Annotated in this window: 74 protein-coding genes and 1 pseudogene; 39 read left to right on the plus strand and 36 right to left on the minus strand. The window is 65.4% G+C overall.

What is annotated here, in order from left to right; all coding sequences use genetic code 11:
* Positions 1–130: 130 nt before the first annotated feature.
* Complete coding sequence (locus tag HNP98_RS17590; protein ID WP_173811490.1) at positions 131–451, minus strand: hypothetical protein; 321 nt, start codon at positions 449–451, stop codon at positions 131–133.
* A gap of 264 nt (positions 452–715) precedes the next feature.
* On the opposite strand from HNP98_RS17590, the gene HNP98_RS17595 reads away from it, so the two are divergent.
* The gene (locus tag HNP98_RS17595) at positions 716–1,123 is read left to right on the plus strand and encodes a DUF4332 domain-containing protein (RefSeq protein ID WP_173811491.1); all 408 of its coding nucleotides are present in this window, start codon (positions 716–718) and stop codon (positions 1,121–1,123) included.
* Here the strand turns inward: HNP98_RS17595 and HNP98_RS17600 are convergent.
* Both HNP98_RS17600 and HNP98_RS17605 read right to left on the minus strand, forming a co-directional pair.
* Positions 1,120–1,539, minus strand: coding sequence for a hypothetical protein (locus tag HNP98_RS17600; protein ID WP_173811492.1), 420 nt, complete (start codon positions 1,537–1,539; stop codon positions 1,120–1,122). The two genes, HNP98_RS17595 and HNP98_RS17600, sit on opposite strands and share 4 nt — an antisense overlap.
* Positions 1,523–1,798: a DUF433 domain-containing protein gene (locus tag HNP98_RS17605; protein WP_173811493.1), complete on the minus strand. Its 276-nt coding sequence runs from the start codon at positions 1,796–1,798 to the stop codon at positions 1,523–1,525. Before HNP98_RS17605 ends, HNP98_RS17600 begins: the two co-directional genes overlap by 17 nt.
* Positions 1,799–1,852: 54 nt before the next feature.
* Between HNP98_RS17605 and HNP98_RS17610 the strand changes: the two genes are divergently transcribed.
* The 5 genes from HNP98_RS17610 to queG all read left to right on the plus strand — a co-directional run bounded on the left by HNP98_RS17610 (position 1,853) and on the right by queG (position 5,099).
* Entirely contained in the window at positions 1,853–2,194 is a 342-nt protein-coding gene (locus HNP98_RS17610; protein ID WP_173811494.1) for an HIRAN domain-containing protein, read from the plus strand.
* Between the two features lie 131 nt (positions 2,195–2,325).
* Positions 2,326–3,378 carry a Holliday junction branch migration DNA helicase RuvB gene (ruvB, locus tag HNP98_RS17615; RefSeq protein WP_173811495.1) on the plus strand — a complete coding sequence of 351 codons (1,053 nt, stop codon included), beginning with the start codon at positions 2,326–2,328 and terminating at the stop codon, positions 3,376–3,378.
* 106 nt (positions 3,379–3,484) lie between these two features.
* Positions 3,485–3,748: a hypothetical protein gene (locus tag HNP98_RS17620; protein WP_173811496.1), complete on the plus strand. Its 264-nt coding sequence runs from the start codon at positions 3,485–3,487 to the stop codon at positions 3,746–3,748.
* Positions 3,748–4,158 carry a type II toxin-antitoxin system VapC family toxin gene (locus HNP98_RS17625; protein ID WP_173811497.1) on the plus strand — a complete coding sequence of 137 codons (411 nt, stop codon included), beginning with the start codon at positions 3,748–3,750 and terminating at the stop codon, positions 4,156–4,158. Before HNP98_RS17620 ends, HNP98_RS17625 begins: the two co-directional genes overlap by 1 nt.
* Positions 4,158–5,099 (plus strand): tRNA epoxyqueuosine(34) reductase QueG, encoded by a 942-nt coding sequence (queG, locus tag HNP98_RS17630; RefSeq protein ID WP_173811559.1) that lies wholly within the window; start codon positions 4,158–4,160, stop codon positions 5,097–5,099. Before HNP98_RS17625 ends, queG begins: the two co-directional genes overlap by 1 nt.
* A 75-nt stretch (positions 5,100–5,174) precedes the next feature.
* Here the strand turns inward: queG and HNP98_RS17635 are convergent, their stop codons facing one another.
* The 3 genes from HNP98_RS17635 to HNP98_RS17645 all read right to left on the minus strand — a co-directional run bounded on the left by HNP98_RS17635 (position 5,175) and on the right by HNP98_RS17645 (position 7,393).
* Complete coding sequence (locus tag HNP98_RS17635; RefSeq protein WP_173811498.1) at positions 5,175–5,378, minus strand: hypothetical protein; 204 nt, start codon at positions 5,376–5,378, stop codon at positions 5,175–5,177.
* Between the two features lie 344 nt (positions 5,379–5,722).
* Positions 5,723–6,604, minus strand: coding sequence for a ferritin-like domain-containing protein (locus tag HNP98_RS17640; RefSeq protein WP_173811499.1), 882 nt, complete (start codon positions 6,602–6,604; stop codon positions 5,723–5,725).
* A gap of 33 nt (positions 6,605–6,637) precedes the next feature.
* Positions 6,638–7,393 carry a ferritin-like domain-containing protein gene (locus HNP98_RS17645; RefSeq protein WP_173811500.1) on the minus strand — a complete coding sequence of 252 codons (756 nt, stop codon included), beginning with the start codon at positions 7,391–7,393 and terminating at the stop codon, positions 6,638–6,640.
* 279 nt (positions 7,394–7,672) lie between these two features.
* On the opposite strand from HNP98_RS17645, the gene HNP98_RS17650 reads away from it, so the two are divergent.
* From HNP98_RS17650 to HNP98_RS17660, 3 genes are all read left to right on the plus strand, one after another.
* Entirely contained in the window at positions 7,673–9,166 is a 1,494-nt protein-coding gene (locus HNP98_RS17650; protein ID WP_173811501.1) for a BatD family protein, read from the plus strand.
* Positions 9,167–9,236: 70 nt separating this feature from the next.
* On the plus strand, positions 9,237–10,319 hold the full coding sequence (aroC, locus tag HNP98_RS17655) for a chorismate synthase (protein WP_173811502.1): 1,083 nt from the start codon (positions 9,237–9,239) through the stop codon (positions 10,317–10,319).
* A 218-nt stretch (positions 10,320–10,537) separates the two neighbouring features.
* The gene (locus HNP98_RS17660; protein WP_173811503.1) at positions 10,538–11,140 is read left to right on the plus strand and encodes a NifU family protein; all 603 of its coding nucleotides are present in this window, start codon (positions 10,538–10,540) and stop codon (positions 11,138–11,140) included.
* Positions 11,141–11,230: 90 nt separating this feature from the next.
* Here the strand turns inward: HNP98_RS17660 and HNP98_RS17665 are convergent, their stop codons facing one another.
* The 10 genes from HNP98_RS17665 to HNP98_RS17710 all read right to left on the minus strand — a co-directional run bounded on the left by HNP98_RS17665 (position 11,231) and on the right by HNP98_RS17710 (position 19,898).
* Positions 11,231–12,130, minus strand: a complete 900-nt coding sequence (locus HNP98_RS17665) for a DUF5777 family beta-barrel protein (RefSeq protein ID WP_246275200.1) — start codon at positions 12,128–12,130, stop codon at positions 11,231–11,233.
* Between the two features lie 41 nt (positions 12,131–12,171).
* Positions 12,172–12,786: a YceI family protein gene (locus tag HNP98_RS17670; protein WP_173811504.1), complete on the minus strand. Its 615-nt coding sequence runs from the start codon at positions 12,784–12,786 to the stop codon at positions 12,172–12,174.
* A 46-nt stretch (positions 12,787–12,832) separates the two neighbouring features.
* Positions 12,833–13,228: a hypothetical protein gene (locus tag HNP98_RS17675; protein WP_173811505.1), complete on the minus strand. Its 396-nt coding sequence runs from the start codon at positions 13,226–13,228 to the stop codon at positions 12,833–12,835.
* 199 nt (positions 13,229–13,427) lie between these two features.
* Entirely contained in the window at positions 13,428–16,445 is a 3,018-nt protein-coding gene (gene secDF, locus HNP98_RS17680) for a protein translocase subunit SecDF (RefSeq protein WP_173811506.1), read from the minus strand.
* 141 nt (positions 16,446–16,586) lie between these two features.
* Positions 16,587–16,958: a hypothetical protein gene (locus HNP98_RS17685; protein WP_173811507.1), complete on the minus strand. Its 372-nt coding sequence runs from the start codon at positions 16,956–16,958 to the stop codon at positions 16,587–16,589.
* Between the two features lie 54 nt (positions 16,959–17,012).
* Entirely contained in the window at positions 17,013–17,474 is a 462-nt protein-coding gene (locus HNP98_RS17690) for a DUF4268 domain-containing protein (protein WP_173811508.1), read from the minus strand.
* Positions 17,475–17,483: 9 nt separating this feature from the next.
* Positions 17,484–18,092: a Uma2 family endonuclease gene (locus tag HNP98_RS17695; RefSeq protein WP_173811509.1), complete on the minus strand. Its 609-nt coding sequence runs from the start codon at positions 18,090–18,092 to the stop codon at positions 17,484–17,486.
* A gap of 45 nt (positions 18,093–18,137) precedes the next feature.
* Complete coding sequence (locus HNP98_RS17700; RefSeq protein ID WP_173811510.1) at positions 18,138–18,761, minus strand: uridine kinase family protein; 624 nt, start codon at positions 18,759–18,761, stop codon at positions 18,138–18,140.
* A gap of 35 nt (positions 18,762–18,796) precedes the next feature.
* Positions 18,797–19,381 (minus strand): RdgB/HAM1 family non-canonical purine NTP pyrophosphatase, encoded by a 585-nt coding sequence (gene rdgB, locus HNP98_RS17705; RefSeq protein WP_173811511.1) that lies wholly within the window; start codon positions 19,379–19,381, stop codon positions 18,797–18,799.
* Positions 19,382–19,502: 121 nt separating this feature from the next.
* Positions 19,503–19,898, minus strand: a complete 396-nt coding sequence (locus HNP98_RS17710; protein ID WP_173811512.1) for a hypothetical protein — start codon at positions 19,896–19,898, stop codon at positions 19,503–19,505.
* A gap of 229 nt (positions 19,899–20,127) precedes the next feature.
* Between HNP98_RS17710 and HNP98_RS17715 the strand changes: the two genes are divergently transcribed.
* From HNP98_RS17715 to HNP98_RS17755, 9 genes and pseudogenes are all read left to right on the plus strand, one after another.
* Positions 20,128–20,397 (plus strand): type B 50S ribosomal protein L31, encoded by a 270-nt coding sequence (locus HNP98_RS17715; protein ID WP_173811513.1) that lies wholly within the window; start codon positions 20,128–20,130, stop codon positions 20,395–20,397.
* 166 nt (positions 20,398–20,563) lie between these two features.
* Positions 20,564–21,769, plus strand: coding sequence for a GlmU family protein (locus HNP98_RS17720; protein WP_173811514.1), 1,206 nt, complete (start codon positions 20,564–20,566; stop codon positions 21,767–21,769).
* 87 nt (positions 21,770–21,856) lie between these two features.
* The gene (locus tag HNP98_RS17725) at positions 21,857–22,537 is read left to right on the plus strand and encodes a hypothetical protein (protein WP_173811515.1); all 681 of its coding nucleotides are present in this window, start codon (positions 21,857–21,859) and stop codon (positions 22,535–22,537) included.
* Between the two features lie 106 nt (positions 22,538–22,643).
* Positions 22,644–22,904: pseudogene (locus HNP98_RS17730) on the plus strand (glucose-1-phosphate thymidylyltransferase); the annotation flags it as partial.
* Between the two features lies 1 nt (position 22,905).
* Positions 22,906–23,448 (plus strand): hypothetical protein, encoded by a 543-nt coding sequence (locus HNP98_RS17735; protein WP_173811516.1) that lies wholly within the window; start codon positions 22,906–22,908, stop codon positions 23,446–23,448.
* Positions 23,449–23,482: 34 nt separating this feature from the next.
* Positions 23,483–24,622 (plus strand): DNA polymerase III subunit, encoded by a 1,140-nt coding sequence (locus tag HNP98_RS17740; protein ID WP_173811517.1) that lies wholly within the window; start codon positions 23,483–23,485, stop codon positions 24,620–24,622.
* A 43-nt stretch (positions 24,623–24,665) separates the two neighbouring features.
* On the plus strand, positions 24,666–25,592 hold the full coding sequence (hemC, locus tag HNP98_RS17745) for a hydroxymethylbilane synthase (RefSeq protein ID WP_173811518.1): 927 nt from the start codon (positions 24,666–24,668) through the stop codon (positions 25,590–25,592).
* A 65-nt stretch (positions 25,593–25,657) separates the two neighbouring features.
* On the plus strand, positions 25,658–26,308 hold the full coding sequence (locus HNP98_RS17750; RefSeq protein WP_173811519.1) for a peptidylprolyl isomerase: 651 nt from the start codon (positions 25,658–25,660) through the stop codon (positions 26,306–26,308).
* Between the two features lie 83 nt (positions 26,309–26,391).
* Positions 26,392–27,297 carry an SDR family oxidoreductase gene (locus tag HNP98_RS17755; RefSeq protein WP_173811520.1) on the plus strand — a complete coding sequence of 302 codons (906 nt, stop codon included), beginning with the start codon at positions 26,392–26,394 and terminating at the stop codon, positions 27,295–27,297.
* A 115-nt stretch (positions 27,298–27,412) separates the two neighbouring features.
* Here HNP98_RS17755 and HNP98_RS17760 read toward each other — a convergent pair whose 3' ends face one another.
* The 5 genes from HNP98_RS17760 to HNP98_RS17780 all read right to left on the minus strand — a co-directional run bounded on the left by HNP98_RS17760 (position 27,413) and on the right by HNP98_RS17780 (position 32,029).
* On the minus strand, positions 27,413–27,646 hold the full coding sequence (locus HNP98_RS17760; RefSeq protein ID WP_173811521.1) for a hypothetical protein: 234 nt from the start codon (positions 27,644–27,646) through the stop codon (positions 27,413–27,415).
* Positions 27,647–27,957: 311 nt separating this feature from the next.
* Positions 27,958–28,950 carry an ABC transporter permease gene (locus HNP98_RS17765; protein ID WP_173811522.1) on the minus strand — a complete coding sequence of 331 codons (993 nt, stop codon included), beginning with the start codon at positions 28,948–28,950 and terminating at the stop codon, positions 27,958–27,960.
* Positions 28,947–29,981, minus strand: a complete 1,035-nt coding sequence (locus HNP98_RS17770; RefSeq protein ID WP_173811523.1) for an ABC transporter permease — start codon at positions 29,979–29,981, stop codon at positions 28,947–28,949. Before HNP98_RS17770 ends, HNP98_RS17765 begins: the two co-directional genes overlap by 4 nt.
* 2 nt (positions 29,982–29,983) lie before the next feature.
* Positions 29,984–31,648: an ABC transporter substrate-binding protein gene (locus tag HNP98_RS17775; RefSeq protein ID WP_173811524.1), complete on the minus strand. Its 1,665-nt coding sequence runs from the start codon at positions 31,646–31,648 to the stop codon at positions 29,984–29,986.
* Between the two features lie 162 nt (positions 31,649–31,810).
* A complete protein-coding gene (locus HNP98_RS17780) occupies positions 31,811–32,029 on the minus strand; it encodes a hypothetical protein (protein ID WP_173811525.1) in 219 nt (72 codons plus the stop codon).
* A gap of 1,060 nt (positions 32,030–33,089) precedes the next feature.
* On the opposite strand from HNP98_RS17780, the gene HNP98_RS17785 reads away from it, so the two are divergent.
* On the plus strand, positions 33,090–33,932 hold the full coding sequence (locus tag HNP98_RS17785) for a hypothetical protein (protein WP_173811526.1): 843 nt from the start codon (positions 33,090–33,092) through the stop codon (positions 33,930–33,932).
* A gap of 34 nt (positions 33,933–33,966) precedes the next feature.
* Here HNP98_RS17785 and HNP98_RS17790 read toward each other — a convergent pair whose 3' ends face one another.
* From HNP98_RS17790 to HNP98_RS17805, 4 genes are all read right to left on the minus strand, one after another.
* A complete protein-coding gene (locus HNP98_RS17790; protein WP_173811527.1) occupies positions 33,967–34,551 on the minus strand; it encodes a PKD domain-containing protein in 585 nt (194 codons plus the stop codon).
* Between the two features lie 62 nt (positions 34,552–34,613).
* Positions 34,614–35,327 carry a LytR/AlgR family response regulator transcription factor gene (locus tag HNP98_RS17795; protein ID WP_173811528.1) on the minus strand — a complete coding sequence of 238 codons (714 nt, stop codon included), beginning with the start codon at positions 35,325–35,327 and terminating at the stop codon, positions 34,614–34,616.
* A gap of 58 nt (positions 35,328–35,385) precedes the next feature.
* The gene (locus HNP98_RS17800) at positions 35,386–38,988 is read right to left on the minus strand and encodes a hybrid sensor histidine kinase/response regulator (RefSeq protein ID WP_173811529.1); all 3,603 of its coding nucleotides are present in this window, start codon (positions 38,986–38,988) and stop codon (positions 35,386–35,388) included.
* Between the two features lie 352 nt (positions 38,989–39,340).
* Positions 39,341–43,072, minus strand: a complete 3,732-nt coding sequence (locus tag HNP98_RS17805) for a PKD domain-containing protein (RefSeq protein ID WP_173811530.1) — start codon at positions 43,070–43,072, stop codon at positions 39,341–39,343.
* 246 nt (positions 43,073–43,318) lie between these two features.
* Here HNP98_RS17805 and HNP98_RS17810 point away from each other — a divergent pair, with 246 nt between their 5' ends.
* The 4 genes from HNP98_RS17810 (at position 43,319) to HNP98_RS17825 (ending at position 48,067) form a co-directional block, all read left to right on the plus strand.
* Positions 43,319–43,741 carry a BrxA/BrxB family bacilliredoxin gene (locus HNP98_RS17810; RefSeq protein WP_173811531.1) on the plus strand — a complete coding sequence of 141 codons (423 nt, stop codon included), beginning with the start codon at positions 43,319–43,321 and terminating at the stop codon, positions 43,739–43,741.
* A 263-nt stretch (positions 43,742–44,004) separates the two neighbouring features.
* Positions 44,005–46,440 (plus strand): TonB-dependent receptor, encoded by a 2,436-nt coding sequence (locus HNP98_RS17815; protein WP_246275201.1) that lies wholly within the window; start codon positions 44,005–44,007, stop codon positions 46,438–46,440.
* Between the two features lie 79 nt (positions 46,441–46,519).
* Complete coding sequence (locus tag HNP98_RS17820) at positions 46,520–47,671, plus strand: PepSY-associated TM helix domain-containing protein (RefSeq protein ID WP_173811532.1); 1,152 nt, start codon at positions 46,520–46,522, stop codon at positions 47,669–47,671.
* Positions 47,672–47,695: 24 nt separating this feature from the next.
* The gene (locus HNP98_RS17825; RefSeq protein WP_173811533.1) at positions 47,696–48,067 is read left to right on the plus strand and encodes a DUF6686 family protein; all 372 of its coding nucleotides are present in this window, start codon (positions 47,696–47,698) and stop codon (positions 48,065–48,067) included.
* A 4-nt stretch (positions 48,068–48,071) separates the two neighbouring features.
* Here the strand turns inward: HNP98_RS17825 and HNP98_RS17830 are convergent, their stop codons facing one another.
* The 3 genes from HNP98_RS17830 to recQ form a co-directional block, all read right to left on the minus strand.
* The gene (locus HNP98_RS17830) at positions 48,072–48,500 is read right to left on the minus strand and encodes an EamA family transporter (protein ID WP_173811534.1); all 429 of its coding nucleotides are present in this window, start codon (positions 48,498–48,500) and stop codon (positions 48,072–48,074) included.
* A gap of 60 nt (positions 48,501–48,560) precedes the next feature.
* Complete coding sequence (locus tag HNP98_RS17835) at positions 48,561–48,953, minus strand: GxxExxY protein (protein WP_173811535.1); 393 nt, start codon at positions 48,951–48,953, stop codon at positions 48,561–48,563.
* A 91-nt stretch (positions 48,954–49,044) separates the two neighbouring features.
* The gene (gene recQ, locus HNP98_RS17840) at positions 49,045–51,252 is read right to left on the minus strand and encodes a DNA helicase RecQ (protein ID WP_173811536.1); all 2,208 of its coding nucleotides are present in this window, start codon (positions 51,250–51,252) and stop codon (positions 49,045–49,047) included.
* Positions 51,253–51,372: 120 nt separating this feature from the next.
* Between recQ and HNP98_RS17845 the strand changes: the two genes are divergently transcribed.
* From HNP98_RS17845 to HNP98_RS17855, 3 genes are all read left to right on the plus strand, one after another.
* On the plus strand, positions 51,373–52,368 hold the full coding sequence (locus HNP98_RS17845; protein ID WP_380267544.1) for a KpsF/GutQ family sugar-phosphate isomerase: 996 nt from the start codon (positions 51,373–51,375) through the stop codon (positions 52,366–52,368).
* Positions 52,369–52,411: 43 nt separating this feature from the next.
* The gene (locus HNP98_RS17850; protein ID WP_173811537.1) at positions 52,412–53,494 is read left to right on the plus strand and encodes a mannose-1-phosphate guanylyltransferase; all 1,083 of its coding nucleotides are present in this window, start codon (positions 52,412–52,414) and stop codon (positions 53,492–53,494) included.
* A 122-nt stretch (positions 53,495–53,616) separates the two neighbouring features.
* On the plus strand, positions 53,617–54,054 hold the full coding sequence (locus HNP98_RS17855; protein ID WP_173811538.1) for a hypothetical protein: 438 nt from the start codon (positions 53,617–53,619) through the stop codon (positions 54,052–54,054).
* A gap of 99 nt (positions 54,055–54,153) precedes the next feature.
* Here HNP98_RS17855 and rlmB read toward each other — a convergent pair whose 3' ends face one another.
* Both rlmB and HNP98_RS17865 read right to left on the minus strand, forming a co-directional pair.
* Entirely contained in the window at positions 54,154–55,227 is a 1,074-nt protein-coding gene (gene rlmB / locus HNP98_RS17860; RefSeq protein WP_173811539.1) for a 23S rRNA (guanosine(2251)-2'-O)-methyltransferase RlmB, read from the minus strand.
* Positions 55,170–56,450: a GWxTD domain-containing protein gene (locus HNP98_RS17865; protein ID WP_173811540.1), complete on the minus strand. Its 1,281-nt coding sequence runs from the start codon at positions 56,448–56,450 to the stop codon at positions 55,170–55,172. The genes rlmB and HNP98_RS17865 overlap by 58 nt, the downstream gene beginning before the upstream one ends.
* A gap of 520 nt (positions 56,451–56,970) precedes the next feature.
* Here HNP98_RS17865 and HNP98_RS17870 point away from each other — a divergent pair.
* Entirely contained in the window at positions 56,971–58,284 is a 1,314-nt protein-coding gene (locus tag HNP98_RS17870; protein ID WP_173811541.1) for an O-antigen ligase family protein, read from the plus strand.
* Positions 58,285–58,451: 167 nt separating this feature from the next.
* Here the strand turns inward: HNP98_RS17870 and HNP98_RS17875 are convergent, their stop codons facing one another.
* The 3 genes from HNP98_RS17875 to HNP98_RS17885 form a co-directional block, all read right to left on the minus strand.
* Positions 58,452–61,448: a glycosyltransferase family 117 protein gene (locus HNP98_RS17875; protein WP_173811542.1), complete on the minus strand. Its 2,997-nt coding sequence runs from the start codon at positions 61,446–61,448 to the stop codon at positions 58,452–58,454.
* 192 nt (positions 61,449–61,640) lie between these two features.
* Positions 61,641–62,303 (minus strand): T9SS type A sorting domain-containing protein, encoded by a 663-nt coding sequence (locus HNP98_RS17880; RefSeq protein ID WP_173811543.1) that lies wholly within the window; start codon positions 62,301–62,303, stop codon positions 61,641–61,643.
* A gap of 146 nt (positions 62,304–62,449) precedes the next feature.
* Complete coding sequence (locus HNP98_RS17885) at positions 62,450–63,208, minus strand: biotin--[acetyl-CoA-carboxylase] ligase (protein WP_173811544.1); 759 nt, start codon at positions 63,206–63,208, stop codon at positions 62,450–62,452.
* A 66-nt stretch (positions 63,209–63,274) separates the two neighbouring features.
* Here HNP98_RS17885 and rsfS point away from each other — a divergent pair, with 66 nt between their 5' ends.
* The 6 genes from rsfS (at position 63,275) to HNP98_RS17915 (ending at position 70,262) form a co-directional block, all read left to right on the plus strand.
* Positions 63,275–63,655 carry a ribosome silencing factor gene (rsfS, locus tag HNP98_RS17890; protein ID WP_173811545.1) on the plus strand — a complete coding sequence of 127 codons (381 nt, stop codon included), beginning with the start codon at positions 63,275–63,277 and terminating at the stop codon, positions 63,653–63,655.
* A gap of 190 nt (positions 63,656–63,845) precedes the next feature.
* Positions 63,846–65,969 (plus strand): ATP-dependent zinc metalloprotease FtsH, encoded by a 2,124-nt coding sequence (gene ftsH / locus HNP98_RS17895; RefSeq protein WP_173811546.1) that lies wholly within the window; start codon positions 63,846–63,848, stop codon positions 65,967–65,969.
* A gap of 424 nt (positions 65,970–66,393) precedes the next feature.
* Positions 66,394–67,089, plus strand: a complete 696-nt coding sequence (locus tag HNP98_RS17900; protein WP_173811547.1) for a LutC/YkgG family protein — start codon at positions 66,394–66,396, stop codon at positions 67,087–67,089.
* A gap of 69 nt (positions 67,090–67,158) precedes the next feature.
* Positions 67,159–67,944 (plus strand): UDP-2,3-diacylglucosamine diphosphatase, encoded by a 786-nt coding sequence (locus HNP98_RS17905; RefSeq protein ID WP_173811548.1) that lies wholly within the window; start codon positions 67,159–67,161, stop codon positions 67,942–67,944.
* Complete coding sequence (locus HNP98_RS17910; protein WP_173811549.1) at positions 67,934–68,896, plus strand: NHL repeat-containing protein; 963 nt, start codon at positions 67,934–67,936, stop codon at positions 68,894–68,896. Before HNP98_RS17905 ends, HNP98_RS17910 begins: the two co-directional genes overlap by 11 nt.
* 202 nt (positions 68,897–69,098) lie before the next feature.
* Positions 69,099–70,262: a zinc-dependent alcohol dehydrogenase gene (locus HNP98_RS17915; RefSeq protein WP_173811550.1), complete on the plus strand. Its 1,164-nt coding sequence runs from the start codon at positions 69,099–69,101 to the stop codon at positions 70,260–70,262.
* Between the two features lie 81 nt (positions 70,263–70,343).
* Here the strand turns inward: HNP98_RS17915 and HNP98_RS17920 are convergent, their stop codons facing one another.
* On the minus strand, positions 70,344–70,952 hold the full coding sequence (locus HNP98_RS17920; protein WP_217425825.1) for a Uma2 family endonuclease: 609 nt from the start codon (positions 70,950–70,952) through the stop codon (positions 70,344–70,346).
* A 177-nt stretch (positions 70,953–71,129) separates the two neighbouring features.
* Between HNP98_RS17920 and ricT the strand changes: the two genes are divergently transcribed.
* Together ricT and HNP98_RS17930 are read left to right on the plus strand one after the other, a co-directional pair.
* Positions 71,130–72,800 (plus strand): regulatory iron-sulfur-containing complex subunit RicT, encoded by a 1,671-nt coding sequence (gene ricT / locus HNP98_RS17925; RefSeq protein WP_173811551.1) that lies wholly within the window; start codon positions 71,130–71,132, stop codon positions 72,798–72,800.
* A 48-nt stretch (positions 72,801–72,848) separates the two neighbouring features.
* A complete protein-coding gene (locus HNP98_RS17930) occupies positions 72,849–73,337 on the plus strand; it encodes a gliding motility lipoprotein GldH (protein ID WP_173811552.1) in 489 nt (162 codons plus the stop codon).
* Positions 73,338–73,371: 34 nt separating this feature from the next.
* Here the strand turns inward: HNP98_RS17930 and HNP98_RS17935 are convergent, their stop codons facing one another.
* Positions 73,372–73,566 carry a cold-shock protein gene (locus HNP98_RS17935; protein ID WP_173811553.1) on the minus strand — a complete coding sequence of 65 codons (195 nt, stop codon included), beginning with the start codon at positions 73,564–73,566 and terminating at the stop codon, positions 73,372–73,374.
* A gap of 148 nt (positions 73,567–73,714) precedes the next feature.
* On the opposite strand from HNP98_RS17935, the gene HNP98_RS17940 reads away from it, so the two are divergent.
* The gene (locus tag HNP98_RS17940; RefSeq protein ID WP_173811554.1) at positions 73,715–74,956 is read left to right on the plus strand and encodes a hypothetical protein; all 1,242 of its coding nucleotides are present in this window, start codon (positions 73,715–73,717) and stop codon (positions 74,954–74,956) included.
* A gap of 256 nt (positions 74,957–75,212) precedes the next feature.
* Here HNP98_RS17940 and HNP98_RS17945 read toward each other — a convergent pair whose 3' ends face one another.
* Positions 75,213–76,202, minus strand: a complete 990-nt coding sequence (locus tag HNP98_RS17945; RefSeq protein ID WP_173811555.1) for a hypothetical protein — start codon at positions 76,200–76,202, stop codon at positions 75,213–75,215.
* A 95-nt stretch (positions 76,203–76,297) separates the two neighbouring features.
* Between HNP98_RS17945 and HNP98_RS17950 the strand changes: the two genes are divergently transcribed.
* From HNP98_RS17950 to HNP98_RS17960, 3 genes are all read left to right on the plus strand, one after another.
* On the plus strand, positions 76,298–76,882 hold the full coding sequence (locus HNP98_RS17950) for a DinB family protein (RefSeq protein WP_173811556.1): 585 nt from the start codon (positions 76,298–76,300) through the stop codon (positions 76,880–76,882).
* Positions 76,883–77,049: 167 nt separating this feature from the next.
* Positions 77,050–83,256 carry an alpha-2-macroglobulin family protein gene (locus HNP98_RS17955; RefSeq protein ID WP_173811557.1) on the plus strand — a complete coding sequence of 2,069 codons (6,207 nt, stop codon included), beginning with the start codon at positions 77,050–77,052 and terminating at the stop codon, positions 83,254–83,256.
* A gap of 135 nt (positions 83,257–83,391) precedes the next feature.
* Positions 83,392–84,006: a hypothetical protein gene (locus tag HNP98_RS17960; protein ID WP_173811558.1), complete on the plus strand. Its 615-nt coding sequence runs from the start codon at positions 83,392–83,394 to the stop codon at positions 84,004–84,006.
* Positions 84,007–84,109: the final 103 nt, after the last annotated feature.

Consider the following 84,109-nt stretch of genomic DNA (forward strand, 5'->3'; position numbering starts at 1 on the left):
GCGGCATTCGGCCCTCGGTTATCTCGCCCCCAACCACTTCGAAACCCATTTTCAAACTACGTCCCAACTCTGTGCGGCTTAGCTAGACCACCTCACCTTGACTAGGGTGGTCGCTTTTTACAGGTGTCACTTATTTTTCTAATAAATATACCTCCTCAAAATAGCCTGGTACCGAATGAGTGGTTGTGTTTATTACTTTCCAGCCATTCTGTTTTAAGTCGTTAACCTTTAAAATCTCGGCTTTGCGCAGCGCAAATTCAGCATCTTGCTTGGTTTTTGTAACAGGTTGAATGCTGGTTTCCCCGGAGGGTGAGATAGTGATTATTGAATACCCGTGGCTTTCCCTGCCAATCACCATCATGTACCCGCCCGGCTCGGCGGCTTTCGGGTAAAAGGCCCACGTGCCGGCGGCTACCAGCAGCAACGTGGCGGAGAGAAACAGCTTTTTCATGGGGTAGTGGGTTAGGTTGGAAGGGAAGCAGGGCTAGCGCAAGCTAACCGGGCGTTGTATGCGTTTCATGAATGCCGGAACGGTACCGCCGCCGCCTGGTTCGGGCCCGGTGGTATTATGGCAAGGCCGCGCTTGGAGAGGAAGCCCCGCGCTTTGGATAGCATTGGCAGCGGCTTGGCTGAGTAAATAACTGAGGCAGATGGGTATAACGGGTAATGGCTTAGCTTTACGACTGTATCATCACCTCATCCAACCTCCACCGTCATGGCGTACACCGTAGAAGAAATTGAAGGCGTCGGCAAGGCATTTGCCGCCAAGCTCGAAGCCGCCAACATCCACAGCGTGGACGCGCTGCTGGACGCCGGCAAAACCCCCGCTGGCCGCCGCAAAGTGGCCGCCGACACGGGCATCGCCGAGGACAAAATTCTGAAATGGGTGAACCACTGCGACCTGATGCGCATCAAGGGCGTAGGGCCCCAAACGTCGGAGCTGCTCGAAGCCGCCGGCGTGGACACGGTGAAGGAGCTGCGCCGCCGCAACGCCGAAAACCTGTACGCGGCCATGGCCGAAACCAACGCCAAGCGCAACCTCGTCAACCAGATGCCAGGGGCCGCCCAGGTGCAGGGCTTCATCAACCAGGCCAAGGAGATGGAGCCGATGTTGAGCTACTAGCGGGCATTGCCCAAGGGCTCCGCGGCCGGGGAACGGGAGGATTCTTCCCGTTTCCCGGCCGCACTGCATTGTAGCGTTATGGCAGTGCTGCCCCCACTACGTGTACCCCGCCGGCCAGCCCCGGCTGCGCCAGTAGCTCCAGTACTTGGGGCAGCAGCAGCAAATGAGTAGCGTACTTTTCTGGGTGTGCCGCTAAGTACGACGACCGCAAATGGGTACTGCTGCCAGTTTTGCCGGTAAGGCAAGTTTTGGTCGCCGGTAAGGAGGGCTTCAAAGCCTGATGAAAGCATGAGGCGCAGCAATTCGCCGTTTTTCTTGCCTAACCAACCCATCTGCTGCACTGTGCTTACCTCGTGCCTGGGGCCAAAGCGGAAGCGGAGTTTTACGTCCGGGTCTTCGTCAAGCAGCAGCTTCATGCGCTTTTATAATCGCCTCAAAATCAATCTGGGCTGGTTTTACGTGCAAATGGTCGGGAATCAGAGCTTTGGCAGCCAGGTAAAGCACGCCTTCTGCTTGCGCACGGCCGACACTGGGGAATCCTTCCAGAAAGTCGTTAATGGTTTCGCCGGTCGCCACGTAGTCAAACAGCGTTTGGATGGCAACCCGCGTGCCGGTGAAGACCGGGGTGCCGCCCGTAATTTCCGGGTCGATGGTGATGAGGTCGGTGCGGAGCATGAAGGAAAGATACGCGAAAAGCAAAACTTGCGCCCCGCGCCGTAATTTGGCCCCATGAAGGAGCTTACCGAACCCCTCGTGCTGCTGGAATGCCTCGTGGCGGGCACCTCGCACCGCCGCCCCGAAATTGACAAAGTGGAGCCCTCGCTCAAAGTCGGGCAGACCTTGCTGCTCACCCGCGAGCCCGACAGCCACTACGACGACTGGGCAGTGCAGGTACACACCCTGCCCACCACGCACCCAGCCAACGTGTGGCTCGGCTACCTGCCCGAGGGCCAGAACGAAACCGTGGCCCGCCTGCTCGACGCCGGGTTTGCCATCGAAGCCCGCCTCAACCACAAAGCCTGGGAAGACGACTGGCTGCACCTCGACATCGGGGTGCTAATGAACCGTTAGTAAAACTGTTGCTACTGTCCGATTAATGCGCAGCTTTACTAAAAAATTGGGAGCTTTTTTGCGGCAGTTTCAGTTGGGTATCCGGGCACCAGTGGCTGCCCGCCGACCACCAACAGCAATTCATTAAAACCATGCGCGAAGCCTACCTCACCGGCGACAACGAACGCCTCGACGCCACCGATAAGGACATCGACAAGGCCTTGCGGCCACTGTCGTTCGACGACTTCACGGGACAGGAAAAAATTCTGGAGAACCTGAAGGTGTTCGTGGCCGCCGCCAAGCAGCGCGGCGACGCCCTCGACCACGTGCTGCTGCACGGTCCCCCCGGCCTGGGCAAAACCACGCTCTCGCACATCATCGCCAACGAGCTGGGCGCGGGCATCAAGATGACCTCGGGCCCCGTGCTCGACAAGCCCTCCGACTTGGCCGGCCTGCTCACCAACCTAGAGCCGCACGACGTGCTGTTCATCGACGAAATCCACCGCCTCAACCCCGTGGTGGAAGAGTACCTGTACTCGGCGATGGAGGACTACCGCATCGACATCATGCTCGACTCGGGCCCCAACGCCCGCTCGGTGCAGATTTCGCTCTCGCCCTTCACCCTCGTGGGGGCCACCACCCGCTCGGGCATGCTCACGGCCCCGCTGCGGGCCCGCTTCGGCATCTCGGCCCGGCTGGAGTACTACGACTCCAAGCTGCTGACCACCATTGTGCTGCGCTCGGCCGAAATCCTGGGCACACCCATCCACGAGGACGCGGCCTTTGAAATTGCCCGCCGCTCGCGCGGCACCCCGCGCATCGCCAACAACCTGCTGCGCCGCACCCGCGACTTTGCCCAAATCAAGGGCGACGGCACCATCACGGTGGAAATCGCGCAGTTTGCCCTGAACGCGCTGGACGTGGACGCCCGCGGCCTCGACGACATGGACAAGCGCATCCTCACCACCATCATCGACAAGTTCAAGGGGGGCCCCGTCGGCATCACCACCATCGCCACCGCGTGCGGCGAGGAGGGCGAAACCATCGAAGAGGTGTACGAGCCCTTCCTCATCCAGGAGGGCTACATCAAGCGCACCTCGCGCGGCCGCGAGGCCACCGAAGCCGCTTACCTGCACCTGGGCCGGGCCCTGCCGCAGCACCTGCGCGGCAACAACGGCGACCTGTTTGCCGAGATTACGGCGTAGGGCGGCAGCTTTGTCGATAGCATTTGCTTAGCATGGAACGCGCCGCCCTCAGCGGCGCGTTTTTTGTTTTTGCGCGTATCTTTAACCAGAGTAAAATACGGACTGCATGGAAACGCTTCAGCTTGCGCAAGAACTTAACGCCTTGCCTGAACGCACCCGCGCGGCGGTTGAGCAGCTAGTGCTTTTGTTAAAAAAACAAGCTGTGGAAGTAGGCAAGCGGCAGCCTCCGATCTTATACCCAGCAGAACCAGCCCAAGCCGGTTTGCCTTTCGACGACCCGGTATATTTTGGCGCTTGGGCTAGCCGGACTGATATCACCGACGGAGCCGATTACATCCACCAGGTTCGGCGCGGTTTGCGGCCAGCGTAATGACGGGATTGATTTTACTTGATTCTGATGTGTTGATTGATGTGTTACGGAAAGATGTGCTGGCCGCGACGCTGCTGACCGCGCTGGGTAGCGCCGCCCCCTTGGGCATCAGCATCGTGTCTCGGATGGAAACCATTCGGGGTTACCGGAATTTTGAAGTGCAGCAGCAAGCCGAAAAGTTACTTCGCCGTTTTCAAGTAATAGCCTTAGATGGCGATATATCGCGCCGAGCCGACGAGTTGATAAACCGATATTATTTAGGCCGTAATCTAGGCATTGCTGATGCTTTAATTGCTGCCACGGCCATTGAATACGACTTGCCGCTACTCAGCAAAAACCAGCGGGATTTCCATTTTTTGGATAAGTCGGGCCTGCAACTGCTGCCTTACCCGGCCGCGCCCGCCGCTTGATGCTGCTCCGCGCCGACTGGACGCCCTTTATCAAGCGCCGGGCCGCTGAGCTGGGCTTCATGGCGTGCGGCATTTCTAAGGCGGAGTTCTTGGAAGACGAGGCTCCGCGGCTGGAAAACTGGCTCCGGCACGGCATGAACGGCCGCATGGCCTACATGGAAAACCACTTCGACATGCGCCTCGACCCGCGCCGGCTCGTGGACGGGGCCAAATCGGTGATTTCGCTGCTGCTCAACTACTACCCGGCCCCCGAGGACCAGCAGCCCGCCGACACGCTCCAAATCAGCAAGTACGCCTACGGGCGCGACTACCATTTCGTCATCAAGGACAAGCTGAAAACGCTGCTGGCCGACATGCAGGCCGAGATTGGCGACATCGGGGGCCGGTGCTTCGTCGATTCGGCTCCGGTGCTGGACCGGGCCTGGGCTAAGAAGAGCGGCCTGGGCTGGGTGGGTAAAAACACCAACCTCATCACGCCCGGCAGCGGCTCGTTCTACTTCATCGCCGAGCTGATTGTGGACGTGGAGCTGGACTACGACGGGGCCATCCGCGACTATTGCGGCACCTGCACCAAGTGCCTCGACGCCTGCCCCACGCAGGCCATCACCGAGCCCTACGTGGTGGACGGCAGCAAGTGCATCAGCTACTTCACCATCGAGCTGAAGGACCAGATTCCAACCGAGGTGGGCGGCCAGCTGGGCAACTGGGTGTTCGGCTGCGACATCTGCCAGGACGTGTGCCCGTGGAACCGCTTCGCCAAGCCCCACCAGGAGCCGCAGTTCCAGGCCCACCCCGACTTGAAAAACCTGACCCCCGGCGACTGGCGCGAAATCACCCACGAGTTGTTCACGGAGTTGTTCCGACAGTCGGCGGTAAAGCGAACGGGCTACGCGGGCCTCACGCGCAACATCGCCTTCGTGAGCAACCCGCCGGAGCTGTAGAGCAGCGGGCCTGGCCCGGTAGGTAAGGTGCGAGGCATTGGGTAAGCGCGGGCCCGCTCCGTGCTGGATGCGCTGTTAGGCTAGGCCCACGCGGGCCGCCTGCCGGAAGGCCCGGTTGAGCACCCGGCGGTAGAGGCGCGAGAACTGCTGGTAGCACCAGACGCGGAAAGCCGCCATTTCGGCGGGCAGCACGGTTTTGAGGGCCTTGCGTAGCTCCTTCTCAAAAAGCACCTTATTGAAGCTCACTTTTTGGAGGATGAGTTTTACGTAGTCTAACATAGCGGGTGGGATGGAAAGAAGGATGGTTTTGCCGTGGGCCGTGGCAGTTCTGAAAAGATAATCAACAACCCCGGGATTCCCTGCGCTGTCAACGAACCGGACGGCCTGCGCGGTGCCCCAACACGCGTAAAAAGCGGCCAAAGCCGCTTTTCGCACGATTAATCCCCAAATTTTATAGACTGGTTGCGTTCGAGCCGTTTTTGGAAGCCGTAAAGGTATCAGTAATTGGCAGCGCGAGTTGCACCGTTTGCGTTGCTGATTGCCGACTTCAAAACAAAAAACAACGCCAGTCCCGCACTGCGGAACTGGCGTCGCCAGATAACACTTGCTAATGAAGTTGCTCTCTACGCGCCAATCAAGCCGCCAGCACGCGAGTTGTCGAGCACTTCGGCAACTTGCAGGTACTCGTCGTAAGCCGCTGCTGCATCAGAAGCTGAGTAAGTAGTGCCTAGACCGGTAGTAATGGGCACGCCCGACTGAGTCGTATTATTCTCAACCGGGCTAGCCGTCGTGTAGGCAGGAACAGCTAGGCCAAACTGGCCGGGGTTCGAGCCAGCAGTGACGCCGCTGGTGTACACCGGGTGAGTTGCCAGGTCGTCGCCGGGGTTCACCCAGGCCAGCTGGCCGCGCATGGTGCGAATTTTCGACGCGTGACGAGCTTCCACCGAGTGGATTTGCAGCGCTACGGTCAGCAGGTCGGTGCCGAGCAACTCGCCGGCGCGGCCTTTGTAGGCACGAACCCCGGTGTCTTCCAGCAACTGGGCAATACCAAGCTGCGAGGTAGCAGCCGGGCCAGTCTTAAAAGTGGTAAGTGTTGCGAACACCGCAGCCTTGAAGGTAACACCCGATACGGGGGTAGCTCCCATGCCTGAAATGGCACCTTTCAGCAGCGTAACGTGCGAATCTTCGTGCTTTTTGATCTGGTCAACGGCAGCTTTGTCAGCGGCCGAGGCAGCGGTGTACAGGGCAGAAGCCTTCACTTTTCCGTAAAAGTCCTGCTCGAACAGCTCTAGAGCCAGCGCGTACTGGAGCACTTCTACTGCCGTGGCAGTGGTGCCAGCGTAAGCCTTTTGAAACAGCGCGCCCAAGAACAGCGGCGTGGCTGCCAAGGCCGAGCGCTTAGCTGCGGTGCCCAGCGAACTGAAAATAGCACGGCGCGAGTCGAAGCGACCAAGAACGTCGGCGTCTACTTCCGCGAGTTGGTCAATTATTTTGAAGAGATTCATAACAAAAATTGATTACAAATGAGGAAGAGGAAATTACTTGCCGACGGTGCTAGCGTCCAACTTTTCCGTTACATAGGTTTGAGCGGCGGTAATTACATCAACCGGCATCATAGCTTTGTCAAGGCCAGTCGTGGGATCTACTTGGTCGTCGCCAGCAAACGATGTGCCGGTGGTATCGAGCAAATCACGAACGTAAGCGGCGTGACGGGCTTCAACAGAAACAATTTGACCAGCAATAACTAAATAAGCAGCGGTTTTGAGAAGTTTACCTGCTCCGTTATAAGCAGCTACTCCTAAATCCTCAAATGCCTTTGCAGCGCCCAGTACCGATGCGCGTGATGCGAAGTTGATGCTGGTGAAGTTGGGGTTCAGGCCCGGTATAATTTTGCCAGGAGCATCGCGGTTGATAGCGGCTTTGAAGAAGTCACGGTGGATGGCTTCGTGGGACGCCACTTGCGTGAAGTAAGCTAATTCACTGCCTTGGAAATCGCTGGCCGGAGTCTTTACTACTTGAGCATAGAAAGCAGCCTCGAGCTGCTCCAACGCGTAGGCGTAGTTGAGCACGCCTACGTCGCCTGATCCTAAACTTACCGATGCTCCCGTGCCACCCGGTGTAGGGGTAGGGGCATTATTATTGGTATCATCTTTCGAGCAGCCCGCCAGGATGAGTGCTGTAGCTCCGGCAGTAGCGCCGGCATACATAAAGAACGAACGCCGTTTGATAGGCGTGTACAGAGGCTGGGCGGTGATTAGCTCGTCCTGGCCGCCTACTTGGGAGTGTTGGGACATGATGAAAAAGAGGAAAGTGGGAAAATAATAAAATAGGAATTTTCAGTTGTCCGACACTCCATTGGCCGCTTGGCGCGCAGGGCGAATAAGCTGGTCGCTGGAGGCGTTCGTGGGCTAGATACGGGCGAGTTTGAACTAGGGATTGTACTTGGGCTTAACTTTTTTCCTTTTCCTTTGGGCCCCAGGCCACATTTTGGCGGGAAAAGGGCCACAGTCAGGCATTTGGCTCACACAACGTCCGGGGCTCAATAAGATTAAATAATGCAATTTAGAGTGCTAATGCCGCGGTTGTTGGCCCTTTTCTACCCCTTGTTGGTGGCCGGAGCCGGCTGGGCGCAGCCCGTCCGCCCGCGGGTAGAAGTGGTGCCGGGCCCGGCCGTGCTGCCCGTCACGGGCACGTACACGCTGGCGTTTCGGCTGCGCGGCGCGGCCCTGGCCGACTACTCGGCTTTTCCCGACCTGGAGGGCTTCAAAAAAGCCGGCAAAACCAGCACCACCACCACCCGCCTGGTGCAAGGCCGCCGCTTCACCGAGCTGACCATTACCCAGCGCTACGCGCCCTACGGCGAGGGCGATTACGCCATCAAGCCCTTTTTGCTGACCGTGAACGGGGTGCGGGTGCGCGGCGGCGGCGGCACCGTGCACGTGGGGCCCGCCGCGCCGGGCCCCGCCGCCAAAGCGGCTCCGGCGGGTCCCGCGCCCTTGCAGGGCGTGGGGGCCCTCGACCAGCTGTTTGGCAAGCCCAAGCCGGGGCTGTACCAGGACGTGCCCGACCACGCGGTGCTGCTGCTGGAAGCCGACCAGCGCCAGGTGTTCGTGGGGCAGGGCGTGCGCGTCACGCTCTCGTTTTACCTGCGGCCGGCCGACCAGGCCGTGCTGGCCTTCCACGACTTCGACGACCAGCTGCCGCGCCTGCTGCACCGGCTGCGCCAGCCCACGGCCTGGGAAGTACCGGCCGGCGAGCAAAAAGTACTGCCCGACACCGTGCGCTGGGGCCCCCAGCGCATGCTGCGCTTCCGGCTGGCCGAAACCACCTATTACCCGCTCACGCCCCAGCCCCTAGTATTCCCGTCCCTGGCCCTGACGATGACCAAGTTCCGGCTCCTGAAAAAGCCCGAGCCCGGCGTGGACGGCCGCCTGGCGGCTTACAGAACCTACCTGGCGCGGGGCCTGGCCGTGGCCGTGCGCCCGCTGCCCTACCGGCGCGGCGGGCCCCCGGCCGCGGTGGGCCACTACCAGCTGCGCGAGTCCATCAGCCACACCGAATTCACGGCGGGGCAGGTGTTCAGCTACACGTTTGGGGTGGAAGGGGCGGGCAACCTGGCGGCCCTGCCGCCGCCGGTGCTGGCCCCCCGGGCCGGGCTGGCCGTGTACGGCCCCGACGTGCGCCTGGAAACCGACCCCGGGGGCCCGGGCCGCAAGCTGTTCCGCTACCGGGTGGTGGCGCAGCGGCCGGGCGTGCTGCCGCTCGACAGCCTGTGGCAGCTGTCGGTATTCGACCCCGTAGCGGGCACTTACGGGGTGCTGCGCTCCACCCTGCGGCTCCAAATCCGGCCCGCTGGCGCGGCGGCGCGGCCCACCGCGCCGCCCGCCCGCCCCGTCGCGGCCGACCCGTTCTACCCCGCAGCCATTGCCCGGGCCGACGCTGTGCTTCAGCCCCTCGACGTGTACCGCCAGGTGCGGCGCTACGCCACGGCGCTGCTGGCCGGGCTGCTGGGCCTGGCCGCCGCCGGCTGGTGGCAGGCCCGGCGGCGGGCCCCGGGGGCCTCCTGAACAACGGCTCCGCCGGGCCCCTTGCCGCTAACTTTGTACTTCTTCTGGTTTTTTGCGCCTGCGCTTCCTCATGTCCAACACTTTCGGCACCCTCTTTCGCATCACCACCTTTGGCGAGTCGCACGGCGTGGGCATCGGGGTAATTATCGACGGCTGCCCGGCCGGCCTGGCCGTGGAGGCGGCCCACATCCAGGCGGCCCTCGACCGCCGCCGGCCCGGCCAGAGCGAGCTGACCACGCCCCGCAACGAGGCCGACCGGGTGCAAATCCAGTCCGGCCTGTTCGAGGGCCGCACCACCGGCACGCCCATCAGCCTGTTCGTTCCCAACGCCGACCAGCGCTCCGACGACTACTCGCACATCGCCCAGGCCTACCGCCCCAGCCACGCCGACTACACCTACGACGCCAAGTACGGCCGCCGCGACCACCGGGGCGGGGGCCGCAGCTCGGCCCGCGAAACGGCCGCCCGCGTGGCCGCCGGGGCCGTAGCCGCGCAGCTGCTGGCGCATTTCGGCGTGCAGGTGCGGGCCTACGTGTCGGCGGTGGGCGAAATTGAAGTGCCCGTGGGCTACGAGGCGCTGGATTTAAGTCTGATTGACACCAACCTGGTGCGCTGCCCCGACCCCGCCACCGCCGCCCGCATGGAAGACCGCATCCGGGCCGCCCGCGACGCGCACGACACCGTGGGCGGCGTGATTACGGGCGTGGCCACCGGCGTGCCGCCCGGCCTGGGCGAACCGGTGTTCGACAAGCTGCCCGCCGTGCTGGGCCACGCCCTGCTCAGCATCAACGCCGTGAAAGGCTTCGAGTTCGGTTCCGGGTTTGAGGGCACCAAGCTGGCCGGCTCGCAGCACAACGACGAATTTTACACCGACGAAGCCGGCCACATTGCCACCCGCACCAACCGCAGCGGCGGCAGCCAGGGCGGCATCTCCAACGGCCAGGACGTGTACTTCCGGGTGGCGTTCAAGCCCGTGGCCACCATTTTGCAGCCGCAGCCCACCGTGAACCAGGCGGGCGAGGCCGTGACGCTGGCCGGCCGCGGCCGCCACGACCCCTGCGTGCTGCCCCGCGCCGTGCCCATCGTGGAGGCCATGACCCAGCTGGTACTGGCCGATTTGCTGCTGCGGGCCCGCGGCAACCAGCTGGGCTGAGCAGGCAAATAGCGGACTGTGTTGTTCTGCTCCAGACAGTTACGGCTTTTTGAGCGATATTTCGCTTCGGTAGCCGCCCGGGCCCGCGCCGGGCCCGGTGTTACTTTTGCAACCCCCGCGGCTACAACGCTGTTGTAGACCAACAGCTAGCCCTGCGCCAAGGCTAGCCTCGCGCCGCCAGCCGGCCACCTTTGCCCACCGAAACTAGATTAACCGCCATGTCCGCTGTATCCATCTACGCTGAAGCCTCGCCGAACCCGGAGAGCATGAAGTTCGTCCTCAACCAGCAGCTCCTCGTTGACGGCGTGAGCGTGGACTACCCGTCGCTGGAAGCCGCCGTGAACTCGCCCCTCGCCCAGGAGCTGTTCGGGTTCGACTACGTGGGCCGCGTGTTCATCGCCCAGAACTTCGTTACCGTCACCAAAACCCACGCCGACCTGGCCTGGACGCAGCTCATCCCCGAGCTGCGCCAGTTCCTGAAGAGCTACGTGGAAGCCGGGGGCCCCCTGTTTACCGTGGACCCCGCCGCCGAGCAAAAGGCCGCCCAGGCCGCCACCGCCGGCGACCCCACCGCCCAGGACGGCCAAACGGCCCAGAAAATCATCGACCTGCTCGACAACTACGTGCGCCCCGCCGTGGAGCAGGACGGCGGCAACATCACCTTCAAAAGCTACCACGAAGGCGTGGTGACCGTGAACCTGCAAGGCTCGTGCTCGGGCTGCCCCTCGGCCACCGTCACCCTCAAGTCGGGCATCGAAAACCTGCTCAAGCGCATGGTGCCCGAAGTGCAAAGCGTCGTCGCCGAAGGCATCCTGGTTTAGGCAGTTAAAAGTTGAGCGTTAAAAATTAAGAAGCCCGCCTGAATCATCAGGCGGGCTTCTTAATTTTTAACGCTCAACTTTTAACTGGAATTAGTGGGGCCGGATGGTGAAGTTGCGGGCGACGCAGAAGCCGAAGTACAGGTCGCCCTTGAAGAAGTTGCCGGTGGTTTGGGGCACGAAAAACTTCTCCGTCATGCCCAGCGAGTTGGTCACGTGGAGCTGGAAGATGTGGCCGCCGGTTTCCAGGTCCACGCCCAGGCCCAGCGCGTTGCGGAAGGTGCTGGCCGTGTTGCCGGGAAACAGGTAGTAGTAGTCGGCCGTGAGGGCGGTGCGCTTGGTGAGCTTCTGGCGCAGGGCCCCGCCGAGGGCGTACACGTCGTTTTGCTCGGCGGGCGTGGCCACGTAGTTGCGGTGGATGAGCGTGGGCATGAGCTGAATGGACAAGTCGGGGCTGAACTTGCGGGCAATCAGGGCCTGGTAGGCGTAGGTCACGCGCGAAGCCATGGTGCGGTCCACCGGGTCGTTGAACTTAAGAGTCGTGAGGGCCGAAGACGCGAAGAGGGTGACCGAGACGGGCACGGACCCGGGGCCCGTGGTTTGCCGGAGGGCGCGGTACTTCAGGAAGCCGTCGAGCGTTTTTTCCTGCGAGCTGCGGCCCACGCCCACGGCCAGGCGGTTGGTGAGGCCGTACTCGAAGCTCAGGCGCAGCACGGCCTGGTCGAGGCCGAAAAACTCGTAGGCCCCCGAGTTCAGGGTGCCGAAGCGGTGCTGAATCAGGAAGACCATGGTGCCCTTGCCCGGGTTCTCCACCGACTGCGAGTTGATGATGTGGGTGCCCTTGAAGGTGGCGGCCACCACCTCGCGCTTGGGGGGCTCGGCGGTTTTTTCGAGCTGGCCGAGCAGGTCGTCCTGGGCGTGCGCGGCGGAAGCCAGGCCCATAAAGGCCACCAGCCAGCCCGCGAAGCGCAAAGAGTAGTGATAAAAAGTCATAGCAAGGATTGGCTAACGGGTAGGAAAAGACGGGATAAGGGCTAGTTGCTGGCGTTGGAGCGCGTGACCGGGGAGGAGCCGCTGCCCGCGGGGGGGGCGCCCACGGCGTCGCAGGTGAGCGACACGCGGATGCTCACGGTTTTGGCGATGTTTTCGCGCACGAGCAGCGGAATTTCGATGGCGTAGTCGGCCGGGGCCACGCTGAAAAAGGCAAACACCAGCAGCTGGCCGCTCTTCAGCTCCAGCATGCCGGCCGTGGCGATGTGGCGCGTCACGCCGTGCAGGGTCAGCTCGCCCTCTACCTGCACCTGGTGCGAGCCCGGCACGCCCAGCACCGCGGCGTCGGCCCCGCTGAAGCGCCCGGTGAAGGTGGCCCGCGGGTACTTGTCGCTCTCCATGTAGTTCTCGTTGAAGTGCTCCTGCATGAGCGTGCGCTTAAAGGCAAATTCCTTCACCGGCACGGCAAACGCCAGCTGGCCGGAGCCGAGGTCGAGCACGGCGGCCGCCGCCGTGTTGCGGGCCTCGATGTCTTCGAGGATGCTGGTGGAGAAGAAGCTGACCCGGCCCGCCTTGGTCATGAACTTGCCCTGCGCGCGGCCCGGCCGGGGGGCCGCCAGCACCAGCACAACGAGCAATAAGCGCAGGAACTGCTTCATGGACACGGGCAAAGGGGAGGAACGAAATGCGACTGCGGCCGGGGGCCTAGTTGTTGGGCTGGCCGGCGTCGATCCAGGCCTGGATGCGGGCGATGTCGCAGGTCGAGAGCTGGTCTTTGCCCTTGGGCATCTGGTCGAAGCCGGGGTCGTGCCGGATGCAGCCCAGGATGAGGCTGGCCGACTGCTTCTTGATGCCCGCGTAGTTGCTGTAGTCGTTGCCGCCGCCCAGCGTCTGGTACACGGCGCTGCCGTGGCACTCGCGGCAGTGGGCATCGAAAATGGGCGAAATCGTGGCCGCGTAGGTAGAAGACGAAGCGGTGACGTCGGGGCACGGGGCCGGTTCGGAGCCGTGCGAGTAGCTGCACCCCGAAGCCAGGGCCAGCAGGGCCACCGCGGCCCCGATGAGCACCCGCGCCGGGAGTAATGGAATAAGCTTGCGCATAGGAAGTAAGGATAGAACAGGGGCGGCGTTGCCCTGATAAATAGCTGTATTTATTTACCGGAACGCAAATTAGCACAAAAGGCCAGCCCGGTTTATTAATAAAAGTTAAATGCACGAAAAAGCCCGGCCAATGGGGCCGGGCTCTCTACGAACGAATAATAGAGACCGGGCGGGCCGGCTGCCGGGCCCGCCGCCGGGCTTAGCCCACCGTGCTGCGGCTCAGCTGGGGCGCGTCGCCGGGCAGGGCCGACACGTCCTCGCCGGCGGCCCGGCGCTCGCGCTCTTCCTGGCGGCCATAGGTATCCAGAATGATGGGCGTAGCGATGAACAGCGACGAGTAAGTGCCGAAAATGATGCCGATAATCATGGCAAACGAGAACGAGCGAAGCGTCTCACCCCCAAAGATATACAGCACCAACACCACCATAAACACGGTCGTGAACGTAATCATCGTCCGCGAGAAGGTCGAGTTCAGGGCCGGGTTCACCACCTGGGCAAAGGTCAGCTTGGGGTTTTCGCGCAGGTACTCGCGCACCCGGTCGTAAATCACCACCGTGTCGTTCATCGAGAAGCCGATGATGGAGAGCACGGCCGCCACGAAAATCTGGTCCATCTCGTAGTTGATGCCGAAGGCGCGGGCAATCGGGTAAGATGCGATTACCAACAATGCATCGTGGAATAGTGCTATAACGGCCGCCATCGAGTACTGCCATTTCTCGAAGCGGAACAGCACATAGACGAAGATGCCCAGCAGCGTCAGGCCCAGGCTCAGCACCGAGGTGCGCTTGATGTCGTCGGCGATGGTGGCCCCCACTTTGGAGGTGGACTTGATGGCCGGGGCGCTGGCCTGGAATTTGCCCAGGCCCTGGTTGAGGGCGGCGAGGACGCTGTTGTCGGCCGCCGTGCTTTCGTCGGTGGCGAGGTAGCTGGTGGTCACGCGCAGGCGGGTGGGGGCCCCGTACTGCTTCACCTCGATGCCCGCGCCCTTGAAGGCGGGGCGCAGCTGGTCGGCCACGTCGGAGGCCACCATCGTCTTGTTGAAGTCAATCACGTAGGCGCGGCCGCCGGTGAAGTCCACGCCTAGGTTGGGGCCCCCTTGCAGGTACATCAGCACGAAGCCGAGGATGATGACCGACGACGAGAAGATGTAGGCAATCTTGCGCTTGCCCACGATGTCGAAGTTCAGGTTCTGGAACAGGTTGCGCGAGAGGAAGGTCGAGAAGCTGATTTTGCTGATTTCCTTGCCCTTCACGAGCCACTCGATGATGAGGCGCGACACGTACACGGCCGACAGGAACGAGGTCAGCACGCCGATGCCCAGCGTGATGGCGAAGTTCTGCACGGGGCCCGTGCCGAAGAAGCCCAGGATGACGGCGATGAGCATCGTGGTCACGTTCGAGTCGAAGATGGCCGAGAAGGCCCGCGAGTAGCCGGCGTTGATGGCGTCGGGCAGGCTGTGGCCGTTGTTCAGCTCCTCGCGAATTCGCTCAAAAATCAGCACGTTGGCGTCCACCGACGAGGCGATGACCAGAATCAGGCCCGCGATGCCGGGCAGCGTGAGGGCCGTGCCGAACTGCGCCAGCACGCCCAGAATCAGGAACATGTTGAAGAGCAGGGCCACGTCGGCCACCAGGCCGGCCCGGCCGTAGTACACGGCCATGAAGGCCATGATGATGAGCAAGCCGGCCAGCGACGAGTACAGGCCCTGGTTAATGGCTTCCTTGCCGAGCGAGGGGCCCACCACGGCTTCTTCCACGATGCGGGTGGGGGCGGGCAGCTTGCCGGCCTTCAGCACGTTGGCCAAGTCCTGGGCTTCCTCGATGCTGAAGTTGCCCGAGATGCTGGTGTTGCCGCCGGCGATTTCGCCCTGCACCACCGGGTCCGAGTACACGTAGTCGTCGAGCACAATGCCCACCTGCTTGCCGATGTTAGCAGCCGTCATTTTCTGCCACTTCTTGGCCCCGCTCGGGTTCATGCTCATGCTCACCTCGGGGCGGCCGCCCTGGTCGTAGTCCTGGCGGGCGTCGGCCACTACTTCGCCGGCCACGGGGGCCTGCCCGTCGCGGGTTTTGCGGATGGGGTTCAGCTCCAGGTACTCCTGCTTGTCCACCACCGTGGGCTTCACGCTCCACAGCAGGGCCAGGTTGGGGGGCAGCGTGGCTTTGGCTTCGGGGCTGGCCAGCAGGGCGTTCATGCGGGAAGTGTCGCGCAGGGCCACGCCCAGGCGGCCGGGCATGGTGAGCAGGCGGGCCAGCGGGCCGCCCTTCTGGTTGGCCGCCGCCAGGGCAGCCGAGTCGGCCTTGGCCCCTTTGGCAGCGGGCGTTTTCTTGGCCAGCTGGGCGGCCAGCGACGTGGTGTCGCCCTTGGCAGTCGTGGCGGTAGTCGCACTAGCAGCGGCGGTAGCAGCGGCCGGGGCCTTAGCGGCGGCGTTGGCTTTCTCTCTGGCTGCCAGCACCTGGTCGAGCTGCACCAAGTAGGGGCCCACTTCCTGCTGGCTCCACACTTCCCAGAATTCCAGCTTGGCCTGGCCTTGCAGCAGCTTGCGCACACGGTCGGGGTTGTCCACGCCGGGCAGCTCAATTTGCAGGCGGCCGGTGCCCTTCACCCGCTGGATGGTGGGCTGGTTGACGCCGAACTTGTCCACGCGGGTGCGCAGGATGTTGAACGAGCGGTCGATGGCTTCCTCTACTTCTTTGTCGATGGCCGCAATCACCTTGTCGTTGGGCGAGTTGATGTCGATGCCGCGGCTCTTGTTGGTGGTGTTGGCGAAGATGGTGGCCAGCGGCTTGCTGGGGGCCAGCTTCTGGTAGGCCTGCTCAAACAGGGCCGTGAAGGGCGTGCTGGAGTTGGTCTTCTGGGCCTCCTGGGCCTGCGCCAGGGCGGTGGTGAAGGCGGGGTCTTTTGAGTTGCCGCTCATGGCCCGCACGATTTCCACCGGCGATACTTCCAGCGTCACGTGCATGCCGCCTTTCAGGTCGAGGCCCAGGCCCAGCTCGCTCTGCCGCACCTCGCGGTAGGTAAAGGGGCCGAACACGGGGGCCCGCCACACCGAATCGAGGTAGTGCTGGCGCTTGGTTTCGTTGAGCTGGCCGTTGTGGGTGGCGTAGGCCACGGCCTTGTCCTGCACCCCGCGCGAGACGTAGGTGAAGAAGAGAAAGTACGCGCACAACGCCGAAACGATGACGGTGAGCGCAATGATGAGTCCTTTGTTACGCATGGATTCAATGAACAATTAATAATGAGCAATGAGCAATTGGGTTGATAAGGCCCAAAATCAAAAAGAGCAACCGCCGCCGAGCCCAAGCAATTGGTTATTAGCCCCCATTGCTCATTGCTCATTGTCAATTGCTCATTGAATTTAGGGGGCCTGCGGGGCCAGCGCCACGGCCAGCAGCCGGGCCCGGAACACCTCACCGGCCCGCACGCCGGCCCGCAGGCGCGGCACGGCCAGGGCCCGGCGCAGCCGCGGCAGCCACGCGCTGCCCAGGCCGGGCAGCCACGCCACGGCCACCGGGGCCACGCAGTGGGCCAGGGCGGGGGTGGCTTCCAGCAATACTTTCTGCTTGACGACCGTGGCCTTGGGCGGGGCCGCGAAGCGCGACTCGGCCGGGGCGGCGGGCAGCCGCAGCACGCTCACGGCCCGCTGGTTCAGGCCCAGCACCAGCAGCACCGAGGCGGCGAGCCAGGCGAAGCGGAGCGAAAACCAAAAACGGGAAAGCAATACCAGCATGGATGTAAACGGGGACTGCAAAGATAGGACTTTGGCCGGGAAGCGGGCCCGGCGCTACTTCAGGGCCTCGAAGGCGTACTGCGCGTCGCTCCAAAACGCATCCAGGGCCACGAGGCGGGGCTTGAAAAACGAAATGAGCGCCGGCCAGTCGTCGCGGCTGAACACGTTGGCCGGAGCCAGCTCCGTATAGATGCGGCTCAGCGGCTGGCCGTGCTCGTCGGCGGCGGCGGCGGCCCAGGTCCAGGGCTCGCCCAGGGTTTCGTGCAGCAGGGGCTTCAGCGCCTCGAACTGCTCAAAAAACAGGGCCCGGAGGCCCGCGTCGGGCTCCGTCAGCTCGATGCCGATGCGGGCGCGGCGGTTGTCGGCGTGCAGGCGGAAGTACACATTTTTCAGGCCCGTCTTGTAGTTTATCCAGTTGGCGGGCCCGCCCTCGGCCGACGGCACCGGGGCCATGTACTGCCCAAAGGTGGTCCAGAAGGCCTGCCTCAACTGGGTAGCTTCGGCTTTACTGTACATGTTGGTGCGTTAGGTAGCCCGGCGCAGGGGGCGCAAGTCGAGGCGGAAACCAGGCAGCACCGGTTCGCCGCTCAGCTCCTGGTCGTAGCCCTGCACCGTTTCCACGGGCTGGCCGGGGCAGTACACGTAGGCCGTTTCAGCTTCGACGTGCAGCAAAAAGCCGAGCTGCATCCCATTAGTCAAGCAGTCTTGCATCTTGGCCTGCAAGTCGGCCAGCGCGTCGGAGGGCGACTTCACCTCCATCATAAACTCGGGGCACACCGGCGGAAACTTGCTTCGCTCCCCGGGCGTGAGCTTTTCCCAGGCCGCGTTGCTCAGCCACGCCGCGTCGGGGGAGCGCACCGACGTGTCGGGCCGCTTAAAGCCAGCCGATGATTCGTACACGTGGCCCAGCCGGGCCTGCCGGTTCCACAACCAAAGCTGGCCTTGGCTTTCACCGCTTGATTCGCTGGAATCGGAACCGGCCGGGGGGCGCAACATAATATCGTGTTGGGCGGTGCGCTCCAGACGCAGGTCGGGGTTGAGCCGGCACAACTCAAAAAACTCGTCGTCGGAAAGCCGGTTGATGGGGGCCCCGCGCAGGGTGCGCAGCTGTTGGGGCCAGTCGAGAGAATTCATCGCGCCGCGGGCTTGGGTGTGTTTAAATATACGCCAGCCGCCGGGCTAGGGGGCCCCGACCTTGCCTTTCAGAAATCCCACCAGCACCTCCAGGCCCCGGTCGAAGTGCCGGTTGTTGGGAATGATGAGGTCGGCTTCCCCCTTGAACGGCTTGATGTACTTCTCGTAGGTGGGCGACACGTGGTTGGAGTACTGGTACAGAATGGTGTCGAGGGTAAGCCCGCGCTCGATTTGGTCGCGCACGATGCGCCGGTGCAGCTTCACGTGCTCCTGGGCATCGATGTACACCTTGAGGTCGAGCAGCCTGGCCACATCTTCGAAGTAAAACACGAAAATGCCCTCCACCACCACAATCGGGGCCGGGCGCAGCACCAGGTCGCGGGCCATAGCGCCGGGGTTGTTGAAGGTGTACTCGGGGCGGCGCACCTCGCGGCCTTCGCGCAGGTGCTGCACGTCGGTGGCATAGGCCGCGCCGTCGATGCTGCCGGGCAAATCAAAGTTGATAACGCCTTGCTCGTCCGCCACTTGCAGATGATACGGCTGGTAGTAGTTGTCCTGCGAAATTAGGCAGATTTCGTGCGCCGGAAAAGCGGCCAGCAGGCGCTTCAAAAACGTGGTTTTGCCCGAGGCGCTGCCGCCGGTGATGCCGACGAGGTAGGGTTGCTGCATAGGAGCGCAAAGGTAAGCGGCGAAGCAAAGGGCCCCTACGCCGCGCCCTGCAAAAACGCTAGTAGCCCCGCCACCGCCCGGGCCCGGTGGCTGAGTTGGTTTTTCTCGGCCCCGCTCATTTCCGCAAACGTGCGGCCGTCGCCCTCGGTGGGCACAAATACGGGGTCGTAGCCGAAGCCGCCGGTGCCCCGCGCCGCCTCGGCAATATGGCCGGCCACGGCCCCCGCAAACGCGTGCGTCGTGCCGTCGGCCCGCGCCAGGGCCACCACCGTGCGGAAATGGGCCGTGCGGTCGGGCCGGCCGGCCAGCTCGTGGAGCAGCTTGGCCACGTTGTCGGCGGCCAGGCGCTGGGGCCCGGCGTAGCGGGCCGAGTACACGCCCGGGGCCCCGCCCAGGGCCGTTACTTCCAGGCCGGTGTCGTCGGCAAAGCAGGCTACACCGTAGTGCTGGCGCACGTACTCGGCCTTCTGGCGGGCGTTGCCTTCGAGGGTGTCCCGGGTTTCGGGCAGCTCCTCGGCGCAGCCGATGTCGGCCAGGCTCAGCAATTCAAGGCCGGGCGGCAGCAGGGGCCGGATTTCGTCGAGCTTGTGGGCGTTGTTGGAAGCAAAGCAGAGGCGCATGGCGGCAAGGGAGCGGTGGGCCGGCAAAGGTGCGCCGCCGCGCCGAAAAATCGGCCTTCCTTCGGTCATCAGTCGTTGGTTGTCGGGTCACCAAGAATAACCGACAATTGGCAACCAACTACTACTTGAACACCTCCTTAATGGTGTCCCAGGAGCGGGCCACGGCCCCGGGCCCGTCGGCCAGCGCGGCCGCTTGGTTTCCGGCGGGGCCCCGGCGGCGCGTCACCAGCCGGTAGGCCAGGGCTTCGCCGCTGGCCTGGCACGCCGCGCCGGCGTCGAAGCACCGGTAGCGGCGGCGGCCCACGGCCGGCTGGTAGGCCACCAGCACGTACCCGGCCGTAGTCAGCCGGCGGTAAAGGCCGTAGCCCGCCACGTCGGTTTCGTCGGCCACGGCCCAGTCCAGGCGCACGGCGGCCCCGTCGCAGGTGGCCGATAATTGGGCCTGCGGCCACCGGGCCCGGCCCGCGGCCCGCTCGGGCCGCGGCAACAGGGCCAGCCCCAGGGCGGCAGGCAGCAAAACGGTAAGAAAACGCCTCATGCGCAACGGTAGAGCTTGGTGAGGGGAAGGTTTCAAATGTACATTCCTTTAGTGATAAGCAGAGGCCGGCGGCGGGCAAAGCGTTGCATGGCCGGCGGTTACCCGAACTTTTTTGCCCGCGGGCGTTGGCGAAGTCGGCTTAAAGCCGTACTTTTGCAATCCCTTCCGCAAAACCGGCGGGGTTCACCCGGTCAAACCGGCCTCCGATATGAAAAAAGGCACCCACCCCGAGTACCAGGAAGTTGTGTTTCAGGACACCTCCTCGGATTTCAAGTTCATCACCCGCTCCACGATGAAGCCGACCGACACCATCACGATGGAAGACGGCAAGACCTACCCGCTGGTGAAAATCGAAGTGAGCAGCGCCTCGCATCCTTTCTACACCGGCAAAAACATGTTCATCGACACCGCCGGCCGCGTGGAGAAATTCCGCAGCCGCTACGCCAAGAAAGAGCAGGCCAGCGCCAACAAAGAATAGCTTTTTCGAGCTGTTAGCCTTTAGCTGCCAGCTGTTAGCTTTTGCGAACTCCTTCCGGCAACCCCGGAAGGAGTTTTTTTTGGCCCTGGCCAAGCCGTCCGCCGTAAGTTTGGGCTTGCCAAAAAAAAGCTAACAGCTAACAGCCATCGGCTAATAGCTTAAAAAAATGCACGTTCTCCTTTTCGACGACCCGGCCATCCGGCCGCATTTATTGCCTTTTACTTTCACGCGGCCGGTGGCGGCGCTGCGCTGCGGCATCCTCACGCTGGCCGAAAAGTGGCAGCGCCGCCTGGGGGCCCCGGCGGTGGGCTACCTCACCCAGCCCTACCTGCAAGCCAAGTTCCCGGCCGGCGACGTAAGCGGCCCGGCCCTGGTCATCAACGGCGCTATTTGCCCCGACGACCTGCTAATCAAGCAAGTGCTAGGCCTGCGCCCCGGCCAGGCCCTGTATTGCGACGAGACGCTGGTGGCCGCCCACCTGGCCGACGCCACCCAGGTGGCCGAGCTGGTGCAAGACGGCCTGGCCGACGCCCGCCAGGTAGCCGAGCCCGTGACGGTAATCTCGCGGCCCTGGCACCTGTTTCTGCGCAACGGGGTCGAGATTCGGCGCGACTTTGCCCTGCTCACCCAGGGCCGCACCTCGCAGCCGGTGGGCGATGCCCACACCATCGTGTACGGGGCTGAAAACATTTTTATTGAGCCCGGCGTGAAAATCCGCGCCGCCATCCTCAACGCCGAAGCCGGCCCCATTTACCTGGGCAAAAACGCGGTGGTGGAGGAAGGGGCCGTGCTGAAAGGACCGCTGGCCCTGGGCGAAGGCGCGGTGGTGAACGCCGGGGCCCGGCTACGTGGCGACAACACCATCGGCCCCTACTGCAAGGTGGGCGGCGAAATCGGCAACAGCATCCTGCTGGGCTACAGCAACAAAGGCCACGACGGCTACCTCGGCAACTCCGTCATCGGCGAGTGGTGCAACCTGGGGGCCGACACCAACACCAGCAACCTCAAGAACAACTACGCCCCGGTGAAGGTGTGGAGCCACGCCGCCCACCGCTTCGTGGACACCGGCCAAACCTTCTGCGGCCTGCTGATGGGCGACCACGGCAAGTGCGGCATCAACACCATGTTCAACACCGGCACGGTGGTGGGCGTGGGGGCCAACATCTTCGGGGCCGGCTTCCCGCGCCAGTTCATCCCCAGCTTCGGCTGGGGCGGCGCGGCGGGCTTCGAAACCTTTAAGCTGCCCAAAGTGGCCGAAGTGGCCGCGCGGGTGATGGGCCGCCGGGGGCTGCCCTACGACGCGGTAGAGCAAAGTATCATGGAAGCGGTGTTCCAGGCCACGGCCGGGGACCGGCCCTGGGAGCGGGGGTAGCCGCTCCCAGGGCGCACCAGCAGCGGATTAACCAAAACGAATCGGCGCACAGGGCTTCCCTGGCCGAAAAACCACTTGAGCAAACGTATGAAAAAGCAGCTATTGATGACCGCCCTGCTGGGCTTTTCGTTGCCCGGCGGGGTGTATGCGCAGGCCGATTCGACGGCTACGGGGACCGTTAAGCCTGCGGGGCCCCCGACACCGGTGGAGGTGATGGCCGGTAACGTGTACCTCCGCTTCCAGATGATTGTAACCAAGCAGTTTACGCCCACCAGCAAGCTCGGCTTTTTCAACGTCACGGCCCTGAACGGCAACTACCGCAACGACTTGCCCCAGAACGAGGCGGTTCTCCAGGGCATGCTGACGTACCGGCTGGCCAAGCGGCTCGCCGGGGTGGGCGGGTTTGCCTTCAACAGCGTGTCCGGGTTCCGGCCCACGGCGGGGCTGCAATACGTCTTCGCCAACCCCAAGTTCCTGGCCATCCTCCTGCCGCGCTTCGACCTGACCCAGACCCACGACTTCGAGACGCTGGCGCTGCTGGAGTACCGGACGCCACTCACTCCCACGCTGGGCTTGTACGCCAAGGCCCAGGGCCTGTATAATTACAACATCAAGGCCGACCTGCACGACCGCAGCTACTTGTATCTGCGGTTGGGTGTGAGCTACAAGGGCTTTCAGTTCGGCCCGGCGGCCAGCTTCGACCGGTACGGGCCCTTCCTCGTTGCCACCCAGAACTACGGCGCGTTTATCGGCACTGAATTTCGGTAAGCCGCCACCACCGTTTAAAACCGCCGTGCCACTGGCCGCAACAGCCGTGGATAGGGTACGGGAAAAAGTAGAAGCTTAAGTATGCAGCTTTCAAAGAATAACCCGCATCAACACCATGTTCAACACCGGCACGGTGGTGGGCGTGGGGGCCAACATCTTCGGGGCCGGCTTCCCGCGCCAGTTCATCCCCAGCTTCAGCTGGGGCGGCGCATCGGGTTTCGAAACCTTCAAGCTGCCCAAAGTAGCCGAAGTGGCCGAGCGGGTGATGGGCCGCCGGGGTCTACCTTACGACGTGGTGGAGGAAGGAATTATGAAGGCGGTTTTTGAGGCGACGGCGGAAGACCGAGTGTGGGAAAAAGCGAAGTGAAATGAAACCTTACTGTGTAAAAACGCTCAAATTAGCCGACTGGGAGGAAGATATCTTCGGATTGCTGCTGGCCGAGAATGAGGATTGGCTGCTGTTGCGTCATATCGCAGGAGATTATCAGGTTGACGGATATCAGTTGGTAGCAAAGCGTTTCATAACGTCCAATAAAGCTGACAAATGGCGGGCGCAAACGGCTAGAGTGTTAAAACTGAAAAGCGTGAGTAATGAAGTGCCACAGGGTTTTGCCTTTGGTACTATCGTAGACATGCTCCAATATATTGAGCAACGCTATAAGCTATTTCAGATAAAGGACGAAGAAGACACCTGCTTCTGTGGACAACTTCGTGACTACGATGAAACGCACTACAGAATAAATAGCTTGTCGCCACGAGCTGTTTTGGATTTAGACTATAATTCATGGTTTCTATTCGATGAACTAATAACCATCGAATTCGGAACCGATTATTTGGAGTCATTGCAACTGTTGTGGCAAGATAAGGTGCGGCGTAAATGGAAAATAGACCAGCGCAACCAGTCTAACTAAAGTTGAAAGCGGCACTATCCCTGCTAATTGAATAATGCTTTTCACTGACATCCCCAACCAGCTCGCCGTCAAGCAGCTGCTGCGCCAGTCGGTGCGGCGGCAGCACGTGGCGCACGCGCAGCTGTTTCGCGGCAGCGAGGGCGGCGCGGGGCTGGCCCTGGCCCTCGCCTACGCCCAGTACCTGAACTGCGAGGAGCGGGGCCCCGACGCCGACGACAGCTGCGGCCGCTGCCCGGCCTGCACCAAAACTGCCAAGCTGGTGCACCCCGACCTCAACTTCGTGGTGCCCGTGACCACCACCAAGGCCGTGCCCAAAGACGCGCTGAGCAGCAAGTTCATGGCCGACTGGCGCAGCTTCGTGCTCGACAACCCCTACCAGGGCTTCAACGACTGGATGCAGCACATCGGGGCCGAAAACAAGCAGGGCAGCATCTCCAAGGAAGAAGCCGGCCAGCTACTGAAGCTGGTGAGCCTCAAGGCCTTCGAGGCCCGGTTTAAAATCGTCATTCTCTGGCTGCCCGAGCTGATGCACCCCGCCACGGCCAACGCCGTGCTGAAGCTGCTGGAGGAGCCGCCGCCCGCCACCGTGTTCCTGCTCGTGAGCCACGCGCCCGAGCGGCTGCTGCCCACCATCCTCAGCCGGGTGCAGCCGGTGGCGGTGCGCCCCTTCGCCGAGGCCGACATTGCCGATTACCTGCACGCGCACTACCAGGTGCCCGAGGCCAAGGCCCGCCAGGTGGCGCAGCTGGCCGAAGGCAGCCTGGGGGCCGCCATCGCCTCCAAAGATCAAAGCGCCGACCACGACTACTTTGCCTTTTTCCGCGACTGGATGCGCCTGTGCTTCAACTACAACAGCAAAGGAGCCGAGATTTTGAAGCAGAGCGAGGCCTTTCAGAAGCAGGGCCGCGAAAACCAGAAGGAGCTGCTGGCCTACGCGCTGGTGCTGGTGCGCAAGGTGCTGCTCTTCGGCCTCGACCCGCGGCTGATGCCCCACCTGCCGGCCGAGGAGCAGCAGTTCGTGTCCGGCTTCGCTAAGTTCGTGACGCCGCGCAACGCCGACGCCCTCACCAAAGAGCTGACCGACGCCCACTACCACATCGAGCGCAACGCAAACCCGCGCATGGTGTTCGTGGACAGCTCGTTGCGCCTGGGCGGTTTCCTGCGGGCCGCCTAAGGGGCCCCGGCGCTGTTAAATGCTAAATGATACCTGTTAAATCATGACCATTCGCCTCGCTACCCGCGGCAGCCGCCTGGCCCTTTGGCAGGCCGAGCACGTGGCCCACCTGCTCCACCAAGCTGGCCTGGCCACCGAAATCGTGCCGATGACCACCATCGGCGACCAGGTGCAGGACCGGTCGCTGGCCAAAATCGGGGCCAAGGGCGTGTTCACCGAAGAGCTAGAAGACAGCCTGCGCCGAGGCGAAACCCACCTGGCCGTGCATTCGGCCAAAGACGTGCAGAGCACCATCCCCGAGGACCTGGAGCTGCTGGCCTTTCTAGAGCGCGAGAAAGTGAACGACGTGGTGCTGAGCTTCAACGAGCACCTGGCGCTGGACAAGCCGGGCATCGTGCTGGGCACCAGCAGCACCCGCCGCAAGGCCCAGCTGCGGCGCTACTACCCCGAAGCTACCACCGCCGAGGCCCGTGGCAACCTGCAAACCCGCCTGCGCAAGCTCGAAGAAGGCCAGTACGACGGCTTGGTGCTGGCCTACGCCGGCGTGCACCGCATGGGCTACGAGCACCTGGTGCGCCACACGCTGCCCGAAACCCGGTTTGTGCCCGCCACCGGCCAGGGCAGCGTGGCCGTGGAGTGCGCAGTGGGCTTGGACGCCGCCCTGAAGCAGCGCATCAAAGCCGCCCTCGACCACCCCGCCACCCACGCCTGCCTGCTGGCCGAGCGGGCCTTTTTGCGCGTCATGGAGGGCGGGTGCAGCATCCCGTCCTTCGCCCTGGCCACCCTCGGCGGCACCGGGCAGCTGCGCCTGCACGCCGGCATCATCGGCCTGAGCGGCGAGGAATACGTGGACGAAACCCAAACCGCCCCGGCGGCCGACGCCCTGGCCCTGGGCGCGGCCGTGGCCGACGCCGTGCTGGGCCGGGGCGGCCGCGAAATTCTGGCCAGCATCCGCGAGCACCGGGGCTGAGGGCCCCGGACCGCATAATTTTGGGCCCGGGCCGGCGTTGAACGGCTTATATTTTTTGCGTGCGTATGAACCTCTTTCCCTCGCGTGCCGGGCGTTGCCTGGCGCTGTTGCTGCTGCTGGCCGCCAGCGCTTTCGCGGCCGATAAGCCCGTTCGCGTCCGCAAAAGCGGCAAAGACGATTTGGTGACCATTACCACCCCGGAAGGAATTATCCGGCTGGTGCTGTTTGCCGATACGCCGCTGCACAAGGCCAATTTTCTGCAAAAGGCCCGCAGCGGCTTCTACGACGGCACCACCTTCCACCGGGTCATCGACAACTTCATGGTGCAGGGCGGCGACGCCAACTCCAAGGACGCCGACCCCACCAACGACGGCCAGGGCCGCCCCGGCGACCCCACCATTCCCGCCGAGCTGGGCGCGGGCCACCGCCACGACTACGGGGCCCTGGCCGCCGCCCGCGTGGGCGGCCCGCCCGGCACGCCCAGCAGCAACTCGCAGTTTTATTTGGTCGAAAACCACGCCGGCGTCCACCGCCTCGACGGCCAGTACACCGTGTTTGGCCAGGTCATCGAAGGCCTCGACGTGATTGACAAAATCGCCAAAGTGGCCAAAGACGACCGCGACCGGCCCCTGGCCAACGTGCCGATGACGGTAAAGGTGGAGCGGCTGAAAAAGAAAAAAATCACCAAGCTCTACGGCTACAAATACAGCGGCTAGCAAGCAGGTGCCCGCCCGCCAAGCTTTTGCCGGTTGCCGGCTACCCCTTCTTTCCGACGTTGTTCACTGCTAGCCGCGCATCGATGAAAATTCTGCTTACCGGAGCCAACGGCCTGCTGGGCCAGAAGCTGGTGGCGCTGCTGGCCCAGCAGCCGGCCGTGGAAGTGGTGGCCACCGGGCGCGGGGCCAGCCGCCTGGCGGCCTGGCACCCGGACCTGCGCTTCGTGGCCCTCGACGTGACCGACGGGCCCCGGGTGCACCAGGTGCTGGCCCAGGAGCGGCCCACGCACGTCGTCCACACCGCCGCCATGACCAACGTGGACGAGTGCGAGCTGAACCAAGCCGCGTGCTGGCTCCAGAACGTGACGGCCGTCGCGCACCTGGCGGCTACTTGCGCGGCCCTGGGCATCCACCTCACCCACCTCAGCACCGATTTCATCTTCGACGGCAGCGCGGGGCCCCTGGCCGAGGACGCCGAGCCCGCTCCTATCAGCCACTACGGCGCGAGCAAGCTGGCTGCCGAGCGCCTCGTGCAGGGCACCGCCGGCCTGCGCTGGGCCATTGCCCGCACGGTGCTGGTGTACGGGGTGCTGCGCGGCGGCGGCCGCACCAACCTGGTGCTGTGGGTGCGCGACTCGCTGCGGGCCGGCAAGGCCATCCAAGTAGTTGACGACCAGTGGCGCACACCCACGCTGGCCGAAGACCTGGCCCAGGGCTGCTGGCTGTTGGCCCGGCATAACGCGCGGGGCATCTACCACATCAGCGGCGAAGAAGTGCTGACGCCCTACGGCATGGCCCTGCGGGTGGCCGATTACTTCGGCCTCGACCAAGCGTTGATTGAGCGGGTCGATGCCCGCACGTTTTCGCAGCCGGCGCGGCGGCCGGCCCGCACGGGCTTCCTCGTGGGCAAGGCGCGGGCGGAGCTGGGCTACCGCCCCCGCTCGTTCGAGGAAGGCATTGCCCTCGTGGCGGCCCAGCAGGACGCCTGAGCCCGCCCAGTAAGCAGCGAACCGCCCCGGGTAGGAGGCGGTTCGCGCGGGGCATTGAAAGCGGAAAGTGGAAGGAAAAAGTAGCGGAGTTTGGAAGATTACGGGGGTAGCTAGGCTACCAGTTGCCTCGGCTGGCCCCGCTATCGGGCGCGCCCAGCACCAGCAAGTCACCGATGAGGATGGCCCGGGAATCGCGCAGGGCCGCCTCGCCGATGGCCCGCGGAATGAGGTGGCCGTCGGGGGTCAAAAAATCGGAGGCGGGGCCGTACGTGCCCCGGCCACCGGCCGCCGGGCGTACCCAGGGCGTCGAGGGGGGCGTGAGCTTGAGCAGGTCGAAAATGGACGCCATAGTAATAGTTGGACACATGGGCAGGAGCACGTAGTAGTAGCGGGAGTCTGTAAGAATATACAATGTTACCACCCCACCAAGCCCCCTACCCAGGACACTTCGACGGTATTTGTGACATAGCTCCGCACCAAAAAGTAGGTTGGAAAAGCTAAGAAAAAATAAATTTTATTATGCGTACAAAACTCGGAAAGGTCTTTTCTATTCAATAAATACGCAATGAATAGCGGTAAAATACCCGTTTAATGACAGTACTTGGATGCCTTTGCTTGCAGAAAAACCCGATTTTGTGACATCACTCCCGCGCCTTTTTATTATTTGGCCGGGCCCGGGCCCCGGGCCCGGCCCAGGTACTGAAGCGCGAGGATGGTGAACAGCAAGGCCCCGCCCGGGGCCGCTACCAGCCACCACGCAGTGGGTTCGGTGCGGGCCGTGCCCAGCAGGTGCCCCCAGCTGGGCACTTCGGGCGGCAGGCCAATGCCCAGGAACGAGAGGGTGCTTTCGAGGGCCAGTAAACTCGCCAGGCTCAGGGGGAAGGCCGTGCGCAGCGGCAGGCAGGCGTGGGGCAGGGCCTGCCGCCACCACACGCGGCCGGCCGGTAGCCCCAGGGCCCGGGCCGCGGCCACAAACGGCTGGGCCGTTACCCGCAGCATCGCGGCCCGCACCAGGCGGGCCGGGCCGGGCCACGCCGTGAGCACCAGCACGGCCAGCAGCCCCCCCGGCGTCAGCGGCAGGGTGCCGGCCAGCGCCACCACCAGCACCAGCCGGGGCACGGCCCCCAGCAGGGCCGTGGCCCCGAGCACGCCCGCATCGAGCGGCACGGGCCAGCGCCGGCCCCAGCGGGGCCCGCCCAACAGGGTGCCGGCCAGCCCCAGGCCAGCGCCCACCAGGGCTGCCGGGGCCCCGGGCAATGCCAGCGCCCACCACCCCGCGCCCAGCGCGGCGGCCCAGGCCGGCCAGGGCACCCGCCAGCCGTGGTTGCGCCAAAAGCCGGCCGCGCCCCCTAGCAGGGCCCCCAGGGCGGTGGCCAGCACGGCGGCCCCCAAGCTGATGCCCACGGCCGTGCGGGCCCCAAAAATCATTTCGGCCAGTACGTCGCGGCCCGAGGGGTCGGTGCCCAACCAGTGGGCGCTGCCGGCCGCCAGGGGCGGGGTGGCCAAGTGGGCCAGGTCGGGCTGCGCGGGCGCGTAGGCCAGGGGCAGCAGCGGACCCAGGGCGGCCAGGGCGGCCACGGCCGCCAGCCAGCCCAGGGCCAGCGCCCGTCCGCCCCGAGCCCGTGCGATGCCGATCGGTGCCGAGGCCTTCACGACACGCGGGGGTCAAGCCAGCGGGCCCCGGCATCGGCCAGCAGCAGGGCCAGCAGGCGGGCGGCCCCCACCAGTAGCACCCCGCCCACCAGCACTGGGTAGTCGCGGGTGGCGGCGGCTTCGGCCAGCAAGCGGCCCATGCCGGGCAAAGAAAAAATGGTTTCCACCACCACCGCGCCCGCCACCAGCGCGGGCAGCAGGTCGACCACCAGCGGCAGCACCGGCAGCAGGGCGTTGCGCAGCGCGTGCCGCCGCACCACCCGCCGTACCGACAAGCCCTTGGCGCGGGCCGTAACGGCGTAGTCGGCGCGCATTTCATGAGCCAGCGACGCCTCCAACTGCAAGGCCAACTCGGGCACCGCGCCCAGCACCAGGCAGGCTAGGGGCAGCAAGCAGGCCCCCAGGGCCACCAGGCCATCTTCGGCCCCGGCTTGTTCGTAGGTGGGAAACCAGTTCAGGGCATCGGGGTTGGCCAGCAGCAGCAGCAGGCCCGTAGCCAGCACGAAGAGGGGCAGGGCTTGCAGGCCGGCCAGCGCGGCCAGCGCGGGCCGCCGCCACCAGGGGCCCCGCGCCAGCCCGGCGGCCAGCGCCAGGGCAACGGCCAGGGCCAGCACCGCGGCGGTGCCGGTAAGGGGCAGGGTGTAAAGCAGGGCGGTGGCCAGGCGGGCCGCCACCGGCTGGCCGTCGCGAAACGAGGTGCCCAAGTCGCCGCGCAACAGGGCCCCCAACCACCGGTGGTACTGGTTGCGCGGGCCGTTCCAGTGCCAGCCCGGGCGCTGCCCGGGCCCCGCCACCGGGCGTGAAAAATAAAAAAGCGGCACGTCGAGGCCCAAACGCTGGCGGGCGGCCCGCTGCGCCAGCTGGTGCGCACCGGGAGTTTCGGCAGCAGTGGCTTGCATTTCAGTGGGCTCCGTCAGGCCCAGGGCGGCGTCGGAAGTCGGGGCCCAGCGGCTCAGCAAAAAGAGGAGCGATGCCAGCGCCCACACCGCCAGCGCCGCCCGGCCCGCCCGCCGAAAAATTCCGTTTCCCACGGCTACGGGACGGCGACCACCGGCGTGGTCCATTTGATGGCCGCCGCCGCGTAGCCGGGTTTGAGGCCCCCCGGGTACAGGTGAACCAGGCGGCGGTCGGCAGCCAGGCAATTGGGGCGGAAGAAGAGCGGCACCAACGGCATCTCCTCACGCATCAGCCGCTGGAACTTACGCAGCAGCCGGGCCCGCGAATCGAGGGTGTTCGCCAGCGGAATGGCCTCGATGAGGCGGTCGCTGGCCGGCGTGCCGAACCCGGTCAGATTACCCGCTCCTACGGTTTTTGAGTGTAGGATAGGGGCGAAATTGAAGTAGAAGGGGTTGCCTTTGAGCAGCCGCAGGTACACATCAAAATCACCGGCCTGCAAAGCCGAACTGAAAGAGGCATTCTCGGTGGGCCGCAGCTCCACCGCAATGCCCAGGCGGGCGGCGGCGGCCCGAAATTGCAGCCCAATGGTTTCAAAAGCGGTTTCGCCGGCCCGGTAACGCACCAGGAGCGTGAGGCGCTGGGGCGGGGTTTTCGGGGCAAGCTGCCGCGTCCAAAAGGTGTCCGATGCGGTGCTTTCGCGGTGCCAGCCGGCCTGGCGTAGCAGGGCCACTGCCCGAGCGGGGTCAAGGGCCAGTGGCGGCAGGCTGTCGGCATAGTTGCGGGTATCGGTGGGGTGCACCAAGCCCACTGTGCACTGCCCCAAACCGGCCTGGGTGGCGAGCAGCAGCGCTTTCGGGTCGAAAAGAAAGCCCAGGGCTTGGCGGGTGAGGCGGTTGCTCAGGGCCGGCCGCCGGGTGTTAAAACCGGCGTAAACCAAGTCGTAGGAAAGGCTGGTGTAAAAAGCCAGCTGCTGCCGGGCCGCCGCCGAGGCCTGAAGCCGCCGAAATTCGCGGACGGGCACCTGTGGGTACACGTTGACCGAGCCCCGGCGCAGCGCCAGCGCCGCGCTGGCTTCGTTGGGAATTATTACGAAATCAAGCTCCGACGGCTGCGCTTCCAGTACGGGCGGCGCGGGTCGGAGGGCATCCGCCCACCAGTGTGGCTTGCGCTGAAACCGCAGCAAGTGGTCTTTGTCCCACCGCACCAACTGGTACGGGCCGCTGCCCGGAATGCGGCCGGGGTACAACGCCAAATTGGCCCGCGCGTAGCGCCGGGCCAATTTGACTAGTATCGAATCGGCAGGAGCCGTGGCGGCGCGGTCGTTAAGGGCTCCCAGCTGGTAAGGCCGCAGGCTGCCTTTCGGGTCGAGCGCGGCCTCGGGTAAGATCAAAAAATCGCCGGATTCCTGGACTAATCCCGGGGCCTGGCCATTGCATACCAAGGTAAATCGTCGCGGGTCAGTAGGGTCGAAACGAATGTCCCGGATGAAACCGAATTGGGCCTTGTTGGCCTCGTTGGGCAGGCCCGGCACCTGCATCAGTTTTAGCGTAAATGCCACGTCACGGGCCAGGACGGGCCGGCCACCGTCCCAGGTCGCGGTTGGGCGCAGGTGGTACGTAACGAGCGTCAGCGAATCGCCAGCAAATTGGACTTTGGGCAGCGAGTCGGCCAATGCCGGTGCGTAGCGCTTGGTTGAATAATCTACGCTAAGCAAGCAGAGGTGCAGCAGATTATTGGCGTCAATGGCGCTCTGGTTGGGCGTAACCAGTGGGTCAAGGCTCTCCGGGTCGCGCGTCCACAAAATGCGGACTGGTTGGCCCTCGACGGTTCTGCGCTTCGAACACGAAACAAGCAGAACTATCAGCAAGCTGACAAGTAGAAGTTTTACCATGGCCAAGCAGCTGGGTCAAGCCGCTTGGCAATATATACCCTTGCGGGGCTATTGAAGGTAAACCAGGTCTATCTAGTCGTTGCCCCAGCCGCCGCTGCCGCCCTGAGCGGCAGTTGTAGAATGAGCCGTGATATCGTTGCCCCAGCCGCCGCTGCCGCCCTGAACAGCATTCGTCTTCGCAGGCCCGGTGATATCGTTGCCCCAGCCGCCACTGCCGCCATTATTGGTCACTGAAGGGTTGCTGGTGATGGAGAAAATTTGAAAGAGGGCGAAGGCGATGATTTCAAACATGTGGAAAGTAGCAAGATGATGAGAACTTTTTGAATGATACAAAGCTCACTCTCATCATGCAATCCACAAAAGGACACTTGTATTATAAATGTGACTATAATAAATCAAATAATTATTTGTACTAAATGAATTGAGTATTATGATTTATCATCGAATATTTTTAAGTATCATAAGCCGTAGTTCGTTGAAGACTGCAAAAAACGCTATAATTGTGACATCAAGCATTCTTTTATGAAGATAAAATCTCTGGTGTAAATTTCCGATGATTGCGACGTTCACCAAAGGACACTTTGCCCGTTTTTGTGACGTGTTGCTACTTGAGGCAATGTTCGGGTAAATTATAAAGTCGGATTAGAAAAGAACTTTTTCAATGAAAGAGCTGAAAAATTTAGCCCGAATTGTGACATCGCGCAAGCTCGCGTTTCCTCCTTTGTTAGATTTCGAGGTGGGCGACAAGATGAAAGAGAACAGGCTGGTCACAGCGTTGATAGAGGGGGACGAGCCCACGCGGACGCAGTTAGTGCGAAATTTATATAGCCAGGTTACGCCAGGGAATGAAGCTTCTTTTCGCAAGCTGCATTCACGGGTTATGAGCAAATTGCTGAATAATCTGTATTTTCTAGATCATACGGACGCTCGCCATATTGTTTCTCGTCGGTATGAGTTGGAATGCTTGGACCTGCTTCACAAGGCCAGTATCCTGTATGCAGAAGGAGAATATCCATTGACGACGCGATTATTGTTGCGATGCCTACGCGCCGCCCAAAACGACAATTTTACGGCTTATGCAGTGCAATCGGCGCGTCTGCTGCGCAATCTCTATTCGCAACAGCGCCAGCGTAAAAGCTACGGTGCCATATCCAAAACCTTGGAGAAATTGCAGCAGGTGCGTGGTTGGGAAGAAGAAGCAGAAATTATTTACAGCGATGTTCGTTTAGCTATGGCGGGCACGGTAAAGGCTAGGCGGGCACTGCTGCCAAAGACCCCAACCTATTTGGTACGCCTAGAGAATTTGCACCGACTAGCCAAAACATTTACTACGGGTAACTACCTGTATCAAATGCGGTTAGCTCAACAAGAGCTAACGGGTAACTACGCTGAAGTCATCAAAATCACGGCGGAGGCGGCGCGGCAGCTTAAAGCAGGAAAGCTCAACCCGCGCCGGTTCGACGTGCGCTTCAATCATTTCATGAGCGTATATGCGCACTTGCTGAGCCGGCAGGCCGAGAAAGGGCTTAAGCTGGCGGCGACTTACGACAAGGATTTTCACCCGTCGTCGGGCAACTGGTTTTATTTTCAGGAGCATTACCTGCTGCTGGCCTTGCACGCGGGCAACTACGTGCAAGCCCGGCAGGTGCTGCAAACGGCCACGGGCAACGCCAGCTTCAGCAAGCAGCGGGAGGCGGCGCAGCAGCGGTGGGAGCTGTTTCGGGCGTATGTGGACTTTGTGCTGCCGCCGGCCCGGCCCACGCCGGTGCGGCGGCGCCAAATGGCGCAGTGGGCCCTGACGATTCCCGAATACAGCCGCGACAAGCGGGGCCACAACGTGGCCATTCTGGTGATGCAGGTGCTGTACTTCCTGCGCCAGCGCGACCTGGACGCCGTGCTGCTGCGGGCCGACCGGCTGCGCAAGTACCAGCAGCGCCACCTGCGCGAGGCGGCCAACCTGCGCACCCGGCTGTTTCTGCGGCTGCTGCTGGTGGCGGTGGAGCAGGAGTTCGACCCCGAGCGCAGCGCCTGGCACGCCCGGCCGCTCCTCAAGCAGCTGGAGGAAGCGCCCCCGCCCGGCGAGGCGTTCGCGGAGGTGGAAATCATTCCCTACGACACGCTGTGGCAGCTGGCCCTGCACGAGCTGCGGGCGGGGCCCCCGCTGGCGGGCGGTGCGGCGGCCGGCCCGCAGTAGCGCGGGCCGGGGCCCGGTTGGGGGGCTCGGCCGGCTACGGCACCACCACGACGGCCCGGCTCGCGCAGTGGCTGTCGCGGCAGGCGGGGTTACCGTAGGCCCGTAAAATGAGGCGCACAGCGAACGTGCCCGGCTTGCGGAAGGCGTGCGTAACGTGCTTGCCCTGGGCCAGCAGGCCGTCGCGGAAGTCCCACGACACCTCCATCTGGCCGCAGCTGGGCAGCTGAGCCTGGGGGGCGTCGAACACCACGGCTTCGCCCACGTGCACTTGCAGGGCCGAAGCCGTGAAATCGACGATGTCCTGGCTGCGCAGCAGCACGGGGAAGGTGCGCTCGGCGCGGCGCACTTCGCCGGTGCTGTCCACGCGCACGTCGAGCTGCACGGTGTAGTCCTTCAGCTCGGCGTAGCAGTGCGACACGGTGAGGCCGGTGAGGGTGGTGCCGTCGCCCATCTGCCAGAGGTAGGTGAGGGCCCCGGCGGCGGGGTCGACGGAGCGGCGGGCGTCGAAATCGACGCACAGCTGCGCGGGCTGGGGAGCGCAGTCGGGGGGCGGGGCCTGGGCGCGGCCCACGGCGGGACCGCTCAGCGCGGCAAGCAGAAGTAGGCAGAATGGCCGCACGGGCAAAGGCAAAAGAGGGGTGAGCGAAAGGCGGGGAAGCGGGCCCCGGGGCCCGCCGGTGGCTACAGCTTGTTGACGCGCTGCATCACGTCGCGGGCGTAGGTCTGGCCCACCGGAATGTGCTTACCGTCCACCACCACGGCCCCGTCCTCCACGGCCTGCACGTGCTGGAGGTTGACGATGAACGAGCGGTGGACGCGCACGAAGCGGGCGGCGGGAAACTTGTCGGCCACGGCCCGCATGGTGCTGTACACGATGTGCTTGCTGTGGGTGGTGATGATGTGCACGTAGTCGCCGAGGGCCTCCACATAGCGCACCTCGTCGAAATCGACGCGCACGAGGCGGCTGTCCACTTTCACGAACGCGAAATCGGAATGGGTCAAGCTTTTGTCGTGCTTCTGGGCCACGGCCAGGGCGTTTTGGGCCGCTTGCAGGAACCGGGCGTAGCTCACGGGCTTCACCAGGTAGTCGACGACGGCGTGCTCGAAGGCCTCCACCGCGTAGTCCTTGCTGCTGGTGATGAGCACCGTTAGGGGCGGGTGCTGCAAGGTGTCGAGCAGCTCGATGCCCGAGAGCAGCGGCATCTCCACGTCCAGAAACAGCAAATCCACGGTCTGGGTGCGCAGGAAGTCGGCGGCCGCGGCGGGGTCGGTGAAGCTGCCGGCCGCGGTTAGGAACGGCGTGTTGGCGATGCAGTTGAGCACAACTTGCACCGATAGGGGGTCGTCGTCAACGACCAGGCAGGTCAGCAGGGGTTCGGTAGGGGGGGTAGCCATCGGAGCTGGGTAGATATATAGCGGTGTTTACCGGGCGAAAGTAGCGCAATCCGGTGGGTCAGGCGCGCTCCTGGAGCTGGGGGTAGAGGGCGGCCAGCTGGGCCCGTACGCTCTGCACCAGCGGCAGGCAGCAAGGCTGGCCGGGAAACTGGGCCGCGCGCTCCAGCTCGTCGAGCTGGGTGTGCAGCACGGGCACCCCAAAGTACGCCACCTGACCCTTCAGCTTGTGGGCGGCGCGGGCCAGGGCGGGGCCCTGGGCGGGGTCGGCCCCGGCGGCGGCGTGCAGGAGCAGCTCCAGCGCGGGGGCCTCTTGCAAAAAAGTTTGCACGATTTGGCGCAGAAACGCCTCGTTGCCCCCGGCCAGCTCCTCCAGCAGGTGCCAGTCGGGGTGCAGCGGGGCCGGGCCCGCGTCGGGCGGCGGCGGAGCAAATTCGGTAGGGGCTGCGGGAGCCGCCTCTGCCCCCAGGCGGCCGGTAAAGTGGGCCAGGCGGGCGTAGAGCAGGCCCGGGTCGAAGGGCTTGGCGAGGGTGTCGTTCATGCCGGCGGCCAGGGCCAGCGAGCGGTCTTCGGGCAGCACCGAGGCCGTGAGGCCGATGATGGGCAGGCGCCCCGCGTCGGGGAAGTACTGGCGCAGCTGGGCGGTGGCCGCGTAGCCGTCCAGCTCGGGCATCTGCACGTCCATCAGCACGGCGTCGAAGGGCGGGTCGGCGGCCCGCACGGCGGCCACGGCCAGGCGGCCGTTGTCGGCCAGGGTCACCGCCACGTTCCAGGCTTCCAGGGTTTTGCGGGCCACGAGCTGGTTGAGGGCGTTGTCTTCGGCCACCAGCACGCGCAGGGCGGGCTCGAAGGGCGGCAGCACGCCCACCGCGGCCTCGGGCTGGGCGGCGGCGGCATCGGCCACGGCGTAGGGCAGGTCGAAGAAAAACTCGGCCCCGTGGCCTTCTTCGCTGCGCACGCCCAGCTGGCCGCCGTGCAGCCGCACTAGGTTGCGGGCAATGCTCAGGCCCAGGCCCGTGCCGCCAAACTCGCGGGTGGTGCTGGCGTTGGCCTGCGAAAAATCTTCGAAAATGGCCGTCAGCTGGTCGGCGGGAATGCCAATCCCGGTGTCGCGCACCGCAAAGTGCAGGAGCGCATGCGTGGCTGGGTGAACGAGGTCGGGGGCCGCCGTGACCGTCAGCGTAACGCCGCCGCGCTTGGTGAACTTGATGGCGTTGCCCACCAGGTTCACCAGAATCTGGTGCAGGCGCACGGAGTCGCCGAGCACGGCAGCGGGCACGTCGGGGGCAATATCGAGGGTGAAAAACAGGTTTTTGCTCGCCACCGCGAACCGGAACAGGGCCGGTAGCCGGCGCAGGGCCTCGGGCAGGCGGAAGGGCACCTGCTCCAGCGTCAGCTTGCCGGCCTCCATCTTCGAGCTGTCGAGGATGTCGTTGAGGATGACCAGCAGGTTTTGCGACGACGACTCGATGGCCGTGAGGTACTCGCCCTGCTCGGCGGTGGGGCGGGTGGCGTGCAGCAGGTGGGTGAGGCCGAGCACCGCGTTCATCGGGGTGCGGATTTCGTGGCTCATGTTGGCCAGGAACTGCGCCTTGGCCCGGCGCGAGGCCTCGGCCGCGTCGCGCGCTACCACCAAGTCGGCGTTGATGGCTTCGATGTGCGCGTTTTGCCGCCGCAGCTCGCCGGTGCGCTCCCGCACGGTGCGCTCCAGCACCAGCTTCTGCTGCCGCAACAGCCGCTCACGGCCCCGCACCGCGGCGGCCCCGGCCCCGGCGCTGCCCAGCACCAGCAGCCCGGCAAACCACCAGGTGCGCCAAAACGGCGTGCCGATGCCGAACCCCGCCGCGGCCCCCGGCCCCCAGGGCCCGGCGGGCCCCCGCCGGGCCCGGGCCTCCAGCACGTAGCGCCCCGCGTCGAGGCCGGGGAACTGCGCCTCGGCGGCCGGGCCGGGGTGGCTCCACTCGTCGGCGAGGCCGCGCAGGCGGTACTGGTACTCCAGGGCCCCGCCGCCGGCCGCCAGGCTCACGCCCTGGAAAGCGAAGCGCAGCCGGTGGCGGCCGGCCGGCAGCTGGCCCAGCGCCCCGGGCGGGCGGGCGGCCCCGTCCACCTCGGCGGCGGCCAGCACCAGGCCCGGCGGCGCGGTCGCCGGACCGCCCACGGCGGCCAAATCGAGGCGCAGCAAGCCGGCGCGGGTGCTGGCCCAGGCCACGGCGGGCGGGCCCCCCGCCGGGCCGGCCAGGGCCAGGGGCCCCAGCAGGTCGCGGGCCAGCGGGTCGTCGGGGGCCGCCAGGGGGGCGAAGGCGTGGGAGCGGGTGTCGAACAGGCTGAGGCCCTGGCGGTGCACCAGCAGCAGGCGCGGCGCGGCCCCGGGGATGGCCGGGGGCAGGGCCCGCAGGTTGTAGACATAGCCGGTGGCCGTGCTGGGCCCCAAGTGGTAGCGCTGCCACTGGCCGGTAGCCAGGCGGCCGTACAGGCCCTGGCCGTTGGTGCCGGCCCACACGCGGCCGTCGGCATCCTCGGCCAACGCGTTGACGTCCAGGCTGGTGTCGGGGAGGCGCACGTAGGCGAAGCGGCCGGTACCGGGTTCGTAGGCCGCCAGGCCGGTGCCGTGGGTGCCCACCCACACCCGCCCGGCGCGGTCGGCCAGCAGGGCGTAAATGCTGTTGTGCAGCAAGCCGTTGGCTGTGGTGAAGTGGCGTGTGGGTTGGGTGTGGTCGGTGGGCAGCAGGTACAGGCCGTCGGCGGCGGTGCCCACCCATAGGCCGGTGGCGGGCGCGTAGGCCAGGGCCGTTACGGGACCCGGCGCATCGGCGGAGAGCAGGAACGTAGCCGGCCCGCCGGGCGCGGCCTGCGCCCACACCCGGCCATCGGCACTGCCCAGCCACAGCCCGCCGCCAAGGGTTTTCGGTCGCGCCAGCAAAGCCGCGACAGCCCCGGCGATGGGCGGGGCTGGCGTGTGGACCAACTTGGGCCCAGGGCTTTCAGTCGTCAGCTTGAAAAATTCTGATCCCACGAACGTGCCCCAAATAGCCAAGCCGTCGGAGTCCGGTAGCGTTACCAAAGCCGGCTGCTTGCCGCTGGGGCCGGTGGGCGTGGGGCACAACCGCAGGTGCCGGTCGGCGTGCCGCCAGAGGCCCCGGCCGGCGGTGCCGAGCCAGGCGTTGCCGTCGCGGTCTTCGAGCAGGCAGGTGGGCACGGCACCGGCGGGCAGGTGCAGGGCGTAGCGGCGGCAGTAGCGGCCCAGGCGGGCGGTGTCGACCGGGGCGGGGCCGGGCGGCAGGGCCCGCAGCGCGGCGGGGGCCCGGGCCCCCGCGGCCCGGGCAAAGCGGCCGCCGGGGGCCGTCTGGGCCGAGTAGCCGCCGGCGTAGTGGCGGGCCCAGAGGCGGCCGGTGGCGTCCAGGGCCAGGGCCACCACAAAGTCGTCGGCCAGGCCGTCGCGGCGGGTCAGGGTTGCGAAGCGGGTGCCGTCGTAGCGCACCAGGCCTTCGGCCGTGCCCAGCCACAGGAATCCCTGGCCGTCCTGGGCCAGGGCGTAGATGAACGGCTGGGCCAGGCCCTCGGCGGGCCCGTAGCTGCGCAGAAAAACTGATTGGCCGCGAGCCGCGGGCACCCCAAGCAGCAGGGCCAGGACGCAGAGCCACCGGTGGGTCCCAGCGTTAAGCAATAAAGAGCGTAGCAAATAATTCACCGAATTAAGTATAGCACGTGCGAGCAACGCTGCCGAAGATAACCACGCGACGGCCCCAAAAAAGAGGGGCCCGGCGCAGCGCACCGGGCCCCGTTGGGCACCTTACCAGCGCCGGGCCGAAATGTCGGGCCCGGGCAAGGGTGAAACGTTCTTTTTTCGTTGGCTCCTGGCTTATCGCCGCTAAAGGTACCCAGCCAAGCAGCGGACGACCGGCCTAGTTAGGCGTTGGCTAGAAATGAAAAAGGGAAGGGCTAAAAGGCATAAAGCCACTTTAACCCTTCCCTTTTGAGCAACGCCTAGCCGGCAGGGGCCAGGCCCTGAAACCGCGCTATTGGATCAGGATGCGGCGGGCGGCGGGCACTCCGTTCAGCGGACTGTACACCACGTTGTATAGGCCCGGGGCCACGGGGGTGGTCAGGAGCTGCTCGGTGCTGGCGGCGGCGGCCGTGAGCTCGGCTTGCCACACGGTGCGGCCCAGCTCGTCGACGAGGCGGAGCCGGCCCCCGCCGCTCTGGGCGGGCAGGCGCACGTGCAGGGCCGTGCCGGCGGCCGTGGGGTTGGGCCAGGCTTCGAGCCCGGCGGCCGCGGCCGCGCTGGTGAGCGACAGCAGCTGGTTGCCCACGTTCACGTTGTCCACGTAGAGGTAGTTGCCGTAGCCGTTGTAGCCCGCGAAACGCAGCAGCACGTTTTTGCCCGCGTAGGGCGTCAGGTCCACCAGCTCCTGCCGCCACTGGCTGGCGGCGGAGGGCACAAAATAGGTGTTTTGGGCGGCCGCGGTGCCCAGGCTGCCGGTAGCGCCTTTGGCGTAGGGGCGGCCCAGCACGGCCAGCGTGCAGGCGTCCACCACCTGCACCACCAGCGAGTCGGGGCCGGCGGCGGCGGGGATGATGGGCGCGTAGGCCAGGTCGAAGCGCAGGGTGGGCTGGGCCGTGCTCAGGTTGAGGGGCGGGGTTTGCAGCACGTCGCGCTCGCCCACGTGGGCGTCGGGGGCAAACGGGGCCCGGGCGGCGCGGGTGCCGGCCCCCGAGCGGCCGATGAGGCCGTCGGCCAGCGTCCAGGCAAACTGGCCGTCGGGGTTTATCACCGCCCAGCCCGCCGGCAGGCTGGTCGAGGCGTCGAACGTCTCGGCAAAGGGCAGGCCGCTGCCGGCCGTCACCTCGATGCTGACCGTGGACGTGGTGCTGCCGTAGGCGTTGGCCACGGTGAGGGTGGCGGTGTAAATGCCGGCCGCGGCGTAGGTGACGGTGGCCGCGGCGGTGTTGGCCGTAGCCGGCGAGCCCCCGGGAAACGACCAGGCGTAGGTGCCGGGGCAGAAAGCGGTTTGGCTGGTGAAGGCGACCTGGCCCCCGGGGCAAATGCGCGCGCGGCTGGCCACGGCCGTGGCCTGCGGGGCCCGGCCGTACACCACCACGTAGCCGGTGTCCACGCGGGTGGCCGTGCCGTTGGCGTTGCTCACTTGCAGCGTCACGGCGAAGCGCCCGGGGGCGTTGTAGCTCACCGTGGGGTTGGGGTTGGTGGCGGTGGCCGGCGTGCCGCCGGCAAACGTCCAGGCCCAGGCAGTGGGCCGGAACAGCGACGAGTCGCGGAAGGCCACTACCAGGCCGGGGCAGCCCACCAGCGGCTGGGTGCTGGTGTAGAGCGGTACCGGCGCGGGCGTGGCCGAGGTAAAGGCAATGTCGTCGAAGGCCATGCCGCCCCGGCTGCTGGCCAAGGTCGCGTCGGACGGGCGGGAGCCGTACTGCTGAAATTTCACCCGCACGTCGGTGCCCAGCGTCAGGTTATTGGCCGTGGCAAACTGGGTCAGGTTCACCGACTGCGTCTTAAAGGTCGTGGTCGAGCCGGTACCCGTCAGGCTCACCAGCCGGTACCAGGTGGTGCCGCCGTCCACGCTCAGGGCCACGCCGTCGCCGTTGCTGGAGCCCGTGAACTGGGTGGGCAGCACGTTGTCGGTTTCGGCCGTGAACTTGCGCTGGCGGAAGGTGAGGAGCAGGTCCTGGCCGGGCGTGTTTTTGGCGTACCACACCGCCTCGTTCAGGCCCTGGTAAGCGGTGGTGGCGGAAAAGGCGTTGTCCATCAGCAGGTACGACGTGCCCGAGGCCGCGCCCGTGCCGGTGGCCACCTGCACCCGGCCGGCCTTGGTGCTGTTCACGGTCCAGCTCACGGGCAGGGCCCGCTTCTCCAGGTCCTCCACCGCCGGCGGCGTCACGGCCACCGGGAAGCCGTACACGGCCGTGAAGGCGTCGATCAGCCCGGCCCCGGTGAGGGTACTGAAACCCGTCTGGCCGCCCACCGGCCGGGCCGTGGCCGCGAGGCGGGCCGCCACCTGGGCCGGCGTCAGGGTCGGCTCCGATTGCAGCAGCAGGGCCGCCACGGCCGCCGCGTCGGGGGCCGCCGCCGAAGTGCCGAAGAAGTTGGGCAGATTATCGCCTTCGGCGTCCTGGCCGAAAAACGTAGTGTTGCCGCCGTCCACCGATGTAAAATCGGGCTTGGGGCGCGTCACGGGCGCGGCCAGGGCCGTGCCGTTGGGGTTGAACAGAATGGTGGGGCTGCCCTTGGAGGAATAAGAATCGACCGTGCCCGGGTCGAAGTACGCCACCGCCGCCACGGCGTTGGCCGCCGCCGCCGCCGCGTGCCCCACCACGGTGCCGCTGTGCGTGAGCCACTCGGTGGGCTGCCCGTCGCTCAGGGCAATGTACTTGATGCGGGCGGGGTTGGCGGTGTTGGCGCGGCGCACAATCACCAAATCGAACAGGGTGGTGTGCGTCTGGGTCGTGTCGTTGGTGAAGCCCGTGATTTCGACGGGGGCCTGGTTGCCACGGGCCCCGGTGTTGTTGCTGTTCGACACGTCCACCGTGTCGCCACGCGAGGAGATGATGTAGGCGTCGAGGTCAGTTCTTACGCCGGCGGTGGTATAAAACGGGTCGCTCCACTGCAAGGCCACCGTCATGTCGGTGCCCGCGGGCACCGAAAACCGCTGGGCCACGTCGGTGCCGCCGGCGTTGTTAAAGTTGAGGCGGGCCAGGTTTTTGGCCCCCACCACAAAGGCCGGGGCGTTGTTCTCGTAGCTCTGGTCGGCGTTGTTGCCGGCCGACGAGAAGTAAGTCACCCCGCGCTGGCTCGTCACTTGCGTTATGGCCTGGGCCACCACGCCGTCCTGGAAGTAGGGCTCGGCGAAGTAGGCAATGTCGTCGACGATGATTTTGCAGTTGCCCTTGGCCGGGTCGGCCAGGTCGATGATGTGCTGGGCAAAGTCGGCCTCCGTGTTGTAGGCCGTGCTGAACACCAGCGGGGCCCCGGGGGCCAGGTCGTAAATAAGCTGGCACATGGCCCGGCCCTCGTCGGTGCCCTCGCCGTCGCCCAGGTCGCTGAGCACCTGCACGCCGGCCGCCGGCAAGTCGTTCGAGGCCATGTCGTTGGCCGCGCCCTTCAGCGAGTTGTACGAGTCGCTGAGTATACCCATCCGCACGCCCGCCCCGGTGAGGGCCTTGGGGCGGGTGGCGCGGGTGCGGGCGGCTTCCAGCACGTAGTCGGCCTGGGTGGTCACGCGGCCGGTGCGCGTCACGGGCCGCCACGCGGGCAGCACGCCCAGCAGGCCCTGGGCCGCCAGGGCCTCCAGGCCGCCCGCGCCGGGGGCCAGCTGGGCCACCGGCAGCATGCCGTCCACAAAGTGCAAATCGGGCCGGCTGGCCACCACCACGAAGCCCCGCGCCTGCAACGCCGGCAGTAGCGCCGCCACGTCGTTGGCCGTGATGTGGACCAGCACGGCGGCCCCGTCCTTGCTCAGGCGCAGCTGCGGGTGGGCGGCTTGCAGGTTGGCGGGGGTGCTGCCGCGGCCGCTGGCCGTGGCCGCCCGGTACACTTGCTGCAGCTCGGGGCCGAAGCGCGAGTTGGGGTCGGTGCGCTGGTAAGGGGTGAAAGTTTTGGCCGTGCGCGGGGCCGGAGGCGGGAGGCGGAACGGTGTGCCTTGCTCGGTTTGGGCGCGGGCCCCCAGGGCCCCGGCCGCCCACACCAGGCCCGCCAATGCCGCCCGGCCGAGGTTGGTAACGTGTCGGAATCGCATAGAATGGAATGAAGAAACGATAAGATTTAGGTAGGATGCGGACTGGGCCGGGACCCGGCCAATTAACTTCAGCAAAGTACTAAGAATAACGCCAGCCGCGGGCATTTACCGACCAACGCCGCCCCCTCATCGACCGGTACGGCCCGGCCGAACTTTTTGCCCGGCCCCGGGTTTTTGCCCCCATCCGGCGCGGCGTATCTTTGCTGAGCGCCGCGTGCGCTTCATTGGTTTTAAATCTTCCCGATTATGGCAGTTTACCCCGAATACATGGTGGCCCCCATCCGCCAGGACCTCACCGATGTGGGCTTTGAGCAACTCATGACCCCGGCCGAAGTCGATGCTTCGCTGGCCGGGACCGAAGGCACCGTGCTGGTGGCCGTGAACTCGGTGTGCGGCTGCGCCGCCTCCAAGGCCCGCCCCGCCCTGAAAATGGCCCTCGCCAGCGCCGACAAAAAGCCCGGCAAGCTCGTGACCGTGTTCGCCGGCATGGAAACCGACGCCGTGGCCAAAATGCGCGAGCACCTGCTGCCCTACCCGCCCTCGTCGCCCTGCATCGGCCTGTTCAAAGACGGCGAATTGGTGCACATGATCGAACGCTACCACATCGAAGGCAACGACCTGATGCGCATCGTCAACAACCTGCAAGGCGCGTTCGAGGAGTACTGCTAGGGGCCAACCATTGCCGCTAATCACTGGGGCAATGCTGCTCACAATTGTTTAAAAAGCCCCGCACCCGTTGGTGCGGGGCTTTTTTACGTCAGGTTTTTTATTTGGAAAAATTCTAAATAGAACTTGCCTACCCGATGCGCTTCCTTATCTTTGCTACTGTTTAGAATAAGTCTAAACAATAAAAGCCTCGCTGCGGGGCCCCGGCGCGGTGCCGGGCCCGGTGCGACTAAGGCAAGCAGAGCACGACCAGCGGGTTGACACGCATGAACTATTGGAAAAACATGGGCCTGGCCGCGGCGCTGGCCGTGGGCACGGTGGCAGCGGCGCAGGCGCAGCAAGGGGCCATTCGCGGGCGCGTCACGACTTCGGACGGGGCCCCGGCGGAAGCCGTGACGGTGGGCCTGAAGGGGCAGGGCCAGGGGGCCATCACCGACGAGCAGGGCCGCTACGGGCTGGAGCGCGTGCGCGACGGCTCCTACACGCTGGTGGTGTCGGCCCTGGGCCTGCAAACGGCCGAGCGCCCGGTGACGGTGCGCGGCGGCCAGGCCGCGGCGGTGGATTTTGTGCTGACCGAAAACGCCGCCCAGCTGGCCGAAGTGGTGGTGCGGGCCAACCGCGTGAACCGCTTCGCCCGCAAAGCGTCGGACTACGTGGGCAAAATGCCGCTCACCAACCTCGAAAACCCGCAGGTGTACGCCACCGTGGGCAAGGAAGTGCTGGCCGAGCAGCTGGTGTACACCGTGGACGACGCCCTGCGCAACGCCCCCGGCGTGCAGCGCATGTGGGAGGCCACGGGCCGCGCCGGCGACGGCGGCGGCTACTACAACAGCCGGGGCTTCGTGCTGCAAAGCCGGCTGCGCAACGGCATCGCCGGCAACGTAACCAGCGACATCGACGCCAGCAACCTGGAGAAGCTCGAAGTCATCAAGGGGCCCTCGGCCACGCTCTTCGGCAGCGCCCTCACCTCGTACGGCGGCCTGCTGAACCGCGTGACCAAGAAACCCAACGAAACGTTTGGGGGCGAGGTGGCGGTGGCCGGCGGCAGCTACGGCTTCCACCGCGTGAGCGCCGACGTGAACGCACCGCTCAACGCGGCCAAAACCCTGGCCTTCCGCCTGAACACGGCTTACAACTACGAAGACAGCTTCCAGAACCAGGGCTACCCCGGCTTCACCAAGAACCTGTCCATTGCCCCGAGCCTGCAGTTCCGGCCCAACGACCGGCTGACCATCAACCTCGACGCCGAGGTTTTCCGGGGCTCGAACGTGGGCAAGCAGCTCATTTTCTTCTACTTCCCGTCGGCGCAGCTCGGTGCCACGCGGGCCGACGAGCTGCCGGTGGACTACCGCCAGTCGTACACGGGCGACGGGCTGACGCAGCAGTCGCACAGCACCAACTTCTTCGGGCAGGTGCACTACCGCCTCTCGCCCAGCTTCACGTCGTCCACCAACCTGAGCACCAGCCGCAGCTACTCCAACGGCTTCGGGCCCTACTTCTACCTGGTGCCCGACGCCGTGGCCACCGGCGACGCGGCGGCCCCCGCCGGGGCCCACTACCTGGCCCGCGCCGACCAATCGACGGGCAACAGCACCTTGCAGGCCTACGAGGTGCAGCAGTTATTCAACGGCGATTTTCGGGTGGGCAGCCTGCGCAACCGCGTGGTGCTGGGCCTCGATTTCCTGCGCCTCGACTCGAACATCAGCTTCTTCGGCGGCGGCTTCGACGTGGTGAAGCTGGGCCTGCCCGGCGACGCCTACCGCACCTTCACGGGGGCCGCCGTGCGTGCCGCCTACGCCAAAACCCCGCCCGGCACCTACCCAATCACGACGAAGACGAACACGTACAGCGCCTTCGCGTCGGACGTGCTGAACCTGACCGACCGGCTGAGCGTGCTGGCCGCGCTGCGCCTCGACCGCTTCGACAACCAGGGCGGCGTGCTGTACGTGCCGGTGGACGCGTACCAGCAAACGGCGCTGTCGCCCAAATTCGGCGTGGTGTACCAGCCGGTGCAGGACCGGGTGGCCCTGTTCGCCAACTACCAGAACAGCTTCACCAACCTGAACTCGTTCCAGGACACGGAAGGCAACGTGGTGCGGGCCAAGCCCGAGCACGCCAACCAGGCCGAGGCCGGCGTGAAGCTCGACGCGGCCGGGGGCCGGCTCAGCGCCACCGTGAGCTACTACGACATCCGGGTGAAGGACCTGTTGCGCAGCACGCCCACCCTGGCCCTGAACACGGCCCAGACCCAGAACGGCACCCAGCGCAGCCGGGGCGTGGAGGTGAACGTAATTGCCAACCCCGTGCGGGGCGTGAACGTGGTGGCCGGCTTCGCCTACAACGACTCCAAGTTCACCAACTCCAGCCCCGACGTGGACGGCCTGCGGCCCAACACGGCGTCGTCGCCGTACCTGGCCAACCTGTGGCTGAGCTACCGCGTGGCCACCGGCCGGGCCCGGGGACTGGGCGCGGGCTTCGGCGGCAACTACGCCAGCGACAACAAAATTCAGAACACGACCACCAACGTGTTCATCTTGCCCCAGTACACGGTGCTGAACGCCAGCCTGTTCTACGACCAGCCCAAGTACCGCCTGGGGGTGAAGATGGACAACCTCACCGATAAGCACTACTGGACGGGCTACACCACCATGAACGCGCAGAAGCTGCGCAGCGTGGTGGGCAGCGTGGCCTATAAGTTCTAACGCTACGTTGCTGGTCTTTAGCTTTCGTCCCAACAAAAAGCTAATAGCCAACAGCTATTAGCCAACAGCCAAACACAAAATGACCCTTAAAAAAGCCGTCGGCCAACTTCACCTCTGGCTCGGCCTCGCGTCGGGGCTGGTGGTGTTCGTCGTGAGCTTGACGGGGGCCATTTACGTGTTTCAGGACGAGATTCGCGACGCCACCGAACCGTGGCGCTGGGCCGCCGCGCCGGCCGCCGGGGCCCCGCTGCCGCCCGCGCGGCTGCAAGCGGCCGTGGTGGCGCGGCACCCGGGGGCCCAGCCGTCGTGGACGGCCTACTACGGGCCCGGCCGCGCGGCCACGGTGGCCTTCGCCGACCGGGCCGGGGCCCAGTACCTGGCAGCCTTGAACCCTTATACCGGGCAGGTGCTGCACGAGCAAAACCTGCGGCGCGACTTTTTCACCATTGTGGAGGCCATCCACACGTCGTTGCTGCTGCCGCCGCCGGTGGGCGGGTGGGCGGTGGGCGTGGCCATCGCCATCTTTTTGGTGCTGCTGGGCACGGGGCTGGTGCTGTGGTGGCCCAAGCGCCGGCACGAGCGGCTGCAGCGCCTGCGCGTGAAGTGGGGAGCGCCGTGGCGGCGGCGCAACTACGACCTGCACCAGGTGGTCGGCTTCTACGTGGCCGCGGGGGCGTTCGTCGTCGCGCTCACGGGCCTGTTCATCAGCTTTGGCGCGTGGCAGCAGGCGGCCAGCACCCTGGCCAACGCCGGCCGCCACTACCCCCTCGAAGAAATTCCGCCCCGCCCCGCCCCGCTGGCGGCGGCCGGGGCCCCGTCCCAGCCGCTGCTCGATGCGGTGTACCGGCAGGTGCGGCAGCGCTCGCCCACGGCCGACATGGTGCTCATCGGCCCGGTGGCGGGGCCCCGCGAACCCGTGTACTGCTTGGCCTACCAGCGGGCGCTGCACTACTACCACCGCGACGAGTTCTACTTCCACCCCGTGTCGGGCCGGCTGCTGCGGGCCCTGCCCCACGCGGGCAAAAGCGCCGGCAAAAAGCTCGGCGACCTCAACTACGACCTGCACACCGGCCAGCTGCTGGGCCTGGGCGGCAAAATCGTGGCGCTGCTGGTCAGCCTGATTTGCGCCAGCCTGCCCGTCACCGGCACGCTGCTGTGGTGGGGCCGCCGCCACAAGGCCCGCCCGCGGCCCGCCGCCCGGGGCGCGGCCGTACCGGTTCCGGCCCGCTAACCCATTATTTTCAGGGTAATTCTCATGGCGAAGTTCTTGCACCACAACGCGTTTGGCTACTGTGTGCGCTGCCCGCGCACCGGCTACCTGCACCTGTGCTTTGGCCCGGTGGCCATGGCCCTCACGCCGGTCGAGTTTGCCGGCTTTCGCGAGTCGGTGGCGGCCACGGCCTACCAGGTGGCCCAGCACCCCGTAGCCGACGCCGGGGCCCGCTGCGTGGCCCTGCGCACCCCCGCCGAGCGCCTGGCCCTGGTGTTCACCCGCGCCGAGCTGGCCCAGCTGCAAGAGCTGGTGGAGATGACGGCTTTGCTGCTCGAAACCGAAACGCTGCTCGGCGGGCCCCCGCCCGCCGGCTACTGCGCCGGCTGCCCCAGGGGCGGCGGCGACCCCCAATAGGCCGCTACTTGCCGGGCTCCGACAGGGCAATGACGACGGCCCCGCCCACCATCAGGGCGGCCCCCAAGGCCACCTGCCAGTTCAGCTTTTCTTTGAGGAACACGGCCGCTAGCACGATGGCAAACACCAGCGACACCTTGTCGAGCGGCGACACCCGCGAGGCGTCGCCCAGCGACAGCGCCCGGAACGAAAGCAGCGACGACACGCCCGTGAGCACGCCCGCGGCCAGCAGAAGCAGCCAGGTTTTGCGCTCAATGCGCCCAATTTCGGGCCACAGGCCCTGCCACGCCACCGCGCTCCACGCCACCACAATTATCAGCACCGACTGCACGGCGAAGGCCAGGCTCGGCGGCACATTCTTGATGCCCGCTTTGGATAAAACGACCACAACAGCCGTGACCAGCGCCGCCAGCAAAGAAAATACTATCCACACAAGACCACAGATTTAACGGATTTTTTTGGGGTTTCGCGCCTTTTTTTACCTGGCCTCTTATTACTTGGCGGCTTTTACGAATCGTTTGAATTCCAGGCTGGGGGTGCCGAAATTTATTAACAGGGCAACCGGGATTTTGAATACTTCAAGGTAGTTGATAAGCTGGGCATGGTACGCAGGCAATATGCAGGAGGCGGCCTTTATTTCAACAACTACCCGCCCATCAACAAAAAAATCGACCCTGCGGGAGCCGAATTTCTCGTCTTCGCAGTAAACGGGCAACTCAATCTCTCGCTCCGCCCGCAATTCTTGTTTAAATAGTTCGGTGGCCAACGAACGCTGGTAAACGACCTCTAAAAACCCACGCCCTAATTTGCGATGCACCGTCATCGCGCAACCAATTATCTTGTGCGTCAGCTCGTTGTATTCCGCCAAATCAACCAACTGCGTCATAAATAATCAAAAAAGTACACCCCGATCATACAGGAGTGGACCCGCAAAAAAATCCGTTAAATCCGTTAAAAATCCGTTGAATCGGTGGTCCTTAGTTCGCCACTTCGCTCAGAAACTTAACCCGCACCAGCCGTACTTCTTCTTCCGTGAAATCGTCGGTGCCCAATTCTTTCAGGGCCACGGCGATGTTGTCGGTGCTGGCCTTCATGAAGTAGTCGTAAATCTCGTCCTGCTTGTCCTCGTCCACCATTTCTTCCAGGTAGTAGTCGAGGTTGAGGCGGGTGCCGGCGTAGCAGATGTGCTCGATTTCCTCCATCAGCTCGCCCATGCCGATGCCTTTCGACGAGGCAATGTCTTCCAGCATGGTTTTTTTGTCGATTTGCTGAATGACGTAGATTTTGATCTTCGAGCGGTTCACCGCCGACTTGATTATCACGTCGTCGGCCGTTTCGATGTCGTTGTCCTCCACGTACTTCTTGATGGCCGCCACGAACGGGGCCCCGAACTTCTGGGCCTTGCCCTGGCCCACGCCCGCCACGTGGGTCAGGTCGCTGAGGCTGGTGGGGTAGGTGGTGGCCATCTCCTTCAGGCTGGGGTCCTGGAAGAGCACGTAGGGCGGCAGGTTCTTCTGCTTGGCCACCTGCTTGCGCAAGTCTTTGAGCAGCACGAACAAGGCCTCGTCGTGGCCGGCCGCCTGCTGCACCTCTTCCTTGTCCTCGTCGGCTTTCTGTTCGGCCTCGAAGTTGTGGTCTTTGGTGAGGGTAATGGGCTGCGGGTTTTCGATGAAGTCCAGGCCCCGGTCCGTCATCCGCACCAGGCCGATGCTGTCGATGTCCTTCTCCAGCAAGCCGTTGAGCAGGCACTGGCGCAGCACCGAGTGCCAGAACTGGGCGTCGCCCAAGGCCTTGCCCTGGCCGTACACCGGCAGGGCGTTGTGGGCGTAGCTCTCGATGTGGGGGTTGCTGAGGCCCAGCAGCACCTGGCCCACGTGGTTCAGGTTGAAGCGGGCCTCGGTTTGCACCACGGCCCGCAGGGCCAGGCCCACGGCTTCCTGGCCCTCGAACCGCTCCTTGGGGTGGCGGCAGTTGTCGCAAAAGCCGCAGTCCTGCTCCAGCGTCTCGCCGAAGTAGTGCAGCAGCTGCCGCCGCCGGCACACCGACGATTCGGCGTAGTTCGTCATCTCGGCCAGCAGCTGGTGGGCGTTGTCGCGCTCGGTCACCGGCTTGTCCTTGCTGAACTTCTCGAGCTTCAGGATGTCGTCGTAGCTGTAGAACATCAGGCAGTTGCCCTCCAGGCCGTCGCGGCCGCCGCGGCCGGTTTCCTGGTAGTAGCCCTCGATGCTCTTGGGCACGTCGTAGTGCACGACGAAGCGCACGTCGGGCTTGTCGATGCCCATGCCGAAGGCGATGGTGGCCACAATCACGTCGCAGTCCTCGCTCAGAAACGCGTCCTGGTTGGCCATGCGCGTGTGCGGGTCGAGGCCGGCGTGGTAGGGACGGGCCCGCACGTCGTTCACGCGCAGCAGCTCGGCAATTTCCTCCACCTTCTTGCGGCTCAGGCAGTAAATAATGCCCGCCTTGCCCTTGTGCAGCTTCACGTACTGGATGAGCTGCTTCTTGGTGTTGTGCTTGGCCCGCACCTCGTAGTACAGGTTGGTGCGGTTGAACGACGTTTTGAACACGCCGGCGTCGTCCATCTGCAGGTTTTTCTGGATGTCGAGCTGCACCTTGGGCGTGGCCGTGGCCGTGAGGGCAATGATGGGAATGTTGCCCCCCAGGTTGTCGATGATGCCGCGAATCTTGCGGTACTCGGGCCGGAAATCGTGGCCCCATTCCGAGATGCAGTGGGCCTCGTCGATGGCCACGAACGAGATGTTCGTCTTTTGCAAAAAGGCGATGGTGTCGTCCTTGGTCAGGCTTTCGGGGGCCACGTAGAGCAGGCGCACGGCCCCGCTCATCACGTCTTTGCGCACCCGCGTCATCTCCGTTTTGGTCAGCGTCGAGTTGTACACCTGGGCGTTCACGCCGAAGGCCCCGAGCTGGTCCACCTGGTTCTTCATCAGGGCGATGAGCGGCGAGATGACGATGGCCGTGCCCGGCACCACCAGGGCCGGCAGCTGGTAGCACAGGCTTTTGCCGGCCCCCGTGGGCATGATGACGAAGGTGTTGCTGCCGCTCAGCACGTTGTGAATCACCGCCTCCTGGGTCCCCCGGAACTGGCCGTAGCCGAACACTTCTTTCAGGGTATGCTTGAGGGTTGCCACCCGTTCGGGGGCTTCGGCCAGAGCTGGTGCGGGCATAGCGTAATTTAGGGCAGGTGAATTGGTGAGAGTGGGGCGCTGGTAACGAAGATAAGCACCAGCGCTTCTTAAAGGCCGATTTTGTTCATTTTAAGGTAATTTTGAATAAAAAACTGCGTGATTTCTGCCCCCGCCGCCGCCCTGGCCCCCCCCGACCTGCTGCGCATCGCCCGCCAGGTGCTGCACGAAGAAGCCGCCGCCCTCTACGGCGTGGCCGACGCCGTGGGGGCCACCCCCGATTTTGCCCGCTGCGTGGCGGCCATCCTGGGCCTCACGGGCCGCGTGGCGGTGACGGGCGTGGGCAAAAGCGCCCACATCGCCGGCAAAATCGTGGCCACGCTCAACGGCACCGGCACGCCGGCCCTGTTCATGCACGCGGCCGACGCCCTCCACGGCGATTTGGGCATGATTCAGGCCCAGGACTTCGTGCTGGCCATCAGCAAGAGCGGCGACACGGCCGAAATCAAGGTGCTCGTGCCGCTGCTGCGCCGCCGGGGCGTGCCGCTGGCCGCCTTGGTGAGCAACGCCGACTCGTACCTGGCCCAGCAGGCCGACTACGTGCTGCACGCCCCCGTGGCCCGCGAGGCCTGCCCCAACAACCTGGCCCCCACCACCAGCACCACCGCCGCCCTGGCCCTGGGCGACGCCCTGGCCGTGTGCCTGCTGGAGGCCCGCCACTTCTCGGCCCAGGACTTTGCCCGCCTGCACCCCGGCGGCACCCTGGGCAAGCAGCTCTACCTGACGGTGGGCGACCTGAGCCGCCAGAACCAGCGCCCCCACGTGGGCCTCGACGCGCCGCTGAAGGAGGTGCTGCTGGAGATTTCGGGCAAGCGCCTGGGGGCCACCGCCGTGCTCAACGCCGCCGGGGCCCTGGCCGGCATCATCACCGACGGCGACCTGCGCCGGATGCTGGGCGGGCACCTGACCGACCTGGAAACGGTGCGGGCCCGCGACATCCTCACGCCCGCGCCCGCCACGGTGGGCATCGACGACTTTGCCGCCGAGGCCCTGGCCCGGATGCAGGCCCGCAACATCACCCAGCTGGTGGTCCTGGAAAACGAGCGGTTCGCCGGGTTTATCCACCTGCACGACCTGCTGCGCGAAGGACTGGTTTAAACCGGCCTACCTTGCAGCGGAATATTACTATGCTGTTACCCCTATGAATTCAACCTACCTCGTGGTGATGGCCGGCGGCATTGGCAGCCGGTTCTGGCCCTTTAGCCGCACCACGCACCCCAAGCAGTTCCACGACGTGCTGGGCACGGGCCGCTCCATGCTGCAAGTTACGGTGGACCGCTTCGCCGGCCTGTGCCCGCCCGAAAACGTGTTCGTGGTGACCAACCGCGACTACGCCGCCCTCGTGCACCAGCACCTGCCGCAGCTGCCCCCGGACCAGGTTCTGGGCGAGCCCATCGGGCGCAACACGGCCCCCTGCATCGCCTACGCCAGCTACCGCATTGCCCAGCGCGACCCCCGGGCCACCATCATCGTGACGCCCGCCGACCACGCGGTGGCCAACGAGCCCGAATTTCGACGGGTGATGGCCCTGGCCGTGGACGCGGCCCGCGCCAACGACGTGCTCGTGACGCTGGGCATCCACCCCTCGCGGCCCGACACCGGCTACGGCTACATCCAGTACATGGACGGCCAGAGCCTGCCCGGGGGCCAACTGCACAAGGTGAAAACCTTCACCGAAAAGCCGAACCTGGAGCTGGCCAAGATGTTCGTGGACAGCGGCGACTTCCTCTGGAACTCGGGCCTGTTCGTGTGGCGGGCCGACGCCATCCTGGACGCTTTCCGGCAGCACCTGGGCGACATTGCCGAGGTGTTCGAGGAAGGGGCGGCCGCCCTCGGCACCCCGCAGGAAGACGCCTTCATCAGCGAAGCCTACTCGCGCTGCCCCAACATCAGCATCGACTACGGCATCATGGAGAAGGCCGACAACGTGTACGTGCTGCCCGCGGCCTTCGGGTGGAGCGACGTGGGCACCTGGGATTCGCTGCACCGCATCGGCCAGCAGGACGAAAACGGCAACATGGTGAACGGCGACGTGCTGCTGTACGACACCACCGGCTGCGTCATCAAAACCCCCTCGGAGCGCCTCGTGGTGGTGCAGGGCCTCGAAGACTACATCATCGCCGAGTACGACAACGTGCTGCTCATCTGCAAGCGCAGCGAAGAGCAGCGCGTGAAAGAGTTCGTAGCCGACGTGAAGGCCAAGAAGGGCGCGGGCTACAACTAAACGTTAATAATCAGCTTTTTGTGAAGCTTTTACTCGCTTGTATTCTTGCCGGCAGTAGCTGGCTGCCGACCGCCGGGGCCCCACCGAAACCCGCCACGTTGTGCCAGGCCGGGGAAACGCCTGTGTTTTCCTTCAAAACGAACGGCGGCAAAACAGCCACCCTCTGCCGGGGCCCCAAAGGCAGCTACTTGGTGTACCGGTTCGGCACGGCGGCGAAGGTTGAGCTGCAGTACCCCGCGAAGCTCGATGCCAGTAGCTGGCGAAAGTTCACGTACTGGTTTTACACGCGTGGGGGCGGCGCTCACAATTCCGGCATCGAAGATTACCGGCTTACGTTCGAAAATAACGGCGTGCAGTACACGCTCTCCGACCAGACCACGGCCTTCTACAACAAGCAGCAGGAGGAGGATTACCGCCGCGAAGTAGCTGTGGTAGTAACTGTGAAGGGTAAGGATGTTACCATTGCGGGTAATCTGGGAACTACGGTGGGCGAACTGGTGGCCGTGACCCATGACCACAAGGTGAAGCTGGATGAGGACATGATGGTAGCACCCTACTAAACGAAAAAGCCCCGGCTCTGCGCAGAGTCGGGGCTTTTCATATCTCCGGGTCTATCAATCGTGCGGGCGGATTAGCTGCGTTCCACTCACAATGTCGGACTAGGCGTTCACCCGCTGGCGGGCTACCTCGAACAGCATGATGCCCGCCGCTACCGACACGTTGAGGCTCTGAATCTGGCCGGTCATGGGCACTTTCAGGCGCACGTCGGCCAGGCGGAGCAGCTCGGGGGCGATGCCGTCTTCTTCCGAGCCCATGAGCACGGCCACGGGGCCCGAGAAATCGGCGGCGGCGGCGCCCACGGCTTCGTCGGCTTTTTCGGAGCAGGCCACCACCGTCACGCCCGATTGCTGGAGGAAGCGGATGGTGTCCTGCAAGTTGTTTTCGCGGCACACGGGCAGGATGTTGAGGGCCCCGGCGGAGGTTTTGAGGGCGTCGCCGTTGATTTGGGCGGCCCCGTGCGAGGGCACCACCAGGGCCTGCACGCCCAGGCACTCGGCGGTGCGGGCAATGGCCCCGAAGTTGCGCACGTCGGTGATGCGGTCGAGCAGCAGCAGGAACGGCACCTTGCCTTCCTCAAACAAGCCGGCGAGCAGGCCGTCGAGCGGGGCGTAGTCGATGGGCGAGACGAAGGCCACCGCGCCCTGGTGGTTTTTGCGGGTGAGGCCGTCGAGCTTTTCCACCGGCACCTGCTGCACCTGGATGCCCGCTGTGCGGGCCAGGGCCGAGATGTCACCCACGAGGCTGTTTTTGGTGCCGCGCAGCAGGAAGATTTTTTCCAGCGTGCGGCCCGCGTTCAGCGCCTCCAAAATGGGGCGCAGGCCGAACAGCATGTCGATGCTGCGGTCTTGCTGCGGGGCCCGGTTTTCGTAGCGGGGGCGGTCGTCGCCGCGCTCAGCGCGTTCGGGCCGGTCCTGGCGGTAGGGGGGGCGGGCGGCGCCATCGCGGCGGGCGGGGGCATTGCCGCGGTCGGGTTGGTCGTCGCGGTTGTCGCTGCCGCCGCGGCCCCGGGGCTTGGCGCGCGGCTCCGCAGCCAGGTCGTCGGCGGCGTCACGGTCGGGCCGGAACTGTTTGGGCGTGACGGGCCGGTTCTGCTCGTCGTAAAAGCGGCGGCCCGCTACCGGCCGCTGGGGTCGGTTGCTGGGGCGCTCGGGGCGGTCTGTCCTGTTCTCCATTGCTCCACGGCACCGTACCAAGGCTTTTCGTACTCGGGGCGGCGCACTAATTCGTAATTATCAGGCGCAAAGGTACTCGGCCGGGGGCGGAAGCTGAAGGTAAGGGGCCCGCCGGGGCCCACTTGCGCGTAGTACCACTGCTCGTCGCCGGTGGCCAGGCGCTGCACCCGCTGGGGCGGGCCCAGCACCACGTACAGCAGGCCCCGGTCGGTGAGGAAGCCGGCCTTGTGGGCGGGGAAGAGGCGGTTGGCCGCCGCCACGCGGCCGTAGTAGTTGCGGATGAGGACCTTGCCCACGGACTGGTTTTCGTGCGCGGCGGTCAGCCAGAAGCCGTCCACGGCCCGCTTGGGGTCGGGGGCGTTGGCGAGGCGCTGGCGCTCGGCGGTGCTGGTGAGGTAGCGCAGCGGGTCGATGAGCTCGGCGGCGGTGCGCAGGTTGGGGTAGTCGCCGTTGGCCACCAGCAGGGCCAGGGTGCGCGGCACCTGCCCGCCGATGCCGCCCACGTGCAGGGCCATCAGGCTGGGGTCGTCGCAGCGCAGCAGCTGGTTCGAGCGCACGTTCACCGAATCAATCAGGGGCAGCGTGGCGGGGCCCCCGGCCACGGTGGCGGGGTCGGTCATGGGCGGCAGGGCCGCGGTGGGGGGCACGGCGTAGCGCCGCAGCCGCACGGGCTGGACCAGCCCGTAGTTATCGATTCGAAAGGTTTCGCGGGCCCGCACGTAGGGCCGCAGCAGCGGCAGCCCCACCGAATCGGTGATGACGAACGGCCGGGCCAGGCGCTCGGCCGACAGCACCAGCCAGGTAGTGGTGGCCGCGTCCTGGGCGGTGGGCGGGGCCACGGGGCCAATCTGGACTTGCAGCACGGTGCCCGCCGGCACGCGGGCCGCCGCTACGCAGAAGCTGGCCCGCGTGCCGCCGGTGGCGTCGGGCCGCAAGTGCTGCCGTCGGCGCGGAATGCTGTCCTGCCACAGCGGGGCCGGCGCTTCGTAGCCGGCCCAGGCCGTGACGCGCATCGGCTGGCCGGGCCCCGTGGGGGCCCCGGCGGGCAGGCGCACGTACAGGCGCAGGCTGTCGCCCTCGCGGCGGGTGTCGGCCATCACGCGGGGCACGTCGCGGTAGAGGCCAGCAAAATTGGGGCGGGGCAAGGGCAGGGCCTGAGTCTGGGCCACGGCGGCCCGCCCGGGCAGCGCGGCCAGGACCAGCCAAAAGAAAAAACGGTTCATACCGGCGTGTACGTGGTTGACGGATCAAAAATATAAAAAGGACCGGCCCGCGCGCCCACCAACTGGTTTTGGCCGCGCTGCGCCCGGCCGGCAGTCAAAACACTGGGAACCTTGTACACCATTCCCCGCGCCGCCCGCCGGAGAAGGGCCGTGCCGGATGCATTGTTCAGGAAGCGGCGCTAATAACGCGCATTGGCCGCGTCCTTTGCTGCATTAGGGCCAGGGGTAGCCGCGGCCGGGCCGCCGCCGTGCGGCCGGCTGTTGCGTTTCGCCGTAGTATCGCTGGGCGCGGGGGTTACTTTGCGGGCGTTGCGGTGGGCGGTGGGCCGGCAAGTTGGTTACCGCCCACCGCAAATGCGAAGGCCGGCCGCGCAACAAAGTTGGGCCGGCCGATTAATCCGGGCTGGGCCGGCCGCGTTCTAAGAGTCGGCCCGCCGGGCCCCGCTCCGCCGAAACGCGGGGCTGGCCGGTGCAAGAAAGTTGAACCATGTCCGTTTTCTCCCGTCCCTCCGCGTTGTTCATGCCGCCCACCGCTGTCGATTCATCCATGCAGCGCTTCTTTTCGGAGGCGCGGGTCCAGCGGCTGGGGGCGTTCTGGAGCGGCTTGATCATTGTGGGCATTTTTGCTTCGGGGGCGGTGCGGGTGCTGCCCAGCATCGGCGTGGCGGGCTTGTTTCTGACTGGGGTGGGCTACGCCCTGGCCCACCGATGCGTCGCCCAGTGGGCGCGGTGGCCCGAAACGCTGAGTTTCGGATTGATTTACCTGCTGCACGTGGCCTCCGGCCTGTGGCAGGCCCGCCTGGCCGACGCCGCCCTGCAGCAAGACCTGGTGCTTGAGCTGCCGTTTGTGCTGCTGCCGGTTTCGTTTTTGCTGCTGCCCGGTTGGCGGCCCGGCCACAAGCGCTTACTGTGGCTCGTGCTCATCGGCTGCTGCCTGGCCGCGGCGGCGGGGGCCGCGGCCAACTACTGGCACCACCACGAAGAAATCAACCGGCTCTACCTGCAATCGCAGGTGATGCCCACCGCCCCCGACCACATCCGCTTCAGCCTGCTGGTGAGCATGGCCGTGCTGGCGGGGGCCGTGCTGCTGGCCACCGGCCGGCTGCCCAAGCGCCTGCGCCACGCGCTGCTGGGCGCGGTGCTGCTGCTGTTCCTGTTCCAGCACCTGCTGGCCGTGCGCAGCGGCCTCGTCACGATGTACGCGGCCATCGCCCTGGGGCTGGGGTGGCTGGGGTGGCAGCTTGGGCGCTGGAAAACCGTACTGGTGGGGGGCCTGGCCATGGCCGCGCTGGCGGGCGCGTGCCTGCTGCTCTTCCCCACGCTACAAAACAAAATTACCAACACCCGCGACGACTCGGCCCGCCTCGAAACGGTGGGCGCGGCCAATAATTACTCCGTCACGGCGCGGGTCTATTCTTATGCCGCAGCCTGGGGCGTCGTCCGCGCCCACCCGGTGGCGGGCGTGGGCAAAGTGAAGCTGGAAGACGCCATGGCCTGGCAGTACCACGCGCGGTTTCCCGAAATCGGCCCCGAGCACTACCTGCTGCCGCACAACCAGTTCCTCTACAACCTGGCGGCCTACGGGGCCGTGGGCCTGGTGGTGTTCTTGTTCGGATTCTACTACCCGCTGTGGCTGGGCATCCGCCGGCGCAACATCATGCTGCTGCTCATGTACCTCATCGTGTCGCTTTCCTTCACGGTCGAGTACACGCTGGAAACCCAGATTGGGGTACTCACCGGGCTGTTCTTCATCCTGCTGGCCGCCGCGCCCACCGCCCCGCCCCAGCCCGCCCGGCCCCGGCCAACGGAGGGCTTCCTGGCCCGCGCCGGCTAAGCAGTTGGCCGTTAGCTTTTAGCTGCTAGCTGTTAGCTTTCGTTTTATAAACGAGTCAACTACACGATTTTTATTGCATCATTGATTTTGAACAACTTACAAGCAAAAGGCCGGCCCGCAATTACGCGGGCCGGCCTTTTGCTTAACCGGCGCCCATTAATAATGCCCTATTGCCGGTCTTGCAGGTAGGGTTGCAGCACGGCGAAGGCCCGCTGGGCCCGCGCGGTGTCGCCGGCCTGCTGGGCGGCGCGGTACACGTTCTGGAGGTTGATGAGGTGCAGGCGCTGGTCGTAGTCGAACAGGCTGCCGTCGGGCCGGCCGGCGTAGAACGACAGCATCTGGGTGGCGCGGCGCAGCATGGTGTCGAGGATTTCGTCGGCCCGCGCCTTTTCGCCGCCCGCGATGAGGGCCGGCACCAGCAGCGGCGAGTAGTAGTCGTAGGGAATGGCCTTGTCGGGCATCACCTGCAAGCAGAAATCGGCCACCTCCTTGGCCTTGGCCTTGTCGCCGCGCTCGAGGTAGGTGTTGGCGAGGCGGGCAAACTTGTCGCGGTAGTTCGACGGAAACTTGAGGTTGTTCTCGTCGTAAAAAATCTTGTCGTTGGTGAGGCCCCGGTAGCTGAACTGCTTCACCAGCTTGGCGTAGTTGAGGTCGGTTTCCACGTAGCCCTCGTCGCCCTGGGGCGTGTAGTTGGGGTCTTTCAGCGGCAGCAGGCGGTAGGCCAGGCCCTCGAGCTGGAAGTAGGGCTGGAGGTTCATGTAGTCGCTCGGCGTCACGGTGGAGCTGAAGTAGATGGGCCGCTTCCAGTTGTTGGTGGCAATCATGTCCAGAATCACCAGGTTTTTCTTCTCGATGCCGCGCTTGCCCATGCTCCAGTCCATGCGGGCCACGAGCTGCTTGCTCCGGTCCTTCGGCATGATGCCCAGCTGCTTGAAAGCCGTGGTGTCGATGGGCAGGTAGAAATTCGGCGTCGGGAACGACATCATGTTGGGCCCGTTCTCGCCGGACGACACTTGCAGCAGTGGGTTGTTTTGCTCGATGAGCTGAATGAACTGCTTCACGTCCACGTCTTTCACGGCCGGGTTTTGGGCAAAGGGCACGTAGTCGTTGGTGCCCTGGGCGTAGGCTTTGTCGTCCATCGTGATGGGCAGCGGCTGCGAAAGGTACGAGCGGCGCTTCATCTGCTGGATGTACCAGTCGGTGTTCAGGTAGCTGAGCACGGCCACGCGCACGTCGGTGCGGATGCCCTCCACCTCCTGGGCGTACCAGAGCGGGAAGGTGTCGTTGTCGCCGTTGGTGAACAGGATGGCGTTCGGGGCGCAGCTGTTGAGCAGGTTTTTGGCCGAGTCCACCGAGTTGAAGCGGCCCGAGCGGTCGTGGTCGTCCCAGCCCTGGGCCACCAGAATGCCGGGCACCAGCAGGCTCAGGGCCAGGGCGATGGCCGCCCGGGGCCCCTCGGCCTTGACGGTCGAGCGCAGCGCGTCGGCCAGGCCCAGCACGCCCAGCCCAATCCAGATGGCGAAGGCAAACGTGGCCCCGGCAAAGGTGTAGTCCCGCTCGCGGGGCTCCAGCGGCGGCTGGTTGAGGTACACGATGATGGCCAGGCCGGTGAGCAGGAACAGCAGCCCCACCACCAGCGCGTCCTTGCCGTCGCGCCGGCTCTGGAAAAACAGGCCCACCAGGCCCAGCAGCAGCGGCAGGGCGTAGAAGTTGTTGTGCGCCTGGCTCCGGCCGATGCGCTCGGGCAGGGCCGCGCGGCCGGGGCTGAAGGGCGTGACGGTGCCCGCCTGCTGCACGTCGGACTCGCGCCCCACGAAGTTCCACATGAAGTAGCGCCAGAACATGTGCCCCATCTGGTAGCGGAACAAAAACGACAGGTTCTGGCCCATCGTGGGCTTCACGCCGTCCTGGATGTCCACCCACTTCTTGTACTCCTGGATGTGGCCGGGCTCGGGGCTGTAGATGCGCGGCAGCAGCATCTTGTCCTCGTCGGCGTAGGTGTACTCGGCCTGCGGGGGCAGCTCCCGGTAGGTGCCGGTGGCGGGGTCGCGGGCGTAGCGGGCGGCCCCGGGGTCCTGGCCGGTAGGCTGGGCGTTGAACTGCGGGCCGTAGAGCAGGGGCCGCGAGCCGTACTGCTCGCGCTTGAGGTAGCTCACGAAGCTCAGCACGTCCTCGGGGTCGTTCTCGTTGATGGTGGGGTGGTACGACGAGCGGATGGGCACGATGAGGTAGCTCGAATACCCAATCAAAATGAAGGTAAAGCACAGCATGGCCGTGTTCAGCAGCTGGCTCTTAAATTTGAAGGAAAGCCGGAACCCGTACACTATCAGCCCGACAAGGGCCGCCACGAAAATCACCAGGCCCGAGTTGAAGGGCAGGCGCACGGTGTTCACGAAGAAGACCTCGAAGTAGCCGGCCAGCGTGGGCAGGCCCGGGATGATGCCCACCAGCACGGCCGCCAGCAGCACCAGGCACACGCCCATCACCACCACGATGCCCCGGAAGCTGGGGTTGGCGTTGCGGCGGTAGTAGTAAATCAGGCCCAGGGCGGGCAGCGTGAGCAGGTTGAGCAGGTGCACGCCGATGCTCAGGCCGATGACGTAGGCAATGAGCACGATCCACTTGTCGGAGTCGGGCTCGGCGGCGTGGCCCTCCCACTTCAGCATGAGCCAGACCACGGCCGCCGTGCACAGCGACGACATGGCGTACACCTCGCCCTCCACGGCGTTGAACCAGAACGAGTCGGTGAAGGCAAAGGCCAGGGCCCCGATGGCCCCCGCGCCCAGAATGAGCAGCGTGTCGGTGCCGGTGGGCTCCTCCACGGGCGTGTTCACGGCCGAGCGGCGCAGCACCAGCTTGGCGGCCATGCGCGTGATGCTCCAGAACAGGAACAGGACCGTAAAGGCGCTGCTCAGCCCCGAGAGGGCGTTGACCAGCACGGGCACTTTGGTAGTGTCGCCGAACGAGAACAGCGACATCAGCCGGCCCAGCAGCAGGAAGGTGGGGGCCCCGGGCGGGTGCGGCACCAGCAGCTTGTAGGCGCAGGCAATGAACTCGCCGCAGTCCCAGAACGAAGCCGTGGGCTCGAGGGTGCTGAGGTAGGTGGCGGCGGCAATGGCGAACACGAGCCAGCCGACCAGGTTGTTTAATCGTTGGAAACGCATAGAAAAAAAGGAGCGGCCCGTGCCGTTAAGGCCCGCAGACAATGAAAACGGCGCGGGGCGCGGCTAGGAAAGTTCAAAAGTAGGCACAGCGGCCGGGCCGTCCGCCCCGCTGGCCCCGCCGCGCTACGGCCATAAACACCGAAAGCAGCCAAGGGCTGCTTTCGGAGGAAATTAAGAAACGGAGCCGACGGGTCAGTTCTGCAACACCAGGCGCTTGGTGCTGGCCACCTTGCCGTCCACCACTAAGCTGTAGAAGTACACGCCGCCGGGCAGACTGCTCAGGTCCAGGGGCAGGCCAGTGGCGCTGAGGTCGGGGCGCAGGGCCACGGAACGAATCTCCTGGCCGATGATATTGAACAAGCGCAGCTTGTAGTCGGGGCCCGGCCGCTGGCGCAGCTGCACCGTCACGAAGCCGCGGCTGGGGTTCGGGTACAACGTCAGGGCCAGGGCGGCGAGGCGGGCGTCTTCGGTAGCGGTGGCGGTGCCGGTTACCGTGATGGTGCCGCCCATGCCGGTGATGACCCCGTTGGAAAAAGCGCCGTGCGACGTGCAGTGGTAGGGGTACACGCCGGGCGTGTTGAACGGGATGGCCGGCGAGGTGCGGCTGCTGGCGTTCATCTGAAAGAGGGCCCACGCCGGGCTCGGGCTGTCCGACATGGTGGGGTGGCTGGAGGTGCCGGTGGGGTAGCTCCACGTCACCACGTCGCCCACTTTAATGGCGACGTCGCCATTTTGTATCCCGTTGTATGCGTAGTAATTATCGCCAACGGTAATGGTAATCTGGGCCGCGCGGGCCGGTGGGGCCGCCGCGCCCGCCATTGCCAGTAGTAGAAAAAATCGGGTAAAGACTTTCATCGTAAAAACAGAAAAGGATCGTGGTAACTACCTGATTGCCTAAAGATACAGCGCTTTGACTGGAAGACCCCGCTGCACTCGGAATTAGTTCTTAATCAAGCACCGTGCCTTGTTTCTTCTACTCCAAATCCGGCCCGCCGGATTGCCTACACGTGGCGAATTTCCTGCAACCCGAACCAGCGCACGGCCCCGCCGATGTCCACGGCCAGCCGGCCGTCTTCGCCCACCCCGACAATTTGGCCGTGCACGCGCTGGCCGGCCACCTCGAAGGCGTGGGGCTCCTGGTAGCGGTAGAGCACCTGCAAGTAGGCCCGGCGCAGGGCCCCCACCTGGCCGGCCCGCAGCTGGAGGTAGCGGCGCTCCAGGCACTCGAGCAGGTGGGCCGCCAGGGGCCCCAGGTCGTAGGCCCGCCCGGTGAGGGCGGCCAGCGAGCTGGCGGTGGGCACCCCAAAAGCCACCTGGTTTACGTTCAGGCCGATGCCCACCACGCTGTGCTGGATTTTGGGGCCGCTCAGGGCGTTTTCAATCAGGATGCCGCCCAGCTTCTGGGCCCCGTAGTAGAGGTCGTTGGGCCACTTCAGGCGCAGGGCCGGGGCGGGGCCCAGCAGGGCGGCGGCCCAGTCGTGCACGGCCAAGGCCACCGCCTGGCTCAGCAAAAACTGCTGGCCGGCGTCGAGAAACGTGGGGAACCAAACCACCGACAGCGTGAGGTTCTCGCCGGCCGTGGCTTCCCAGCGGTTGCCGCGCTGGCCCCGGCCGGCGGTTTGGTGGCCGGTGGCCACCGTGCAGCCTTCGCTGGCCCGGTTTTCGCCAAGCAGGCGCTGGGCCTCCGCGTTGGTAGAGCCGCAGGCCGGCAACCAAACGAATTGCTGGCCCGTGAACAGGGTTTGGGGACGAATTTCCATCACCTTTGTTGTGTAACTTGCATTAAGGGCCCCGGCCGAACCGGGGCTCAAACCTAATTATATCGTATGAAAAGCACCTTGGTCCGGCAGGATTCGGACACATTGGCAGACATCGTAGTGCGCGGCATGCAGGAGAAGAAAGCCTCCGACATCGTGGTACTCAACCTAAAAGAGCTGAAAAACGCCGTTGCCGACTACTTTATCATTTGCTCGGCTAATTCCGATACCCAAATTGATGCGGTGGCCCGCTCGGTGGAAGAAGAAGTGGAGAAACTGACCGGCGAGTACCCTTGGCAAACCGAGGGCCGCACCAACCGCGAGTGGGTGCTGCTCGACTACGTGGACGTGGTGGTGCACGTGTTCCTGCGCGACCGGCGCAAGTTTTACTCTTTGGAAGAATTGTGGGGCGATGCCCAAATTTCGTACATCGAGGAAGTAACGGCGTAGCCCGGGCCCCCGCGCTGTTTTTAAGCATTTCCGGGATGGATTTTGCCGCCGCCGGTGTTGTACGGCTACCGGGGCAGCCAACGAAACGCGGGCCGGGTGGTTTAGGAAAAAATAAAAACCGCCGGCGCGCGTCTTCCCCTTGGGCACCGTTCCCGTCCCTTCTACTTCGTGCTTTCTAACCTAGTGTCTTATGTCTGATAAACTGCCCAGCGGCAACAACAAGCGGAAAAAGCCAACGCCCAGCCCCACGCCCCGGCCCGGGGTGCAGCTGTGGGTGTTGGCCGGCTTGCTGGTGTTCATGTTCGGGGTGATGTTCGTGAGCAACGTCAACTCCCCCGCCAAAATCAACCAACAGCGGTTCGAGCAAATGCTGGCCGCGGGCGACGTTGAGAAAATTACCCTCTACAACGAGAAGGAAGTGGATGTGGCGCTCACGCCGGCCGCCCTGCGCAAGGCTGAGTACCAGCGCGAAATGGTGCGCAAGTCGCCGTTCGGCGTCAGCGGCGATGCCCAGTTCTACTTTCCGGTTGTCGATGCTAAGCTGTTCCAGGAAAACCTCGACCAGCTGCAAAAAACCAAGCCGGCGGCCCAGCAGCTGCCCCTTAACATCGACGTGCGCGAAAACATCGGTGACTTCGTGGGTCGGTGGGGCCTGGTGGCCTTGCTCGTAGTGGGCTTCCTGTTCATGATGAAGCGCATGGGCGGGGCCGGTGGCCCCGGCGGCCAGATTTTCAGCATCGGCAAGAGCCGCGCCGCCCTGTTTGAAGGCGGCGACAAAGTGAAAATCACGTTCAAGGACGTAGCTGGCCTCGAAGAGGCAAAGGAGGAAGTGCAGGAAATTGTGGAGTTCCTCAAGAACCCCAGCAAATTCACCGTGCTCGGTGGCAAAATTCCCAAAGGGGCCCTGCTGGTAGGCCCTCCCGGCACCGGCAAAACCCTGCTGGCCAAGGCCGTGGCCGGCGAAGCCGACGTGCCGTTCTTCTCGCTCTCGGGCTCCGACTTCGTGGAGATGTTCGTGGGCGTGGGCGCGGCCCGGGTGCGCGACTTGTTCAAGCAGGCCAAGGCCAAGGCCCCGTGCATCATTTTCATCGACGAGATTGATGCCGTGGGCCGCTCGCGCAGCAAGGGCAGCATGCCCGGCGGCAACGACGAGCGCGAGAACACTTTGAACTCGCTGCTGGTGGAGATGGACGGCTTTGGCACTGATTCGGGCGTCATCATCCTGGCTGCCACCAACCGGCCCGATACGCTGGACTCGGCCCTGCTGCGCCCCGGCCGCTTCGACCGCCAGATTAGCATCGACAAGCCGGACATCAACGGCCGCACCGAGATTTTCACGGTGCACCTCAAGCCCCTCACCCTGGGGCCCGACGTGGACGCCCGCAAGCTCTCGGCCCAAACGCCTGGTTTTGCCGGTGCCGAAATTGCCAACGTCTGCAACGAGGCCGCCCTTATCGCCGCCCGCCGCGATAAGAAAATGGTGACCGACCAGGACTTCACCGACGCCATCGACCGCGTGATTGGGGGCCTGGAGAAGAAAAACAAAATCATCTCGCCCAGCGAAAAGCGCATCGTCGCCTACCACGAAGCCGGCCACGCCATCACCGGCTGGTTCCTGGAGCATTGCGACCCGTTGGTGAAGGTGAGCATCGTGCCCCGCGGCGTGGCCGCCCTCGGCTACGCCCAGTACTTGCCCAAGGAGCAGTTTTTGTACAACACCGAGCAGCTCATCGACGAGATGTGCATGGCCCTGGGCGGCCGCGCCGCCGAAGAGCTGGTGTTCGGCAAGATTTCGACCGGGGCCCTGAGCGACCTGGAGCGCATTACTAAGATGGCCTACTCCATCGTGACGATGTACGGCATGAACTCAAAGCTCGGCAACGTGTCGTACTACGACTCGAAGGGCCAGAATGAGTACGGCTTCTCGAAGCCGTACTCCGAAGCTACTTCGCAAATGATTGACGAAGAGGTGCGCACCATTATCGAGCAAGCGTACATCCGCACCAAAGAGCTGCTCACCGAGCGCCGCCACGAGCTGGAAGTAATTGCCAAGGAGCTGCTGGAAAAAGAAGTGCTGCTGCAAGACGACCTGGAGCGCCTCGTGGGCAAGCGGCCCTTCGGCGGCCAAACCAATTACCAGGCTCACATGGCCGGCACCGACCGCAGCGAAACCGCCAGCGAGGTGAAAGGCGAGCTGGCCGCCGGCGGCAGCCTCGGCAGCGACCTGCCCGACCTGCACCTGCCCGGCCTCGACAGCGGCCCGGGCACCAACGAAGCCGCCGCCCCCAGCGGTAGCGCCGTGGCGGGCGTATAGCGCCTCCCGGCCGGAGTTTAGTTTAATAAAAAGCCCCGCTCTCAGCACGAGAGCGGGGCTTTTTGTTAGGTGTGTTGGAGGCCCACCGGCGGGAGTAGCGTTGTACCAAATCAGGGCCGGTTAGTCGTAGTAAGGATGGGTGAGGCAAACCCAGCCGGGCGCAAGGGTGAGCGTAGCGTGCGGCAGTTGGTAAGCGGGGTAAAACGAGTGAAAGAAATATATAGTCATTTGGTAATAAGTAAACTAGGTGAAAATAAAAGGGGTTGAATCCGAGCGTAAAGATATGGTTTGAAACTACGCCCCGCCATCGCATAAACATGCGAGGCAGACCGGACCGATTCGGGCCCCCTGGCCGGCGCGGGGGCGGGCAATCTGCTCCGGCACTGCCCGGCGCTATCTTCGCGGCTCCAGCTTGCTTCACCTCATGGTTCCCGAATCTTCTGCCGCGGCGGCCCGCGCCGCCGTGCTGGCCCGCATCCGCCAGGGGTTGGCGCGGCCCGCCGCGCTGCCCCCGCGCCCCGATTTTGCCGCCCCGGTGCACCCGCCGCTGCCCGCCGACCTCGCCGTGGCCTTCGCCGAAAGCTTCGTGCGCGTGGGCGGCGTGTTTTACTACTGCACGTCTGTAGCGCACTTTATCGGTCAGTTGGGGGCCTACCTGCGCGAGCAGCAAATCGGCCGCCTCTTCGCTTGGGAGCCGGCGCTGCAAAATATGTTGTACCAGGGGCAGGTGCCGTTCGTGGCCGACGAGACGGAATTTTTGCCCCACGCCGACGCCAGCCTGACCACCTGCGAGGCCCTGGTGGCCCGCACCGGCAGCCTGCTGGTGGCCCCCGCCACGCCCAGCGGCCGCCGCCTGAGCGTGTACCCCGACCAGCACCTAGTGCTGGCCCGCCCCGGCCAGGTAGTGGCCGAAATCGGCGACGCGCTGCGCCTGCTGCAAGCCCGCTACGGCGCGGCCCTGCCCTCGATGGCCTCGCTCACCACCGGCCCCAGCCGCACCGCCGACATCGAGAAAACCCTCGTGCTGGGGGCCCACGGCCCGCGCCAGCTGGTGCTGTTTCTGCTCGACGACGACGACGCGGAAGGAGCGTGGGAAGCGGAGAGTGAAGACGTTAACTGAGCATTAAAGGCTATTGATTATTTTCTCTGCTTCCCCATTCCCACCCCTGCTCCTACCAACCGGCCCCGCATGAGCCCGACGAGCCCCACCCTGCCCCCGCTGGCCCTGCCGCCCGGCCGCCGGGTTTATTTCGCTTCCGATTTTCATTTGGGCACGCCCGACGCCGCCGCTTCGGCCGCGCGGGAGCGGCGCATCGTGCGCTGGCTGGAAATGGCGGCCCGCGACGCGGCGGCCATCTACCTGGTGGGCGACCTGTTCGACTTCTGGTTCGAGTACCGCCACGCCATCCCGCGCGGCTTCGTTCGCCTGCAAGGCAAGCTGGCCGAGCTGGCCGACGGTGGCCTGCCGATTTACATCTTCACCGGCAACCACGACCTGTGGATGTTCGACTACTTCCCCCAGGAACTGGGCATTCCCATCCTGCGGGCCCCCGTTACGCAGCAGATTGGCCACCAGCTGTTTCATATCGGGCACGGCGATGGCCTGGGGCCCAAAGACCGCAGCTACAAAGCCCTGAAAAAGGTGTTCACCTCGCCGCTGGCGCACTGGCTCTTTGCCCGGCTGCACCCCAACCTGGGCATCGGCCTGGCCAGCGGCTGGAGCAAGCGCAGCCGCCTCCAGAACACGGAAGCGGACGCCAAGTATTTCGGCGAGGACGAGTGGCTGCTCGTGTACTGCCGCGAACTGGAGGCCCGCCAGCACCACGACTACTACATCTTCGGCCACCGCCACCTGCCCCTCGACCTGGCCGTGGGCCCCGGCAGCCGCTACGTCAACCTGGGCGAGTGGGTCAATTATTGCTCTTACGCCGAGTACGATGGCAACACCCTGGCTTTGCGGTATTTTGAGCAGTAGCCCGCCGGTGGGCGCGAAAGCCCTGGGCCTGGCCGTGCTGTTGCTCGGGGCCGCCCCGGGGGCCCGGGGCCAGGCCACCGTGCCCAACGCCGCGTCGGTGGCCCCGGCCGCCGTGGTGGCCCCTACCGAAACCCCGCGCCCGGCGGCGGGCACTTCGGTGGGCGCGGTAGCCGCCCCCGCCGAAGTGCCCGCCGCCGGGGCCTGGGCCCTGGTGCGCACCCTGCGCCTGCCCAACCCCGGGGCCGCTTCGCTCGACCGGCGCGGGGGCTTGTACGTGGCCGATGCCGACAACAACATCCGCCAGTTCGGGCCCGAGGGCCTGCCCCTGAACACCTACGCGCCCACCCAGCCCGGCCACGTGGCCCAGCTCGAAGCCTTCAACCTCAACACGACCCTCGTTTTTTACGACGACCGCCAGCAACTGGTGCTGCTCGACCGCTTCCTGGCCCCGCTCAGCGAGCTGCGGCTGGCCGACTACCTCGACGGCACCGTGCGGGCGGCCACCCTGGCCCCTGACAACCAAATCTGGCTGCTGGACGAGAGCACGCTGGCCCTGCGCGAGTTCGACCCCAGCACCCTGCGCCTGGTGCAAAACACGCCGCTCGACCTGCTCATCGGCCGCACCCGGCCCGATTTCCGCTTCCTCCGCCAGTACCAGAACAACACGTACCTAGTGGACAAGACAACGGGCGTGTACGTGTTCGATAACCTGGGCAACTACAAAAAAAAACTGCCCCTGCCCGGCCTGAACACGGTGGGCTTCCGGGGCGACGAACTGTACTACCTGGCCGGCGGCCAGCTGCGGTTTTTCCACCTCTACAACCTCACCGAGCGCACCGTGGCCCTGCCTTCGGGAACCAACACCGGGGCCCTGCGCCAGGTGCTGGTGGGGGAGAAGTTTGCCTATTTGTTCACGGCCCAGGGCGTGGCGGTGTACCAGCTGCCGCTTTAGCTGTCATGCCACTCTAGCTATTAGCTGCTGGCTGTTAGCTGTTAGCTTTTATAGACGGATGTGGCCGTAAGCTGAGAGAAAAAAGCTAACAGCCGGTAGCCAACAGCCAAGCAGAAGCTGGGCCCTAGTAACCCTTGCGCAAAACGGGCCGTTGGCCGGGGAGAAATCCTGTCCTTTTCCCCGCCAACCCAACCCCGTTTCCATGCAAGCGCTTGTGTACCACGGTATGAAAGACGTGCGCGTCGATACCGTCGAAGACCCTAAAATCGAGGATGGGCGCGACGCCATCATCCGCGTGACGAGCACGGCCATTTGCGGCTCGGACCTGCACATTTACAACGGCAGCCTGCCCCAGCCGCGGCCGATGGTGCTCGGCCACGAGTTCATGGGCATCGTGGAGGAGGTGGGCCGGGGCGTGGGCGGCAAGCTGAAGGTGGGCGACCGGGTGGTGGTGCCCTTCCCCATTGCCTGCGGCACCTGCTTTTTCTGCAACCACGACCTGCCCGGCCACTGCGAAAACTCCAACCCCGACCACTACGGCCCCGAGGGCGGCCTGCTGACCGAAAAAGGCGGGGCCCTGTTCGGCTACACCGACCTGTACGGCGGCTACAACGGCGGCCAGGCCGAGTACGTGCGCGTGCCCTACGCCGACTACGGCCCCCGCGTCATTCCCGACTCGCTCACCGACGACCAGGCCCTGTTCCTGACCGATATTTTCCCCACCGGCTACTCGGCCATCGACTGGGGCAACGTGAGCGGCGGCGAAACGGTGGCCATTTTCGGGGCGGGCCCCGTGGGCATCATGGCCGCCAAAAGTGCCTGGCTGCGCGGCGCGGCCCGCGTGGTTATCGTCGACACGCTCCAGTACCGCCTCGACATGGCCAAGAAATCGGCCAGCGTGGAAACCATCCTCTGGGAAAGCCACGACGACGTGGTGAAGCAAATCCGCGACATGACGAGCGGCCGCGGGGCCGAGGTGTGCGTGGACGCCGTGGGCTTCGAGCCCGACCGCAGCCTCGCCGACCGCGCCAAGGCCGTGCTGAACCTGGAAAAGGGCTCGCCCAAAATCATTGAAACCTGCCTGAGCGCCGTGCGCCGCGGCGGCATCGTGTCGGTGGTGGGCGTGTACGCCACGCCGTTCGATAACTTCCCGGTGGGCCAGTTTTTCGACAAGGGCATCACCATCCGCGGCGGCCAGGCCCCGGCCCAGAAGCACATCGACAAGCTCCTCCAGTACGTCATCGACGGCAAGGTGCAGCTCGACGACATCATCACCCACCACCTGCCCCTGGCCGACGCCGCCCACGGCTACGACATCTTCCGCAACAAGAAGGAGAACTGCGTGAAGGTGGTGCTGAAGCCGTGAGAATTTCAGTTAAAAATTGAGAGTTAAAAGTTAAAAAAGGCCCGCTTGAATCGTCAAGCGGGCTTTTTTAACTTTTAACTCTTAACTTTTCCTCAGCGGCCGCAAGTCGAGGCGGAAGCCGGGCAGCACCGGTTCGCCGCTCAACTCGCGGTCGAAGCCGCTGAGGGTTTCGACGGGCTGGCCGGGGCGGTACACGTAGGCCGTGGCAGCTTCGGTGTCGAGCAAAAAGCCGAGCAGGGCCCCGTTGGCCAGATATTCCTCCATTTTGGCCTGGAGGTCGCGCAGCGTGTCGGACGGGGATTTTACTTCGACCACGAACTCGGGGCAGGTGGGGAAGAAGCCCGTTTCGGTGTTGGCGGCCAGGGCAGTGGCGCGGCGGGCCGTGCTCAGCCAGGCCACGTCGGGGGCCCGCACGGCCTTATTGGGCAGCCGAAACCCGGCCGACGACTCGTAGGTGTGGCCAGAGCGGGCTTGGCGGTTCCAAAGCCAGAGTTGGCCGTTGATTTCGCTGGTAGATTCGCTGGAGTCGGGGTAGGCGGGGGGCATGATGATGATTTCCTGGGCGGCGGTGCGCTCAATCTGAAGGTTAGGGTTGGCCTGACAGAACCGGAAGAAATCGGCCTCTGACATCCCCGTTAGCACGTCGCCGCGCAGGGTGAACAAGTCGGTAGGAATTTCGGCGAGGCGCATGGTCGTAGCGGTTAGGTGGCTGCTTGGAATAAAGCTAAAGATAGTGCCGGGGGCGGGTCCTGGGGCCCCGGTGGGAGCGGGGCCCGCCGCCCTCCCGAAACGGCTATCTTTGCTGGATTCCGAATTCTCTGCGGCCCGGACAAAGCGCCGCCTCACGATATATATCCCCTTGGCCTCATGGCTTGTTCAACTTGTTCCTCCGGCGGCGGCTGCTCTACCAGCAAGGTAGGCGGCTGCGGCTCTAAAGGGGGCTGTAGCAGTGGCTGCACCCGCCTCAACGTTTTCGATTGGCTGGCCGACGTGGACGTGCCCGACTCGTTTGCGGGCTTCGACATCGTGGAAATCCGCTTCAAGGGCGGCCGCAAAGAGTTCTTTCGCAACGCCAGCCGCCTGCCCCTCGTGACGGGCGACGCCGTGGTGGTGGAGGCCGCCGGCAGCGGCTGGCACCTGGGCCACGTCTCGCTCAAGGGCGAGCTGGTGCGCCTGCAAATGCGCAAAAAGAAGGTGGCCCCCGACGCCAAAGACATCCGCAACATTTTGCGCGTGGCCACACCCGACGACGAGGAGCGCTGGCAGGCCGTGCGCGACCTCGAAAACGGCACCATGTTCCGGGCCCGGGCCATGGTGGGCGAGCTGCGCCTGCGCATGAAGCTGAGCGACGTGGAGTACCAGGCCGACCGCACCAAGGCCCTGTTCTTTTACTCGGCCGAAGACCGGGTGGACTTCCGGGAGCTGATTCGGCGGCTGGCCGACGAGTTTCGGGTGCGGGTGGAGATGCGCCAGATTTCGCTGCGCCAGGAGGCCGGCCGCATCGGCGGCATCGGCATCTGCGGGCGCGAGCTGTGCTGCTCGACCTGGCTCACCGACTTTAAAACGGTGAGTACCACCGCCGCCCGCTACCAGAACCTGAGCCTGAACCCCCAGAAGCTGGCCGGCCAGTGCGGCCGCCTCAAGTGCTGCCTCAACTACGAGCTGGACGCCTACCTCGACGCGCTGAAGGACATTCCGCAGGTGCAGCGCCCGCTGCAAACCACCCGGGGCGAGGCCTTCTTGCAGAAAACCGACATCTTCCGCCGCCGCATGTGGTTCGCCATCAAGGGCGACAACAACTGGGTGATGCTGGAAGCGGCCCGCGTGCGCGAATTGCTCGAGATGAACAAGCGCGGCGAGAAAATCGAAAGCCTGCTGCCGCCCCGCGAGGAAGCCCCCGAGCCCGAAGTATCGGCCATTGTGGAAGGCTCGCTCGACCGCCTCGACGACCAGATTAAAACCAGCGGCAAGCGCAGCAAGCGCAAAAAAGGCAAGGGCCCCGAAGGCTCCGATACCGCCGCCGCGCCCCGCGCCGAGCGCTCCGCCCGCGAACCCCGGGAACTGCGCGAGCCCCAGGAAAAGCGCGAGCCCCGGGAACCGCGCGAGCCCCGCTTAGGGGCCGTTGACCGCCGCTCCGCCCCGGCCGACGCCGCTGCTCCGGCCGGCGATGGGGCCACCCCACCGGCCCGCGACGCGGCTGCCCCCGACGCCGCTCCCGAGCAGCGGGGCCGCCGCGGGGCCGCCGCCCGCCCCCTCAACCGCCGCAACGGCCGGGGCCGCGCCGAGGGCGGACGCCCCGACGCCCCCCGCCCCGAAGGCGAGGCCGGGGCCGACCGCCGCCCCGACGGCAACCGCCCGCCCCGCGCCGAGCGGCCCGAGGGCCCCCGCCGCAACCCCGACGCCCCCGCCCGCCCGCCGGGCGAAGCCGGCCCCCCCCGCGAGGGGCGGAGCGGGCGCGGCCGCGGCCGGGGGGGCCGCGGCGGCGAAAGCTCCGGCAACGCCGGGGCCGGTCCCACCCCCGCGCCGGCTGGCGCGTAAGCTTTTGTGAACCCGATGACGCGACGCGCCTTTACGTTGAAAAAATTGATGAAACCGTGGGCCGCCGGGGCCGTGCTGGGGCTGTTGGCCCTGGCCGGCTGCGACCCCAACCGCGTGTTCGAGCAGAACATTGACTTCCCCAGCAACTCGTGGGACGTGCAGCGCAAGCCGGCGTTCACGTTTGCCATTGCCGACACGGCGGCCCGCTACGACGTGTACTTTGACGTACGCAACGCCTCGGCCTACCCCTTCTACAACCTCTACGTGAAGGCCACCCTGGCGGGCCCGGCCGGCCCGGTGGGGCCCCCGCTGCTGCATCAAATGCTGCTGATGGACCCCAAAACCGGCGAGCCCCGCGGCAGCGGCACCGGCGACATCTACGACCACCAAATCCTGGCCCTGCCGCGCCAGCGCTTTGCCCGGCCCGGTAGCTACACCCTCACCCTGGAGCAGTTCATGCGCCAGGACCAGCTGCCCGGCCTGATGGCCGTGGGCGTGCGCGTGGCCAAGCACCCGGCCGTGGCCGGCAAGCAGTAGGGGCGGAGCGCCGCCCGCGGGGCCCCTTGCTGCTTTATACGATGCGGGTGACCTCGACGGCATTGGGGCCTTTTTTGCCGGCTTTGATGCCGAACTGCACCCGGTCGCCGTCCTGAATTTCGTGGATGAGGCCGGTTTGGTGCACGAAAATCTCCTCCTCCGTGCCGTCGAGGATGATGAAGCCGAAGCCTTTGGCGTCGTTGTAAAATTTGACGGTACCGGTTTCCATGAGCGGGGAAGCGAGAAGTAAAGCGAAGAATGGTCGGCAAAAATACGGCCCGGGCCGGAACGCGGCGCGGCTTGGCCCAACCGTGGCCCGGGGGGCGCGTATAGTTGGGGCCACCTGGCCGCTTTTTCCCACCCCAATTCTTCGCCCCATGAGCACGGAAAACCTCAACACCGAACCAAACGACATCGCCGGCAACCGGCTGGGCGGGCCCGTGGGCAACACGGCCGCCAGCACCGCGCCGCCGGTGGGCACGCCCGCCCCGCCCACCAGCGAGCAGCTCGTGGACGCGGAGACGAGCGTGGGCCAGGGCGGCGTGGACGACCGCGACGAGCAGGAAAACAAGGAGGCCAACCCCGCCGACCTCGAACCCGAATCCAGCGGCCCGGCGGCGGCCGGGAACACCAACGTCTATGGCGGCAACTTCGGCAACGACACCCAGGACGTGGCCGGCGACGCGGGCCGCCTCGACAACCAGCGGGCCGATGCCAGCCGGGGCGAGTTTGGCCGCCAGGGCACGCACAATACCCACGGCGGCTACGGCAACCAAAACCGCGAAGCCGACTACGAGCCCCACAACTCGGCCGAAGACCGCTATTACGGCGGCCCCGGCGAGCCCGGGCCCCAGCACAACTCCTACGTGCAGGACGCCGCCCAGCTGGCCCACGCCAACCCCACCGGCCCCGACCTGCCCCCCGCGCCGGGCCCCGAAACGCCCGGCCCCGACGGCCGCGGCAACCAGCACGACACCCGCAACCTGCCCGGCCGCGCCGACGCCCGCGCCAACCAGCAAAACGACAACAGCGCCGGCCCCGGCCAGGGCCCCGGCTACGCCGCCGATTACGGCCGCACCTCGCTGGGCGGCGGGGCCCCCGCGCCCACGGCCGCCGCCTCCGACGTGCCCCGGCGCAACCAGGGCGAAGACGACCGCTCCTCGCGCGGCGGCTACGACAACCAAGGGTCGGCCAACGGCCCCGGCGGCTCGGCGGCGACGGGCGCGGCCCCCGCACCCCCGGCTACCGGCAGCACCGCTACTCAGCCGGCCGCGGGCGAAGGCTACGGCGACCGGGGCCGCGAAGACGCCCCCGAACGCCCCGACTACAACACCGGCGGCGAGCGCAGCGGCTTCGGCCAGCACCCCAACGCCGCGCAGCAGGCCAACCACGCGGGCTTCGGTTCGCCGGGGGGCTCGTACGATGACCAGTACGCGGCGGGGCAGCCCGGGGCCACCGGCGGCTCGCCGGCCCAGGGCGACTACACCCGCCAGGAGCGCGAAGCTGAAAACAGCGGGCCCGCCGCCCAGGAAAACGACCGGCCCGCCGGTGCGCCCGACGAGCAAGCCGACACGGCCCCGCACCGCAACGCCGGCCGCGACGGAGCCGCCGACGAGTAGCCCGGGGGCTCAGTTAAAAGTGAGGAGTTAAAAACAGCCACGTGTTTTGAACTCCTCACTTTTAACTTTGGAGGTGGATTAAAACGGAGTGGTCCGGCGAATTGCCCGAAGGGCTTCGTCGGGCCACTCTTACTAAAAAACAGCAGCCCCGGGGCTTGGTAAGAGTGGCCCGACGACGGAAAAAGTCGCCGGACCACTCCGTTTTAACTCCTCACTTTTAGCTTTTAACTGAGCCCCTTTTAGCCAAGCCCCGTGACTAGCGGTGGATTTTTACGTCCACGTCGTAGCGGTACTTGGGCGGGCCGCCGAGGGGGATGGCGAAGAACGGCAGCGCTTTTTCGTACTGGTCGGTGACGTAGAACACCAGGTCGTTGGGGTTTTTGGCCACGGAGGTGAGGCGAAAATCAAGGCTGAGGCCGTGCTCGGCGGGCAGCACGGGCAGCACGCTGCTGGCCCACACGCCGTCGCCGCTCACGGCGGCCGGCTGGCCGTTTTTCGCCACGCTGAACACCGCCATTTTGGCCCCGGCGTCCATGTCGAAATTGCTTTGCTTGATGCTGATGACCCCCTTGCCCACGAACGGGTAGAGGTGCACGGTGGCCTGGTGGTTGGTGGGGGGCAGGCGGAAGCAGTACTCGTAGGTGAAGGCGTTGCCGCCCTCCACGGCCTGGTTTTGCACGCCGCTGGTGCTGAAAAAGTAGCGGTACACGTTGCCGTCGTTGCCGCTCAGGCCCCGGGCCACCACCTTGAATACGCGCCCCTGGAACTCGGGGGCCGGCTCGGCCTCCAGCGGGTTGAGGGGCCCGAAAGTGTACCACTGGCCGTCGTAGCGGGCCTCGGCCCCAAATACCTGGCGCTGGAGCAGGCGGCCGGGCGGCACGGGGCTGGTGGGGCGCGGGTCGCGGGCCTGGGCCCCGCTGAACGTGCCGGGCCCGCCGTACAGGCTGAACTCCGTGCGCGTGTCGGCCCCGCCCTTCAAATCGTCGTTTTTGCCGCCGCAGTCCGGGTCCCAGATGCGGATGTACACCGGGTCGCGCTGGCCCTCGGGCATCAGGAAAAAGAACGTCTGCGAATGGTCGTCGTCGCCCCAGGCGGGGCTGGCCTGGGCCCCGAAGGTGATGAGGTCAGCGATGCGCTCGCCGGGGTTGGGCACGGGCTGGGCGCGGCCGGCGGCGGCCAGCAGCACCGCCGCCAGGGCCAGGCCCGCCGCCCGGCCAACGAAACGGGCGCGTGAGGTTTGTAGCATGGGGCAAGATAGGCCGGGGCCCGCGTTTGGGGACCCACCGCCCCGAACCGGGCGGATGGCCGTAATATTACGCTCCCGTCAGCGTCTCCCTGCGTATGCCCGCGCCCGCCCGTGCCACCACCGACTTCTTCGACGACCTCACCAACGCCCTGCTGGTGTTGCGGGTACAGGCCCAAAAGCGGTTCCGGCCCCTGGCCCCCGACGTGCTGAACCGTCGCCCCGGCCCGGGGCCCGGGCCCTGGAGCGTGGGCGAGTGCCTGGAGCACCTGAACATCGTGGGCGGTTACTTTTTGCCCGTTGTGGCCGCCCGCCTGCGCCGGGCCCAGGAGCGGGGCAGCACGCCCGCGCCCTTCGTGAAGCACGGCTGGCTGGGGGCCCGCCTGGTGGCCGACCTGCGCGTTCCGGCTGCCGCCAAGCCCCGTACCACGCCCCAGCGCTACGCCCCCACCGGCACCCGCCTCACCCGCACCGTCACGGAGGTGTACAGCCGCCAGCTCGACGAGCTGCTGAGCCTCGTGCTGAAGGCCCGCCAGGTGAACGCCAACGCGGTGCGCATCCCGTACCCGCTGTTCTCGCCGCTGCGCCTGCGCCTGGTAGACCAGCTGGAGTACCTCGTGGTGCACTTGCAGCGCCACGCCGCCCAGGCCGAGCGCGCGCTGGCCATCGTGGCCGACAAGTAGGCCCGGAGCGCGCCCGCCAAGCGGCGCTTGACGGTCTGGCCCCGGGGCCCCGCAGCCAAAACCAAGCGCCGCCTGGGGCACAAGGGCGTGCCGCATAAATAACTGGCGGCTGCCGTGTGCAATCTGACCCCTTCCGGCATCTTTAGGGCCCCAACCCACCGCCGCCCATGCGCTTCTTCCTGCTTGCCTGCCTGCTGTTGCTGCTGACTTTTACCGCCGACCGCGCCGCCTCTGGTCCGGGGCCCGGCCCGTTGGCCGCGCAGTGGAAGAAAATCGATGCTTTGCTGCAAAAGGAGCAGACCGCCACCGCCGCGCCGCTCATCGAAAAAATCTACCAGCAGGCCCGGCGCGAAAACAACGCCCCCGCCTACGTGCGGGCCCTGCTTTATAAAATTCGGCTGCTGGAAAACAAGGAAAACGACGCCGACGAGAAGGCCATTGCCCTGCTCGAAGCCGACCTGAAAACGGCGCAGTTTCCGGCCCGGCCCGTGCTGCACTCGCTGCTGGCCGGCCTCTACGCCGACTACTACAACCAGCACCGCTACCAGCTCTACCAGCGCACCGCCGGGGCCGCGCCCACCGCCGACACTGCCACGCCCGGCGCGGCCGACGGCGGCACCACCCTCGCCACCTGGGACGCCCCCCGGCTCGGCGCGGCCATCGTGCGGCACTACTTCCAGTCGGTAGAAGACGAGCCCGCCCGCCAGCTCAAAACCACGCTGGTGGACCTCGGCGACCTGGCCACCGGCGGCGACGCCGAGGGCCGGGCTCTGCGCCCCACGCTGTACGACCTGCTGGCCCAGCGCGCCATCGCCGGCCTCCAGAACCAGGAGCTGTACATCTCCCGGCCCGAGCAGCAATTTCAAGTAGCTGATCCTAAGCTGTTCGGCAGCGCCGCGGAGTTTGCCGCACTGAAGCTGGGGGCCCCGGCCGCCGACTCGCTGAACGGCCCGCTGCTGGCGCTGCGCCTGTTGCAGCGCCTCACCGCCGCCCGCCTGCCGCTGGCCGCCGCCCACCCCGGGGCCCTGGCCGCCGTGGACCTGCAGCGCCTCGATTACCTGCACACCCTCACCCAAAACACCGACCTCGCCGACCAATACGCCCCCGCCCTGGCCCGCCTCGCCGAAGCCTATAAAGCGCTGCCCCTCAGCACCGAATTCATGGCGCGCCAGGCCGAGGCTGCGCGCGACAGCACCCCGGTGGCCGCCGTGGCCCTGGCGCGGGCCGCCGAAGCCCGGTTCCCCAAGTCGCGCGGTGCCGCCCGCGCCCGGGCCCTGCACGAACAGATTGAGCGGCCGGAGCTAACCTTTTCCGCCGCCGAAATCGTGGTGCCCGGCCAAGCCTGGCGGCTCGACGTGACGGCCCGCAACCTCACCACGCTGCACGCCTGGGCCTACCGCATCGCGTTGAAGGAGTGGGAAGAATCGGGCGATTACGATGAGCGGCCACTTGCGAAACAGTACGCCCGGGCCCTGAAAGCTGCGCCCACGGCTACTTGGGCCGTGCTAGTGCCCGCGCACCCGCGCAATTACAAAGACCAAAAAATACCGGCAACCGGGCCAGTGCTGCCAGCGGGGTATTACCTGGTGCTGCTGAGCAACAAGGCCCGGCTCTCTACCGATGCGGCGGCTCCATCGGCGCAGGCGGGTACTGTAACGGCTTATGCGTTCGTAGGTGCGAGCGAATTGAGTGCTGTAAAACGGGTAAATGAGCGAACGGGTGTCACAACGCTATTGCTGCTGAACCGGCAGAGCGGGGCCTTACTAGCGAACACCACGGCGCGAGGCGTGTACCAAGCTTACGACCGTCCCAAATCTCGAACCAATATTCGTTTGGGAGAAAAAACAAAAGCTACTGCTGCCGGCGAAATAGCAGTACCTGCGCCAGCACGACCAACGGCGCAGCTAGGGCAAGAACGCCTGGCCACAGCGCAAGTTTGGCAAGGCCGTGATACCCTTCTGGTAAATATAGAAAACGAGCAATATGCCATTTCTAACAAACCTGTTGTTGAACAACCCGCCCGCCGCACCTTCCTTTTTACTGACCGCGCCATTTACCGGCCGGGGCAAACGGTGTATTTCAAGGGTATTCTCACGCAGGTGCTCCGCGGTAAGGCCGACCTACTAATCGGCCAGTCGGCAAGTGTGCGGTTAGTGGACGTGAACGGTCAAACCGTCCAAACACTCTCGTTCACAACGTCCGACTTCGGCAGTTTCAACGGCTCATTAGTGTTGCCCACCGGCCTGCTCAACGGCGTAATGACGTTGCAGACGGATGACAACGGCGTTCAACTCGCCGTGGAAGACTACAAGCGGCCCACCTTCTACGTGCAGCTCGACTCGGTGCCCGGCCGGCCGCAGCTGGGCCAGCCGCTGGCCGTGAGTGGCCGCGCCCGCGCCTACGCCGGGCAGGCCACCGACGGGGCCACGGTGCAGTACCGCGTCACGCGCCGCGAGCTGTACGAGCTGTTTGACGGCGGTTTTGGGCGCGGCATGTACCCGCCCAACCGCGGCGGCACTCAGGAAATTGCCCACGGCACCGCCACCACCGACGCCGAGGGCCGCTTTAGCCTCACGTTCACGCCGCCGCTGGGGGCCCCACGGGCCGGCCGGCGCGGCTGGGAGCCGGGCTACTTGTTCGAAGTGACGGCCGACGTGACCGATGCGGCCGGCGAAACCCGCAGCGCCACCCGCGGCTTCCCCATCGGCCGCAACCCGCTCAGCCTCAGCATCACGGGCCCCGAAATGGCCGATAAGCAGCGCCTGCCCACCTTCCGGCTGCTGGGCACCAACGCCACCGGCGAGCCGCTGCCCGCCGCCGGCACGCTGCGCCTGCTGGCCCTGCACTACCGCCCCAACCCGGCCGGTGTGCCCGGCCCCGCGCCCGAAACGCCCGCCAACGAAGCCGCGCCGGAGCTGGTCAAAACCCTCGCCTTCGACACCAAAGCCAGCCCCGCCCTCGACCTGAGCGCCGCCCTGGGGGCCCTGCCCACCGGCCGCTACCGCCTCGAAGCCCGGGCCGCTGGCCGCGACTCGGCGCGGGCGCGGCACGACTTCACGCTCTACGACGCCGGGGCCCCCACCGTGCCCTTCGCCACGCCCGACTGGTTTGTGGCGCTGGCCGACACCGTGGCCCCCGGCCAGGCCACCGCCATCCTGCTGGGCAGCAGCGAGGCCGAGGCCCGCATCCTGCTCGAAGTGGAGCGCGGCGGCCAGCTTCTGCGCCAGGAGTGGCTGACGCTGCGCGCCGGCGAGCAGCGCCGCGTGGCCGTGGAAAGCGGCCCGGCCGGGGCCCCGGGGCCCCTGTACATCCACACCACGCAGGTGCGCGCTAACCGCCTCTACCGCCACGACGCCACCGTGCAGGTAACCGAAAAGCCGCAGCCGTTGCAGCTCACCATCAGCACCTTCCGCGACAAGCTCCAGCCTGGCCAAAAGGAAACCTGGCGCATCGCCATTCACCAAGCCGGTGGCAAAGCAGCCGATGCCGAGCTGCTGGCGACCCTCTACGACCAGAGCCTGGACGTGTTCCGGCCGCACAGCTTTCAGGGGTTGGATTTTGGCGATGGTGGGTATGAGGCGCGGTTTGGGTGGGAAGGAGAGTTTGGAGAGTTGACGTCAAATTCCTACGCTACAACGAACGATGGGCCAGGGCCGAAAGATGTTAATTACCCTGAGTTGAATGACTGGCAACGGCATTTGGATGAAGTGCCGGACCAAGAGGAGTTGCAGGATAAAAATGCTACACCAGGTTCGTCGCCGCGGATGCGTGTACGTGCAATGGCCAATGCAGATGGAGCAATGGCTTCTGCGCCAGCTAGAATGGCAGTTGCAAAGTTTACACCCCCTGTTATCAAAAGAGATGAGGAAGTAAGGGCAGATACAGCTGTTCGGCAACCTGCCCAGCCCGACCTCTCAACTGTGCCCACCCGCACCGACTTCCGCGAAACGGCCTTGTGGGAGCCGGCCCTGCGCACCGATAAAAACGGCGACGTGGTGCTCGAATTCCAGATGCCGGAGGCCGTGACGCGCTGGCAGCTGCTGGCCCTGGCCCACGACCGCAACCTGCACGTGGGCCAGCTGGCCCGGCAGCTCGTCACCCAAAAGGAAATCCAGCTTACGCCCAACGCCCCGCGCTTCCTGCGCCAGGGCGACACGTTCACCTTCCCCGCCAAGTTCTCAAACCTGACCGACCACGCCACCCGCGGCACGGCCCAGCTCTTCCTACTCGACGCCGCCACCGGCCAGGACCTCACCGCCCAGCTGCTGCGGGGCCCCGCGCAACAGCCCGTGGCCGCCGGGGCCCACCAGAGCGCCGCCCTGGGCTGGGATATCAGCCTACCGGCGGATTTTGCGCCGGTGGCCGTGACGTACCGGGTAGTGGCGCAGGCGGAGAGCCAAGAACTCAGAACCAAGAGCCAAGACAAAAGCACCAAAAAGAAAAATCGTCAGGCCCCCCTCTCCGCGGGAGAGGGGTCGGGGGTGAGGTTCTCTGACGGCGAGGAAAACACGTTGCCCGTGCTGCCCAACCGCATCCTCGTCACCGAGAGCCTGCCGCTGCCCATCGTGGGCCCCGGCACCCGCACCTTCGAGTTGAAGAAGCTGACCAGCACCGCCTCGCCCACCCGCCGCAACTACTCCCTCACGCTGGAAATGACGGCCAACCCCGCCTGGTACGCCGTGCAGAGCCTGCCCTACCTGATGGAGTACCCCTACGAGTGCTCCGAGCAAACCTTCGACCGGCTGTACGCCAACGTGTTGGCGGCCCAAATCCTGCGGTCCAACCCCCGCTTCAAAGCCGTGCTGGCCGAGTGGACGCGCCAGGCGCAAAGCGGCACCGCTGCCCAGCGCAACGCCCTGGAAAGCAAGCTCAGCCAAAACCAGGAGCTGAAAAACCTGCTGCTGCAAGAAACCCCCTGGGTGCGCGACGCGCAGGGCGAAACCGAGCGCCTGGCCCGCCTCACCACCCTGTTCGATACCGTGCGGCTGCGCACCGAAACCGCCCGCACCCTGGCCAAGCTCCGGGCCATGCAGGGGCCCGATGGCGCGTTCCCGTGGTTCGAGAAAATGCCCGCCGACCGCTACCTCACCCAGCTCATCGTGGCCGGCTTCGGCAAGCTGAAGAAGCTGGGGGCCCTGGACGCCAGCCAGGACGCCGCCGCCCGCCCCCTCCTGCAAGCCGCCCTGGCGTACCTCGACGCCGCCACCGCCCGCGACTACGCCGAGCTGCGCCGCCAAAAGGCCGTGAAGCTGGTCGATAATCACCTCAGCGACCTGCAAATCCAGGCCCTGTACGCCCGCAGCTTCTGGCCCGGCCTGCCGGTGGCCAAGGCTGCCCAGCCCGCCTACGCCTACTACCGCGGGCAGGCCGCCAAGTTCTGGCCGGACCAGACGCGCTACCTGCAAGCCCAGGTGGCCCTGGCGCTGTTTCGGGAGAGCAAGGGGGCCCCGGCGGCCCAGCAAATCCTGCGGGCGCTGGCCGAAAACGCCCTGCATTCGCCTGCCCTGGGCATGTATTGGAAGGACGTGACCGGTGGCTGCTACTGGCGCGAGGCCCCCACCGAAACCCAGGCCACGCTTATCGAAGCCTTCGACGAGGTGAAAAACGACCAGAAATCCGTCGATGAAATGAAGCTCTGGCTGCTCACCCAAAAGCAAACCCAGCACTGGCCCAGCACCCGCGCCACCGCCGACGCCTGCTACGCCCTGCTGCTGCGCGGCTCCGACTGGCTGGCCGCCCCGCAGCCGCTGCAAATCAGCGTGGGGGCCCAGGCCGTGCGGCCCGAAGCGGCCCAGGCCGGCACCGGCTATTTCAAAACCAGCTGGCCGGCGGCCGACATCCTGCCCGCGCAGGGCAAGGTCACCATCACCAAGTCCGATGCGGGCGTGGCCTGGGGCGCGTTGTACTGGCAGTATTTCGAGGACATCGACCAGATTACGCCCGCTGCCACGCCCCTCGGCTTGGAGCGCCAGCTCTACCGCGAAACCCGCACCGCCGGGGGCCCCGTGCTGGAAAAACTGACCGCCGCCACGCCTCTCAAGGTGGGCGACGCCTTGGTGGTGCGCCTCGTGCTGCGCACCGACAAGGCCCTGGAGTACGTGCACCTCAAAGACCAGCGCGCCGCCGGCCTCGAGCCCATCGGCCAGCTCAGCGGCTACCGGTACCAGAACGGCCTGGGCTACTACGAGAGCCCGCGCGACGCGGCCACCAACTTTTTTCTAAGCGAAGTGCCGCGCGGTACGCACGTGTTTGAGTACCGGCTGCGGGCCGCCCAGGCCGGCAATTTTTCGGGGGGGCTGAGCCAGGTGCAGTGCCTGTACGCGCCCGAATTTGGGGCCAACTCGGCGGGGCGGCGGCTCACCATTGCGCGGTAGCGGGGGCAGGGTGCCGGGGCCCCGGGCGGTGGGGCCCGGGGACTAGCGGACGCATGGCCGGCCCCGTGTGGGACTTGCATCTTACTAAGAATGCGCTTAGCTTTGCCCTTCGACTATTCTGATAATGATTATACTATGAAGCAGTTGTTAACCCTGGCGGCCCTGGTCCTGACCCTGGGCGCGGCCCACGCGCAGACGCCCGTAACGAAACTTCCCGGCGAAGAAAACCTGAGTTTGCGCGAGCGCGCCGAGCGGGATTTCCTCATGCCCGTGCGCCGCAAAAAGGCCGCTGAAGTGGCCCGCCCCGCCGCCGAAAACGACGCCACCGCCGCGCCCGAAAACGACGCCACCGCCCACGCCACGGCCAGCGCCGACGAGGCCCGGCCCGAGGAGACGGCCGTTGTCGCTCGCGAAGCCCACACCACCCGCTCCTACGCCGCCCGCCACGCCGCCTGGCTGTCCGCCCGCCGCGCCGAGGCCCGGGCTGAAGAGCGCGCTTCTGAGCGCCGCGCCGCCCGCCGTAGCAGCAGCAAGCGCAGCACCAAAGCCACCAAGACGAAAACCAAAACCAAGTCGAAAGCCGCTCGCGCCAAGGAGGCCCGCGCCGCCAAAAGCAGCAAGAGCCACCACAGCGCGACCAAAACCAAGCACAAGGCCGCAGCCAAGAAAGTGACTTCGCACAAGAAGTCGTCGGTTGCCAAGCACAAGGCTACGGCCAGCCACAAAAGCAGCAAGAAGCACCGCCGCTAGGCCCTGTTCTACTCTACCCTACTATTTTTACAGACCTTTGACAGACCACTAGTTGTCGGAGCAGCCATTCTAATAGAGCTACGACCAGTCGGACCATTTTGTG

Source organism: Hymenobacter caeli, assembly GCF_013294115.1.
GTDB classification, from domain to species: Bacteria; Bacteroidota; Bacteroidia; order Cytophagales; family Hymenobacteraceae; genus Hymenobacter; species Hymenobacter caeli.

Bases quoted from the DNA above. Each gene is read 5' to 3' on its own strand.
- HNP98_RS17640 (WP_173811499.1), bottom strand. From the start codon at position 6,604: ATGAATCTCTTCAAAATAATTGACCAACTCGCGGAAGTAGACGCCGAC.
- HNP98_RS17600 (WP_173811492.1), bottom strand. From the start codon at position 1,539: ATGAAGCTGCTGCTTGACGAAGACCCGGACGTAAAACTCCGCTTCCGC.
- HNP98_RS17735 (WP_173811516.1), top strand. From the start codon at position 22,906: ATGAAACCTTACTGTGTAAAAACGCTCAAATTAGCCGACTGGGAGGAA.
- HNP98_RS17755 (WP_173811520.1), top strand. From the start codon at position 26,392: ATGAAAATTCTGCTTACCGGAGCCAACGGCCTGCTGGGCCAGAAGCTG.
- aroC (WP_173811502.1), top strand. From the start codon at position 9,237: ATGTCCAACACTTTCGGCACCCTCTTTCGCATCACCACCTTTGGCGAG.
- HNP98_RS17850 (WP_173811537.1), top strand. From the start codon at position 52,412: ATGAATTCAACCTACCTCGTGGTGATGGCCGGCGGCATTGGCAGCCGG.
- HNP98_RS17810 (WP_173811531.1), top strand. From the start codon at position 43,319: ATGGCAGTTTACCCCGAATACATGGTGGCCCCCATCCGCCAGGACCTC.
- HNP98_RS17940 (WP_173811554.1), top strand. From the start codon at position 73,715: ATGAGCACGGAAAACCTCAACACCGAACCAAACGACATCGCCGGCAAC.
- HNP98_RS17720 (WP_173811514.1), top strand. From the start codon at position 20,564: ATGCACGTTCTCCTTTTCGACGACCCGGCCATCCGGCCGCATTTATTG.
- HNP98_RS17930 (WP_173811552.1), top strand. From the start codon at position 72,849: ATGAAACCGTGGGCCGCCGGGGCCGTGCTGGGGCTGTTGGCCCTGGCC.
- HNP98_RS17935 (WP_173811553.1), bottom strand. From the start codon at position 73,566: ATGGAAACCGGTACCGTCAAATTTTACAACGACGCCAAAGGCTTCGGC.
- HNP98_RS17715 (WP_173811513.1), top strand. From the start codon at position 20,128: ATGAAAAAAGGCACCCACCCCGAGTACCAGGAAGTTGTGTTTCAGGAC.
- HNP98_RS17815 (WP_246275201.1), top strand. From the start codon at position 44,005: ATGAACTATTGGAAAAACATGGGCCTGGCCGCGGCGCTGGCCGTGGGC.
- HNP98_RS17865 (WP_173811540.1), bottom strand. From the start codon at position 56,450: ATGAACCGTTTTTTCTTTTGGCTGGTCCTGGCCGCGCTGCCCGGGCGG.
- HNP98_RS17820 (WP_173811532.1), top strand. From the start codon at position 46,520: ATGACCCTTAAAAAAGCCGTCGGCCAACTTCACCTCTGGCTCGGCCTC.
- HNP98_RS17660 (WP_173811503.1), top strand. From the start codon at position 10,538: ATGTCCGCTGTATCCATCTACGCTGAAGCCTCGCCGAACCCGGAGAGC.
- HNP98_RS17645 (WP_173811500.1), bottom strand. From the start codon at position 7,393: ATGTCCCAACACTCCCAAGTAGGCGGCCAGGACGAGCTAATCACCGCC.
- HNP98_RS17670 (WP_173811504.1), bottom strand. From the start codon at position 12,786: ATGAAGCAGTTCCTGCGCTTATTGCTCGTTGTGCTGGTGCTGGCGGCC.
- HNP98_RS17915 (WP_173811550.1), top strand. From the start codon at position 69,099: ATGCAAGCGCTTGTGTACCACGGTATGAAAGACGTGCGCGTCGATACC.
- HNP98_RS17625 (WP_173811497.1), top strand. From the start codon at position 3,748: ATGACGGGATTGATTTTACTTGATTCTGATGTGTTGATTGATGTGTTA.
- HNP98_RS17665 (WP_246275200.1), bottom strand. From the start codon at position 12,130: ATGACTTTTTATCACTACTCTTTGCGCTTCGCGGGCTGGCTGGTGGCC.
- HNP98_RS17780 (WP_173811525.1), bottom strand. From the start codon at position 32,029: ATGTTTGAAATCATCGCCTTCGCCCTCTTTCAAATTTTCTCCATCACC.
- HNP98_RS17880 (WP_173811543.1), bottom strand. From the start codon at position 62,303: ATGAAAGTCTTTACCCGATTTTTTCTACTACTGGCAATGGCGGGCGCG.
- HNP98_RS17590 (WP_173811490.1), bottom strand. From the start codon at position 451: ATGAAAAAGCTGTTTCTCTCCGCCACGTTGCTGCTGGTAGCCGCCGGC.
- ruvB (WP_173811495.1), top strand. From the start codon at position 2,326: ATGCGCGAAGCCTACCTCACCGGCGACAACGAACGCCTCGACGCCACC.
- HNP98_RS17875 (WP_173811542.1), bottom strand. From the start codon at position 61,448: ATGCGTTTCCAACGATTAAACAACCTGGTCGGCTGGCTCGTGTTCGCC.
- HNP98_RS17900 (WP_173811547.1), top strand. From the start codon at position 66,394: ATGGTTCCCGAATCTTCTGCCGCGGCGGCCCGCGCCGCCGTGCTGGCC.
- HNP98_RS17605 (WP_173811493.1), bottom strand. From the start codon at position 1,798: ATGCTCCGCACCGACCTCATCACCATCGACCCGGAAATTACGGGCGGC.
- HNP98_RS17920 (WP_217425825.1), bottom strand. From the start codon at position 70,952: ATGCGCCTCGCCGAAATTCCTACCGACTTGTTCACCCTGCGCGGCGAC.
- HNP98_RS17945 (WP_173811555.1), bottom strand. From the start codon at position 76,202: ATGCTACAAACCTCACGCGCCCGTTTCGTTGGCCGGGCGGCGGGCCTG.
- rlmB (WP_173811539.1), bottom strand. From the start codon at position 55,227: ATGGAGAACAGGACAGACCGCCCCGAGCGCCCCAGCAACCGACCCCAG.
- queG (WP_173811559.1), top strand. From the start codon at position 4,158: ATGCTGCTCCGCGCCGACTGGACGCCCTTTATCAAGCGCCGGGCCGCT.
- HNP98_RS17960 (WP_173811558.1), top strand. From the start codon at position 83,392: ATGAAGCAGTTGTTAACCCTGGCGGCCCTGGTCCTGACCCTGGGCGCG.
- HNP98_RS17885 (WP_173811544.1), bottom strand. From the start codon at position 63,208: ATGGAAATTCGTCCCCAAACCCTGTTCACGGGCCAGCAATTCGTTTGG.
- HNP98_RS17685 (WP_173811507.1), bottom strand. From the start codon at position 16,958: ATGCTGGTATTGCTTTCCCGTTTTTGGTTTTCGCTCCGCTTCGCCTGG.
- HNP98_RS17690 (WP_173811508.1), bottom strand. From the start codon at position 17,474: ATGTACAGTAAAGCCGAAGCTACCCAGTTGAGGCAGGCCTTCTGGACC.
- rdgB (WP_173811511.1), bottom strand. From the start codon at position 19,381: ATGCGCCTCTGCTTTGCTTCCAACAACGCCCACAAGCTCGACGAAATC.
- HNP98_RS17805 (WP_173811530.1), bottom strand. From the start codon at position 43,072: ATGCGATTCCGACACGTTACCAACCTCGGCCGGGCGGCATTGGCGGGC.
- HNP98_RS17785 (WP_173811526.1), top strand. From the start codon at position 33,090: ATGCGGTTAGCTCAACAAGAGCTAACGGGTAACTACGCTGAAGTCATC.
- HNP98_RS17635 (WP_173811498.1), bottom strand. From the start codon at position 5,378: ATGTTAGACTACGTAAAACTCATCCTCCAAAAAGTGAGCTTCAATAAG.
- HNP98_RS17675 (WP_173811505.1), bottom strand. From the start codon at position 13,228: ATGCGCAAGCTTATTCCATTACTCCCGGCGCGGGTGCTCATCGGGGCC.
- HNP98_RS17835 (WP_173811535.1), bottom strand. From the start codon at position 48,953: ATGACGCAGTTGGTTGATTTGGCGGAATACAACGAGCTGACGCACAAG.
- HNP98_RS17595 (WP_173811491.1), top strand. From the start codon at position 716: ATGGCGTACACCGTAGAAGAAATTGAAGGCGTCGGCAAGGCATTTGCC.
- HNP98_RS17760 (WP_173811521.1), bottom strand. From the start codon at position 27,646: ATGGCGTCCATTTTCGACCTGCTCAAGCTCACGCCCCCCTCGACGCCC.
- ricT (WP_173811551.1), top strand. From the start codon at position 71,130: ATGGCTTGTTCAACTTGTTCCTCCGGCGGCGGCTGCTCTACCAGCAAG.
- recQ (WP_173811536.1), bottom strand. From the start codon at position 51,252: ATGCCCGCACCAGCTCTGGCCGAAGCCCCCGAACGGGTGGCAACCCTC.
- secDF (WP_173811506.1), bottom strand. From the start codon at position 16,445: ATGCGTAACAAAGGACTCATCATTGCGCTCACCGTCATCGTTTCGGCG.
- HNP98_RS17725 (WP_173811515.1), top strand. From the start codon at position 21,857: ATGAAAAAGCAGCTATTGATGACCGCCCTGCTGGGCTTTTCGTTGCCC.
- hemC (WP_173811518.1), top strand. From the start codon at position 24,666: ATGACCATTCGCCTCGCTACCCGCGGCAGCCGCCTGGCCCTTTGGCAG.
- HNP98_RS17955 (WP_173811557.1), top strand. From the start codon at position 77,050: ATGCGCTTCTTCCTGCTTGCCTGCCTGCTGTTGCTGCTGACTTTTACC.
- HNP98_RS17650 (WP_173811501.1), top strand. From the start codon at position 7,673: ATGCCGCGGTTGTTGGCCCTTTTCTACCCCTTGTTGGTGGCCGGAGCC.
- HNP98_RS17750 (WP_173811519.1), top strand. From the start codon at position 25,658: ATGAACCTCTTTCCCTCGCGTGCCGGGCGTTGCCTGGCGCTGTTGCTG.
- HNP98_RS17740 (WP_173811517.1), top strand. From the start codon at position 23,483: ATGCTTTTCACTGACATCCCCAACCAGCTCGCCGTCAAGCAGCTGCTG.
- HNP98_RS17795 (WP_173811528.1), bottom strand. From the start codon at position 35,327: ATGGCTACCCCCCCTACCGAACCCCTGCTGACCTGCCTGGTCGTTGAC.
- HNP98_RS17950 (WP_173811556.1), top strand. From the start codon at position 76,298: ATGCCCGCGCCCGCCCGTGCCACCACCGACTTCTTCGACGACCTCACC.
- HNP98_RS17610 (WP_173811494.1), top strand. From the start codon at position 1,853: ATGAAGGAGCTTACCGAACCCCTCGTGCTGCTGGAATGCCTCGTGGCG.
- HNP98_RS17620 (WP_173811496.1), top strand. From the start codon at position 3,485: ATGGAAACGCTTCAGCTTGCGCAAGAACTTAACGCCTTGCCTGAACGC.
- HNP98_RS17870 (WP_173811541.1), top strand. From the start codon at position 56,971: ATGCCGCCCACCGCTGTCGATTCATCCATGCAGCGCTTCTTTTCGGAG.
- HNP98_RS17825 (WP_173811533.1), top strand. From the start codon at position 47,696: ATGGCGAAGTTCTTGCACCACAACGCGTTTGGCTACTGTGTGCGCTGC.
- HNP98_RS17695 (WP_173811509.1), bottom strand. From the start codon at position 18,092: ATGAATTCTCTCGACTGGCCCCAACAGCTGCGCACCCTGCGCGGGGCC.
- rsfS (WP_173811545.1), top strand. From the start codon at position 63,275: ATGAAAAGCACCTTGGTCCGGCAGGATTCGGACACATTGGCAGACATC.
- HNP98_RS17905 (WP_173811548.1), top strand. From the start codon at position 67,159: ATGAGCCCGACGAGCCCCACCCTGCCCCCGCTGGCCCTGCCGCCCGGC.
- ftsH (WP_173811546.1), top strand. From the start codon at position 63,846: ATGTCTGATAAACTGCCCAGCGGCAACAACAAGCGGAAAAAGCCAACG.
- HNP98_RS17700 (WP_173811510.1), bottom strand. From the start codon at position 18,761: ATGCAGCAACCCTACCTCGTCGGCATCACCGGCGGCAGCGCCTCGGGC.